This window comes from Mycobacterium sp. VKM Ac-1816D (assembly GCF_000416385.1).
Classification (GTDB): domain Bacteria; phylum Actinomycetota; class Actinomycetes; order Mycobacteriales; family Mycobacteriaceae; genus Mycobacterium; species Mycobacterium neoaurum_A.
The window spans coordinates 227,807-341,423 of the sequence record NZ_AOHQ01000138.1 but is presented as its reverse complement, the minus strand read 5'-3'; the positions used below and the strand labels follow the sequence as shown (position 1 = coordinate 341,423).

Genomic DNA, 113,617 nt, shown 5'->3' with positions numbered 1-113,617 from the left:
TGATCGGCGTACGGAATGCCCATCTCGGTGAACGCCGCGACGAACGGGGAGGCGGCGACGCTCTCGTCGTTCCAGGGCACTATCAGCACGAGAACCAGCACCGCGCCCACGTAGAACACCAGGATGCGCAGGATCACCGAGTTGGCGGCCTTGGCCACCGCGCGCTCGGGATCGGCGGACTCCGCGGCCGCGATGGTGGCGATCTCGGCGCCGACCATCGAGAAGATGACGGTCACGATGCCCACGGTGATCACGCCGAAGCCCAGCGGCATGAACCCGCCGTGACTTGTCAGATTGGAGAAGTCCGCGGACTTACCGGGCCACAGTCCGAAGATGAATGCCGTTCCCAGCCCGATGAAGCCGATGATCGCGGCGACCTTGATGCCGGCGAACCAGAACTCGAACTCGCCGTAGGATGCCACCGAGAACAGGTTGGTCGCGGTCATCAGCACCATGAAGATCAGCGCGGACAACCACAACGGCACGTCCATCCAGTACTGGATGATCTTGGCGCCCGCTATCGCCTCGAACCCCACGACGATGACCCAGAAGTACCAGTACAGCCAGCCGACGGAGAATCCGGCCCAATTCCCGAGGGCCTTGCGCGAGTAGTCGGCGAAGGATCCGGTGGACGGGTTGGCCACGGCCATCTCGGCGAGCATCCGCATCACCATGATGATCAGCACGCCGGCCATCCCGTAGGTCAGGAATGCGCCCGGGCCGGTGTCACCGATGACGACGCCGGAACCGACGAACAAGCCGGCCCCGATGACGCCGCCGATCGCGATCATCGTCAGCTGCCGCTGGCTCAACGCCCTCTTGAGACCTGGTGCCTCGCTCATGGGTACCTCCGACGCTGTCGGGCCGAAATTGGACCGAGGGGGAGTACCCACCTGTGAGCGCTCTCACTCCAGGCGGTGTGGGCGGGGGTCGCTCAGGACTCGCAGCCGGTCCCGTTGCCGTCGCGGTCGAGGTCGTAGATATCGTTTCCGATCACCGTCACGGGGCCCTGGACGTACGCCGGTCCGTTGCCACTGCCGCCGGCGCAGTCGACATCGCTGGCGATCGGCACGCAGGCGCCCGAGTAGTTCGGATCGCACGGCGCGGCCTGGGCGCCCGGTGCCACCACCAGACCTGCCGCGAATATCGCGACCATCAGAAACAGCTTCGTCATGACGCCAATGTTATTTGTGCACAGCGAATTTCGGTCCGGCTTTCACCAAGTGGACCGACGCAGTGCGCTATTCGGCTTCCACGCGGCGGCGCCGGATGAAGACGAATCCGACCAATGCCAGCATCGACGACGCGTCCATCGGGGCCAGGGTGTAGCCGAGATCCTGCATGATCGCGCGTTCCACCGCGCTCAGCGTGCGTATCCCGTGGCCGGTGGGAACCTGGGGATTCATCAACTGCCGGTCGGGGCCGCTGAACACCGTGCTGTCCAGATGGGAGATCGAGCTTCCGCCGGCCCAGGTGAAGGGTGCATACAGCGGAACCATGCCGCCGTAGGCCGCTTGCGCGGCACTACCGCCGAAGAACACGCTGCCCGAACCCCCGGTCAGGCTGGCCGCCATCGACGGCGTCAACCGGAAGTCCGAGCCGATCAGCTTGGACCCGCCCGCGGTGCGCAGGAAGCCGTCATAGAGCGTCCACCCGCGCTGCGCTCCCGTGCTGGACGGTTGCGCATAGGACATGAAGCCCAGCGAGTGCAGGAACTCGTGCATGGCGACCATGTCGAAGTCGTACTGCTGAGCCGAGACGTAGTCACCAAATGCCCACGGGTAGGCGAAGTTCCAGTTGATATGCCCGTCGGCGGCGGCGCCGTTGGCGTCGATTCCGGTGAGCAGCTTGTGCTGCACCACGGTGGGGAAGAATCCTGCGCCGGAGGAGATGAGCGCACTCTCGGCCGAGGCAAGGCTTGTGCCGACGGTGTTCTCACCGGTGATCTCGTAGGTGATGATCACGGGCCTGGTGACGATGAACTCACGCATCACGTTGTTGGCGGCCCGATAGAGCGCGGTGCGGGCGTCACTGGTCCAGTACTGCGAACCGGTGGTGTAGTTGAAGATGAACGACACCGCGCGCTCGTTGACCAACAGCGAAGCATGCGTGCTGGCGGCGCGGAACAGGTCGAACAGGTTGATGTGCTCGCCGAGGTCGGTGGCGGACACCACGAAGTTGTCCACCCCGGTGAACCCGGCATTGGGGGTATAGATGAACGACCCGTCCGGCGCGATGACCACGGTGCCCGAGGCGGGACCGGTCACGATCGCGTACCGGATCTCGTCACCCTCCAGATCGACCGCGCCCAGGGTGCCGGAGATCGGTACCCCGCCCTCGGCGCTGATCTGAGTGGGGTTGAGCCACGGCGCCTGGTTGAACAGCGCACGGCGGGTGCCGTTCAACGACGCATAGAGCCACTCCTTGAATTCGTACGGCAGCGGCAGCAGGGAGATTATCGTCCGCCCGGTACCGATGAGCGCTTCGATCTGGCCCGCGACGAACTCGCGCCCGAAATTGGGTGGGTCGAGTGAGATGACCGACGAGGCCGACGGCGTCAATGTTTCGGTCTCGGGCAGCGGCGCCTCGGCCACGGTGTTCTGGCCGCCGGTCGTGGTGGCGGCCGCCGAGTAGGTGTGCGCGGCCGGCTGCGTGCTGTCCCCGGAGGTTTGCTCCTGGATGCGCTCCGCGCTATCGGTCGACGTCGTCGAGGGAGCCGCCTCGGTGACCGGCGGGGTGAGCGCGGCAGCGGGCGGTTCTTCCGCCGGGGGCGTTTCGGTCAGGGACGTCTCGGGCGGGGACGTCCCTGGCGAGGATGCTGTGTCCGCACCGGTCGCCTCATGCAGGCTCTCGGACTCGGCATCCTCGGACGGGGCGGTGTCGGGTTTCTTGAGCTCGGTCTCCCGGTCGTGTTCACGGTCGGTCTCGCGGTTGTCCTCGACCGTCGTGGACTTGGTCGGCCGGTCGGTCTGGCCGTCGTTGTCCGTTCCGCCGAGACCGGAGGTGCGCTTCTGGTCGTCGGTGCCGCCAGAATCGGCTCTGTCGGATCGCTCGGCGTTGCCAGAACTCGACGAGACGCCATCTTCGGCCAAGGCCGTTGCGATCTCGGGGCCGACGGCTGTCAGGCCCAACAGCGTCGCGGTCAAGCTCAGCGAGGCTGCACCCGCGGCGAGCCGACGCTGCGCCGCCGCGCGCTTGGTCCGCCGGCGGTGCTTGGCGGCGCGGGTCGGGTGCTTTGCCGTCACGATTTTCCCCCTCGTCAATTTTGGCAGACTTTATCCTGTGACGGGCGTTCGGTCACTCGATTCGCGCACCGGGTCGTAGCGGATCACCGCCGGTCGCGCGGGAAAACCGGACCTCCGGGTGGGGGATAGCGCCACCCGCACCGGTCACGGCAGCGGGATTGTCGGTTGCTGCAGGTGCGGACAGGGTTGATGTGTCCCCGAATCCCGGCACCAAGGAGCGCGTCATGACCGCCACCGTCCGATCAGATCTGGTCCTGTCCCACGCCGTCGTCACCGCCGATGTCGATGCGCCCTTTGATGACATCGATATCGAGCAGTGGCTCAAGACCCTGCCCACCCACGAGTACCAGCGGTGCGCCCCCGGCGATCACAAGGCGGCGGGCTACACCGTCGATGACGACGGCACCCCCATGTCGATCAACGTCGAGATGATCGGTAGCGGTCTGGTGGTGCAGCAGTACCGGTACGAAATCGCCCAAGCGCATTACTGCAAGATGGTCTCGCTTTCCGACATCCTCACCCCGGCCGGCTGGACCACCACCCAGGTCATCTGGGAGCTGCGGATGGAGCGGCTCGACAACGGCCGGTGCCGCTACACCAACACCGTGACGTCCCATCCGACCGAGGACTTCCTGTCGTTCATCGCCGCGCAAGGCCAGAGCTTCACCGACGCCGCGGCCGCGCGCCAAGAGGCGTCGGGTGCGCACTGCCGGGTGGAGACGCCGCGCTATGCCGACAGCATCGCCCGGTGGGCGACGAGCCGGCGCTGTGGGTCCGTCGGCCTTCGGTAATCCGTCGTGAGAGGGCGCTGCAGGTCGCGCTTTGTTGCGCAGATCGGAGCGACTGGTCCGCTAATGGGGTGCGGGACAGGATGTTTGAGCGTCGATGGGTAGACCTGTGCTGCTTCGGATTTCGTCGGCGCACGGGGTCGATGTGAGCGTGGTTCGGTGTTCCCGCGGATCCGCCGGACGCCTGCTCGTCGGACTTGTACGATCGAGGTGAATGCTCTTTTCTGCTGACCCGGAGGGCCGATGCCGCGCCGCAGTGTGCAACACCCGTGGCGCCCACAGGCGCTGCGTTGCGGGGCGAGGCGCGCACCCATCTGATCCGGCCAAACATGCTGTGATCGAACAACATCGAAGAAAGGTCTGACACATGAGTCTGTACGCAGTGGTTGATCCGGCGACCGGTGAGGTGGTGCGGGAGTATCCGACCGCGACAGATGCGCAGATCGAGGAGGCGCTGGCCGCCGCGGCCAAGACGTTCGGCGAGTGGTCGAAGAACACCACGGTGGCCCAGCGTGCCGATCTGATCCGTAAGGTGGCCGAACTGCACAACGAACGCAAGGACGAACTGGCCAAGATCATCCAGCGTGAGATGGGCAAGCCGCTGGACCAGTCGGTCGGTGAGGTCGAGTTCAGTGCGTCGATCTATGAGTTCTACGCCGACAATGCCGAGCGCTTCCTCGCCGACGAACCCATCGATCTGCTCGAGGGGGAGGGCAGCGCGTTGATCCGGCGCAGCCCGGTGGGCGTGCTGCTGGGCATCATGCCGTGGAACTACCCCTACTATCAGGTCGCGCGCTTCGCGGGCCCGAACCTGGTGCTGGGCAACACGATTGTGCTCAAGCACGCCCCGCAGTGTCCCGAGTCGGCCGCCGCGCTGCAGCAGATCTTCCTCGACGCAGGCTATCCCGAGGGTGCCTACGTCAACGTCTATGCCACCAACGAACAGATCGCCGACGCCATCGCCGACCCGCGGGTGCAGGGGGTGTCGCTGACAGGATCCGAACGGGCCGGCGCCGCCGTCGCCGAGATCGCCGGGCGCAACCTCAAGAAGGTCGTCCTCGAACTCGGTGGTTCGGACCCGTTCATCCTGCTGTCCTCCGATGACCTGGATTCGGCCGTCGAGGCCGCCGTCGACGGCCGCTTCGAGAACACCGGGCAGGCATGTAATGCCGCCAAGCGCATCATCGTCGCCGAGGACATCTACGACGAATTCGTCGACAAGTTCACCCAGAAGGTGCTCGCCAAGGCCGACGGACTGGCGCCGCTGTCGTCGGTGGCGGCCGCCGAGCGGCTCGAAGAGCAGGTGCAGCGAGTGGTGGCCGACGGCGCCACCCTGACCTCGGAAGGGCAACGCAACGGCGCGTACTTCCCGCCGGGCGTGCTCACCGGCGTATCGCCGGACAAGCCGTCGGCCCGCGAGGAGCTGTTCGGCCCGGTGGCCACGGTCTACAAGGTGGCCGACGAAGACGCCGCCGTCGAACTGGCCAACGACACCCCGTTCGGGCTCGGGTCCTACGTCTTCACCACCGATGCCGAACAGGCCAAGCGCGTGGCGGACAAGATCGACGCGGGCATGGTGTTCGTCAACGCCGTCGGGGCCGAGGGGGCGGAGCTTCCGTTCGGTGGCGTCAAGCGCTCGGGATTCGGCCGCGAGCTCGGCCGCTTCGGTATCGATGAGTTCGTGAACAAGAAGCTCATTCGCATCGCAGGCTGAGTGTCGCCCGGGTCGGCCGCGTCGTTCCCACCGCGCGGCCGGCCGGGGTGCCGATCAGCGGCCTCGGCGGACCGCGGATGATGATCGGCGTGGGTGTCCCGGCGTCGAAAACAGAGCTGCTGTCCGCGATGGCGAAGACCTTCGACGCGCTGTCGACGACCCTGGACAGCGTCCCACCGGACGCGGTCCGCAGTCAGGTGATCGAGGGCCACGTCAAGGACACCATGATCAGCCCGGCGGACCAGGTGGCTTATCTGATCGGCTGGAATCGGCAGGTGCTCACCTGGCTGCGGCGGCGATCGGACGGGCTGCCCGACCAGTTCCCCGCGGCCGGGGTGAAGTGGAACGAGCTCGGGATACTGGCCCAACGGTTCTACGCCGAGCACCGAGACGAGTCGTGGACCTCGTTGCGCGCCCAGCTGGTGGACGCCAAGAACGACATCGTGGCCGCGGTCGAGGCCAACACCGATGATGATCTATACGGTGCACCGTGGTACGGGAAGTGGCCGCTGGGCCGGATGATCTCCTTGAACACGTCGTCGCCATATACCAACGCCCGCAAGCGGTTACGGTCCTGGCTGAAGACCCGCTCCGGCTAACCCAATACCCGCAGCGGCAGGCTGACGAAACCGCCACGCCCCGATACCGTCATCAGATAGCGCCCGTTGGTCGGGACCGGCAGGGTCAGCGGGTAGAACACGAAACCGATTTCGCCGCCAAGGCTGGACTCCGGGACGTCGAGGTGCATCTCCAGCGTCGCCGCGGTCGGATCGCTGAATCGCACTTCGATCGTCGGTGCCTGATCCGTTGGCTCGGGCTGGATCAGTACGACCAGTACCGGCGTCACCGTGCGCTCGGGTGTGGCGTGGCAGCTGTCGACGACGCCACCGACGATATCGAGCTTGTTGTCGACCACCGTGGCCGACTCGGCCAGGAACGCTCCCGTGACGATCATGGCTCACCGTATACCCAGCGCGCGATGCCGATGGAACCGGAGAACTTCCGATAGTACAGAAATGAATGTACTGTCAGGCTCGTGCAGACGCTGACCCATATCGATGCGCTGGCCCGCTTCGGGCATGCTCTCGCCGACGGCACCCGCAGCCAAATTCTGCTCAGTCTGCTCCGCGGACCGGGGTATCCGTCCGAGCTCGCCGACCGACTCGGCGTCTCGCGACAGATACTGTCCAACCATCTGAGCTGCTTGCGGGGTTGTGGTTTGGTGGTGGCGGTATCCGAGGGGCGACGTACCCGATACGAACTCGCCGATGTTCGCATCGGCCGGGCGCTCGAGGACCTGATGGACCTGGTTCTCGCGGTGGACCCGGGATGTTGCAGCGACTGCGCGTGCTGCTGATGGCCGTCCCGGTAAGCGCCACACGACGCGCGATACTGAGCCGTCGAATCCGGCTGTTCGTCCTGATCACCATCACCTACAACGTGATCGAGGCGATCGTCGCGCTCACCGAGGGCGCGCGGGTGTCGTCGGCAGCACTGTTCGGTTTCGGTCTGGACTCCACCATCGAGGTTGCCTCCGCGGCCGCGGTGGCCTGGCAATTCGCCGGCTCCGACCCGCAGTCACGGGAAAAGGTGGCGCTGCGGGTGATTTCAGTGGCCTTCTACGGGCTGGCCGCCACCGTCGCCGTGGACGCCGCGCGCAGCCTTGCCGGCGGTACCGAGCCCAGACACTCTCCCATCGGCATCGGGCTCGCCGCACTGAGCCTGGCGGTCATGCCGGTGCTGTCGTTGGCGCAGCGGCGAGCCGGTCGAGAACTCGGATCACGTTCTGCGGTAGCCGATTCCAAGCAGACGATGCTGTGCACCTATCTTTCGGCGGTGCTACTGGCAGGCCTGGTCCTCAACGGCGTGTTCGGACTGAACTGGGCTGATCCGATCGCGGCGCTGGTGATCGCCGCCGTCGCGGTCAAAGAGGGTAGGCAGGCATGGCGAGGGCAGACCTGCTGCGCGGCGGCGCAACACTGCGGCTGACCCGTAATACGGTGACGCCATGAGCTTCTACGAGATCATCGAAATCGTCGGCAAGACGATCGACGGTATCGGGGTGGCGGTCATCGCGATCGGCGCGCTGATCGCCACCGCTGCCACCATTCGGCGGATGGCGGGCAAGACCGGAGACGCGTACCGTTTTTTCCGCCAGCGCCTCGGCCGCTCGATCCTGTTGGGCTTGGAGCTCCTGGTCGCCGCCGACATCATCAGGACCGTGGCGGTCACCCCGACCTGGGAGAGCGTCGCGGTGCTCGCCGGGATCGTCCTGATCCGAACCTTCCTGAGCTGGTCGCTGGAATTGGAGATCAGTGGCCGCTGGCCGTGGCAACAGCGCGGTGAAACGCCGACTCAGACGGGCTGAACCGACGGTGCGGGTGCCGGACCGGGGGCGGTATCTGGCCGCACACGAGTCCAGCGGTGCAGCAGCCACGCAACCGGTATCGACAACGCCAGTGTGGTGAGGAACAGGCCCACCATCGAGCCGGTGAACACCGGCCACCGCAGCACCGAAGACATCGCGATCTCCATCAGGATGACGTGGACGAGGAAGATCTCGTAGGAGATCTCACCGAGCCACACCACCGGGCGGCTGCCGAGCAGCCTGGCGAACATGCCGTCCGGGTCGAGCACCAGCGGCGCCAGCAGGCCCACCGCGACGACGGCATACAGCGTCGACCGCACGATCGCCTCACCCGGCTGGACCGGGGCAAGGGTCACCGACCCGGCGATCGGGAGCGCCACGACCAGTAGCGCCGCCGGTGCCAGGGGCAGTAGGAACACACCGCGACAGCGCACGCCGGCGACGTGCAGTACCGCCAGCGCCATACCGCCGACGAAGTGGATCAGGTGTGCGGGCAACCAGATATTGGCCGATGGCGGCAACAGGTCCGTAGCGTGCTGCACCCACAGCCATACCGGCGTCACCGCAGCCAACAGGGTCAGCCCCATCAGCAGCAGGCCCGGTCGCCAGGCCCGCCGGCACAGCACGGTCAGCAGCAGACCGGCCAACAGCGGCAGAACCGCATAGAACGCCACCTCCACCGCCAGGCTCCACATCTGGGTGAGGCCCTGGTGTAGCACCGCCACGGGCGGATAGATCTGGGTCAGCGTCAGATGGTGCAGCAGGCCGGCCCAGGTGTGCCCCGGGTTGGGGCCCGCGTCCCGAAATGCGTAGAGCGCGTATGCGATCAGCACCGTCACCAGATATGCCGGTGCGATGCGGCGAACCCGGTGGCGGGCGTAGCGGGTCACCGACGGTGCCGGGCCGCCGGTGCGAGTCGCCACCAGCCATGGCCGGAACAACAGGTATCCCGACAGTGCGAAGAAGACCGGCACCCCGACCTCGAGCCGGGCATACAGCGCGCCCAGGTACCCGTGCGGCAGTTGGCCGGTTCCGAACGCGGCATGTGTGGCGACGATGAGCAGGGCGGCCGGCGCTCGCAGACCGGTCAGGGCGGCCACCCGTTGCGGCGCCCGCGGCCCCGCATCGGCTGTCACACGCATGATGCCCTCAGGGTACGGACGGCCGTGGCGGCGGTGCCGCCGGGATCTCGACACGCCGAATTGGGTGCGGTCGATATGGCCCGCCTTCCGTTACAAAGAACACAAATTCGGGAAAGGTCGAAATGAGTGGCTTTACGGTGCGCCGTAAAAGGATATTTCCGCGCCGTAAAATGTGGCGGACGGCGGCGGGTGCCATTGTTTCGGCGCTCTGTGTCACCGCACTCGTATCGGTCCCGACCTCGCAGCGGCCCCGGCAGGTCATCGCCGAGGACGTGCACCCACTGAGCTTTTCGGCAACCACCGTGGGATTCGCTGACTCCCAGATCTACTTCTACGACGAGCCGCTGGTGACCCAGACCGTCCAGCGGTGGGTGGCCGACGGTATCCGCCTGGTCCGTATCGGCATCCCGTGGGCCGGGGTGGAGGCGATCAAGGGGCGGATGGACTGGTCGCGCGCCGATCGCGTGGTGCAGGCGGCCTCGGCAGCAGGGATCGCGATCATCGCCTGCATCACGTCGACACCGTGGTGGGCGATGTCCGTCGGATCGCTGCCGCCGCACGGGCGGCCATCCTCACCGGAGGCCTACGGTTCGTTCACCGGTCGTGTCGCTGAACGCTATCGCGGCAAAATTGCTGCCTATGAGGTGTGGAACGAGCCCAACGGTTTCACCGGATACACACCATTTCCCGATCCGGCTGGGTATACCGCGCTGCTGAAAGCCGCATACCCCAGAATCAAGGCCGCCGATCCGGCGGCCGTAATTGTCGGCGGTGTGCTCGGTTCCGGAAAGTCCTGGGGTCCGTTGACCATTGACCCCGTCACCTTTTTGGACAGGATGTACGCCAACGGGGCGAAACCATTTTTCGATGCGTTGTCATATCACCCGTACAGCTACACCATGAAGTTCTCCGAGGGCATGCTGCAACCCGATTCGCCGGTGGAACAACTGGTTCGGATGCGGCGGGTGATGCTGGCCAACGGCGACGGTGCCCGCAAGATCTGGGTGACCGAGTACGGACTACCGAGCAACCGGGTCAGCGATTCCCACCAGGCGGACTTCATCGCCGACGCGATGAGCGCGTGGCAGGAGCTGCCCTACGCCGGTCCGCTGTTGCTCTACACCACCCGGGATCTCAACAGCGGCAGTGGCAACGACGACGAACGGTTCGGTATCTACCGCTCCGATTGGACTCCCAAGCCCGCGCAGCGTGTGCTGCGGTCGCGGCCCGGTCCGCGTGCGGTGTACGGCAGGTTCGCCGCACATGCCGATCCGACCCTTGGCGAGGTGCTCAGTCCGGTCTACTCGGACGCGCAACGGATATGGATCCAGCAGTGGACACTCGGGACGTTGTGGGAGACGGCGCCGGGGAAGTTCATCTCGTCTCCGACGGCGGTCAGCGATCTCGCGCGCTCCCGAAACGCGGGGATGCCGCTGACCACGTTCAAGGACGGCTACCAGGATTTCGGGGGCTGGCAGCCCATGCGTGTCTGGTATTCGCCTGCTACCGGGGCGCAATGGGCCAGCGGCGAGTTCGCGCGCAACTGGGTTCCTGCCCTGGGCCTGGCCACGGTCTCGGAGCGATGGACCTATGGAGGCACCCGGGTGGACTTCCAGAACGGCTACATGATGTGGGTGCCCTGGGTCGGCGTGAAGATCACCATGACGCGAGGCCGCTAGCAACGACCGCGTGGGCGTCTACCCCACCGGGGGCCTCGGTCATTCATGGATGCCTCCGGGTTTCGGTGCTGCCGTCGTCGACGGACGTGTCCGGATGCCGCCTGACTACACCACGGTCGGAGGATTCTTTGCTGATCGCGGGTCCTCGATCTTGAAAATGTGCTGTTAGCAAATTGTGATCCACCTGGGTGTCGAGCCGGTTCTCGGTAGCCCTGGCAACGCGATGATCGTCCGGCGGATGGCCCGCGCAGCGTCGTTGACATGCAGTTTTAGCATCGTCGATGATGTTCCGCTGCGGCCGTCGCGTTCGGGTGTAGCAAAGTAATTTGCGGGCGCGAAAGCTGTGTTTCCGGAAAAATCGATCGTAGTTCTGGCCTAGTGCGCAACGTTCGTGTTAACTTTTCGTTGTTGGTTGGGGAATTTGCTGAAAGGGAGATCAACATGTACCGACGTCAGGGGAAGTCCATCCGCATGATTGCTGCGACCATCGCGGCCGGGGGTGGGATCGCACTTGCGATGGGTGCGGCCACGGTGACCGCCGCGACGGCCGCGGCCGACACCGGGCAAACCTCGTCGCAGCAGGGCGCGAGCACCTCGCCGTCGCAGCGACTGGGTCAGTTCGGCACGAACCTCACCCAGAACATCGGCAAGTTCGGCAGCAACCTGCAGATCAACGGCGGCACCGTCGGCACCAACGGGCTGATCAACGGTGGCACCGTCGGGAGCAATGTGCAGCAGCAGTTCGGCCAGGTCGGCACCAACGGGCTGATCAACGGCGGCACCGTGGGCACCAATGCCCAGCAGCAGCTCGGCCAGGTCGGCACCGACCTGCTGACCGGCCTCGGGTCATTCGGTCGCTGATCCAGCTACGCGACGGCGGGCAGTGGGGACATCCCCACTGCCCGCTTTGCTGTCTGTGGCCCGCAGGGGAATGAAATTTGCTGAATCAGGGTGGCAGGGTGGTGGCTCCAGATCGCCGGCGGCCCTCGTTCCGTGTCGCTCGTGGTACTGGCGCCGGCGGCGGGAAGGGAACGCCCTGATAACGCCGTAGTTTTCGCTAGCGAAAATTCTTGCTGATGTTCATGATCACCGTATGTACTGGTCGAGGCGAGAAGTACCGGCTTTCTGGCTGGGTTTTAGCTAGCGCCCTCTCTCGACGTAGCAAAGAAATTGGTGGTTTGGATCCCCGCAAGCTCGGGCACTTCTCTCAGCGTCAATATGATCTACGCCACACTCATCGGGTCGGTCTCGGGCGGTGCGTGGGGGGTTTGCTGGAGGGAGGCATGTCATGGATCGCAACATCAGGGGGATCGACAAGATGCTCAAAACGTTGATGCTGACCGGCGCGGCCGGTGCAATAAGCGTCGGGATGGCCGTTGCCGGTGCGGGGACGGCCGCGGCGGACGACGGTTCGTCGTCGGAGAACGCCCGCGTATCCACCCGCTCGGCGGCGGCAGCGGCGCTGACCCCCGAGGAAGCAGGGCAGTTCGGCGACAACCTGGTCCGCAATATCGGCAGGTTCGGCAGCGACCTCCAGCAGAACGCCGGCCGCGCCGGTAGCGACCTGCAACGCAATCTCGGTCAGGTCGGCACGGATCTGTTGGTCAACGGTGGGCGATTCACCAATGATCTGACCCAGAACGTCAACAGGTCGGGCGCCGATCTGATTCGCAATGCCGGCGAGGCCGGCGGCAATCTGGTGCGCAACATCGGTGGGCTGTTCGGCGGCTGAGTTCGGCGGCTCGGTGCGATGCCGGCCGGGGTGGCAAGCCAGACTGCCGCCCCGGCCGGTTCATGTTCGGGTGCGGGCAACGTGCCGCCACCCTGGCCGACGTGCGACTTGTCCCGGGATCGCGCGCAGATGCGGGCAACGGACGATAGCGTGAACCCGTCACAGCACACCGGACGGGAGATCAACACATGCGAGCCGATAGTTCGTCGGGTTGTAGGCCCCACCCACCCACCAGACGGAGGAATCGGCTCAGCGCGTTGATCGCGGGTCTGCTCGTCGCCCTGTTCGGGGCCACCCTGCTGACGCCGGCCACCGCAGCAGCCGAAGGCGAGACCTACACCATCGCCACCGATACGACGTTCGCGCCGTTCGAGTTCCAGAATGCCAGCGGTGAGTTCGTCGGCATCGACATGGATCTGATCCGGGCCATCGGCGAGGACCAGGGCTTCAACGTCGACATCAAACCGCTGGGTTTCGATGCCGCACTCCAAGCGGTGCAGGCCAACCAGGTCGACGGTGTCATCGCCGGTATGTCGATCACCGATGAACGCAAGAAGGTCTTCGACTTCTCCGATCCCTATTTCGAATCCGGCGTCCAGATGGCCGTTCTCAAGGACAACGAGGACATCAAGTCCTACGACGACCTGCGCGGCAAGCGGGTATCGGTGAAGAACGGCACCCAGGGCTCGGATTTCGCCAACTCCATCAAGGACCAGTACGGCTTCCAGGTCGTCTCCTTCGCCGATTCGTCGACGATGTTCGACGAGGTCAAGACCGGGAACTCGGTGGCGGTCTTCGAGGACTACCCGGTGCTGCTGTACGGCATCGCCCAAGGCAACGGATTCAAGACCGTGACGCCCAAGGAGGACCCCACCGGTTACGGATTCGCGGTCAACAAGGGCCAGAACGCCGAACTGCTGCAGAAGTTCAACGCCGGACTGGCGAACCTGAAGGCGCAGGGCCGGTACGACGAGATCCTGCAGACCTACCTCGGCGAGCAGGCATCCACCGCCGACGACTCGATCTTCGGTCTGATCAAGAGCACCGCACCGATGTTGTTGGCGGGCTTGAAGATGACGGTCTTCCTGACCGTCGTATCGATCTTCTTCGCCCTCATCCTCGGCGTGGTCTTCGGGTTGGCCAGGGTGTCGCGGTCGATCTGGTTGCGTGCGATCGGCACCACCTTCGTCGACATCTTCCGCGGGACACCGTTGTTGGTGCAGGCCTTCTTCATCTACTTCGGTATCCCCGCGACGATGGGCTTCCAGATGTCGGCGGTGACGGCGGGCATCATCACGCTCTCGCTCAATGCAGGTGCCTATATGACCGAGATCGTCCGTGGTGGCATCCTCTCGGTGGACAAGGGCCAGATGGAGGCCGCCCGCAGCCTGGGCATCGGCTACCTGCCGACGATGCGCAAAGTTATCCTGCCCCAAGCGATCAGGACCATGATCCCGTCGTACATCAACCAGTTCGTGATCACCCTCAAGGACACCTCGATCCTGTCGGTGCTGGGCATCGCCGAGCTGACCCAGAGCGGGCGCATCATCATCGCGGGCAATTACAAGGCGTTCGAAATGTGGCTGATCGTCGGCATCATCTACTTCATCGTCATCATGGCGCTGACCAAACTGTCCGACCGGCTGGAGAGGCGGCTCGTCAAATGAGTGAACTGGTAACCGAAGCCGCGGCCGCCGAACCGGCAGGCACGGTGAAGATCCGGATCGAGGGACTCAAGAAGTCGTTCGGTGACCTTGTGGTGCTCGACGGCATCGACACCACCGTCAGCCACGGCGAGGTCGTCTGCGTCATCGGTCCGTCCGGATCGGGTAAGTCCACATTCCTTCGGTGTCTGAACAAACTGGAGGACATCACCGGCGGCAAGGTCGTCGTCGACGGCTTCGACCTGACCGATCCGAAGATCGATCTGGACAAGGTGCGCCAGCACATCGGCATGGTCTTCCAGCACTTCAATCTGTTCCCGCACATGACGGTGCTGCAGAACGTCACGCTGGCACCGCTGATGACCAAGAAGTCGGACAAGGCCGCCGCCGAGAAGAAGGCGCTCGAACTTCTCGCGCAGGTGGGCCTTGCTGAGAAGGCGGGCGTGAAGCCGGCCACGCTGTCGGGTGGCCAGAAACAACGCGTGGCCATTGCCCGAGCGCTGGCGATGAATCCGTCCATCATGTTGTTCGACGAGGCCACCAGCGCGCTCGACCCGGAGATGGTCGGCGATGTCCTGGAGGTGCTGCGGACCCTCGCCCGCGGCGGCATGACGATGGTCGTGGTCACCCACGAGATGGGCTTCGCGCGTGAGGTGGCTTCCCGGGTGATCTTCATGGCCGACGGACACATCGTCGAGGAAGGCCCGCCCGCGGAGATCTTCGACAACCCGAAACACCCACGTCTGCAGGAGTTTCTGTCGAAGGTGCTGTGAGCTTCGGTGCCCGCGCGCACACCATGGACCGGTGACCCGGTCTGGCTCGTCGACGTGCTTCAAGACGAGGGCCTCAGCCCGGTCGAGTTCCCTGGCTGGCGCACCCGCGGACACGGTGAGTTCAAGGACATCCGTGGGGTGATGGTGCACCACACCGGATCCGACCGTGCCGATGCCGCATCCATCGCCTACGGCCGACCGGATCTGCCCGGCCCGCTGTCGCAGGTGCACATCGCCAGGGACGGCACGGTCACCGTGGTGGCGGTCGGGGTGGCCTGGCATGCCGGCACCGGTATGTATCCCTGGGTTCCGGCGAACATGGGCAACTGGCACCTGATCGGTATCGAGTGCGCCAACAGCGGCACCAGCCCGTCGGCGCCGCATCGCCGGAATTGGCCGGACGCACAGTATCTGGCACTGGTGGATTGCTGCGCGGCGATCAATCGGCGCCTGGGGCAGACATCGAAGCGCACCATCGGGCACCGTGAGTACGCGGGGCGCGCGCAAGGCAAGTGGGACCCCGGGGCCATCGACATGACGGTGCTGCGCAGCGATATCGCCGCGCGCATCGGTGCCGTCGCGGCGCGTCCGGCGCCGCGACCGCCGGTGCCGGTGGGGGAGTACGCCGATGTGCTGCTGTTCCGGGGAAGCACCGGGGCGCAGGTCGCCGAACTGCAGCGCCGGCTCAAATATGCCTATGCCAGGTACGGCGGTGAGCTCGAGATCGACGGTGTGTACGGCGCCGCGACCGAGGCGGTGGTGCGTGAATTCCAGCGGCGTACGCCAGGACTCACCGTCGACGGCATCGTCGGACCCGCCACCGCGGCGGCCCTGCGGCTCACGCTGGTCTGACCGGCGCCGCCCGCTGGTCAGCCTTGTTCGATGGTGTTCCCACTGCCGGACTGGTTGACCGTCGGTGAGCCGTCGCGATAGGTGACCCGATTCTCGAAGCCCGACACCGTGATCTCGTCGGTGGACTGTGCGGTGACGACATTCTCGAAGCCCGACACGGTGACCGCCGTGCAGTGGCCGGTCACGTCGATGGTGTTGTTGGCGCCGCTGATGATCACGATGTGGTCGTCACAGGCTACCGTCCGGTTGGTGCCGATACCGGTGATCGTGATGGTGCCGCCGGATTCGACAGGAGTGTTGGGGCCGCCCGGATCGACGACGATCGGTGGCAGCTCGGGTATCTCGGGCAACCGTGGCACGACCGGCTGGGCTGGCTCGTCGGTCAGCACACCACCGCCGCCGGCCACCTCCGGTGTCGAGTCGTCGGCACTGAACAGCCAGAACGCGGCGGCCGCCCCGCCGAAGAACAACAGCACCAGGGCCAGCGGCACGATCACCATCCAGGCTCGCAGGCCGGAACGCTGCGGCGCCGACGGATACGGCTGGGCGTAGGCACCGCCATAGGGGTCGGCACCGTAGGGGCTCTGGCCATAAGGACTCTGGCCATGGGAGTTCAGACCGTACGGGTCCGGCCCAGGGGGCGACTGGCCGTAGGGCGGCTGCGGCCACTGCTGGGTGGGCGGCGGCAGCGGCGGCGCGGCGGGGGCGTCGTAGGTCGACGGGCTCGGCTGCTCGGCACCGAGCTCGGTCGGCTCCAGTGCGCGGATCCGAGCTTCCGGGTCGTCCTGCGGATTCATACCGGGATGGTCGCATATCGGCCGATATGACGTGCGGCGGTACGGAAAAGGCTGTGGCGCCGGACCTCCGTGGAGGTCCGGCGCCACAGTTCTCGCGCACCCTATGCCGGAACAGCAGCTCCGGTCTTTTCCCGTGCAGGGGGATCGGTTTCGGCGCGCGCGGCGTGATCGTCGAGCATGGTCAGCTCGTCGAAGGGGTCTTTTCCGCTCAGGACGGCGTCGACCTTGGCGCGGTCGATCGTCTTGGTCCAGGTGCCCACCAGCAGCGTCGCCACGGCGTTGCCGGAGAAGTTGGTCACCGCGCGTGCCTCGGACATGAACCGGTCGATACCGACGATCAGGCCGACACCGTCGAGCAGGTCCGGGCGGTGGGCCTGCAGGCCGCCGGCCAGGGTGGCCAGGCCGGCGCCGGTGACCCCCGCGGCACCCTTGGAAGCCACGATCATGAAGACCAGCAGACCGATCTGCTCGGTCACCGACAGCGGGTCACCCAGCGCGCTGGCGATGAACAGCGAGGCCATGGTCAGGTAGATCGCGGTGCCGTCCAGGTTGAACGAGTAGCCGGTGGGTACCACCACGCCGACCGTCGAGCGGTCCACGCCGATGTGCTCCATCTTGGCGATCAACCGGGGCAGCGCGGACTCCGACGACGAGGTCGACACGATGAGCAGGTACTCCCGGGCCAGGTAGCGCAGCAGCTTGAAGATCGAGATCCGCGACACCAGTTGCAGCAGGGTGCCCAGGACGCCGAAGACGAAGATGGCGCAGGTGATGTAGAAGCCGAGCATCAGCGCGGCCAGCTGGCCGACCGCCGCCCAGCCGGTCTGGCCGACGACATTGGCGATCGCGCCGAACGCACCGATCGGAGCCAGCCACAGGATCATCACCAGCACCTTGAACACCAGCTTCTGCAGGTGCTCGATACCGCGCAGGATCGGATCACCGGCCGTACCGAGGCCCTGGATGGCGAACCCGACCAGCAGCGCGATGAACAGCGCCTGCAGCACGCTGCCCGCGGTCAGCGCGGAGAACAGCGAGGTCGGGATGATGCCCTGGACGAAATCGAGCAGGCCGCCGGATTCGTGCGCCTTCTCGGCGAGTTCGGCACCCTTGCCCGCGGCGCTCTCGGTGAGCTTGAGGCCGCTGCCCGGATGCAGGATGTTGCCCACGAGCAGGCCGATGGCCAGCGCGAAGGTCGACATCGCCAGGAAGTAGACGAAGGCCAGCCCGCCGACCTTGCCGATGGTGGCGGCCTTGCGGACCGAACCGATGCCCAGCACGATCGTGCAGAAGATGACCGGGGCGATCATCATCTTGATCAGCGCCACGAACATCGTGCCCAGCACGCCGACGCTCTTGCCGACCTCCGGGGCGTAGATGCCCACGCCGATGCCCGCGATCACCGAGATGATGACGGCGATGAACAGCCAGTGGGTGCGGTCGTGCTTCTTCTTCGGCGCGTCCGGTGCCGGCTCGGGTGCCGGCCGGTCCATCGTGGTTGTCATCGGGTTCTCCTTCGAACACTGCACGGAAATGGGTCTGAAAGGATGGTCGGACACGCACGTGAGGTAGGTCACGTTTTAGTTCATTACGTTCAGCCGGGAGAGGGTTGCGCAATGCGGGTGGGCGGCACGCGGGGGCCGGCTCGGGGCTGGTCCTCGGGATGGCCCAAGTCGTTGGCCGGTCAATCGATCGCGCTGCAGATCCTGGTGATCACGCTGATCGTGGTGGCGGGCAGCGCGCTGGCGCTCTTCGACGCCCGGCGCGACGGCGACGCGGCTGCCCGGGCTCAGGTGCTCGGCATCGCCACTGCGCTGGCCGATTCACCGTCCACCGCCGACGCGATCGTGGCAGGCCGCGCCACCGAGATCCTGCAACCGGTGACCGAGCTGGTGCGCAGGCACACCGACATCGCCTTCATCACCATCATGGCTCCGGACCGCACCCGCTACACCCACACCGATCCGACCCAGATCGGCGGTCAGTACCTGGGCAATATCAGCCCCGCGTTGCGCGGTGAGTCGTTCACCGAGCTCTACACCGGCACGCTCGGACCGTCGATCCGCGCCGTGGTGCCGGTGCCCGACGCGGACGGCCGTGTCATCGGCCTGGTGGCCGCGGGCATCCTGCAGCAGAGTCTGGCCGATCGTTGGCGCGACCAATGGGCGAAGATCGCCACCGTCGGTGTTGGCGCGCTTGCCGTTTCGCTGATCGGGGTGTGGGGGATCCGGCGCCGTTTGCTGCGCCAGACGCGGGGACTACGCCCCGACGAGCTGCGTGTCATGTACGACCACCACGACGCCATCCTGCATTCGGTGTCGGAGGGCCTGATCGTGCTGGACCGCACCGGGGTGGCGTTGGTCAACGACGAGGCCCGTCGGTTGTTGGGGCTGCCCGACGGTGCGGTGGCGCGGGCCGATCTGCCCGAATTCCTCCGGTCCTACAACCCCGGGGCCCGCGACGAGATCCACGTGACCGATGACCGTGTGCTGGTGGTGAACCGGTCATCGGTGCAGTCGGACGCGAACGCCGCGGAGGTGGTGACGATCCGCGACCGGACCGAACTGCAAGGTGCGCTCGGGGAATTGAGCTCGCTGAAGGTCCTCACCGACTCGTTGCGCGCGCAGGCCCACGAGGCCGCCAACAAACTGCACACCATCGTCACCATGGTCGAGATGGGTCACGCCGAGCGGGCGGTCACCTTCGCCACCGCCGAACTGGAACTGTCCCAACAGCTTGTCGACCGTCTGTCCGCGGCCGTCGGTGAGCCCGCCCTGGTGGCACTGTTGCTCGGCAAGACGGCGCAGGCGGATGAGCGCGGTGTCGAGCTGACCATCACCGAGGAGACCGGCCTGCCCGCCGACACCGACGATCTGCTGCTGAGCGGACAGGAGATGGTCACCGTGCTGGGCAACCTGATCGACAACGCCATGGAGGCCTGCGATCCCGAGGACCCGTGGGTGGAGGTGACGGTGCACCAGGACGAGGAGCAGTTGTTGATCCGGGTTGCCGACAGCGGGCCGGGAATGGATGCCGGCACCTTCGAAAAGGCCATGCAGCGTGGCTATTCGACGAAGTCCGACCATGATGCCGGCGCCCATGGGCTGGGTCTGGCACTGGTGGCGCAGGTGGTCAAGAAGCACCAGGGGACTCTCACCGCCGATGTGACGTACGGTTCGGTCGTGACGGTGACGGTGACGCGCCGATGATCAACGTGTTGATCGTCGAGGACGAGAGCCTGATCGCCGAGGCGCACAAGACCTACCTCGGGCGCATCGCCGGCTTCACCGTGGCGGCGGTGGTGCATACCGCTCGTGATGCGATGCGGGTGGCCAGCGAGGCGGCGGCCTCCGATGTGCCGATCGATCTGGTGCTGCTCGATATCGGGCTGCCCGATGCCAGCGGCATCACCCTGGCGTCGGCGCTGTCGGGCATCCAACCGCCCCCGGACATCATCACCATCACCTCCGAACGCGACCTGGAGATGGTGCGTGCGGCCGTCGGCCACGGGGCCCTGGCCTACTTGCTCAAACCGTTCACCTTCGCGGCGTTCCGTGACCGGCTCGAGCGCTATCAGCGCTACCGGGAGGCGCTGCCCGCGGGAACCGACGCTGCCAGTCAGGACGAGGTCGACCGGGCGCTGGCCGAGTTGCGGGTGGGATCCGGCCGGACGGCGGCGCCCAAGGGGGTGGCGCCGGGCACCAACGACGAGATCGCGCGCGCGGTGCGCGATTCCGCCGAGGGGATCACCGCCGATGCGGTCGCCAAGCAGGTCGGGGTGTCGCGGGTGACGGCCTGGCGGTATCTGGAGCGCCTGGCCGAGGAGGGCACCGTGACCCGGCACACCGATTACGGCAAGGCGGGGCGGCCCAAGACCCGCTATCAGTGGCGGTGAGCGCGCCGGGTCGGTAAAACACGCCCGGCAAATGCGGGTTGGCCTCCCAGCAAATGACCACTCGGGAACTTATGCTGTGCGCACCGGTGTCCGAAAGGCTTGCTGTGCACACGACAGTGCTGAGGAACAGGCGGCGTGGTCCGCTGGTCGTGCTCTCGGTTTCGGCGGTCGTCCTGGCCGCGGCACCGGTCGTCGGCGCCGCTCCCGAATCGGTGGCCGAATCGGGGTCGGCAACCGTCACCGTGAACACCGGCAGCCGGGATCTCAACATCCGATCGGCGCCATCGGTCGACAGCCAGAAGATCGGGACGCTGCCCGACGGTGCGCGAATCGTCATCACCTGTTACGCCCGTGGCGCAGTGTTCTCCGGCGGCCCCTATCGGATGTCCACCGATCTGTGGAATCGATTGCCCGACGGCGGTTTTGTCACCGACGCCATGTTGGACACCGGATCGGATGACCCCGTCGTGCCACCGTGTGCCACCGAGTCGATGACAGTGTCGCAAGCACGGGCCACCGGCCGCTCGGTCGCCACCAACCCCGCCGAAAAGGGCAGTGCCGCCTGGGGTGCCATGGAGAAATGGTTCTTCGCCTCGGGGGAGCGGTCCTATCCGGCGCTGCGCGGGGCACCGCGGGACATGGCGGCGGCCGCCCGTGCGGCCGGTTGGACCGTCGTCGGCGAACCCATGCAGCGGTCGCTGGTGGTGATTCCGCCGGGGCTGCTGGCGGCGCCGGAGACCGGGCATGTCGCGTGGGTCGACACCGTCTCGACGCGACCCGATGGGGCCTATCTGGCGCTGACCGAGATGAATGCCGCCGGCAAGGGGCCAAATATCTGGTCGGGGCGGACCGTCAAGGCGGTGACGGGGTTGCTCTACATCCCGTTGCCGTGACGGTGGGCGGGGCGGCCAGCAAAACTTCCGTGCGCGTGCTCGCGAATCCACCATGGGAATGGCGGTGACGACCGTCACAAAGTTTGCTGACGCGCCGCCTGTGATCTGGCGCTCACTTTTGCGCCGACCCCTGAGGAAATCGTGTGGGGCGGGTGGGGTTCGGTGCCCAAGGGCGATTCGCTGACATCTCAAAAGCCCTGATAGGGGTCATCTCTCAGTTCGCTGTGCGGAGGTCACAACTGTATAACGATCTTTTCCTGAGGGATGTCTGAGATGTTGCGCGCCGGTGAACGGCCGGGGCGACAAGATCACGATTTCGGTGTCACCGTCCGTCGCTAGACTCGCTCACAGGAACGCGTCCGACCTACGGACGCGTGGCGTGATCAAGTGCCGGCGTAGCCACCCGGCGGAGGTGTCGAAGAGATGGCAAGTGTTTCCGTGCGTGCCAACGCCGCAGCGCTGAACGACTCGCGAACCGCTTTCGCAGGTTCGGTCACGGTCAACCGCGGCCCCATCGCGGCGGTGGCGGCAAATACCGGTGCCATCGTGGCCGCCAACTTCGGTGATGACAGCGTCGCGATCGTTCGCGCCGATGCCGCCGCCCTGCCGGCCCTCGTCGAGCTCGACGGTGCCCCGGTGGCGATCAGCCTGACCGAAGACCGTGCCTTCGTGGTCACCAGTGCCACCGAGGCCGACAGCCTGACCATCGTCGACATCCGCACCAACGCGGTGGTCGCCGAGTACCCGCTGGCGTTCGCGGTCACCGCGGTCGCGGTCAGCCCCGACGGCAAGCGCGCCTACACGGCCCGCACCGGTGACGATCATGTCGACATCGCGGTCGTGGACACCACGGCCGACCGGGTCGGCACCATCGATATCGCGACCGGTGCCGCCACCTCGATCGACGGCCTGGCCGTCGACCCGTCCGGCCGCCGGCTGTACGTCGGTGTGAGCACCGCGACCGGCAGCCGCCTCGTGGTCGTCGACACCGAGACCGCCCGGGTTCAGCGCACCGTCGCCATCGGCGCGCCGATCCGCGATCTCGCGGTCGCGGCCGACGGCACCGTCCACGTGCTGACCTCTGACCTGCGAAACCGCGGCGTCATCAAGATCGTCGACCCGGCCCGGCTCGTCGTGACCACCGCGTTCCCGGCCGGCACGCTGCCCATCGGCATGGTGCTGTCCGCCGACGGTGCCCGCGCCTACGTCGTCGACTACGACGAGGTGTCGGTCCTGTGCACGCTGACCCACGAGGTGGTGGAGACCATCTCCCTCGGCGCGCGCGCGACCGCGATCGGCCTGAACACCCCCGGCGACCGGCTGTACATCGCCGACGTCGACGGCCAGATCACCGCGCTGCGGGTGCCCGCACCGGCGCCGACTATCGCGCCGTTCGACGCGGCGGCCTTCGCCGATATGCGCGAACTGGCGCAGGTCTGACGTTCGTTCAGCGCGCCGGGAGCTAACGCTCGGCGCGCTGATACGCGGTGACAACGGCCGCGCCGCCCAGCCCGATATTGTGCTGCAGCGCCGCGGTGACGTTGTCGACCTGCCGTTTATCGGCGGAGCCGCGCAGTTGCCAGGTCAGTTCGGCGCACTGGGCCAACCCGGTGGCGCCCAGCGGATGGCCCTTGGAGATCAGCCCGCCCGACGGGTTCACCACCCAACGCCCGCCGTAGGTGGTGTCGTCGTTGTCGATCAGCGCGGCTGCCTCGCCGGGGGCGCACAGGCCCAGCGCCTCATACAGCAGCAGTTCGTTCGCGCTGAAGCAGTCATGCAGTTCGATGACCTGGAAATCCTCCGGGCCCAGTCCCGACTGGTCGTAAACCTGTTGTGCGGACCGCACATTCATGTCGTAGCCGATGATGTTGGCCGCACTTCCGTCGAAGGTCGACGCGAAGTCGGTGGTCATCGCCTGGCCCACGATCTCGACGGCCTGACCGGCCAGGCCGTGCTGATCGACGAATGCCTCGCCGGCCAGGATGGCCGCGCCGGACCCGTCGGAGGTGGGTGAGCACTGCAGCTTGGTGAGCGGATCGGAGATCATCTTGGCGGCCAGGATGTCATCGAGGGTGTACTCGTCCTGGAACTGCGCATACGGATTGTTCACCGAGTGCTTGTGGTTCTTGAACCCGATCTTGGCGAAATGCTCGGCGGTGGTGCCGTACTTCTTCATGTGCTCGCGCCCCGCCGCCCCGAACATCCACGGCGCCACCGGGAAACCGAACTCGTCGATCTCGGCCAGTGCCTTCACATGCCTGCCGAGCGGGGATTCGCGGTCCTGTGCGCCGCCCCCGAGCGAACCGGGCTGCATCTTCTCGAAACCCAGCGCGATGGCGCAGTCGGCCAGCCCGCCCCGGATCGACTGGGCGGCAAGGTAGAGCGCCGTCGATCCGGTCGAGCAGTTGTTGTTGACGTTGACGATGGGGATACCGGTCATGCCGAGCTCGTAGAGCGCGCGCTGTCCGGATGTCGAGTCCCCGGAGCAATAGCCGACATAGCCCTGCTGCACCTGGTCGTAGGAGATGCCGGCGTCCTGGAGGGCCTTGGTGCCGGACTCGCGCGCCATATCGGGATAGTCCCAGCCCTCGCGTGCGCCCGGCTTCTCGAATTTGGTCATCCCGACCCCGACGACGAACACCCGGTTCATAGCTGTCCCTTTCGCGCTGCTTTGCGGTCAGGTCAACATAACCCGCTGTCCCGTCAGCCGAAGGCTTCTGCGTGCTGCGGGCAGTAGTAGTCGATCGAGTTGACCAGGAACGCCGCGGCCTGTCGGGCGTTGATTCCGGTGTAGTCCATGATCTCCAGCCCGATCGCCGTGGCGCTGATTCCCGAGTCGAGCTCGCTGCAGACCTGGTAGGCATTGGCGATCACCTCACCGGCCGATTCGTAGCCGATGCCCTCGGCGCGCAGATCGGACAAAAAGGCGGAGTCCGCCGCCGAGGTGACCGCATTCGCCGGCGCGGCGACCAGCACCGCGATCGCACCCGTGACCAGGGCGGTACCCGTTAGCTGGAGCAGGCGTGTGGTGCTGTACATCGTGGATCTCCGTCAGGGCCGACCCGGCGTGTCCGGGTGTGTGTCCACAGGATCCAACGACGCACTTGGCGGATTCTTGGCGTGCCGATCAGCCGTACGTCAGCCACCACTGGTGCAGGTCTTCGATGGTCGGGCCCTGGGCGTTGCCCAGGATCAGGCCGTCGTTCTTGGTCCAGGTCAGGTCGGGACCGCCCTCGTACATACCGCAGGCGATGGACCCCTCCACCGTGCCGGGGGTCTCGGTGTAATGCCAGGTGGTGGGGGAGTCGAGGTCGCTGGCCGGGCACGGGAACAGATCGGAGGCCTCGGCGATGGCGTCCTCGAAGTGCGCGCGCAACGCGCCCTGATCACCGAACAGCGAGTACCTCGACGTCGCGGGACCGCCGGGCAGATCGGACTGCCCGCAGTCGGCGGTGGCCAGCGCTCCGGTCACCGGCGGTCGCACCGGCCGGCAGACCCCCGGTGCATAACCCTGCGGCAGCATCGCCAACAGCTTGTCCGCCATCGCGGCCGGGTCCGGGGCGCGCGATGTGCGGGTGGCCCGGGTCGAGGACGTGTCGGGGGCAGCCGAGGCGCTCGTTTTCGGGCCGGTGGCCCTGCTGTCCTCGGGCTGCACCAGCAGGAAGATGCCGACGGCACCCAGCACCAGGATCAGGACGCCGGCCACCGCGGCCGCCGGCACCCAGGACCTCTTCTTCCGCGGCGCAGGTGGCGGCACCGGTGCGTTCCACTGCGGCCCGGACGGGTACGGCGGCGCGGTGCGCAACGGTCCCGGCGTCGCCCCGAACCCCGGTGTCGCGCCCGGCGGCGGGGTGGCACCGGGCACCTGCGGCGGCACCCCGAACAGCGGGCCGGGCATGGTGGCTGCCTCGCCGCGTTGCACGATATGGGCGGCTTGATCCTGATCGCGCACGCTGAGTGCATCGGTGGCCGCCGCGGCCAGGTCCCCGGCGCTGGCGAACCGGTCGGCAGGCTTCTTGGCCATGCCGCGGGAGATCACCCGGTCGAACGCGGCGGGGATGCCGGGGCGCACCGTGCTGGGCGCAGGCACCGGCTGCATCAGATGGGCGGTGATGACCATGCTGACGCTGTCGCCCGGAAACGGCTGTGAACCGGTCAGGCACTCGTGCAGCACACAGGTCAGCGCGTAGACATCGGCCCGGTAGGTCACCTCGTCGCTGGTGAAGCGCTCGGGCGCCATATAGGCGTAAGTCCCTACCGCCGTGCCCATTTCGGTGAGCTTCTCATCGCTGGCGGCATTGGCGATACCGAAGTCGACCAGGTACGCGAAATCGTCGCGGGTGATCAGGATGTTTTCCGGCTTGACGTCACGGTGCATGATGCCGCTCTCGTGTGCGGCGTCCAGCGCGGAGGCGATCTGGCGCACGATGGCGACCGCGCGGGCCGGGGTCATCGGGCCGTAGCTCTTGAGGATCTTGCGTAGGTCGGCACCGTTGATCATGCGCATGTCGACGTAGAGCACCCCGTCGATCTCGCCGTAATCATGGATCGGCACCACATGGGGTTCCTGCAGCCGGCCTGCCGAGTGCGCCTCGCGCTGCAGCCGCTTGCGGAAGACCGGATCGTGGGATACGCCCTGCGGCAACAGCTTCAGCGCGACGATGCGGTCCTTCTCGGTGTCCTCGGCCTCGTAGACCTCACCCATGCCGCCGCGCCCGATCAGTCGGCGCAGCCGGTACCTGCCGAACTCCGTTCCGACCCGCGATGTCGGCTCGCTCATCTACCTGCCCCCGTCCGCAATTCGGTTCATCAGACTAATGCGTCGGCGGGTTACGCACCCCCGGTGGCGCGGTCGTGGCGCACGATCTCGAACACATACTCGTGATCGCACACCCTGATCCGGTCACCGTGGGTGAGGGTGGCGGTGCCCCGGATGCGCCTGCCGCCGATCTCCACACCGTTCGCCGAGCGCAGATCGGTGATCACGAAACTGGTGCCGGTATCGATCAGCACGGCGTGATGGCGGCTGACCCGCACGTCGTCGAGGACGATGTCGTTGTCGGGCAGCCGCCCGATGCGCGTCGCGGCCGCCGCCAGTGGATGCACCCGGCCGGATTCGGCGCGCAACTGGGCGGGCGCGGACTGTGTGCTCACCGCGGTGCGCAGGTCGATCCGAGAGATCTGGTGCACCGCGGTGGTGCGCGCACTGCGGCGGGCGTCGAGCGGCTCCTGGCGCAGGATGCGCTCGGCCAGCAGACGTACCGTCGGGCCTGGGTCGATACCGAGATCGTCGGCCAACGTCGTGCGTAGCCGCTGGTAGGCGTCGAGGGCGTCGGATTGCCGGTCGCTGAGGTAGTAGGCGGTGATCAGCTGGGCCCACAGTGGCTCCCGGTATGGGTGCTCGGACACCAGCTGTTCCAGCGTGCCGATCACGGCATAGCCTCGGTTGCAAGCGATTTCGGCCTCGGCGTGGGCGGTGTGGGCGACCACCTTGTCCTCGGTCAACGCCGTCGCGAACGGGCCGACGAACTCGAAATCGCGCAGATCGTCGAGAACCGGTCCGCGCCACTGCGCCAGCGCGTCGGCGAGGTGGGCGCTGGCCTGCTCGAAACGGCTCTCGGCGGCGGCCTGCACACCGGCGTTCTTGGCGGCCACGAAGCGTCCGATATCGCAGTGCGGATCCGCGACGCTCAGACGGTATCCGGGCGGGGCGGCGGCCAGCACGGACCGGCCGTCGGCGCCGGAACTGCCGATGAGCTTGCGCAGGTTGGAGACGTAAGAATGCAGACTGGCCTTGGGCTCGGGTGGGGGGAATTGCTCCCAGGCCGCGGTCACCAATGCGTCGCTGCCGACCGGACGGTTGCGGCTCATCACCAGCATGGCCAGCACCGCGCGCTGCTTGGGTGTGCCCAGCGCGACGGGCTGCCCGGAGATGCGCAGTTGCAGCGGACCGAGCACTCCGAAGTCCAGTCCTGGGCTGTCCATGGTCAACGATTGTGCCCGGATGCCCCCTCGCGCCGCCCCGCGAGATGGTAGAACGTGTTCTAGTTTTGCGTGTGGTGGGCGATCGGAAGGGATAGCGATGGCGTTGCGAGTCGTGCAGTGGGCCACCGGCGGAGTGGGCACGGCCGCCATCAAGGGCGTCCTGGAGCATCCCGACCTCGAGCTCGTGGGCTGCTGGGTGCACTCGGCGGACAAGAACGGCCGCGACGTCGGCGAGCTGATCGGCGGCGATCCCATCGGCGTGCCTGCCACCACCAGCGTCGAGGACATCCTGGCGCTGGACGCCGATGCCGTCGTCTATGCGCCGCTGCTGCCCAATCCCGACGAGGTGGCCGCCCTGCTGCGCTCGGGTAAGAACGTCGTCACCCCCGTGGGCTGGGTATACCCCAGCGAGAAACAGGCCGCGCCGCTACGTGCGGCGGGACTGGCCGGGAACGCGACCCTGCACGGCACCGGGATCGCCCCCGGCGGAATCAGCGAGAAGTTCCCGATCCTGTTCTCGGCAATGTCCACCGGCGTGACTTTCGTTCGGGCCGAGGAGTTCTCCGATCTACGTACCTATGATGCGCCGGACGTGGTGCGGCACGTGATGGGCTTCGGTGAGACCCCGGACAAGGCGCTCTCTGGCCCGATGCAGAAGCTGCTCGACGGCGGGTTCATCCAGGCCGTGAAGATGTGCGTCGACGCCTTCGGCTTCGCGGCGGACTCCAAGATCGTTGCCCGACAGGAGATTGCGGTGGCGACCGCGCCGATCGACTCGCCGATAGGCACCATCGAACCGGGGCAGGTGGCCGCCCGGAAGTTCCACTGGGAGGCCCTCGTCGGCGACGAGGTGGTGGTCAGGGTGACGGTGAACTGGCTCATGGGTGAAGAAAACCTCGATCCGCCATGGGATTTCGGTCCGCAGGGGCAGCGCTACGAGATGCAGGTGCTGGGCAACCCGGACTTTTCGGTCGCCATCACCGGTTTCCAGGGTGAGGTCGGTGACCAGGGACCCGAGCCGGGTGTGGTGGCCACCGCCGCGCACTGCGTCAACTCGATTCCCGCGGTGTGTGCGGCCCCGCCCGGGGTGGCGACCTATCTGGACCTGCCGCTGTTCGGTGCAAAGGCCGCGCCCGGCCTGCATCGAGGATGACCGGGCTCGCGCTGGTGCTCGCCGGCGGTGGGCTGGCGGGCATCGCGTGGGAGACCGGTGTGCTGGCCGGTATCGCCGATATGTCGCCGGGGACGGCGGCCGCCGTGCTGGACGCCGACGTGCTGGTGGGCACCTCGGCGGGGTCGGCGGTGGCGGCGCAGATCGGCAGCGATACCGCCATCGGCCGGCTGTACGACCGTCAGGTCGCCGCTGACACCCACGAGCTGGATCCGGGCGTCGGCATCGAGGAGATCACCGCGGTCTTCCTGCAGGCGCTGACCGGCACCCAGGACACCGGCGAGCGGCTGCGCCGCATCGGACAGATTGCGCTGGCCGCCGATACCGTGCCCGAGGCGACGCGTCGGGCGATCATCGAGCACCGGCTGCCCTCGCACGACTGGCCGGGCCGGGCGCTGCGGATCACCGCGATCGATACCGCCACCGGTGAGCCGGCGGTGTTCACCGCCGACTCCGGGGTGCCGTTGGTCGACGCCGTCGCCGCCAGCTGCGCGGTACCGGGGGTGTGGCCGCCGGTGACCATCGGGTCGGCACGCTATATGGACGGAGGTGTGCTCAGCACCGTGCACATGCCCGTGGCGGCGGACTGCGCCCGAGCTGTGGTGCTGGTGCCTGCCGGCGAACACGCCCCCGCGCCGTTCGGTGCCGGGGCGGCCGCCGAGATCGCCGGATTCGGCGGTGCGACGTTCGCGGTGTTCGCCGATGACGATGCACTGGCCGCGTTCGGTCCCAACCCATTGGACCCGGCCTGCCGCGTGCCGTCGGCGGCCGCCGGATTCGCACAGGGACGGCGGGTGGCCGCGGCGCTGAGCGAGTTCCTCGGCAGCTAGACCATGGCGTCGAGGGCGGCCGACGCGAGCTCCTGGCCGATCTCGATGACCTCCTCGGCACGGTGATACTCCAGGCTGCGGCACGACGTGCGCGGCACCTCGATCAGCAGATCCGGCGGGTAGGTCGCCAGCGTGTGCCGGGCCAGTGCGGCTTGGGCGATATCGATGGTGCGGTTCATGATCTCGAAGCTGCCCAGCCGCGGTAGCGCGGGCCCACCCTCGGCGGGTTCCTCCGGTGTCTCGTCCAGCGCGCTGCTGAATCGGCCGAGCACGGATTTGGCGGCCGGGCTGTCCATCATCCGCTGTGCGGTGGCGGTGTCGAGCAGTGCCGTTGTGCTGCGCCACATCCTGCCGAGGAACTCGGTGGTGACCCGTGGCTGCGGGGTGTTGATCCCCGGTGCCGGATCATCTCCTGACAGGCTCACCGCGATGGTCAGGTCGGCGTTGACGGCCGCTATCGGCGCCATCGGCAGTGGGTCGAGGATGCCGCCGTCGGCGAGCAGCCGCCCGTCGAGCAGATGCGGGGTGAAGATCCCCGGTATCGCGATCGACGCGCGGATCGCGTCGACGAGCGCGCCGCGCTGCAGCCAGACCGCCTTTCCGCTGATCAGGTCTGTGGCCACCGAGGTGTACGGGATGGGCAGCGCCTCGATGGTGACATCGCCGAGAATATCGCGCACGGCATCCAGGATCTTCTCCGCGCGCAGCACACCGGGGGAGTTCAAGGACGGGTCGAGCAGGCGCAGCACCGCGCGCTGGGTCAGCGAGCTCGCCCAGTGCGAGAATTCGTCGAGCTTGCCCGCGGCGTGCAGACCGCCGACCAGTGCCCCCATCGACGATCCGGCGACACCGACGATCTCGTAGCCCCGCTCCTGCAGCTCATTGATGACCCCGATGTGCGCGTACCCGCGCGCACCTCCGCTGCCCAGCGCCAGCGCAATCCGCATACAGCCATTCTGGTGCACCGGAGTCGTCGATCGCGCGGACTGTGACGATCACGATGCCGCGCCGGCGGGCAGTTCTGCTCGCCGTGATCACAACCTCAGCCGCACTCACCGCGCGACGCGGCGTTGGCGGCCATGATCACCCCGGCCTGGCGGGCCGGGGTCAGCTCCGTCCACGCCGCGTTGAAGCTGCCGGGGCCCGCCGCGCCGTCGCTCTGCAGTGTCTTCAGATACGCCTCCACCGGATCCTTGTGCTCGTCGAACCACCGCTTGGCGGCCAGGCAGGCCTGGCCGTACTCGGATTCGGTGGCGTCGGACGGAACATCGACGACGGTCGTCACCCCATCGGGTGACACCCGCACCGCGCCGCTGACCGCGGCCTCCGCCGGCAGTCGGGGCGACTCGCTCGTCGGGGTCTGAGAGGTCGTCGCGCCGGTCGTCGGCTCGGGTTCCGACGAGCTGCACCCGGCGAGCAGGGCGACGGCGGCGGTGGCGAACAGAGCGGTCGGGTAACGGCGCATGAGGCCAATCTATGCAACACTCGCGTCCATGACCGAGAGGGCTCAGATCGTGGGTGTGCGGGGCTGTTGTCGCGCTCGTTGAGCGTGCCGACCCGTCCCTTTCCCTTTTCTGGAGTCCCTTCCCATGGTTGCCCCACTGCTCGCCCCGCCCGCTGTCTCTGCGCCCACCCGGTTGCGCCTTCCCGACCTGCTCGCCGCCACCGACCGGTGCGCCGACGACGTGCTCTCCGGCCGGTATGACCGGCTGGTCGACAGGGACCGGCTGCCCATCGACGAGCGTTGGTATCGGCGGCTCTACGGGGACGACGAACTCGACATCTGGCTGATCAGCTGGGTGCCCGACAAGTCCACAGAACTACACGACCACGGTGGATCACTCGGCGCGCTGACGGTGGTCTCCGGTGCGCTACGTGAAACCCGTTGGGATGGCACTGAATTGCGCAACCGGCAGTTGGAAGCCGGTGATCAGGCCGCATTCCCGCTCGGCTGGGTGCACGATGTGGTGTGGGCGCGCGAATCGGTGTCGGCGGGCGGGGCCGCGGTGCCGGCGGCGCCGACGCTGAGTGTGCACGCCTACTCGCCGCCGCTGACCGCGATGTCGTACTACTCGGTGACCGAACGCAACACCCTGCGCCGCAGCCGCACCGAACTGACCGACGCCCCGGAGGGATAGGACCCATGCCCAGTCGTATCGACGCGGTGCTCGCCGCCGCCAGGTCCCGGTTGCGCCGGCTCCCCGCCGCCGATGTTCCTGCCGCCCTGCGCCGCGGCGCGCTGTTGGTCGACATCCGGCCGGGTTGGCAGCGGGCGCAGGAGGGCGAGGTCGCCGCGTCGCCGCAGGTCCTGGTCATCGAGCGCAACCACTTGGAATGGCGATGCGACCCGACCAGCGAGGCCCGCATCCCCGAGGCCGTCGACGACGACGTGGAATGGATCGTGCTGTGCTCGGAGGGCTACACCTCCAGCCTGGCCGCCGCGGCGTTGCAGGATCTCGGTCTGCACCGGGCCACCGACGTCATCGGTGGCTATCGCGCCCTGCCCACCGAACTGCGGTCAGCTGTTCTCGTCTGAGCGCAGGATCGGTCGCAGTTTGTCGGTCTTGGCAGGCGTCCAGCCCGGCGGCTGCAGGATCGCCGCCCACGCATTGGCGACATCGCGCACGTAGACGTGGCCGTGGCCGTCGGGCACATCCACCGCGACCGCCATATCGGCGGACACCTGCAGGAAGGTCACCACCGGGATCCACTCCATCCGGGGTGAGACGTCGTAACCGCGCGGCTCCCTGAGCCAATCGGGTTTGGCGAACAGCAGATCCGGGTTCCACCACGAGATCGGATCCGACGCATGCTGCAGATAGACCACACGGGGTTGCCCCCACGGGGCATCCGGCCTGCGCAGATCCTGTTCGGCGCGGGCCGAGAACCGGACGTTCTCCCCGCGGTCGTAGATCGGCAACCACTCGGGGGATCCCTCGTCGCGATCGCGGGTGAGGGTTGTCCAGATGGTGTTCTTGAATGTGGGACCACTGAACAGCGCCCCGTCGGTGCGGGCGATGAGATTGTTCAGCGCCAGGAACGGGGCCTCGCCGCCGAATGAACCCAGGCTTTCGCCGAACACCACCAGCTTGGGGCGTTCGGCCTGCGGAAGCTCGCGCACCAACGCGTCGACCGCCTCGAACAGGGCCTGCCCGGCCTGCAGCGCGTTCTCCTGGTCGACGAGGAAGGAGATCCAGCTGGGCAGGAACGAGTACTGCATCGACACGATCGCGGTGTCGCCGTTGTACATGTATTCCAGTGAGGATGCCTCGGCTTCGTTGACCCAGCCGGTTCCGGTGGTGGTGGCGATCGCGATGACCGAGCGCTCCAGGCCGCCGGTGCGACGCAGTTCCTCGGCGGCCAGCGCGGCGTCGGCCCTGATGTTGTCACCGGAGTTCAGCCCGGCGTAGGCGCGGATGGGTTCGGTGGCGGGCGCACCGTTGAAGGCGGTGAGCTCTTCCACCGTCGGGCCGCCTGCGACGAAATTGCGGCCCTGATGTCCCAGTGATTCCCAACTGACCAGTGACTGCGGGCCACCGGACCGCAAAGTGGATGTGGGAGCGGGATTGTCGGGATCATCCTCGTTGTTGACGTTTTCGAATGTGCTGTTGATGGTCGTCATGGCGAAGCGGACCACGATGCCGTTGAGCAACGCGATGGTCAGCGCGAGCACCAGTGCCACCGCCACCACACCGGACACCCGGGGCGGTGCGATGCGTTCCAGTTGGCGCACCAGGTAACGGATCAGCTTGCCGATCAGCTGACCGAGTTCGACGAAGACGAACAGGAAGACGATCGCCAGTACGGCGGTCAGCGGGTGATCCCAGAAGTCGAGTCGCGGTACCCCCATCAGATCGCGGATGTCGTCCTGCCACACATGGAAGTAGACGATCGCCGCGCTCTGACCGATGACGCCGACCACGACCAGGACCAGCCAGGCCCGTTTCGGTGGCGGCGGCGTGCTGTCCCGCGACAGCATGTACCGGAACAGCCAGACGCCGAAAACGCCGAGCCCGTAGCCGATACCGCCGGCCGCGCCGCTGACGAGGCCCTGGAACAACGGCCCGCGCGGTAACAGCGACGGTGTCAGGGACAGCCAGATGAAGACCAGGCCGACCGCCGTACCGGTGAAGGTGTAGTGCCGAATCCACCACGCGCGCTTGGCTGGCGCGTCGGGTGCTGGCGGTGCGGCGGTGGCGGTCACCGCTCGACCTTAGCGATGGGTGAAGTTCGGCGCGCGCTTCTCGGTGAACGCGGCCATGCCTTCCTTCTGGTCTTCGGTGGCGAAGGCCGAATGGAAGATCCGGCGCTCGTAGAGCAGTCCCTCGGTCAGCGTCGACTCGAAGGCGCGGTTGACCGCCTCCTTGGCCATCCGCGCCGCCGACAGCGACATCCCGGCGATGGTGGCGGCGGTGGCGTTGGCCTCGTCGAGCAGGGTGTCGGCGGGGACCACACGGGACACCAGACCGCTGCGCTCGGCTTCGGCGGCGTCGATGGTGCGCCCGGTCAGGATGAGGTCCATCGCCTTGGCCTTGCCGATCGCACGCGTCAATCGCTGGCTGCCGCCCATGCCGGGCAGCACGCCGAGCTTGATCTCGGGTTGGCCGAACTTGGCGGTGTCCGCGGCGATCAGCAGATCACACATCATGGCCAGTTCGCAGCCGCCGCCGAGCGCGTAGCCGGCGACCGCGGCGATGGTCGGGGTGCGGGTGGCCGCGAATGTGCCCCACAGGGCGAAGAAGTCCTGGCCGAACACGTCGGCGAAGGACAGGTCGGCCATTTCCTTGATATCGGCTCCGGCGGCGAAGGCCTTCTCGCTGCCGGTCAGGATGATCGCGCCGATATCCGGGTCGTTGTCGAATTCCGCTGCCGCGGTGGTGACCTCGTGCATCACCTGGGTGTTGAGCGCGTTGAGCGCCTTGGGGCGGTTCAGGGTGATGGTGCCGACCCGACCGTCGCGGGTCACCAGGATGGTCTCGAAACTCATGATTGCTCCTCGTGGAATGTCAGATCGGGTTCGGCGGAGGCGAAATAGGCGTCGACGGCGGCGTCGTCGACGGCATCCAAGGTGGCCGGCGACCACTGCGGGTTGCGATCCTTGTCGACGAGTTGGGCGCGGATACCCTCGACGAAATCGTGCGACTTCATCGACGCCACCGACACTCGGAATTCCTGGTGCAGAACCTCTTCCAGGGTGGGCAGGTGGGCCGCGCGGCGCACCGCGGTCAGCGTGACGGCCAGTGCGATGGGGGATCGGGTGGCGATCAGCTCGGCGGCCGCGTGGGCGGCCGGGTCGTCATGGCCGCGCAGATCACCGAGGATCTCGGCGACGGTGCCACCCGCGTAGCAGGTGTCGATCCAATCCCGTTGGGCCAGTAGATCGCTGGCCGGTGGCTCCTCGGCGTAGCTGTTCAACGCATCCTGGTGCCCGTCGGTGACGACTGCCTCGGCGAAGTCGGCCAGCCTGGCCTGCGGGACGAAGTGGTCGGCGAACCCGAGAGCGATGGCGTCGGCGCCGGAGAACGGGGCGCCGGTCAGCGCGGCGTGCATGCCCAACGCACCCGGTGCCCGGGAGAGCAGATAGGTGCCGCCCACGTCGGGGATGAAACCGATGCCGACCTCGGGCATGCCCATCTTGGTATTCTCGGTGACCACGCGGACGTTGCCGTGCGCGGCGACGCCGACCCCGCCGCCCATCACGATGCCGTCCATCAGTGCGACATACGGCTTGGCGAAGCGGCCGATGTGGGCGTTGAGCAGGTACTCGTCCCACCAGAACTTGCGGGCATACGAGCCGTCGCCGCGCGCCGAGTGGTAGAGCGCGACGACGTCGCCACCGGCGCACAGGCCGCGCTCGCCGGCGCCGGTCAGCAGCACGGCGGTGATCGCATCGTCGTCTTCCCAGGCGTTCAGCGCCTGCTGCAGCCCGTCGACCATGACGGCGTTGAGCGAGTTGATCGCCTTGGGGCGGTTCAACGTCACGATGCCGACACCGTTACGGACAGTTACTAGGATGTCCTCGTTTTCTGCCACGAATGCAATCTAGTTCGTGGTCCGCGCGTGATGTGCGACGGGTAGGGTTTGCACAGCGTTATCCCAGAAATGGGCTCACCGCCGGTATCTGAGAACGCTCTCAGTGCAGGGGTATCGCGGGAACCCGTTCCCGACAATGATCGTTGACAGTGTGTTCGTCAATCGAACCACCAGTACTGAAGGAGAGGACCTACGGTGCGCGAAAGCAGCAACCCGGTATTCCGATCCCTGCCCAAGGGGCAGCAGGGCGGATACGCGCAATTCGGTACCGGAGCCGCAAGCTTCGGTGCCCAGCAGGTACATGCGGACCCTTATGCCGCAACCCAATACCCCGATCAGCAGCAGGCCGGTGTCTCCCGGCCCATGACCATCGACGACGTCGTCACCAAGACTGGCATCAGCCTGGCGATCCTGACAGCGGTGGCGGTCGTCTCGTACTACCTGGTCAGCACCAACCTCAGCCTGGCCACGCCGTTCACCTTGGTGGGCGCGCTCGGCGGCCTTGCGCTGGTGCTCATCGCGACGTTCGGGCGTAAGCAGGACAACCCGGCCATCGTGCTGAGCTACGCGGCGCTGGAAGGTCTGTTCCTCGGCGCGGTGTCGTTCATCATCGCCAACCTGGCCTCGGTCGGCGGCGTCGGCATGATCGCCCAAGCGATCGTCGGCACGCTCGGCGTGTTCTTCGGCATGCTCGTGGTCTACAAGACCGGCGCCATCCGCGTCACCCCGAAGTTCACCCGCATGATCGTCGCCGGCCTGTTCGGTGTGGTCGCGCTGATGCTGGTGAACCTGGTGCTCGGCCTGTTCGGTGTCGGCGGCGGTGCGGGCATGGGCCTGCGCGACGGTGGCGCCATCGCGATCGGATTCTCGCTGCTGTGCATCGCGCTGGCGGCGTTCAGCTTCCTGATCGACTTCGACGCGGCCGACCAGATGATCCGCGCCGGTGCTCCGGAGAAGGCCGCATGGGGCGTCGCCCTGGGCCTGATGGTCACCCTGGTGTGGCTGTACCTGGAGATCCTGCGTCTGCTCAGTTACTTCAACAACGACTAGCAGTTCGGCCAGAGAAAGGGCGTCCCGCGCGGGGCGCCCTTTTTCGTTGCCCTTTTCTCCGTTGACTCTGGGGTGAGGGTGCGGGCCACTCGCACTCTCGCGCCATCCGCGCAGAGTCAACGTATCCACAGTGCCGGATTGATTCACAGGTTGCGTCGGACGATGGGCGCCTGCCGTATGTCTGTCGGCCCGTGTCGGCACGGTCCGGTCATGGACATCTCGGAGGTCTTCATCGGTAGTGAAGCTTTGGCGGCAGGCACACTCAGCCGCCACGAGCTGCGTGTACTACCGCGCCGTTTTGCCTGACGTGTATGCGGGCAGGCGCGCCGCGCTCACCCTGCGACAGCGCACCATGGCGGCGTGGTTGTGGTCCGGGCGTCAAGCGGTGATCGCGGGTGCGCCAGCATCAGCACTCCATGGCGCCGAATGGGTTGCCGATGATGCGCCGATCGAGCTGATCTGGCCGAACGCCCGTGCACCGCGGCATGTCATCACCCGCCACGATCTGCTGCTCGACGGCGAGGTGCTGGTGCTCGACGGCATGACGGTCACCACGGCCCACCGCACCGCATTCGATCTCGGTCGACGCGGCCGAATCGGCGAGGCTGTCGCACGCCTGGATGCGTTAATTCGGGCTACCGATCTGGCGCCCGCTGATGTACGAGCATTAGCCGATCGGCATCGTCACACCAGGGGACTGCGGCAACTCGAGCGGGTGCTTGAGCTGGCCGACGGCGGTGCTCAGTCTCCCAAGGAGACGCGGCTGCGCCTGATGCTGATCGAGGACGGTTTTCCGCAGCCGCGCACGCAGATTCCGGTCCTCGATCCAGCCGGATATCCCAAGTACTACCTGGACATGGGGTGGGAGGACCACAAGCTGGCCGTCGAGTACGACGGTGTGCAGCACGCGGAGGCACTCGCCTACGACATCGAGCGAGACGACTACATCGCCGGCCTCGGGTGGATTGTCGTCAGGGTGGCGGCGGTCCAACGGCGTCCCAGCATCATCACTCGTGTGGAGCGGGAGTGGAGACGACTATCCGCGTTGACTTTGCGTTGAGGGCGTCGGCTACTCGCACTTTCGCGCCGTCGGCGCAGAGTCAACGGTTAGGGGACGCGCGGGGTGACCCGACTCGCCGCCTCGGCGGCATTGGCCCGCGCCGTGTCGACATCGGCGTCGTAGGCCAGCGCCACGCCCATGCGGCGCTTGACGAAGCTCTCCGGCTTGCCGAACAGCCGAATATCGGTGCGCGGCACCCGCAACGCCTCGTCCACCCCGTCGAACACCACCCCGGAGGCGTCCACGCCGCCGTAGATGACCGCGCTGGCGCCGGGCGTCTTGAGCGTGGTGTCCACCGGCAGGCCGAGGATGGCCCTGGCGTGCAGCTCGAACTCGTTCTGCCACTGCGTGATCATCGTGACCATGCCGGTGTCGTGCGGGCGGGGACTGACCTCGCTGAACCACACCTGGTCGCCCTTGACGAACAGCTCGACCCCGAAAATGCCCTGCCCGCCGAGGTTTTCGGTCACCGCGGCGGCGATCTGCTGGGCCGACTCCAGCGCGGCGGCCGACATCGGATGCGGCTGCCAGCTCTCCACATAATCGCCGCTGACCTGTCGGTGCCCGATGGGCTCGCAGAACTGTGTTTGTATCGCAGCGGACGTGCCGGCACCGCGCACCGTCAGCAGCGTGATCTCGTAGTCAAAATCGATGAAGCCCTCGACGATGATGCGGGTGTTGCTGACCCGGCTGCCCGACATGGCGTATTCCCATGCGGGTTCGACACCGTCGGGTCCGTCGATCTTGCTCTGCCCCTTGCCCGAACTGCTCATCACGGGCTTGACCACGCACGGGTAGCCGATCTCGTCGACCGCGGCCCGAAGCTCCGCCAGCGAATCGCAGAATCGGTACGGACTGGTCGGCACGCCGAGGGTCTCGGCCGCCAGGCGCCGGATCCCCTCGCGGTCCATGGTCAGCCGGGCCGCCCGCGCCGTCGGGATGACCCGCACCGCGCCGGCGTTCTCGAGCTCCTCGAGCACCGGGGTCGCGATGGCCTCGATCTCGGGCACCACCAGATCCGGCTTCTCGGTTTCGATGAGCTCGCGCAGAGCGTCGGCATCGGTCATCGCCAGCACCCGCGCATGGTGGGCGATCTGGTGCCCCGGCGCGTTCGGGTAGCGGTCGACGGCGATGGTCTCGACGCCCAGGCGCTGCAGCGCGATCAGGACTTCGCGACCGAGCTCACCGGAGCCGAGCAGCATCACCCGGGTGGCGTGCGGGGACAGGGGTGTTCCGAGTGTGGTCATCGGCAGGGAGTTTATGCACAACGACGCCGCGGCGGAGGCGCAGTATGCACCCCCGCCGCGGCGTCGTGAGAAATCAGGAGAGGCGCTCGACGACCATCGCCATGCCCTGCCCGCCGCCGACGCACATCGACTCGATGCCGAAGGTCTTGTCGTGGGTGGCCAGGTTGTTGAGCAGTGTCGCGGTGATGCGGGCGCCGGTCATGCCGAACGGGTGGCCCAACGCGATGGCGCCACCGGAGACGTTCAGCTTGTCCTCGTCGATACCCAGTTCGCGCGCCGAACCGAGCACCTGCACCGCGAAGGCCTCGTTGATCTCGACCAGGTCGATATCGGAGATCGTCTTGCCGGCCTTGGCCAGCGCCTTGCGGATGGCCTCGATCGGGCCGAGGCCCATGATCTCCGGCGACAGCCCGGACACGCCGGTGGACACGATGCGCGCCAGCGGGGTCAGGCCGAGCTCCTTGGCCTTGGTATCGCTCATGATGATGACGGCCGCCGCGCCGTCGTTCAGCGGGCAGGCGTTACCCGCGGTGATCGTGCCGTTCGGGCGGAACACCGGCTTGAGCTGGCTGATCTTCTCGTAGGTGGTGCCGGCGCGCGGACCGTCATCGGTGGAGACGACGGTGCCGTCGGGCAGGGTCACCGGGGAGATCTCGCGGGCGAAGAAGCCGCTCTTGATGGCCTCTTCGGCGCGGTTCTGCGACCGCACGCCCCAGTGGTCCTGATCCTCGCGGCTGATGCCGGTGAAGGTGGCGACGTTCTCGGCGGTCTGGCCCATGGCGATGTAGACGTCCGGGATCAGGCCGTCCTCGCGGGGATCGTGCCAGGTGGATTCGTCCTCGGCCTGCTTGATGGTGCGTGCCTGGGCCTCGTCGAACAGGGGGTTCTTGGAGTTCGGCGCACCATCGGCGGCGCCGACGGCGAACCGCGACACCGTCTCGACACCGGCGGAGATGAAGACGTCACCCTCGCCGGCCTTGATCGCGTGGAACGCCATCCGGGTGGTCTGCAAGGAGGAGGAACAGTACCGGTTGACGGTGGTACCGGGCAGGAAGTCGTAACCGAGCTCGACGGCGACGGCACGGCCGATGTTGTAGCCGGCCTCGCCGGCGGGCTGTGCGCTGCCCATCATCAGGTCGTCGATATCGCGGGGGTCCAACGAGGGCACCTTGTCCAGGGCGGCGCGCACCATCTGCGCGGCCAGATCATCGGGACGCATGGTGACCAGCGATCCCTTACCCGCCCGACCGATCGGTGAGCGTGCGGTGGCGACGATGACGGCTTCGGGCATGTTGACCTCCGTGAACAAGTGCTTGGTTGGCTCTACGCTAGCTCGCCGGGACGACGATGGGTGCGGGGACCCCGGTGGAACGACGCCACAGCCGACTGACATTGCCGATCCGGGCCAGCAGCGAACCACTGCCGTCCATCCGCGATTCCAGGGCGGCCTCGGTCTGCGTCTGCGAGTTGAACTCGCCGAGGGCCTGACACAGCGCCGGCAGCAGCTGCTTGGCCGCCAACTCGTACCCGGCCGCCGACGGGTGGAACATATCGGCGGAGAACAACACCTCGGGTGCCTCGTAGAAGTGCGGGGCCAGCAGGTCCGAGAACGGCACCGGCACCCCGCCTGCTGCCCGCACCGCGGCGGCCTGGGCGCGGGCCAGCCGCAGCCCCCGGTTGCGTGTCACCCACCGCAAAGGCTGCGGGATGGCCTTGATGACGCCGAAGTCGGGGCAGGTACCGACCACGACGACTGCGCCCGCGCTGCGCAACCGCTCCACCGCCTGGCCGACGCGGCGCGCCGACGGGCCCAGCCCGTTGGGTTTGGTGATGTCGTTGGCGCCGATCATGATGACGGCCGCATCCGGCGGCGGTCCGGCGACGAACATGGCATCGATCTGCCCGGACAGCCCCTTGGAGGTGGCGCCGACGATGGCCTTGGTGCTCAGCCGGATGCGCTTACCGGACTCCTCGGCGAGGCCACGGGCCAGCAGCACACCGGGCACCTCGTCGCCGCAGGTGCTGCCGTACCCGGTGGCGGTGGAGTCGCCGAAGATCATCAGGTGCAGGTCGACAGGGGTGTCGCGGGTCCACCGTTGCACCGGTCCGCCGCCGGGGGAGTAGACACCGTCGGCGCGCGGGGGCGCGTCCCAGGATTTCGGGATGGTTTGGCGGGCCTGGTCGGCCTGGCCGCTCAGCAGGTTGCGGGCGCCGACGTAGGCCGAACCGGTGGAGACGAGCGCCGCGGCGGCCACGGCGACAGACGTGATGCGACCCACGATCACGATTTTAGGTCTCGATTTCACAAAGTCAGTAGGCGCGCGAGTAACCGCGGTCACATTGGGGTATCGAACGCGGTATCAAATTTGAATCAGGGATTGTTTAACGAATTGACGGCGAGCAAGCTAAATTCAACCCCCTGGCTAACAACTTATCGGCCAACGGGCACTACAACGGCGTAGGAAGTGGTGGCGATGACGGCACCAAGCAGGGTCTCCGCGGCCCCACATGCAGCGATAATCCCTGCTAGGGCGCGTCAATCGCGGCGTTTCCCGGTCGGCGACTGGCGTCCTGTCGAGATCGTCGAAGACGGTGCCGGACTGGCGGGCAGGCTTGCCGGACTGGTAGCCATGATGACGATCAAGCCGACGTTGGCAATCGGATCGCACGTGCCGAAGCTGCCGTGGCCGTTCGGTCTCGTCGACTTCGCCGCCCGCGTCCTGCGGCCCGCGCCGGGCACGGTGCGCGCCACGATCGCCCTTCCGCACTGCACGGCCCAACTGATCCGCGCCGCCGGGGTGTTGCCCGCCGACGGCAAGCGTTCGGTGATCCTCTACCTGCACGGCGGGGCGTTTTTGACCTGCGGGGCCAACACCCACGGCCGGATGGTCACCGAACTGTCCAAGTTCGCCGACAGCCCGGTGTTCGTCGTCAACTACCGGATGATCCCCAAGCACTCGATCGCCAGCGCCATCGACGACTGCTACGACGCCTACAAATGGCTGCGGCTCACCGGCTATGACCCCGCCAACATCGTCCTGGCCGGCGATTCGGCAGGCGGCTACCTCGCCCTCGCCCTCGCCCAGCGCCTGCAGGCCGAGGGCACCGAGGTGCCCGCCGCGGTGGTCACCATGTCCCCGCTGTTCGAGATCAACAGTGACAGCCGCGCGCAGCACCCCAACTCGCGCACCGACGCAATGTTCCCGCCGCGCGCCATCGAGGCTTTGGGCGCCATCGTCGAGGAGTCCGCCAAGCGGCACGGCCAGGAGGTCTACGAGCCGCTGGAACACATCGAACCGGGCCTGCCCCGCACCCTGATCCACGTATCGGGTTCGGAGGTTCTGCTCAACGATGCGCGAAAGGCGGCCCGGATGCTGGCCGAGTCCGGCGTTCCCGTCGAGGTGCGCATCTGGCCCGGTCAGATCCACGTTTTCCAGTTGTGTTCGCCGTTCGTGGGGGAAGCGACGCGCTCGCTGCGCCAGATCGGTGAGTACATCCGAGAGGCGACGTGGTGAGTCTGCGCGCAGCCTGACACGATAGGTGTCATGCGCATCGCCAGCCATATCAGTGAGCTCATCGGCAACACCCCGCTGGTCCAGCTGAACTCGGTGGTCCCACCGGGTGCCGGTGTGGTGGCGGCCAAGGTCGAATACCTCAACCCGGGCGGCAGTTCCAAGGACCGCATCGCCGTCAAGATGATCGACGCCGCCGAGGCGTCCGGCGAGCTCAAGCCGGGTGGCACCATCGTCGAGCCCACTTCGGGCAACACCGGCGTCGGGCTGGCCCTGGTGGCCCAGCAGCGCGGTTATCACTGCGTGTTCGTCTGCCCGGACAAGGTCAGCGAGGACAAGCGCAACGTGCTGCGCGCCTACGGTGCCGAGGTGGTGGTCTGCCCGACCGCGGTGGCCCCGGACGATCCGGCGAGCTACTACAGCGTGTCCAATCGTCTTGTCGAGGAGATCGACGGGGCGTGGAAGCCCGACCAGTACTCGAACCCGATGGGTCCGGCCAGCCATTACGAGACCACCGGTCCGGAGATCTGGGCCGATACCGACGGCAAGATCACCCACTTCGTCGCCGGCGTGGGTACCGGCGGGACCATCACCGGCACCGGTCGCTACCTCAAAGAGGTGTCCGGTGGACGGGTGAAGATCATCGGTGCCGACCCGGAGGGCTCGGTGTACTCCGGCGGCACCGGCAGGCCCTATCTCGTGGAGGGTGTCGGCGAGGATTTCTGGCCCAGCGCCTACGACCCGGCCATTCCTGACGAGATCATCGCCGTCTCCGACGCCGATTCCTTCGATATGACCCGACGGCTCGCCCGTGAGGAAGCGCTGCTCGTCGGCGGATCATGCGGTATGGCCGTCGTCGCCGCGCTGCGGGTCGCCGAGAAGGCCGGACCCGACGCGGTCGTGGTGGTGTTGCTGCCCGACGGCGGGCGCGGCTACCTGTCGAAGGTGTTCAACGACTCGTGGATGTCCTCTTACGGCTTCCTGCGCAGCAGGCTCGACGGCTCCATCGATGAGCCGACCGTCGGGGAGGTGCTGCGGCACAAGTCCGGAGCCCTGCCGGATCTGGTGCACACCCATCCGTCGGAGACGGTGCGCGACGCCATCACCATCCTGCGTGAGTACGGGGTCTCCCAGATGCCGGTCGTTGGCGCCGAACCGCCCGTGATGGCGGGCGAGGTCGCCGGCAGTGTCTCCGAAAGGGAGCTGCTCTCAGCGGTTTTCGAGGGCCGGGCCAAGCTGGCCGATGCGGTGTCATTGCACATGAGCGCGCCGTTGCCGCTCATCGGTTCCGGCGAACTGCTGGGCACCGCGGCAAAGACGTTGCGGGACTGCGATGCGGTGATGGTCGTCGAGGACGGCAAACCGATCGGTGTGCTGACCCGCCACGATCTGCTCGGCTCGCTGTCCAAGGGCCCGGTGGGGCACTGACCGCTGGAAGCGGTCGATACCGGCACTGACCGCTGGAAGCGGTCGGTGCCGGGACCGACCTGGACAGCGACTTCTCCGGTAGGGTTCTGGCCGCAGAGCCGGCTAATTCCTCACCAGGAAGGCGTCCCATGACCGAGCAACCGCCACCACCTGCTGGGGACTATCCGCCGCCGCCACCCGGTGGCTACCCGCCGCCCCCGCCGCCCGCGGGCGGTTTCGCGCCCCCGCCGCCCGGTCAGCCGGGCGTCGAGGCCGCCGCGTCGTTGCCCAAATCGGCCTACACATCGTGGATCACCCGGGTGCTCGCATTCCTGATCGACGCCGTCCCGGCGCTGATCTTGCAGGGAATCGGCTACGGTTTGCTGCTCGGTACCCGGGAGACCGTGTGCCTCACCGAGACTTCGCAATACGACCTCGGCGCGTTCTGTGCCACAGGGGCTTCCACGCTGGGGCAGGTTGCCGTTGCGGTGTGCGGGGTTCTCGCACTGGCCTATTACGTGTGGAACTACGGCTACCGGCAGGGGACCACGGGTTCCAGCATCGGCAAGGCCATCATGGGATTCCGGATCGTGGGAGAGGCCACCGGCCGTCCGATCGGCTTCGGCATGTCGGTACTCCGTCAGCTAATCTACTTCGTCGCCAACGTGATCTGTTTCCTGCCATGGCTTGTCGCCGTGTTGTTCCCGCTGTGGGATCCCAAGGCGCAGACGCTGGTCGACAAGATCGTGAAGACGGTCGCGCTCCCGGGCCGATGACCGGCACCATGAGCGGCGACGATTCCTCGTCCTCGGCGAATGCCTACACCCCGTGGTTGAGCAGGGTGCTGGCATTCGTCATCGACCTCATTCCCTTCGCCGTGCTGCAGGGCATCGGGTATGCGTTGCTGCTGGGCACGCGGGAGACGGTGTGTGGCAGCAGTGATTCGGGATATGCCCGCGCCGAATCGTGTGCGGCGGGGGCGTCGACGTTCGGGCAGGTGGCATTTGCCGTGACCTGGATCCTCGCGGTCGCGTACGCGCTGTGGAACTTCGGATTCCAGCAGGGCAGGACGGGCTCGAGTCTGGGTAAGGGGGTGCTCAGGTTCAAGGTCGTCGGTCAGAACACCGGGCAGCCAGTCGGATTCGTGACATCGGTGGTGCGCCAGGTGGCGCACGCCGTCGACGCTGTCATCTGTTATGTCGGCTTCCTGTTTCCGCTCTGGGATGGGAAACGACAGACGTTGGCCGACAAGCTTGTCAAGACGGTCTGCGTGCCGCTGTGACGAGGTTGTGACGGAGAGGTGCCGCGCGTCGGTGCCTTCCAAGAATTTTCCAAGTGCGGCACCGCAGACTTCATCTGAAACTCATGTCGATCTTGAGCGCCGCGACACCGCCGGCGTGACATAGGCTCACCTCACGCGCCGACGGCGCGGCGTTTGTCGGTACTCAATTCTCACGAGAAGGTGAAATGACACAACCGCCTCCTCCGCCGGGCAGCACCCCGCCCGGTGGATTCCCGCCACCCGAGAACGTCCCGCCGGGCGGCTATCAGCCGCCCTCGCAGGGTGGTTACCAGCCGCCCCCGCCGCAGGGTGACTATCCGCCCCCGCCCGGGAACTTCCCGCCGCCGCAGGGCGGCTACCCGCCTCCGCCACAGGGCGGTTACCCGCCGCCCCCGCAGGGCGGTTACCCGCCTCCGCCGCAGGGTGGTTACCCGCCGCCCCCGCCCCCGCAGGGTGGCTTCGCACCGCCGCCTCCGGGATACCCACAGCCGGGCTATCCGGGTGGTGCCGCGCCCTACAGCGTCGGCGATGCGTTCTCCTGGGCGTGGAACAAGTTCAGCAAGAATGCCGGCGCGCTGATCATCCCCACCCTGGTCTACGCGCTGGTGGTGGGCATCTTCGGCGGCATCGTCTTCGGCATCGCCGCGGCGGTGGCGCCGAGCGGGGTCACTACCTACGACTCCTATGACAGCGGCTTCAGCTACGAGTACAGCGCAGGCCTCGGTGGGGCCAGCATCTTCGTGCTGGTGATCGGCCTCATCGTGCTGCTGGTGCTGTTGGCGGCGATCTCGTCGGCCTATTTCGGTGGTGTTCTGGACATCGCCAACGGGGTACCGGTGACGGCGGGTTCGTTCTTCAAGCCCCGCCTGATCGGCCCGGTGATCATCGCGACCCTGCTGGTCGGTATCGCGGTCAGCATCGGCAGCGTGCTCTGCTACATCCCCGGCTTGATCGTGTCGATCTTCGCCTTCTTCGTGACTCCGGCGCTGATCGATCGCAACCTGTCGGCCATCGATGCGATCAAGCTGAGCATCGACGTCACCAAGAACAATTTCGTTCCGGTGCTGCTGAGTTGGCTGCTGTACTCGGTGATCCTGGCCGTCGGATCGTTCCTGTGCTACGTCGGTCTGCTCGTTGCCGCGCCGCTGGCGATCCTGTTCCAGGTGTACGCCTACCGTCGCCTCACCGGTGGACAGGTAGCACCGCTGACACCTTAATCGGGCATAGCGCAACCGAACGGGGTGGACCGAACCGGTCCACCCCGTTTCTGTTGTCCGGGCACCACTACCCTGGACGGCATGGGTGAACAGCGCAGTGCTCACGACGCACACCGGTGGCAGGGTCTGGCGACCAGGGCGATCCACGCGGGCTTCCGGCCCGATCCGGCCACCGGCGCCGTCAACGCCCCGATCTACGCCAGTTCGACCTTCGCCCAGGACGGTGTCGGGGGACTGCGCGGCGGCTTCGAGTACGCGCGCACCGGTAACCCGACGCGCGCCGCGCTGGAGGCCTCGCTGGCCGCGGTCGAGGAGGCCGATTTCGGCCGTGCTTTCGCCTCGGGAATGGCGGCCACCGACTGCGCGTTGCGCGCGGTGCTGCGTCCCGGTGATCACGTGGTCATCCCCGACGACGCCTACGGCGGCACCTTCCGCTTGATCGACAAGGTGTTCACGCAGTGGGGGATTCGCTACACCCCGGTCGCCTTGGCCGACCTCGATGCCGTTGCCGCCGCGGTGACGCCCGAGACCAAGTTGATCTGGGTCGAGACACCGACCAACCCGCTGCTCTCGATAGCCGATATTGCGGGTATCGCCGAGATTTCCCGCACGGCCGGCGCGAAGCTGTTGGTGGACAACACCTTCGCTTCTCCGGCGCTGCAGCAGCCGTTGACCCTTGGCGCGGATATCGTGCTGCACTCCACCACGAAGTACATCGGCGGACATTCCGATGTGGTCGGCGGCGCGCTGCTGACCAACGACGAGGAGCTCGACACGGCGTTCGCGTTCCTGCAGAACGGGGCGGGCGCGGTGCCCGGCCCCTTCGACGCGTACCTGACCATGCGTGGCCTGAAGACCCTGGTGCTGCGCATGCAGCGGCACAGCGAGAATGCGGCCAAGGTGGCCGAGTTCCTTGCCGAGCATCCGGCCATCGACTCGGTGCTCTACCCGGGCCTGCCGAGCCACCCCAACCACGAGGTCGCGGCCAAGCAGATGTCCGGTTTCGGCGGAATGATCTCGGTCCGGCTGCGCGGCGGGGTGGCCGCGGCACGCGATTTCTGCGCCCGTACCGAGATTTTCATTCTCGCTGAATCGTTGGGCGGGGTGGAATCGCTGATCGAGCATCCCGGCGCGATGACGCACGCCTCGACTGCAGGCTCCCAGCTGGAGGTGCCCGCGGATCTGGTGCGCCTGTCGGTCGGTATCGAGGAGGTCGCCGACCTGCTCGGCGATATCGAACAGGCGCTGCGGTAGTCCGGTTCCCCGGCGAGCAGACGCAAATACCCCTGGATCGTCGGGAATCTGGGGGTAGAAGCGTCTGCTCGCGGTCAGGACTGCAGCACGGGCCGCAGCGCTGCCGCGGTCACCGCGACATTGATCTCCGGCAGCGCCGAGGGTGATTCGTCGAGCCAGCTGCCCAGGGCGATCTCCCCGGCGCGGGCGTGCACCCAGCGCCACCCGCGATCGTTGAGGCTCAGCACCGCGCCGAGTCCGTCTGCGGCATGCAGCAGCGTGATCGCCGCGGCCGTCGGCGTCGACGGCGGTCTGCGGTCGAACAAGGCCGCCAGCAATGCCTCGCGAGCAGGCCCGACCCGTGCGCGTGTCCGCAGCGGATAACTGAATTCCTTGGGCCCCACCGGGACCCGCTGAATCTGCCCGGCCCGCTCCAGCTGGTCGAGCAGCTGTTGTTCGGCATCGCGGCTCAGCTTGGCCACCGCCGCGCCCACCTTCAGCGGTCGCCGCGTCAGCAGCGTCCACGCCGGGCCGGTCGACAGGTCCAATGCGGCATCGCCGGCCAATGCGACCAAGCGACCGGCGGGGACGGAATCCCCGTCGGCCGACGGTCGGACCCGGCAGGCGCGGGCCAGGTCCAACAACACCGCAGCCGCGAGTACGCGTTGCCTACGGCGTTGTTCGATGCCCGGGCGCGCTGCCGCATTGTCGAGCAGAAGCAGCAGCAGATCCTCGGCGATCTGGGCCATCTGGAGCCGATCGTCCCGACGGGTCAGGCGTGGTAGGGCTCCGCGCTGATCAGGGTGACCTTGACGGTCTTGCCGCTGGGCACGGTGTAGGTACGGCTCTCGCCGACCTTGGCATCGATCAGCGCGTTGCCCAGCGGGGAGTTCGGGGAGTAGACCTCGAGCTTGCCGTCGCTGACGCCCTCTTGGCGGGTGGCGATCAGGAAGGTCTCGGTGTCCTTCTCGTCATCGTCGTAGTAGACCTTGACCACGGAACCGGGCAGCGCGACGCCGGACTGCTTGGGGGCCTCGCCGACCTTGGCGTTGTTGAGCAGTTCCTGCAGCTGACGGATGCGTGCTTCCTGCTGGCCCTGCTCTTCACGGGCGGCGTGGTAGCCACCGTTCTCGCGCAGGTCGCCCTCTTCGCGGCGGTCGTTGATCTCGGCGGCGATGACCGGCCGGTTGGCGATCAGCTGATCCAGCTCGGCCTTCAACCGGTCGTAGGCCTCTTCGGTCAGCCAGGTGACCTGGGTATCGGTCATGTCCTCGCGCTCCTGTCGTTGGTCATTCCCCCGCGACGTATCGCGTGAAAAGGTCGTGTATCGCCGCTGTTGCAGGCGCTGATCGCGCGCAAATGCAGCAATACACGGCTCCAGTGCGGAACCGTGTATGAGTCCAGCCTACCACCGCCGCGTTGCCGGGTTTTCATGTTTGTGCAGCCCGGCGTCGGTTGTGCCCCGCGGATCAGGGAGCTACGAGATACCCCGGAACGTCGATCCCACACCCGTAGATATCGCCCACCACCGGCGGCTTCGTCGACTTGACCTCGGCGTCGATCACCACCGAATCGGCGGTCGAGGGCGGCACCAGGATCTCGCGGCGCCCGGTTTCGGCGCCGTCGATGGAGCGTGCGCGCACGATGCAGACCGCGGGCACCGAAGGATCCGCCCGCGTCACGGTGATGGTCACGGCGACGGTCTGGTCGTCGATCAGCCGATACCCGCTGAGTTCACCCTTGGCGTCGGCGGTGCCGAAGCGCTGGAAGGCGATGATCGCGATGCCCACCCCGACCGCCACTATCAGCAGAAACAGGCCGATCACCAGCCCACGCCTGCCGTTGCGGGACAGCTTCTGGCGCCCGTAGCGGGCGGTGGGACGCTCGATGGTCAAGGTTTTGGGTGCCCGTCGGTCGGTGGCTTCTCTTAGACCTGGAACTATAGGGGGCGTGGGCATAAGCGAGAGGGACGCCTTCGTTGAAGAGACACGATGACTGAATTGCGTTTGATGGCGGTGCACGCCCACCCCGACGATGAGTCCAGCAAGGGTGCGGCGACGACCGCGCGCTACGCCGATGAGGGCGCCAGAGTGATGGTGGTGACCCTGACCGGTGGTGAACGGGGTGACATCCTCAACCCGGCGATGGACATCCCCGAGGTACACGGCCGTATCCACGAGGTGCGCCGCGACGAGATGGCGCGTGCCGCGCAGATCCTCGGCGTCGAGCACCACTGGCTGGGCTTCGTCGACTCTGGGCTGCCGGAGGGCGACCCGCTGCCGCCGCTGCCGGAGGGCTGCTTCGCCCTGGTGCCGCTCGAGGAGCCCGTCGAGCGGCTTGTTCGGGTGATCCGCGAGTTCAGGCCCCACGTGCTGACCACCTATGACGAGAACGGTGGTTACCCGCACCCGGACCACATTCGTTGCCACGAGGTGTCCGTCGCGGCCTACGAGGCGGCCGCCGACCACGTCCGGTACCCCGACGCCGGGGAACCCTGGGCGGTGTCCAAGCTGTACTACAACCACGGCTTCCTGCGGCAACGCATGCAGGTGCTGCAGGACGAGTTCGCCCACCACGGCCAGGAAGGCCCCTTCGCCAAGTGGCTGGAGAGCTGGGACGCCGAGGAGGACAGCATCGAGAAGCGGGTGACCACCCGCATCGAGTGCGCCAAGTACTTCGCCCAGCGTGACGACGCCCTGCTGGCCCACGCCACGCAGATCGACCCCAAGAGTTTCTTCTTCACCACGCCCATGGAGTGGCAGCAACGGCTCTGGCCCACCGAGGAGTTCGAGCTCGCGCGGTCCAGGGTTCCGGTGCAGCTGCCCGAAACCGATCTGTTCGCCGGAATCGAGCCATGACCGACCTGATTTTGATCGCCGCCACCCTGCTCGCCGAAGACGGCGGGCCCCGCCAGACCGGACCCGATTTCGGCAAGGCCAGCCCCGTCGGCCTGTTGGTGCTGATCGTGCTGCTGGTCGGCACCTTCGCGCTGGTGTTCTCGATGAACCGGCACCTCAAGCGGTTGCCGGAGTCGTTCGACCCCGATCACCCCGAGCCGGACCAGGCCGTCGACGAGGGCACGACGAACGAGTTCAAGGGTGACGCCAAGGATTAACGTCCTGGGCGAGGCGATCAGCCCGTATCTGCGTCAGCATGCCGACAACCCGGTGCACTGGCAGCAGTGGACGCCGGCCGCGCTGGCCGAGGCGGTCGAGCGCGATGTGCCGATCCTGCTGTCGATCGGCTACGCGGCATGTCACTGGTGCCACGTGATGGCGCACGAATCCTTCGCCGACCCCGAGGTGGCGGCGGCGCTCAACGACGACTTCGTCTGCATCAAGGTCGATCGCGAAGAGCGTCCTGACCTCGACGCCGTCTACATGAGCGCGACCGTCGCAATGACCGGTCAGGGTGGCTGGCCGATGACATGCTTCCTCACCCCGGATGGCCGGCCGTTCTTCTGTGGTACCTATTACCCGAAAGACGGTTTCCTGCAGCTGATCTCGGCGGTCCGGGAAACCTGGCGGCAGCGCCGCGACGAGGTGGAGCGGGCATCCGACGAGATCGCCGGTGAGCTCCGCGCGATCAACCTGGGGCTACCGGGCTCCGATTCGGCGCCCGACGCCCGGTTGTGCGATGACGCGGTCGCCGCGGTGCTGCGCGATGAGGACGTCGAGCGCGGGGGCTTCGGGCAGGCACCGAAGTTCCCACCATCGATGACGCTGGAGGCATTGCTGCGACACCACGAACGGACCGGGTCGGCCGATGCGCTGGCCACGGTGCAGCGCATCGGCGAGGCGATGGCGCGCGGCGGCATCTACGATCAGCTGGCCGGTGGGTTCGCGCGGTACAGCGTCGACGCGGCCTGGGTGGTTCCGCATTTCGAGAAGATGTTGTACGACAACGCATTGCTGTTGCGCTTCTACGCGCATTGGGCCCGTCGCAACGCGGATGCGTTGGCGCGCAGGGTCACCGACGAGACCGCCAGGTTCATCATCGACGGTCTCGGCGCGGACGGTTTGTTCGCCTCGTCCCTGGATGCCGACGCCGGCGGCGTCGAAGGCCTGACCTACGCCTGGACGCCTGCCGAGTTCGGCGAGGTGCTCGGAGCCGATGCCGACTGGGCCGCAGCACTTTTCGGTGTCACCGAGGCGGGCACGTTCGAGCGGGGGAGTTCGGTGCTGCAGCTGCGGGCCGATCCCGACGACTGGGCCCGTCATGAGCGGGTGCGCGCGGCGCTGCTGGCGGCGCGGTCGCAGCGGCCCCAACCCGCGCGTGATGACAAGGCGGTGACGGCATGGAACGGGCTGGCGATCACCGCGCTCATCGAGGCCTCGGTGGCGCTCGGTCGCCGCGAATACCTCGAAGCGGCCATCACGTGTGCGCGCGAATTGTTGCGGTTGCACCTGGTCGACGGTCGGCTGCGGCGGGCCAGCCTCGGCGGTGTGGTCGGTGACAGCGCGGCCATCCTGGAGGACTACGCGGCGCTGGCGTCCGCGTTGTGCGCCGTGTACCAGCAGACCGGTGAACAGTCCTGGCTCACCGCGGCCACCGGACTGATCGACACCGCGCTGGACCATTTCGCCGATCCGCAACGACCGGGCCATTGGTTCGACACCGCCGACGACGCGGAGGCGTTGGTGCTGCGCCCGGCCGACCTGATCGACGGTGCGACCCCGGCAGGTGCCTCCGCGGCCGCCGAAGCGCTGCAGCTCGTCGCACACCTGAATGCCGATCCGCGCTATCGCACGGCCGCCGACGCCACGCTGGCCGCCGGGGTCACGGTGTTGGCGAAGGCACCGCGCTCGGGCGGGCATTGGTTGGCGCTGGCCGAGGCCGCCGTGCGCGGCCCGATCCAGATCGCGGTGGCCTGCGACCCCGCCGACTCGGATCTGCTGGCCGCCGCGCGGATGCTCGCGCCGGGTGGGGCGGTGGTCGTCGGCGGCGAGCCGGACTCCGGTGAACTGTTGCGCGGCCGGGACCGGGTGGGTGGTCGCGATGCGGCCTATGTCTGTCGCGGCCGGGTGTGCGACCTGCCGGTCCGCACAGTGGAAGATCTCGATACCGCGCTGCGGCGTGCCGTGTAGCGTGGCCGGTCATGAGCTTCGAGCCTGATGCCTTGCAGGGTTTCGTCCAGCGCTATCTGGACACGGTCTCCGGCGGTAGCGCCGACGATGTCGCCGCCCTCTACGCCGAGGACGCCACGCTGGAGGATCCGGTGGGCGGCGGTGAGGTGCACATCGGACGGCAGGCCATCGCCGGCTTCTACAAGAACGTGCAGGGCGCCGAGATCTCGACCGAGCTGTTGTCGTTCCGCGCCGGTGGGACCGAGGCCGCGTTCGTCTTCGCCATCACCGTCGGCGGGGCGATGCGCATCGAACCCATCGAGGTCATGACCTTCAACGGCGAGGGCCTGATCACCTCGATGAAGGCCTACTGGGGTCCGGCGAACATCACCCAGCTCTGACCCTTCTCCCACCGGGAACGTGACGAGCAGGAATCAGAAGACCGCGAACCACATCGCGATGTAGTGGCATACCGCCGCGACCGCGGTGCAGGCGTGGAAGAACTCGTGATGGCCGAATGTCGCCGGCCACGGGTTGGGCCATTTGAGTGCGTAGAGCACGCCACCGACCGAATAGAACGCCCCGCCGACGATCAGCAGTACCACCGCGGCCACGCCGGCCCCGTCCATGATCGGCCCGATGAACCACGCGGCCACCCAGCCCAGCAGGATGTAGAGCGGCACCCCGAGCCACCGCGGCGCCGACGGCCAGAACATCTTCAGCAGCACACCGGCGATGGCCCCGCCCCAGACGATCCAGAACAGCACCATGCCCTTCTGCGAGGGCAGTGCCAGCAGGGCGAACGGCGTGTAGCTGCCGGCGATGAAGATGAAGATCATCGAATGGTCGAGGCGTTTCATCCAGGTGCGCGCCTTGACCGACTGCCAGGTCACCCGGTGATAGGTACCGCTGACGGCGAACATCGCCACGATGGTGAACGTGTAGATCAGTGTGGCCACTCCGGCGCGGGTGGACTCCGCCGACCATGACACCGCCACCAGCGCGGCGCCTGCGATGAATGCCACGACCGCGGAGTAGACGTGAATCCAGCCGCGGGCGCGCGGGCGGCCGAGGAACTGCGCGACACCGTCGGCGAGTGCCTCGGGTAGATCCTCCGCGGAATGCGCCGCCGCCGACCGGTAGGGCCGGCCGGAATCGATGGGCGTGGACATCTCACCTCCGCTGAGTGGCTTAGACCTGGGCCAGGATCACAGTAGTCTGGATCGCTGTGGAGATCATTCCGCCGCGACTCAAGGAGCCGGCCTACCGGCTGTATGAAATGCGGTTGCGCCGCGAATTGGCGCAGTCCCGGTCCGAACTCCCACGTCACATCGCGGTGTTGTGTGACGGAAATCGCCGTTGGGCACGCGATGCGGGCTTCGACGATGTCAGCTACGGATACCGCAGGGGCGCGGCCAAGATCGCCGAGATGCTGCGCTGGTGCCAGGCCGCCGGCATCGAGCTGACGACGGTCTATCTGCTGTCCACGGAGAACCTGCAACGCGACCCCGACGAGTTGGCGGCGCTCATCGAGATCATCACCGATATCGTCGAACAGATCTGCGCGCCCGAAAACCGTTGGAGCGTACGCACGGTCGGTGACCTGGAGTTGCTCGGCGAGGAACCGGCCCGGCGGCTGCGTGAGGCGACGGAACGGACGGTGGGCAGCACCGGCGCCGCCGGCCCCGGAGTGCTGCAGGTCAACGTCGCCGTCGGCTACGGCGGTCGGCAGGAGATCGTCGACGCGGTGCGCGGACTGCTCAGCAAGGAACTGGCCAACGGCGCCACCGCCGAGCAGCTGATCGAATCGGTCACCGTCGACGCGATCTCGGAGAACCTCTACACCTCGGGCCAGCCCGATCCGGACCTGGTCATCAGAACCTCTGGTGAGCAACGACTCTCCGGATTCCTGTTGTGGCAGAGCGCCTACTCGGAGATGTGGTTCACCGAGGCGCACTGGCCAGCCTTCCGACGGGTCGACTTTTTGCGCGCGTTGCGCGACTACACCAATCGGCACCGCAGGCACGGGTTGTAGCAGCGATGTCGGGGCTGTCGGCGGTCGTCTTCGCACTCAGCTGGTGGCTCGGGTTGTACCTGTTGGCGCGCGACCCCCGCAAGCCGGTGCTGGTGCTGGCCGCGGCCGGGTTGGCCAGCTTCGCCGCCGTCGTCGCCCTCGACGCGGTGCGCACCGTGACGGGTTCGGAGCTGCTCGGCCGCATCGAGGTGTTCCTGGTGGTGGCGCCCGGCATCTTCTGGTTCGCGGTGCTCGTCGAGCTGTCCAGACCGATCGACACCTGGCGCAGCCGGGTCGGTGAGATCGCCTGCGTGTGCGGTGTTGCCGTCATCGCGCTCGGTGGCGCGGCACTGGCCGGCAGTGTCGACGGACCGTTGCGCGCCGGCCACTGGCTCATGTTCGGGGCGGTCTCGTTGCCATCGCTGGCCGCGATGGTCACCACCATGCTGCGGCCCGCCCAGCCCGTCTCGGTGGTGCGGTTCGTCCTGGTGGCGACGTTGTTCTTCGCCCTCGGCAACGCCATTCTGGTCATCCCGCTGGGACTGCTGCCCAGCGGACTGGCGCTGGCCTCCACAGGATTCGACGTGGCCCTGCTCGGCGTTGCCGTCGCGCTGTGGGACGCCTTCGACGAGGGGCAGGCGCTCAAGGCCGATATGGCGCGCTCCTTCGTCGGGACGGCCGCGGTGGCGACGGTCTTCGGCGGACAGGCCGTGATCGGCCTCGCGGTCGCGGGGGAGTCGGCCCAGCCTGCGCTGACCGTGCTGCTGTTCACCAGCCTGGCGCTGGCCATCGCGATCAACGTGCTCGCCGATCCGCTGGCCGGGGTGCTGGACCGGCTGACCTTCTCTCCCGCGCTGCGGGCCGACCGGGCGACCCTGCGCGGCACCGAGGCGGCGCTACCGCTGCGGTCGGACAACCCGCTCGACGAACTCGACGATGACACCTTCGCCCGGCTGACCCGCCGCGCCCTTGGCCACTACGGTGACCTGTCCAAGCTGGTGGCCAGCCCGCTGTGCGCACTCCCGGCGATCGACGCCCGGCTGGCCGCCCGCGGCGCACCGGATCAACCACTGGAGCGGGCGAACGAATTGCGGGCACTGCTGGCCGACCGGATCGCCGCGCTCAAACCGCGCGATGGCGGAGCTTTCGGCACCGGGGAGCAATGGCGGCATTACAACTCGCTGTATTTCCCCTATGTCGTCGGTGTGCGGGCGTATGCGCAGAACGCCACCGCCGCCGGTCTCGACCCCGTCGCCCGACAGGCCTGGCAGTGGTTCGTGACCGAGGTTCCCCAGCGCTCACTGCACAACTGGCAGAACGCCGCGGCCCGGATGATCGCGGCGGATCTGCGCGGCGCCCAGCCGGTTTCGGCCGCCTGACTTCGGCCGACAGGTCGCTTCTCCTCGGACTCCGCCCTCGGCCGCATCGGCGCTGACCTGCGGTTGGCAGTAGTTGGCAGTGTTCGGCGTCGAGCTGGCAGCGGTCGCTGAGCAGTCTCAGAGGTGGCAGAAGCAATTTCGGCCAACCGGTGCGGGGACGTCACGCACACGGCGGGAGCAGGTGCCGGCGTGTCGAGGCTTGCGGGGCGCTCCCGCACCGGTCTCCTCCTGTTCACCGTCGAAAGGAAGACCATGTCCGCCATCACCGCTGGAGTCACATCCACCCGATCCGACGCGTTCCTGAGGTTGGCCATGCGCGCCGACGCCCTCATCAGCGGTATCGCCGGCGTCGGCCTCCTGCTCTTCGCGCCGCGTGTTGCCGAACTGTCGGGCACCACGGCCGCGACCGAGTATGCGACAGGCGCATTCTTCGTCGGCTTCAGCGTTGTCGTCCTGGCGTTGGCGGCTCGTGACGCAGTGCGCACCTCCGGGCTGATCCTGGCGATCGGCAATTTCCTGTTCACCGTGCTGACGGTGGGTGTGGTGCTGGCCGGCGTCTGGCCGTTGACGACCACCGGCGTGGTCCTGGTGCTCGGAACCGGCGTCTACACGTTGGTGATGGCCGAACTGCAGTACGTCGGCGTGCGCCGCATCTGATACCGCGCAACTTCGGCGCGCTGACGTTCGCTCACCGAACGTTTGCGCGCCGAAATCGGCGGCTCTACAGCTTGCGCAGGCGCAACCGGTTGATCGAGTGGTCGGAATCCTTGCGCAGCACCAGGGTGGCGCGGGGCCGGGTCGGCAGGATGTTGTCGATCAGGTTCGGGCGGTTGATCGAATGCCAGATGTCACGGGCGGCGAACACCGCCTGCTCATCGGTCAGCGTGGCGTAATGGTGAAAGTGCGACGCCGGGTTGGCGAACGCGCCCGCCCGCATCGACAGGAATCGGGAGATGTACCACTTCTCGATGTCTTCGATGCGGGCGTCGACGTACAGCGAGAAGTCGAACAGGTCCGACACCATCAACGCGGGCCCGGTCTGCAGGACGTTGAGTCCCTCCAGGATGAGGATGTCGGGCTGGCGGATGCGCTGCTTGTCGCCGGGGACGATGTCGTAGATCAGGTGCGAGTACACCGGCGCGCAGGCCAGATCGGCACCCGACTTGACCGCCGTGACGAACCGCATCAACGCCCGGCGATCATAGCTCTCCGGAAACCCCTTGCGGTGCATGAGATTCCGCCGAGTCAGCTCGGCGTTGGAGTAGAGGAATCCGTCGGTCGTCACCAGGTCGACGCGCGGGTGGTGCTCCCAGCGGGCCAGCAGCGCCTGCAGCACGCGCGCGGTGGTCGACTTACCGACCGCCACGCTGCCTGCCACCCCGATGACGAAGGGCACCGGCCGGTGCGGGTTCTGCTCGCCGAGGAACTCGGCGGTGGCGGCGAACAACCGTTGGTGGGCGGCCACCTGCAGATGGATCAGCCGCGCGAGCGGCAGATAGACGTCTTCGACCTCGGCCAGATCGATCTGCTCACCGAGACCGCGCAGGCCGATCAGTTCGGCCTCGGTCAACGCCAGTGGGGTCGACATGCGCAACGAACGCCACTGGGTTCGATTGAACTCCACATACGGGCTCGGCTCGCTGGGCCGCGACATCCGTCAAGTCTTGCATCTACCGTTGAGGCCATGAACGCCAGCACCCTCATCGATGAATATCTGTTGCTCGGGCTGCGCTTCGACCGGGTCGAGGAGGGTTACGTCGACTCGTTCACCGGCGACCCCGCGTTGCGCCGGAAGGTCGCCGACGAGCCGGCGCCCGATCCCGCGGATCTGGCCAGGACCGCCCAGCGGCTGCTAGCCGAGGTGCCCGCCGCCGAAGGGCTCGACGCCCAGCGCCGCGCCTACCTGTCGGCCCACCTCAAGGCGCTGGCCTGCGCGGGCCGCAAATTCGCCGGTGAGGATGTCGGGTTCGTCGAGGAGGTGCGCGAGTACTTCGATGTCGACATCGTCAAGGGTGACCAGGACCGCTACCGCGACGCGCACCGCAGGCTCGATGAAGCGCTCGGCGGCAGCGGGCCACTGGCGCAGCGGCTGCAGTCCCACCGCCAGGCCGAGGAGATCCCGCCGAACCGGCTTGAGGAATGCATTCACGCGTTCTCCTCGGCGCTGCGCGACACGGTGCGCACCACCTTCCCGCTGCCCGACACCGAGACCGTCACCTATGAGGTCGTCACCGACAAGCCGTGGTCGGGCTTCAACTACTACCTCGGCGACTACGCCTCGACGGTGGCGGTCAACGCCGACCTCAAGCAGCAGATGTCCAACCTGCCGCGACTGGTGGCCCACGAGTCCTACCCCGGGCATCACACCGAGCATTGCCGCAAGGAAGCCGGCCTGGTGGCCGGGCTGAACCAGCAGGAACAGACCATCTTCCTGGTCAACACCCCGCAGTGCCTGATGGCCGAGGGGCTGGCCGACCTGGCTCTGTACGCGGCCATCGGACCGGACTGGGGCGCCTGGGCGACCGAGATCTACGCCGATCTGGGGTTGCGGTTCGACGGTGAGCGTTCGGCGGCGGTCTCCGAGGCCGCCGCGGCGCTGGCCGATGTCCGTCAGGACGCGGCGCTGATGCTGCACGACGAGCACCGCGATGTCGACGACGTGGTCGCCTACCTGAGCCAATGGTTGTTGGTGTCCGACGAGCGGGCCCGGCAGATGCTGCGCTTCCTGTCCTCGCCGCTGTGGCGGGCCTACACCTCCACCTACGTGGAGGGCTATCGGCTGCTGCGCGCGTGGCTGGACGATCGGCCTGCCGAGGTGTCGCTGACCGAGCGCTTCACCAGGCTGCTCGACGAGCCACTGATCCCGTCCAGCCTGCGGTAACTGTCGCCGCCGGTGGGGCGATAGGCTTGCCCCATGACTGCTGATTCGTCGATCGCCGCACCCGGCACTGATTACGCCGCCACCGCCAGCGAGGCCTACCGCGCCGCGCTGAAGGTCATCGAGTCGGTCGAACCGCGGATCGCCGAGGCCACCCGCCAGGAGCTCGCCGACCAGCGTGATTCGCTCAAGCTGATCGCCAGCGAGAACTACGCCTCACCCGCGGTGCTGCTCACCATGGGAACCTGGTTCTCCGACAAGTACGCCGAGGGCACCATCGGTCACCGCTTCTACGCGGCGTGCCAGAACGTCGACACCGTCGAGGCGCTGGCCGCCGAGCATGCCCGCGAGCTGTTCGGCGCGCCGTACGCCTACGCCCAGCCGCACTCCGGTATCGACGCCAACCTGGTCGCGTTCTGGGCCATCCTGGCCACCCGCGTCGAGGCGCCGGGCCTCGCCGAACTGGGCGCCAAGCATGTCAACGACCTGTCCGAGGCGGACTGGGAGACGCTGCGCGCCAAGCTGGGCAACCAGCGGCTGTTGGGCATGTCGCTGGACACCGGCGGCCACCTCACGCACGGGTTCCGGCCCAACATCTCGGGCAAGATGTTCCACCAGCGCAGCTACGGCACCGACGCGCAGACCGGCCTGATCGACTACGACGCCGTCCGCGCCGCGGCCAAGGAGTTCAAGCCGCTGATCCTGGTGGCCGGCTACTCCGCGTACCCGCGCCGGGTGAACTTCGCCAAGATGCGCGAGATCGCCGACGAGGTCGGTGCCACCCTGATGGTCGACATGGCCCATTTCGCCGGTCTGGTCGCGGGCAAGGTGTTCACCGGTGACGAGGATCCGGTGCCGCACGCCCACGTCACCACCACCACCACGCACAAGTCGCTGCGCGGCCCGCGTGGCGGTCTGGTGCTGGCCACCGAGGAGTACGCACCGGCCGTCGACAAGGGCTGCCCGATGGTGCTCGGCGGACCGCTCTCGCATGTGATGGCCGCCAAGGCCGTGGCGCTGGCCGAGGCCCGCCAGCCCGCGTTCCGCGATTACGCGCAGGCCGTCGCCGACAACGCGCAGTCGCTGGCCGAGGGGTTCACCTCCCGTGGCGCCCGGCTGGTCACCGGGGGTACCGACAATCACCTTGTCCTGCTCGATGTCACCTCCTTCGGGCTGACCGGCAGGCAGGCCGAGTCGGCACTGCTGGACGCCGGAGTGGTGACCAACCGCAACGCCATCCCGGCCGACCCGAACGGGGCCTGGTACACCAGCGGTATCCGGTTCGGCACCCCGGCGCTGACCACCCGTGGTTTCGGTGCTGCCGAGTTCGACAAGGTCGCCGAGTTGGTCGTCGAGGTGCTGTCCAATACCCAGGCCGAGGGGACCTCGAAGGCGAAGTACGCCACCGCCGACGGTGTCGCCGCCCGTGTGCACGCCGCTTCGTCGGAGATGCTGGCGGCGAACCCGCTGTACCCGGGTCTGACGCTGTCGTAGTCGCGACCGCGAGGTCCGCGGCGTGACACGCGGCACGGAATTTCGGGGAACGTGTGTCGACGGGTTACAGTTACTTTCATGGCTGAGAAACCCGTTGCGAATGCGCTGACCCTCGAACTCGAGCCGGTCGTGGCGGAGAACCTGTCGCGACACCTCGCGACCGAGGAGCCCTGGTACGGGCACGATTACGTGCCGTTCGACCAGGGCGAGAACTTTGCCTTCCTCGGCGGCAAGGATTGGGACCCGTCGGATGTGACGCTGCCCAAGCCGGTCACCGACGCCTGCGAGATCCTGCTGATCACCAAGGACAACCTGGCCGGCTACCATCGCGAGCTCGTCGAGCACTTCATCCTCGAGGACAAGTGGGGACGCTGGCTGGGCCGCTGGACCGCCGAGGAGCACCTGCACGCCGTCGCGCTGCGCAACTATCTGGTGGTCACCCGTGAGGTGGACCCCACCGCCAACGAGGATGTCCGCGTCGAGCACGTCATGAAGGGCTACCGCGCCGACCGTCTCACCCAGATCGAGACGCTGGTGTTCATGGCGTTCTTCGAGCGTTCGCATGCGGTGTTCACCCGCAATGCCGAGGCACAGACTCCCGAACCGGTGCTGCGCGGGCTGCTCGGGCGGATCGCCGCCGACGAGGAGCGCCACACCGTGTTCTTCGCCAACCTGGTCGGGTACCTGCTGGACGGGGACAAGCGGGAAGAGACCATCGCCGCCATCGCCTCGCAAGCCGCCGCCCTCGACGTCGTCGGCGGGGATATCGACGCCTACGGTGACAAGCGGGCCACGGTCGCCGAGGCAGGCATCTTCGATGAGGCCACCAAGCGTGCGGTGGTGGCCGAGCTGATCACCTCGTGGGGACTGGCCGAGGTGCCGGAGTTACGAGAGTTCACCGGCGCGTAACCTGTTGTGCCGGTTGAGTCGGCGCGCCTGGCGGGCGGACGCCGCGCCGCGGGAGTAGCGTCGAGGTCGATGGCTAGCGAATTGCTTTGCTGTCCGGGCGGTACCGAATCTCTTCACGAGAACAGGACCGGCCCCGGTCCTGGTACCGCGCGCGCCCGCCGAAACGCCTTCGCGGGGCTCGCGGAGGTTCTAGGAGCGCCTCGTGACCGATTCGCCGATCCGGACCTACGTGCTCGACACCTCCGTGCTGTTGTCCGATCCCTGGGCAATTACACGGTTCGCCGAACATGAGGTGGTCGTCCCTCTCGTGGTTATCAGCGAGTTGGAGGCCAAACGGCACCATCACGAACTCGGCTGGTTCGCCCGCCAGTCACTACGATTGCTCGACGATCTCCGGCTGGATCACGGCCGCCTGGATCAGCCCATTCCCATTGGTACAGAGGGCGGGACGCTCCAGGTCGAGCTGAACCACAGTGACCCGAACGTGCTGCCCTCGGGCTTCCGCAACGACAGCAATGACGCCCGCATCCTGACGGTCGCCGCCAACCTGGCCGCCGAGGGCAAGTTGGTGACGCTGGTCAGCAAGGACATTCCGCTGCGGGTGAAGGCCGGCGCTGTCGGTCTGACCGCCGACGAATACCACGCCCAGGACGTCGTGACGTCGGGGTGGACCGGGATGGGTGAACTCGACGTCTCGGCCGAGGAGATCGACACGCTGTTCGCCGAGGGTGACCTGGATCTGGCCGCGGCGCGGGATCTGCCGTGTCACACCGGTATTCGCCTGCTCGCCGGGAGCTCGTCGGCGCTGGGCCGGGTCAACGCCGACAAGCGTGTGCAGCTGGTGCGAGGTGATCGCGAAGTGTTCGGCCTCCGGGGAAGGTCCGCCGAACAGCGCGTCGCGCTCGATCTGCTGCTCGACGAGTCCGTCGGCATCGTGTCCCTCGGCGGCAAGGCCGGCACCGGAAAGTCCGCCCTGGCGTTGTGCGCCGGCCTGGAGGCCGTGCTGGAACGCCGCACCCAGCGCAAGGTCGTCGTCTTCCGGCCCCTCTACGCGGTCGGCGGGCAGGACCTGGGGTATCTGCCGGGCAGCGAGAGCGAGAAGATGGGGCCGTGGGCGCAGGCCGTCTTCGACACCCTGGAGGGGTTGGCCAGCCCGGCGGTGCTGGAGGAGGTGCTCTCCCGCGGGATGCTGGAGGTGTTGCCGCTCACTCACATTCGCGGCCGGTCGTTGCACGACTCGTTCGTCATCGTCGACGAGGCGCAATCGTTGGAACGCAATGTGCTGCTGACCGTGCTGTCGCGGCTGGGTTCGGGATCGCGGGTGGTGCTCACCCACGACGTCGCCCAGCGCGACAACCTGCGCGTCGGCCGTCACGACGGGGTCGCCGCCGTCATCGAGAAGCTCAAGGGTCACCCGTTGTTCGCGCACATCACGCTGACCCGCAGCGAGCGGTCGCCGATCGCGGCGCTGGTCACCGAGATGCTCGAGGAGATCAGCCCCAACGCGCTGCCATGAGAGTGATTTGTGGAGTCGCAGCCGTGCTGCTGGCGGCTGCGACTCCGCAAATCGCAGAGGCACAGACCGTCGACTGTGCGGTGGTCAAATGCGTCGCGCTGACCTTCGACGACGGGCCGGCAGCCCCGACCGACAGACTTCTCGACGTGCTGACCGCCAACGGTGCCGGCGCGACCTTCTTCCTGATCGGGGACAAGGTCGCCGCCGACCCGGCCGCCGCCGCGCGGATCGCCGCGGCGGGAATGGAGATCGGCAACCACACCTGGAGCCATCCCGATCTGACGACCGTGCCGGCCGACCAGATCGCCGGCCAGCTCATCCGGGCCACCGACGCGATCGTGGCGGCCACCGGACAACGGCCCACGCTGATGCGACCGGGATTCGGCAAGGTCGACGACCGGGTGCTGGCTGCGGCAGGAGAGCAGAGCCTGGCCGTCGTCAACTGGGATGTCGTGCCGTACGACTGGATTCACGACCGGGACATCGCGGCCAGCCGCGCCCTGCTGATGAGTCGGGTGCAGCCCGGGTCGGTGGTGCTACTGCACGACATCTTCGACTCGACGGTGGATCTGGTCGAGCAGTTCCTGCCGGTGCTGCGGGCGAACGGCTACCACGTGGTCAGCGTCGGACAGCTGCTCGGGCCGCAGGCACCGGGCACCCTGTACGGCGGTGTCGAGAACGGACCCGCGGTCAACGCGCTGCGCTGACGTTTACCGATTTCGCCGATCGGATATCCGAAGGCATGGCGACTTTGGTGGAGCAGTACGTCGGAGCGACCGTGTACGACGTGGCGGGGGAGAAGATCGGCAAGATCGACAAGCTGTTCGTCGACGACAAGACCAGGGAACCGAAGTGGGCCCTGGTGCGCTCCGGGTTCATGGGCATGTCACACGCGGTGGTGCCGCTCAAGGCCTCCCGCCGAGGTGAGGGCGCGGTAAGCGTCACGGTGACCAAGGACGCGGTCAAGGACGCGCCCACCGTCCAGACCGACGAGGGCATCACCCTCGACGAGGCCGACCAGCTCAGCAGGCACTACCGGCTCGATGAGGAACACCCGGAGGCCCCGGAGCCGCCGCCGCCGAGCAGCCACTCCTCGGTGCTCGACATCGCTTCCGCCGCAGCAGGTATCGGCGGCACGGCGGTCAACACCGCGGCCTATACCGATACCACCGCCGACGATGCGGTCGACACCCCGCCGCGCTGATCGTGCCCACCAGACGCATGTGCCCCCGAAAGCCGCAGCTTTCGGGGGCACCGGCGTGTGCTCGCGGGGTGGGTTACTCGCCCGGCGCGACCTTGGCCATGGCCAGCACATCGAGACGCTTGTCCAGCTCGGCTTCGGAGAGCTTGTCGCCGATCAGGCCGCGGTCGATCACGGTCTGGCGGATGGTCTTCTTCTCCTTCAGCGCTTCCTTGGCGACCTTGGCGGCCTCCTCGTAGCCGATGGCGGAGTTCAGCGGCGTCACGATCGACGGTGAGGACTCGGCCAGCTGCAGCAGATGCGCGTCGTTGGCCACCAGGCCCTCGATGCACTTCTCGGCGAACAACTTCGACACGTTGGCCAGCAGGGTGAACGACTCCAGCACGTTGCGGGCCATCATCGGGATATAGACGTTGAGCTCGAACGCACCCGACAGACCACCCACGGTGACCGCGGCGTCGTTGCCGATCACCTGCGCGGCGACCTGCGTGACGGCCTCGGGCAGAACGGGATTGACCTTGCCCGGCATGATCGAGCTACCCGGCTGCAGGTCGGGCAGCTGCAGCTCGCCGAGCCCGGTGAGCGGCCCCGATCCCATCCAGCGGATGTCGTTGGCGATCTTGGTCAGTGAGGCGGCGATCGTCTTGAGCGCACCGGACGCCTCGACAAGACCGTCACGGGCGGCCTGGGCCTCGAAATGGTCGACGCACGGCCGCAATTCGGCGATACCGGTCTCGCTGACCAGGACCTCGACCACCTTGTCGCCGAACCCGTCCGGCGCGTTGAGGCCGGTGCCGACGGCGGTGCCGCCGATGGCGAGCTCACCGAGGCGGGGCAGCGTCGCCTTGACCCGTTCGATGCCAGCCTCGACCTGCCGGGCGTAACCGCCGAACTCCTGGCCCAGGGTCACCGGGACCGCGTCCATCAGGTGGGTGCGACCGGACTTGACGGTGGTCCGCCACTGCTTGGCCTTCGACGCGAGTGCGGCGTGCAGCAGCTCGAGCGCGGGGATGAGATGGCGCACAGCGGCTTCCGTCGCGGCGATATGGGTCGCCGTGGGAAAGGTGTCATTCGAGCTCTGCGACATGTTGACGTCATCGTTGGGATGCACGGTCACGCCGTTGGCGGCCGCGATCGAGGCGATGACCTCGTTGGCGTTCATGTTGGAGCTGGTGCCCGAACCGGTCTGGAAGACGTCGATCGGGAACTGGTCGTCGTGGCGGCCGTCGGCGATCTCGGCGGCCGCGGCGATGATGGCGTCGGCCTTGTCGGCGGCCAGCAGGCCCAGGTCCTTGTTCACCTGCGCGCAGGCGCCCTTGAGCAGACCGAGGGCGCGGATCTGGGTGCGCTCCAGCGGCCGGAAGGAGATCGGGAAGTTCTCCACCGCCCGCTGGGTCTGGGCACGCCACAGGGCGTTCTTGGGCACCCTGACCTCGCCCATGGTGTCGTGCTCGATGCGGTATTCGGTGTCGTCGACAGCGCTGTCGGGCATTGTGCTCCCTGTTTCGTTGAGGTGTGATCGATTACGGAAGTGGATGGGCGGCCGAGCTGTCGCCGGTGAAGTTGACCGCGGAGTATTCGTTGAGCTTGGACAGCCGGTGATAGGCGTCGATCATCCGGACGGTCCCGGACTTGGACCGCATCACGATCGACTGAGTGGTGCACCCGCCGCCGAAGTAGCGCACGCCCTTGAGCAGGTCGCCGTCGGTCACACCGGTGGCGCAGAAGAAGACGTTCTCGCCGGCCACCAGGTCCTTGGTGGTCAACACGCGGTCCAGGTCGTGGCCGCGGTCGAGCGCCCGCTGGCGCTCCTCGTCATCGGTGGGGGCCAACGTTGCCTGGATCTCCCCGCCCATACAGCGGATGGCGGCGGCGGCGATGATGCCCTCCGGGGTGCCGCCGATGCCGACCAGCAGGTCGGTGCCGGAATCGGGCCGGCAGGCCGCGATGGCGCCGGCGACGTCACCGTCGGAGATCAGCCGGATGCGGGCCCCGGCCGAGCGCACCTCCTCGATCAGCTTGGCGTGCCGGGGGCGGTCCAGGATGCAGACCGCGACATCGGAAACCGAGGCCTTGCGGACCTTGGCGATGCGCTGGATGTTGGCCGCGATCGGGGAGGTGATGTCGATGAAGTCGGCGACATCGGGTCCACCGGCGATCTTGTTCATGTAGAACACGGCCGACGGGTCGAACATGGCGCCCCGCTCGGCGACCGCGAGCACCGAGATGGCATTGGGCATGCCCTTGCTCATCAGCGTGGTGCCGTCGACGGGATCGACGGCGAAATCGCAGTCCGGCCCGTCCCCGTTGCCGACCTCTTCACCGTTGTAGAGCATCGGGGCGTTGTCCTTCTCGCCCTCGCCGATGACCACGACGCCCTTCATCGAGACCGAGTTGACCAGCTCGCGCATGGCGTCGACGGCGGCACCGTCCCCGCCTTCCTTGTCACCGCGGCCGACCCAGCGGCCGGCGGCCATGGCACCGGCCTCGGTGACACGGACGAGTTCGAGGGCGAGGTTGCGGTCCGGCGCTTCCCGGCGCGTAGGCGTCATAGCTGCAGATTGTCCCATTAGCGGGGTCGACTGAGGGAACTGGGATACTGGCTGTCATGAGCACCCCGGAACCTGGCCAGGACGGCGGCCGCGACGAGACCGTGGTCGTGCCCGTCGCACGACCGGCCAAGGACCGGCTGTTACACGACGGCCGCGATATGTTCTGGTCGATGGCGCCCCTCGTGGTGGCCTGTGTGGTGCTCGCCGGACTGCTCGGCATGTGCTCGTTCCAGCCCAGCGGTCCAGGTCAGGGAGCCGTGCCCAGCTTCGACGTGCCGGCCGCCCTGAAGTCCGATGCCCAGACGCTGAAGTTGGCGGTGCGGCTGCCCGCCCTGCCCGAGGGCTGGCAGGCCAACTCCGGTGGCCGCGGCGGCATCGACGGCGGGCGCACCGATCCAGCGACCGGACAGTCGGTGCGTGCGGTGACATCGCGGGTGGGCTACCTGGCGCCCGACGGGATGTACGTCAGCCTGACGCAGAGCAACGCCGACGAGGCCCGGCTGGTCGGCTCGATCGACGTCGAGGCGGTGCCGACCGGGGCCCAGGATGTCGACGGAGTGACCTGGGTGGTCTACGAGCCCGGCGAGGGGGAGCCGATCTGGACCACCCGGTTGTCGGGTCCGGCCCAGATCGCCATCACCGGCGCGGGTACCCCCGACGACTTCCGCACGCTGGCCAAGGCCGTGCAGACCCAGCAGCCGCTGCCCACGAGCTGACCTCGCGCGCCGACGGTGCGTACAGATCGAGTTCTCAGCCGCTTTCGCGGTCTGATGCCACCGTCGGGATATCGGCACTGGCCGGTTCCGGAGTTGCCGGCGCCTGCCGGCGGGCCGTCCTCGCCCGCGCGATGAGCCTGCGCAACACACCGGGCTCATCGGGCTCGTCGTCGGCCTCCGTCCCCATGTCCATCGGCACGCCCTTGTAGACCCACAGATAGACGCTGATGGTGGTGACGATGACGATCATCACGACCGGCCCGATCACGATGCCGAGGAACCCGAACATCGTGATACCGGCGAAGACCGACAGCAGCATCAGCGCCGAATCGAGCTTGGCCTCCTTGGGTACCAGGATCGGGCGCAGCACATTGTCGATATTGGTCACCACGATGATGTGGAAGGCGATGACGAAGATGCCGCCGATCACGTTGCCGAACAACACGAGCCCGATACCGAACGGGATCGTCACGATGCCGCTGCCCAGCGGGATCACCGACAGCGCCGACAGCAGGATCGCGAAGATGAAGAAGCCGTCGTGGAAGCCCGCGATGTAGATCGAGATGGCGCCTGCGACGCCCTGGACCACCGCGATGACGAACTGTCCGCGCACGGTGCCGCGAACCATGGCGGCCATCTTGGCCAGGTAGAGATCGGTGGCCTCCTCGCCGAGAGGGTTGAGGCGGCGGATCAGCAAGCGCAGCTCGTCGCCGTTGACCAACAGCGAGATGAACACGTAGAGGAAGATGATCGCCGCGGTCAGCCCGCCGAACAGGCCGCCGAGGGCGCCCTGCAGGAAATCCAGACCCCATTCACCGGCGCGCTGGGCGAAGGTCACCACCCAGTGCTGCACCTGATCGGTGGTGATCTCGGTGCTCTTCATGAACGGCACCTTGTCGAGCAGGGTGTTGACCGCTTTGAGGGTCTTGTCGCCGAGTCCACTGAGGTCGGTGCGGCCCACCCAGTCGGACACGCTGCGGATCATGTTGCTTATCTGCATCACGCCGAAGGCCACCGCACCGCAGATCGGGATGATCACGACGGCCAGCGCGGTCAGCAGCGTCAGCGTCGCCGACATGCTGGAACTGAATCGGGCGGTCAGGCGGTCATACAGCGGGTTGAACAGATAGGCCACCACCGCGGCGACCACGATGAGGATGAAGAAGCCGCGCAGGAAATAGGCACCGAACACCAGGGCGATGACGGTCGCGACAGCCAGGGCCCGCTTCTGGCTGAGAGTGAACTCAGTTTTCACGGCTCTATTTGACCGGTTGATTCACTGTTGCGCGAGCTTCGCGATGTGACCGAGCAGATCCGGGTAGCGCAACATGTGCGAGCCACCGTTGAGGTCGAGCACCTCACCGGTCAGCCAGGCGGACTTGGTGAGGAAGACGACGGCCTCGGCGATGTCCTCGGGGGTGCCCGCCCGGCCCAGCGGCGTGTTCTCCACGTACTCCTCGACGACACCGGGAATCAGTGCCGCACCCTCGGTCAGCGGGGTGTGCACGAATCCGGGTGCGATGGCGTTGACCCGGATACCGCGCGGTGCGAACTCCAGCGCGGCGACCTGGGTGAGCATCGACAGCCCGGCTTTGGCCGCGCAGTAGGCGCTCATCCCGGCGGCGGGCTGGCGGCCGTTGAGCGAGGACATCGAGATCAGCGAGCCGCCCTCGGTGAGGTGTCTGCCCGCGTACTTGGCGACGATGAACGCGCCGTTGAGACAGACGTCGATGACGTCACGGAAGTCCTGCACCGCGAGGTCGACGATGAGGCCGATGGTGGAGAACCCGGCGCAGCTGACGACGGCCTGCACGGGACCGACACTGTCGAAAAGCGTTGCCACCGAGTCCTCGTCGACGACGTCGACTTCTGCGGCCCGGTGTGGGTCGCCGAGTTCGGCGGCGCGGGCATGTGCGCCGTCGCCGTTGCGGTCGGCGATGACGACGCGGTAGCCCTCGGCGGCCAGCGCCTGCGCGGACGCCCAGCCGATACCGGAGGCGCCGCCGACGACGATCGCCGTTCTGTCTTTGCTCATGCCTCGTCTTCCGTTCGCTCCGGTCCTCGCTCGTTCCTCGCTGCGATCCTCACTCGCGGTCGACTTCGGGGGCTCATGCCTGCGCTCCGTCCGGTCGGGGGTCGCCCCACTTCTCCGTGATGGCCGCCCACGGGTCGGCGTATCTACGTCCGCTGCCGTGATTGGGGCTCACCCTGGTCAAGATCTGTTTGGCCAGCGGTGCCACCAGCCGCAGCAGCGGCCGTTTGATGCCGGCGTTCTCGGCCGTCTCTATCAGCATGTCCGGCCACGAATGTTGTTGGAATCGGAGCACTTCTTGGGCCCGGGTGGTGTCCATCCAGTCGGTGTTGAACCAGGCGGCGTCGTTGCCGGGGTCGCCCTTGAGCCCGGTCGGCAGCCCGCCGACCAGACCCAGCGCGGCGGCCATCGCCGGTGCGATGTCACCCTGCACGAGCCGATGGGTGGCGTCATCGCCACCGACCAGCAGGGTCTCACCGACGGCGTCGGCGGTGGTGGCGGCCGCGAAGGCACGGGCCACGTCGCGCACGTCGACGGTCTGGATCCGGCCGTCGATGGGCAGCATCGCCTCGAAGGTGAAGTTGTCGAGCTTCATGTAGGACCCCGGGTCGGCCGTCAGCACGCCGCCCAGGCGCAGGATCACCCAGTCCAGATTCGAGGTGCGCACGATCTTCTCGGCCTTGACCTTGTGATCGCCGTAGATATCGGCCGGATTGACGGGCGTGTCCGCGGTGAGCACGCCATCGACGGTGTGCGGGTTGCGTGAGCCGTACACCGCGATGCTGGAGGCGAGAACGAATCGGGCTGGCTGCGAGAGCTTTTCAGCCGACCGCACCAGGCTGGCGGTGGCCTCGACATTCACCTTCTCGGCAAGACCGCGACGCTGGTAGATGAAGGGCGGGATGACCGCCGCCAGGTGGATGATCGCCGCGGGTGCGGTCTGGGTCACCAGCGCCCCGACGGCCGCGGGGTCGGTCAGGTCGGTCCAGCGCACCGTCACCCCGGCGGGAAGGGATTCGGCGGCTTTGCGATTGGGTGCATTGTCCAGATCGGTGGCCACGACGCGGCGCCCGTCGGCGGCCAACCGGCGAACGGTCGCGGAGCCGACCAACCCAAAGGCCCCGGTCACCAGCACGGTATCGGTCATCACAACCCCATCAGCCGCTGGACAGAACGCCTGTCACAGTAGCGAACAAGATCGCCGTTGGTTAGGTAGTCTTCGGAACTTTTCCCTGGCCTGGCGATATCAGATCATTGCGGGTCGCGTGGGATCGCACGGCAACCGGTTGATCGGGCTACCCTGGTCGTAGTCGTGGGTTTCTCGCGTGCCCGATTCATCGGTTGCCGTCTGCGATTGCTCTGATAGTGATGGGAGCATCGCCGGTGGTCGATGTCGAATGTCAGCCCGATACCCGACTCGCGATCTGCGGACGCACCGATCTGCAGGGCAGCGTCGACGGCGCGTGGTGGCCGCCGAACTATGACTTACGGACCGAACTTCCGGACCTGGTATCGGTGATGGGCCGTTGGTTGGGCCCCGTGCGCCGAGTTCTGTACGACGCCAGTGTGTTTCCTGCGGCCCCCGCACGGGTGATCCGTGGCGGCGCGGCGATCTCGGTTGATCGATACTCCATGGTTGCGCCGGACACGCTGTATTTGGTCGGCAGCCACTCGCGCACGGCGTTGCTGTGGGTGATGCCACCGCAGACGCCGGCGACCGATGCGCGCACACTGCTCGCCACCGTTGCTGAGGCGGCGACGCCCATGACTGTCCGGCGATTGCGCGCGATCGTCGGCGGAGATCCCCTGAACTGTGAACGGATGGGGTGAGTTTGGCTTCCCGGTGCGGCGTCACGTACCCTGGTGGGCAAGCTTCCCCGGTTCTGTAGACTCCGTGCGGGAAGCCAGAGGCCGGGGCGCTACAGCGCCACCGGCCTTGTCCATATTTCGGGCATGTTCGGTGTGAACCGATCGACGACGGTCAGCTCTTCGGTGCTGCGGTCACGGCGGGCTGGGCGCCCTGGGACACCATCGTGTCGAACAGCTCGGTGTAGTAGGGCATGCATTCGGCCATTGCCTGTTCGGTGGTGAACAACGGCTCGTACCCGAGATCGCGCCGCGCTTTGGCGATCGAGAAGTAGTTGTTCAGGTAAAGCCGTTCCACGGCAAGGGGTTCCACCAGAGGCTCGCGAATGCCGTACTTGAAGTGCAACCACTGCCAGCCCATCATCGCCTTGTGTACCAGCCGACCAGAGACGCGGAAGTTGGGAAGCTTGCGACCGCACGCCACCACCACCGGGCGGGCGAACTCGAACATGTTCAGCGGCTCACCGTCGTTGATGAAGTAGGCCTGTCCGGGTGCGGTGCCGCCTGGCACCAGATGTTCGCCAGCCAGGATGAAACCATGAATGAGGTTGTGCACGTAGGAGTTGTCGAGCTTGATGTTCTTGCTGCCGACGAGCACCTTGACGTGGCCGGCCAGCACGTTCTCGAAGACCTTGCGGAACATGGTCTGATCACCGCGGCCCCAGATGCCGCTGGGCCGGATCGAACACGTCAGCATGCCGTGCTCGCCGTTCTGGCTGAGCACGAACTTCTCGGCAACCACCTTGGTCTCGGTGTAGAGATCGTTGAATCGTGCTGTGTAGGGCAATTTTTCGTCACCGTTGACGATGTCCTGGCCGCCCATCACGACACTGTTGGAAGCTGTGTAGACGAATCGCTTGACCCCGGCCTGCTGGCCGGCGTGCACCAGATTCTTGGTGCCCTCTACGTTGACCGAGAAGCTGCGCTGCCGGTATTGCTCGGTGACGGTGGCCCCGCCCATCAGGTCGATGATGGCCGCGGTGTGGAAGATCGTGTCGATATCCGCCACGGCGGTGCCGACGTCCCCGGCGTTGGTGATGTCACCGACGACGGTTGTCAGCCTGGGGTGGGCGGGCAGCGGCGAACGCACCCGGTCGAAGGAGCGGACCTCGTGTCCGCGTTCGAGCAGTGTGGTCACCAGGTTGGCGCCGACGAAACCGGAACCGCCCGTCACCAGCACTCGGCCCAGGTCAGTACGCAAAGTTGGGTCACCCATGTGGCGAGGATAACTGAAACGTGTTCCAGTTTTGAAGTCCTGGCCGATAAATCCGACTAATGCGGCTGCGTCGTCACTCGTCGTCGGTGGTGCCGGCGGCCAGCGTGTCGGCGACCTTTTGGCGGGCCCCGGCCAGGTGTTCTTCACAGCGTTTGGCCAGTTCCTCACCTCTTTCCCAGAGCTTGAGGGAGGCGTCGAGGTCCAGTCCGCCGTGTTCGAGCTGGCGCACCACCTCGATCAGCTCGTCACGCGCCTCTTCGTACCCCAACTTACTAATGGGCTTCATCTGCTCCCTCGCTGACTGCGGTGAGGGCGCCGTCGGCAACGCGCACCCGAAGTTGTCTACCGGCCGGCGCATCCGCGGTCGATCGCAGCACCTGGCCGCTGGAACTCCCGTCGAGCAACTGCACCACCGCGTATCCGCGGGCCAGCGTCGCCGCCGGTCCGAGCGTGCTCAGCCGCGCGGACAGATGCTCGAGCCGATCGGCCTGCACCGCGATCATCCGATTGATGTCTCGGCGTGCGGTGGCCCGCGCCCGCTCGATCTCCTCGGCGCGGGTATCGAGTGCCCGCAAGGGGTGCGCCAGCACCGGGCGTGAGCGCAGCCCCTCGATGATGTGTGCCTCGCGCCGCACCCAGTTGCGCAACGCTTGGGCACTGCGCCGTCGCATCTCGGTCACCCCGGCCTGCTCGGCGGCGGCGTCGGGCACGACGCGCTTGGCGGCATCGGTGGGGGTGGCTGCGCGCAGATCGGCCACCAGGTCGCAGACCGGATTGTCCGGCTCGTGGCCGACGGCGCTGATCACCGGTGTGGTGGCCGCGGCGATGGCGCGGCACAGCGTCTCGTCGGAGAACGGCAGCAGATCCTCGACGCTGCCCCCGCCGCGCGCCAGGATGATCACGTCGACATGCGGATCGGCGTCCAGCTCGGCCAGCGCCTCGACGATTTGAGCCACCGCGTTGAGCCCCTGCACGGCGGTGTTGCGGACCTCGAAGTGCACGGCGGGCCACCGTGCCGACGCGATGGCCATCACGTCGTGTTCGGCGGCCGACGCCCGGCCGGTGATCAGCCCGATGGTGTTGGGCAGGAACGGGATGGGGCGTTTGAGCCGCGGGTCGAACAAACCCTCGGCGTCCAGCAGTCGGCGCAGCCGCTCGATACGGGCCAGCAGTTCACCGATGCCGACGGCGCGGATATCGGTCACCCGCAGCGAGAACGTCCCACGGCCGGTGTAGAACTGCGGCTTGCCATAGACGATGACCTGCACACCCTCGGCCAGTTTGACCGGCGCGTTGGCCACCAGGTCCCGCGGGCAGGTGAGGGACAGTGACATGTCCGCGGCCGGGTCGCGCAGGACCAGCCACGCGGTGTTCGAGCCCGGACGCATGGTCAGCTGCGCGATCTGCCCCTCCACCCACACGGTGCCCAACCGGTCGATCCATTTGGCGACCCGTGTCGCAACCGCGCGGACCGGCCACGGGTTCTCCGGGGACTGGCCGGGCTCGCTCACTTGGCCGACGCGCGGGTGATCCTGTTGGCGATCAGCGTCTGGAACGGAGCGCGTGCCTTGTTGGCCTCCTCGAAGGCCAGTAGCGCCTCCAGATCGGTCAGCTTCAGTGAGGTCAACCGGGCGCGCAGCTGCGCCAATGTCAGCGTCTCGTAGCCGATCTTGTCCACGATCGCCGGAACCTCGCCGTTGCTCGTCGGCGCGGTGGCCGCCCCCGGCGCCTCCGGACGAACCTCGCCCTCGCTGAACAGCGCGAACCGGCCTTCGGAGCGATTGGCGACCTTGTCTCCGGTGAGACGTGTCACCGACGCGAGGTCGTCAGAGTCGTCGGCATCGGCGGCGTCGGAGAAGCGATCGCGCGGTTCGTCCTCGTCGAACGTCGCCCACTCCGGCTGTTCGTCCTTGGGCGGGAACAGTTCCTCGAGTGCCTCGTCACCGCGATTGACCAGGTCGGCGACGTCCTGCTGCACCTTCATCACCAGATGCGCCAGCTGGCTGGCCACCGTCATCGGATAGGTGAGGATGGTCTGGGGGAGTTTGCGGGTCTCGTCCAGGGCGGTCACTGCCGCACCCACCAGCAATCGAACTCCGTATGGTGCTGTTGCCATGGGGTCAGCCTACGGCTGGCCCGTGACGGGTGCGGGTAAGTACCCTGGATGCATGCCACCAACCGTCAACATGGGAATTCCCGGTGCCACCAGCTCGGTGGCCGCGCGGGTTGACGGCAAGCGCGTGCTGCTGGCCGAGCCACGCGGCTACTGCGCGGGCGTCGACAGGGCCGTCGAGACCGTCGAGCGTGCGCTGGAGAAGCACGGCGCCCCCATCTACGTGCGGCACGAGATCGTGCACAACCGCTACGTGGTGGACACGCTGGCCAAGGCCGGTGCCGTCTTCGTCGAGCGCACCGACGAGGTGCCCGAGGGCGCCATCGTGGTGTTCTCCGCCCACGGTGTCGCCCCGACCGTGCACGTCGAGGCAGCCGAACGCAACCTGCAGACCATCGACGCGACATGCCCGCTGGTGACCAAGGTGCACAACGAGGCCAAACGCTTCGCCCGCGACGATTACGACATCCTGCTCGTCGGCCACGAGGGTCACGAGGAGGTCGTCGGCACCGCCGGTGAGGCCCCCGACCATGTCCAGGTCGTCGACAATCCCGATGCCGTGGACAAGGTGACGGTGCGCGATCCCAACAAGGTGATCTGGCTGTCGCAGACCACGTTGAGCGTCGACGAGACCATGGAGACCGTGCGCCGGTTGCGCGAGAAGTTCCCGACGCTGCAGGACCCGCCGAGCGACGACATCTGCTACGCCACTCAGAACCGTCAGGTCGCGGTCAAGGCGATGGCGCCCGAATGCGATCTCGTCATCGTCGTCGGCTCGAAGAACTCGTCGAACTCGGTGCGGCTGGTCGAGGTGGCGCTGCTGGCCGGTGCCAAGGCCTCGCATCTGGTCGACTACGCCGACGATGTCGATCCCGCCTGGTTCTCCGGGGTGACGACGGTCGGTGTCACCTCCGGTGCGTCGGTGCCCGAGATCCTGGTGCGCGGCGTGCTGGACCGACTCGCCGAATACGGTTACGCCACTGTGCAGCCCGTGACCACGGCCAATGAGACGTTGGTGTTCGCCCTGCCGCGGGAGATCCGTCCGCCGCGCGGCTGACCCGGGTACGTTCGGGCGTTGTGGGCTCTCTGCGACGCATCATTCCCGCGGTCCTGGTGGCCGTACTCCTGCTGGCCGGCTGTAGCGACAGCGACGACCGGCTGGCCGATGCCACCGACGGGTTCGCCGATGCACTCAGCCGCGGTGACGCCACCGCGGCAGCAGCGCTGACCACCGATGCCGCAGCTGCCTCGGGCACCCTGGACGCGCTCTACGCCAGCCTGGGCACCGATGTCCGTTTCGCGGTCTCCGAGGTGCGACGCGAGGAGGACAAAGCGACCTTCACGCTGGCGGCCACCTGGAAGTTCGGGCCGCAGAAGACGACCGAGTGGACCTACACCACGACCGGGTCGGCCGCCGCCGAGGGCGATGACTGGAAGGTCCGCTGGGATGCGGCGACCGTCGCGCCCGGTCTGGACAAGGGCCCGCTGTCCTTCGGCACGCTGGCCCCACAGCCGGCGGCCAGGGTGCTCGATCGCACCGGTGCCGACCTGCTCACCCAGCACATCGTCACCCTCGTCGACGTCGCCCCCGGCGCCGATGTCAACGCCGTTGCGGCACTGGTCAATCCGATCGCGCCGACCGTCACTCCGGAGTGGCTCGGCGGGGAACTGGCCAAGGGGGCGCCCGTCACCGCCGTCACACTGCGCGATGAGGACCTCGCCCCTATCCGGGACCAACTGGCCGCGCTGCCGGAGGTGACCCTGCGCCCGCAGACCCGGCTGCTGGCCACCGACCGCGCACTGACCTCGCCGACCCTGTCCGGATTGTCCGAGCTGTGGCAGCAGCGCACCGACGAGGCCGCCGGCTGGGCGGTGTCCGCGCAGACCCCCACCGGACCCACCCGTGTCGGTGGGCAGGACCCCGGCTCCGTCGGCGATATCGCCAGCACACTCGATATCGGCATGCAGCTGGCCGGGGAGACGGCCCTTGCATCGCTGACCACGCCCGCGGCCATTGTGGCAATCCAGCCGTCGACCGGCAATCTGCTCGCCGTCGCGCAGAACGCGCCCGCCGACGCGCAGGGCCCGATCGCGCTGACCGGGCTGTACCCGCCGGGATCGACCTTCAAGACCGTCACGGTCTCGGCCGCCCTGCAGGCCGGGCAGGTCACCCCGGACAGCGTCGTGGGCTGCCCGGGCACCGAGAACATCGAGGGCCGCCAGATCCCCAATGACGACAATTTCGATCTCGGCGAGGTGCCGCTGCACACCGCGTTCGCGCGGTCCTGCAACACCACGATGGGCAGGCTCGCGGTCAACCTGCCGCCCGACGGGCTGACCAAGGCCGCCGCCCAACTGGGTCTCGGCATCGATTTCGTCGCACCCGGCATGACTACGGTGACCGGTTCGGTGCCGGCGGCGGACACCTCGGCGCTGCGCGTCGAGGAGGGCATCGGCCAGGGCAAGGTCACCGCCTCGCCGTTCGGGATGGCGCTGGTGGCCGCGACGCTGGCGAAGGGATCGGTGCCCGCCCCGACCATCGTGCAGGGGTCCCCGGGTGTGCCCGACCGCACGCCCGAACCGTTACCGCCGTCGGTCGACGAGCAGGTGCGGGCGATGATGCGCGAAACCATCACCGGTGGCACCGCGACGGCGCTGCAGGACATCCCTGATCTGCTCGGCAAGACCGGGACCGCCGAATATATCGACGACACCCATGCGCACGGCTGGTTCGTCGGCATCCGCGGTGACCTGGCGCTGGCGGTGTTCGTCAGCGATGCGGGGAGTTCGGCGCCCGCGGTCGAAGCGGCGGGCACGTTCCTGCGCGCCGTGCCCTAGCTAGTCCCAGTCGTCGCGACGGTGGCCGGCCCGCGGGCGGGTGCGGTGCTCGGTGCGTCGCTCGTCGTCGGTGCTGCGATAGCGGACCCGTGACACCGGGTGATGTGCCCCCTCGGTGGCGGCGCGACGCGGCGGCTCCGGATAGTCCGGGTACTCCGGATAGCGGTCCTCGGGGCGAGGCGGCCGGTAGCCGGGCTGGTAATCGGCGTACGGGCTGTCGTACTCGCGGCGGCGGCGCGGGCGCTCGTAGGGATCTGGGGTGTCTTCGGCGCGGGTGCGGCTCGGTGGCGGCGTGCGGCGGGGCTGACGGGGTTCGCGTGGATCGCGTGCGGCCGCATCACGGGTCCGGCGTGCGCGCCGCGGCGGGTCCGCACGCAGTTCCTCGTCGGGACGGGGACGGCCATAACGCTCCCGGGTGGCGGCACGTTCGCGGCGGTCGGCCGCGGCGGCCGAGGCCGCGATATCCGACTCCGGCGGCCGGTTGTGCCGGGCGCGCGACGGCTGGCCGGTGCGGGTGCGGCGGGGCTCTTGGGCGGCACGGGCGGCGGTCTCGCGGGGTCGCCGCGATCGGCGAGCGGGGCGCGGTTGCGCCTCGGCATCGGGATCCGGCGAGCGGCGCAGCCGTCGGGCGACACGCTCGGCCAGATCGGGGCCGTCGGAACCAGTGGACTCGGAGACCTCGGCGGAATCTGCGCTCTGCTTGTCCAGGTACCAGCGCGCCCCGCCGATCGCCAGCACCGCCACCGAGGTGAAGAACATCAGTGGGAAGCGCTCGATCAGGGGGTAACCGCAGTTGATCAGGACGTCCTTGAGGCCGCTGATCTGGCCGCTGTGCATCAGGAAGTACGCAGACGGTACCGAGATGAACAGGATCAGCGGGGGCTGGATGACCGTGGCGAAGATGCCGGAGCGACGCACCAGCAGAACCGCCGCCAGGCAGCCCAACACATAGAACGTGGCGAACACCGCACCGAGCTCGCCGGCGCCGGCGCCGGCGTGGTAGGCGAAGCCGACCAGGGTTGCCGTGACGGCCACCAGAACAGCGCCCCACCAGGGCAGCAGTCCCGATGGCCAGCCCGGGATGCGGGGGAGGACGGCGCGGTGGGACACCGACTCCGTCGGCTCGGGCTGACCTGACACATGTTGACCGTACCGGCTGACGCTGGGTGGGCGCTGCCAGCACGCGCTGGCGAGCCTGTCACACCCTCTAGACTCTGGAGTCCGTGAGCTTGAACCTCGGAATCGTCGGACTCCCCAATGTCGGCAAGTCGACCCTTTTCAACGCGCTGACGCGGAACGACGTGTTGGCCGCGAACTACCCGTTCGCGACCATCGAACCCAACGAGGGTGTGGTGGCGCTGCCCGACCCGCGGTTGGACAAGCTCGCCGAGATCTTCGGCTCGGAGAAGACCGTGCCGGCACCGGTGACGTTCGTCGACATCGCCGGCATCGTCAAGGGCGCTTCCGAGGGGGCCGGGCTGGGCAACAAGTTCCTGGCCAACATCCGCGAGTGCGATGCCATCTGCCAGGTGGTGCGAGCCTTCGCCGATGACGATGTGGTGCACGTCGACGGTCGGGTGGATCCGCGCTCGGATATCGAGGTCATCGAGACCGAACTGATCCTGGCCGATATGCAGACATTGGAGAAGGCCGTCCCGCGGCTGGAGAAGGAAGCCCGCAACAACAAGGACCGCAAACCGCTGCTCGACGCCGCGGTGGCCGCCCAGGCGGTGCTCGATTCGGGCAAGACCCTGTTCTCGGCGGGGGCGGATGCCACGGTCCTTCGCGAACTGAACCTGATGACCACAAAACCGTTCCTCTACGTGTTCAACGCCGACGAGTCGGTGCTCACCGACGAGGCCAAGAAGGCCGAGCTGCGTGAGTTGGTGGCCCCGGCCGATGCGGTGTTCCTGGATGCCAAGATCGAGTCCGAGCTGATCGAGCTAGACGACGAGTCGGCGGCCGAGTTGCTGGAGTCCATCGGCCAGACCGAGCCCGGGCTGGATGCGTTGGCGCGGGCCGGTTTCCACACCCTGAACCTGCAGACCTACCTGACGGCGGGGCCGAAAGAGGCCCGCGCGTGGACGATTCACCGCGGCGACACCGCGCCGAAGGCGGCCGGGGTGATCCACACCGATTTCGAGAAGGGCTTCATCAAGGCCGAGGTGGTGTCCTTCGATGATCTGGTCGAGGCCGGATCGATGGCCGCGGCCAAGGCCGCGGGCAAGGTGCGTATGGAGGGCAAGGACTACGTGATGGCCGACGGGGACGTCGTGGAGTTCCGTTTCAACGTGTGAGCCCGGCCAGCGAGGCGATCTGCCATTCGCAATGTTCCGCTGACAGCGTCACAACGCCTATCTATCCATGGTGGAGCTGTCAGCGGAACATTGCGGGCGGGTCGGCCTCTGGTAGACGGTCGAGTTCCGGTTCAACGTCTAGGGCTCGGTAGTACATTGGCGGCCGTGAGTGCGGATTGGCGTATCGATCGTGTCGAGCTGCTCCGGTCTCTGATCAACCAGGCCGAACCCGATGTCGTCGAAGAGGTCAAGTGGCGCAAGCCGTCCAACCCCGACGGTGTGCCCACGTTCTCCCTCGACGGCGTGATCTGCACCGTGGAGACCTATAAGGACAAGGTCAAGTTGACCTTCGCCACGGGCGCGTCGGTGAACGATCCGGACCACCTGTTCAACGCCAGTCTCGACGCGTCGGTCCGTCGCGCCATTGATCTGCGCGAAGACGATCGACTGGACACCGAGGCCTTCAAGGCCCTGATTCGCGAGGCTGTGCGAGCCAACCGCGGTTAGCCCAGGGGAGGGGATGTGATGTCCCAGTTCGGACCAAGGTGTACGTATAGCGCGGGCTGGGACTGGCGATGATCGTCTGGCTCAACGGTACTCACGGTGTCGGTAAGACGACGACCAGCCCGCTCGTCCAACAACTGATTGCCGGGTCGCGGGTCTTCGACGCGGAGATGATCGGCGAGGTGCTCATGAACATCCAGCCCGGTTTACCCGAGACGGACAACTTCCAGCATTGGCCGCCGTGGCGTCCGCTGGTGGTCGAGACCGCCCGCCGACTCGTCGAATACACCGGCTGCCCGTTGGTGGTGCCGATGACGGTGTTGGTGGAGCAGTATTGGCGCGAGATCAGTCAGGGCCTGGCGCACTATGGCGTGCCGGTGCGGCATTTCGTACTGCATGCGGACCAGGACACGCTGCGTGCGAGGATCAATGAGGATCTCGTCATGGGGCCTTCGGAGTTCCGTCTGGACTATCTGGACGCCTATGCGGAGGCAGCCAGAACGTGGCTGCACGACGAGGCGGAGGTCATCGACACCGCACACGCGGCGCCGGCCGAGGTCGCCCGACAGATAGTGGACGCGCTGAACGGTTGAGATACGCGCGTGGCCCAGCTCATTCAGCGGCGACCCTGCACGGCAGCGCTTTCGGGGCGGTGATGCAGCGGGTCCAGATACCGGTGGGGTCCCGTCTCGGCCGCTAGCCGATCGCAATGTTCCGCTGACAGCTCCGTGACGCCTATATATCCACGGCTAAGCTGTCAGCCGAACATTGCGTGCACGCAGACGACACGATGGAGGTGTGTGCGGTGAGTCACCGCATCAAACGCGCAGCAGCGACGGATCTGGAAGCGGCGGCCGCCACCCTGGCCGCGGCCTTCGATTCTTATCCGTGGACCAGGTGGTCGATTCCGCAGGACGGCTACGCCGAACGCCTCGAGCGACTGCAGCGGCTGTACCTGGAGTTCGCACTCCAGCACGGCATCGTGCTGGTCGCCGACGAGGTGCGCGGCGTGCTGGCGCTGCTGCCGCCCGATGCGCCCGAACCGCCGCCGGACTTCCAGCAGCAGGTCGCCGATCTGCACGGTGATCGACTGGAAGTGCTTGGCCAGGTGGACATCCCGGCCCAACCCGAGAACGCATGGAACCTGGCCACCCTCGGTGTACACCCGGACAGCCAGGGCCGGGGCCTGGGTGGCGCGCTGGTCGAGGCCGGGCTGGCGGCGGTGAGCGCGGTCGACGCCGCCGCAGGCACGGCGTTGGAGACGTCGGATGAACGCAACGTCCGCCTCTACGAGCGGTCGGGGTTCGCCGTCACCGCCACGACATCGATACCCGATGGGCCGGTGGTGTATTCGATGTTCCGGCCCGCTGCGCACTGAGTCTTACCGATCTCTCGGCGCGTAGCGCAGGAGGATCGTGCCGCCGGGAAACACCCGATGCTCCAGCAGTTGCAACGGCATCCACGATGGCAGCATCGGGAAGAACGAAGTGCCGCCGCCGACCGCGGTGGGGGCGATGACCATTCGGTACTCGTCCACCAGCCCCGCCCGCACGAGCGGTGCCGCCAACGTCGCGCCGGCCACTTCGAGTTGACCGTCGGTGTCGGCCTTGAGTCGCCGCACCACCTCGACCGGGTCGCCACGTTCCAGCCGGGAGTTCCACGCGACGGATTCCAAGGTGGAGGAGAACACGACCTTCGGCATGGTGCACCACACCCCGGCGAAGTCGGCGGCGATCGGGTCGGCATCGGCCGACTCGCGGACGGCCGGCCAGTAGTCGGCCATCAGTTCATAGATTCGTCGGCCGTAGAACGACATGGCGGTGTTGCGTTCGAAGTCGTTCCAGTACTGGTGCAGTTCGTCGCTCGGATCACTCCAGTCGATGTTCCCGTGCGCGTCGGCGATATAGCCGTCCACCGATGTGGTGAACCCGTAGATGAGTGTGCCCATACAGATCAGACTCGACCACGACGCAAATCTGAGCGCGTACGACGCGTGTTCACGGCGAGTCGTCGACGACGGCCCCGAAGCCCGGGCCGAGGAACCGGCGCACCATCTCCTTCTCGGCGTCCGGGTCGGGCACCGGCCAGTGCCACAGGGCCAGGAACGAACGGATCAACCACTGTGTGGCCAGCGGGTCGGGTGTGCTCAGCCCGACCATTTCGGCTGCGAATCGCGACACAACCGGCGATCCGGTGATCCACTCGTCGCCGGACACCGTGACCATCGAGCGCATGATGCCGGCCAAGGGGTCGGCGCGCATCCGGCGCAGCGCGACGAGCGTGGCGGTGACGACTCTTTCCTGGCCGGTCAGATCGGCGATGGCAGAGCGGACCGCGTCGAGGATGCGCTCGGCTTGCCTGGTGAGCACGGCATCGCGGAGCGCCGCCTTGCCGCCGGTGTGGCGGTAGACCGTCGCCGGTGAGCAGTGCACCGCCGCCGCCACGGCGTCGACGCTGAAATGCTCGTACCCGTGCCGGGACAACAGTTCGGCAGCCGCGGTGTAGATGCGTTCGGCGGCCTCGTCGCGGCGGTCGCGGCCGAGCAACCAGTCGCCGGATGCGGTCGTCCGGGTCACCCCAGTGCGCGAAGCCATCCAGAACACTTATCACCATGAGAGGAAACCGCGGGGAATTCTCACCGAACACGCAGGTCCCTCGGCTCGCGTGAGAATCGGTGCGCCGACCCTGCTCCGCGCGGGTTATCGCCTTTGTCGCGCACCGTTGACCAGCTACTTCTCCGACGTTCACGCTGGGCGGATGACCTTCTCAGCGGATGCCGCCGAGATCTTCGGCACCGACGCCCTGCACGATCCCTATCCGCACTACGCCCGAATGCGCGGGCGCGCCCCCGTGCAGCGCATCGGAGATTCGACCTTCTACGCGGTCTGTGGGTGGGATGCCGTGGTCGAGGCCGTCGCTCGCGTCGAGGACTTCTCCTCCAACCTGACGGCCACCATGGTCTATCACGACGACGGCCGCGTCACCCCGTTCGACATGGGTCCCTTGGGTGGCCCGATGCATGCCCTGGCGACCGCGGATGACCCCGCTCACGATGTGCACCGCACGCTGCTCCTGCCGCACCTGTCGGCGCGGCGAATCCGCGTCATCGAACAGTTCGCCGAAGCGACCGCCGGTCGACTCTATGAAGACGGCCAGTGCGGTGGCCGGATCGAATGGATGAGCATGGTCGCCAACCGGCTGCCGATGATGGTTGTCGCCCGCTTGCTCGGGTTGGCCGACGGCGATGTCGACACCCTCATCAGGTTGGGTTATGTCACCACGACATTGCTCGACGGCATCGTCGACGCGGAGCAACTGGAGGCCGCGGGCGTGGCGGCCGTGCAGCTCTCCGGGTATGTCTTGGACCATTTCACCAGGGCCGCAGACGGTCGCGCGCCCGGGCTCGTCGCGGACCTCGCCGCCCGCTGTGCGGCCGGGGAATTGGAACAGTTTCCGGCGCTGACGATCATGATCACGTTGTTCAGCGCGGCCGGTGAATCCACGGCCTCGATACTGGGCAGCGCAGCGTGGATTCTGGCGACGCACAGCGCCGTTCAACGACAGGTCCGCGACAACCCGGAGCTGCTCGGTGCGTTCATCGAAGAGGTGCTGCGCTACGAATCACCGTTCCGCGGCCACTACCGACATGTGCGCAGGGACACCGAGCTGGCCGGGGTGCACCTGCCCGCGGACTCGCGTCTGCTGCTGATGTGGGGAGCGGCGAATCGCGACCCGCAGCACTTCGACGATCCCGACGTGTTCCGACTTGATCGTCGAGAGATGAAGGGACACATCGCGTTCGGTAAGGGCGCCCACTTCTGCGTTGGCGCCGCGCTGGCCCGTCTGGAGGCCAGGATCGTGCTGCGGATGCTGCTGGAGCGCACGGCCTGGATCGACGCCGCCGAGGTGGGCGCGTGGCTGCCGAGCATCCTGGTGCGCAGGCTCGATCACCTGACCCTGGCGGTGCGCTGAGCGACCGTTCGATCAGCGCGGGGTGAGCCGGAAGATCGGGATCGTCCGCCCCTCCGGGGCGGTCTTTTCCCGGTAATCGTCATAGCCGGCGTACACCCGGCCGGCCAGACCGAAGAGTCGGTCGTACTCGTCGGGGTCGGTCACCTGGGAGGCGGTGAAGGGTTCCATACCGAACTCGCAGTCCGGGTTGGCCTTCAGGTTGTAGTACCACTGGGGATGCTTGGCGCCGCCGTAATTGGACGCCAACAGGATGACGTCCGGGCCGTCGTTGAAGTAGGTCAACTGCACCTGACGGCGTTTGCCGGACTTGGCGCCGGTGGTCACCAGCGGGGCGTTGATGATGGGGCCCATGTTGATGCGACCGCGGGTCAACCGGAAGAGATACGGGTCGGTGCGCCGGGCGATGTGCCTGGCGATGAACTGCCCAATCGGCGAGCGCCCGAAGCGCACACTGGCGTGGTACTTGGAACCTCGGGGCCTCTCGGGATCCACATGGCGCAACGGCATGTACTGCACCGTACGCGTAGGTTCTCGGTGGCATCAGCAGGCTGCGCAACTCCTGCGCATTGCGTACCGCGCGACCGCTGAGATCATTGTCGAAGTACGCCAGTACATCTCGCCCCGCCGTGCCATGGGCACCGGTTATCCGCCAAACCGGCCGCCAGTCGCCGCGCGAGGTGGACAATCGACGCATGCCGATCCACGTCGACGCCGACAATTTCGTCCGGGCCGAAACCCACCGGATGTTCCGCGACAATCAGGCCGTTGCCGGCGGTGTCGGGCGGTTCCGGCACAACCGGACACCGGCACGCATCGAGGAGCAGACCGTCATCCGGCTCAATCGCGACACGCTGTACAGCTTCGCGGTGGTCGACCTTGCCGAGGCCGTGCGGCTGACGCTGCCGGATGCCGGCGAGCGGTATCTGTCGGCGATGATCGTCAACGAGGACCACTACGTCAATCGCGTCCTGCACCAGCCCGGTGAGCATGTGCTGACCGCCCAAGAGTTCGGCTCCCGCTACGCATTCGTCGCAGTCCGGATCTTGGTCGACCCCACCAGCACCGACGACGTCGCGGCGGTCGCGCAGCTGCAGGACGCGCTGCGGCTGGTCGGTGACGCACAGCAGCCGTTCGTCATGCCCGATTACGACACCGCCGGGCTGGACGCCACCCGTGACGCGCTGCTGGCGCTGGCCGCCGGGTTGCGCAACTTCGATCGAACCTTCGGCACCCGGGACGAGGTGGACCCGGTGCGCCACCTGATCGGCTGCGCCGCCGGCTGGGGCGGTCTGCCGACCAGCGAGGCGGCCTATATCGGGGTCGACCCGAAACTGCCTGCGGGGCAGTATCAACTCGTGTTCGCCGACGTGCCGGTCGACGCGTTCTGGTCGGTGTCGGTGTACAACGCCAAGGGCTTTTTCGAACCCAACGCTGCGGGCCTGTATTCGGTCAACAGCGTGACCGGTGTGCGGGGGACGGACGGTTCGGTGACGGTGCGGTTCGTGCCCTCGGCCGACGGCGAGCTGCCGCCGAACGCGATCATCGTCCCGGACGGCTGGAATTACCTCATCCGGTTGTACCGGCCGCGTCCGCAGATCCTCGACGGGAGCTGGGCCGCACCGGAACTCACGATGATCTAGTCGACCCGCACCGCAATCTCGTCGCCGAGCGCATAGCCCGGCGCCAGCCGCAGGGTGTCCCCGCTCCAGAATTTGCCGGGGTCGAAGTAGTTCTCCCGTTTTTCGGTGGTCAGCAGACCCATCTCTTCATAGGTGATGGCCACCGTCTCCGCGCAGTAGGCCGTCTCCAACCCGGCCGACCTGCGCTGGACCTTGTCGCGCTCGGCCGATTGGCGGACCTTGCGGTGGATGACCGGCAGACCGCGGGTGAAATCGCTGACGATCGGCAGCCGGCCCCGCAGCCACCGGCCGGTCAACCGCGCCGTCGAGGGAAAGGCGGTGCCGTCCATCCGGGCGATCACCTTGAGCATCCGGTCCTCCTGTGTCCGGTCGGCCGGCGGTGTCAGCTGGCGCAACCAGGCCTTCTGCCCGTATTCGTGGACCCAGCGTTCGACGACTTCACGGGCGTCGTTGAGTTGCACACCGCGGTGGTGGGTGCCGGTCCACAGGTCGAGCAGCTTCTGACCGAGTTCGGCGTGCCAGATCAGCGGCGGCAGATCGTCGATGGCCACCGTCATCCCGACATGGTTGACCGGCGCGTTGGTCAACGCCTGGATGGCCCGGTCAGGGCCCGAACCACCCCGGAACAGCCAGATGTCTCCGGTGCGGGTCTCCTGCAGCGCGCGGGTCAGATCCACCGTGTGTGCGTCCACCCGGGCAGCTTAGGCACAATCGCAGCATGCGAAGCATCTGGAAGTGGGTCGGACTCGCCGGTGTCGCCGGTGTGGTGGCCGGTGGCGTGCTGGTGGCCAGGGATCAGCGGATCCGCCGCTCGTACACACCCGCGGACATCCGGGCCCGCCTGCACCAGCGCCTGGAAGAGGCCGAGAAGCCCTGATCGGCGGGCTCGCCAGGATTCAGGTTTCAGGAGAGCTCGGTGAGCGCGCGGTCGAGCATGTCGACGTAGAAGTCCGCGCCCGCGGTGTCGATGCACAGCGGCGGCTTGGTCTTCAGGATGTTCTGATGGTCGCCGGTCGGCTGGATCACCACCCCGAGTTCCAGCATCCGTTCGCAGATCGCCATCGTCTCCTCGGTGGCGGGTTCCAGGGTCACCGGGTCGCGGACCATCTCCACACCGAGGTACAGACCCATCCCGTGCACGGTGCCGATGATCGGATGCTTGGCGGCCAACGCCTCCAGCCGCGACTTCAGATACCCGCCGGTGCGCAACGCGTTCTCCTGCAGACCCTCATCACGCAGCGTGTCGAGCACCGCGAGCCCGATCGCACATGACAGCGGACTGCCGCCGGTGGAGGAGAAGAAGTACCCCTGTGAGCGGAAACCCTCGGCGATGGCGCGGGTGGTGATGACCGCGCCCAGCGGATAGCCGTTGCCGGTCGCCTTGGCCACCGACACGATATCGGGCACGACCTGTTGTTGCGGGAAGCCCCAGAACCACTGTCCGAGACGGCCGTAACCGACCTGGACCTCGTCGGCGATGGCGACGCCGCCTGCCGCGCGCACCGCGCCGTACACCTGCTCGAGATAGCCGTCGGGAAGCGCCATCCCGCCGGCATTGCCGTACACCGGTTCGCAGATGAACCCCGCGGGCGGTCGCCCGGCGGCCGTCATCTGTTCGATCTGGGCCACGGCCTCCTCGGCGTACCGATATGCCTGCGCGCCGCGGTACTTGCCGCGGAAGCTGTTCGGGGATTCGACGGTGTGCACCCAGTCCGGCCGGGTGGACAGCGCGTTGGGGTTGTCCGCGGTGGAGGTCGACACCGCGTCGGTGGCATAGGTCCACCCGTGATACGCCTCGCGGACCGCCACCACATCGCGGCGTCCGGTCACGGCCATCGCCAGTCGGATCGCGAGATCGCTTGCCTCCGAACCGGAATTGACGAGGAACACGGTGTCCAGCTGCTCGGGCAGGGTCGCCGCGATCCGTTCACTGAATTCGACGACGGCCTCGTAGTTGAATCGGGAGTTGGTGTTCAGTCTGCGCAGCTGCCGCGATGCGGCGTCGGCGACCCGGGGGTGCGCGTGTCCGAGCACCGCGACGTTGTTGACCATGTCCAGGTAGATCCGGCCCGCGGTGGACATCAGGTAGTGCCGGTGGCCGCGTTCGATCCGCGGCGGGTTGCGGTAGTAACGCTCCTGCACCGAGGCGAAACTGTCGTCACGGCGATCCAGCAGATCACGCTGGGGCGGCTCGTGCAGGGGCTCGAGACCCAAAACGGTTCGGGGGTCGCATGACAACGCCAACCAGCCCGGTGCGAGCTCGGCGGTGCAGAATGCCGGCGCGACGGGCGCGCCTGCCGGACGGACCGCCAGCTGCGTCCAGCGGTCGGCCCCGAGCACCCCGAGGTGCTCGCCGGCGCGCATATGCCCCGGTGCCGCGCTCGACCCCATACCCGTGAGGGTCAATTCGAAGTCGATGCCGCGCAACGTGATCCGGTCGTCGGTTCGGTCGATGACCTCACCGTCCCACGGCGCGAGCACCCGGATCGTCGTCGCCGACCACAGCGAGATACCGGTCTCGACAACCTGCGGACTGTCGGGCGACAGCAGCGGGGCCAGGCCCAGCCGGGGTTTGCCGAACCGGGTGAGCACCAACGCGCCGCCCGCGCGCACCGCCTCGGCGGCCAGTTCGTCGGCGTCATCGAGAGTGTCCGACAGATCCAGCGTCACCACGGTGTCCGGGTCCAGATCCGCGATCAGCCGGTTGTCGATCTCCGGCCGGACGGGCGGCTCGGCCAGCCCGAGCTCACTGAGGATCAATGCCGTCATGACATCGGTAGGCACCGATGTCGCGGTATCGAACATCCGCCATTCGTCCTCGGACTGTTCGGTGATGTAGCTGTTGTCCGGATCCAGTACGCCCTGCTGGGCGCCGCTGACGATGAGCACGGCGGTCCGCAACACCAGCAGCGGCCACAGCGCCCGCGCCTCGGCGGGCCGCAGCGGTCGGATCGCGTGAAAGGCCTTGACACCGGGCAGAATCGACGTCGCATCGGCGCCGGGATGTCCGAGCACCGAGGACAAGGTGATGGCAATCTCCGACACCGCCCAGCTGCGGGAGAGATCCCCGAAATCGATGACACCGTCGGGAATGCCCGACGGGCCCGCTATTACGTTGGCGTCGGTGAGGTCCAGATGCACCGCCTGCTGCGGCAACTCGTCGGCAACGGCGGAGATGCGTTCCCAGGCCTCGTGTGCGGCCGAGGCGACCTCGTCCCGTCGGTCGGCGACGTGGGTGATCAGCTCGTCGACCACGCAGCCGCCGTACCGCAGATCCCACTGCAGGATCCGGTCCAGCCCGGGGTGGGTGAAGTCGGCGAGTGCCACGCTGACGCGTCCGGCGATATCGCCGAGTGCGGCCACCACCGCGGGCGACAGATAACCGCGGGCATTGAGGGTCCCACCCGACAGGTAGGGCAGCAGCCTGATCTGGCCCGCGCCCGAATCGGGGTCTGCGACCGCGAACTTCTGTCCGTCGGTGGTGTCCAGAGGCACCGCCACCCGCAGGTCGGGCTCGGCGTGGGCGATCAGCGCGGCCGCGACGTCCTGGGCGACGAGTTCGGCTTCGGTGAACGCCGGATTGGCGATCTTGAGCACCGCCACCGGGACGTCTTCCTCGATGACGGTGAAGTTGCAGTCCTGCTGACTGCCCAGCGATCGCACCGTCTTGCGCAGCGCGTAATGCGTTGCCAGCAGCTCGGTGGCCTGGTCCTCGGTGAGCTGGGGTGCGGGCAGGGCGGGCTGCTCCAGGAAGTTAAAGCCCGAACAGCCCGCGCCGGCGGAGGTCATGGCGCTCACTTGTCGACGAAGGCGACGACGGCGTCGGTGAAGGCGTCATTGTCATCCCCGGCGGCGGTGTGCCCCGCATCGGACAATTCGACGAACTCGGCGGCAGGCACCTGTTTCAGGAAGCTCTGCACGCCCTCGACGGACACCACATCGGACAACTTTCCCCGGATCAGCAGGATCGGCACACGCAGATTCTGGGCCGCTTGCTCCAGCATGTCCACCCTGGTGAACGGGTCGTCACCGGGTTTGGTGAGAAATGCCGGATCCCAGTGCCAGTACCAGCGGCCGTCGCGCAACCGCAGGTTCTTCTTCAAGCCCTCGACGCTGCGCGGCCGTGGCCGGTGCGGAAGGTAGGCGGCCACCGCGTCGGCCGCCTGCTCCAGCGAATCGAACCCGTGTACGTGGTTGAACATGAAATCGCGGATGCGCGCGCTGCCATCCTTTTCGAATCGTGGTACCACATCGACGAGCACCAGCTTGGTCACGACGTCGGGGCCGGCCTCGTGAGCGGCCAGGATGCCGGTCAGCCCGCCCATGCTGGCGCCGATCAGCACGACGGGCCTACCGATCTGCAGCAGCACCTGCTGGACGTCGGCGCTCAGCGTCTCGACGGCGTAGTTGGCGGTGGGGGAGTACTCGCTGTCGCCGTGGCCCCGGCTGTCCATCGCGATCACATGCTTGCCGCGGGAGGCCAGGATCTGGCCGGTGTTCTTCCACGAATGCCGGTTCTGACCGCCCCCGTGCAGCAACAGGATGGTGGGTCCGTCCTGCTCGGACACCTCGGCACGGTTCCACTCGTCGGCCACCAGTGCCAGGCCGTCGACTCCGCGGAAGGTCACGGTGTGCGGTGTGCTGCCGACAGTGCTCACGGGATTCCTCTCGCCGATCCGCGAATCTGTGAGCCACGTTACTGACCGGTCGGTTGACCGCGGCGGCCGGTCTCTAGAATCCCCACCGTGCTGTCCAACGACCCCGGAGGCGCCGAGCGCGGCTCCATCGTCGAGGCGACCTTCGCGTGCCTGGCAGAACCGCACGACGGTCCCATTCCCGTGGCGGCCATCCTGTCCCGCGCCGGGGTGTCCAGCCGCGCCTTCTATCGGCATTTCCAGTCCAAGGACGAGTTGTTCCTGGCGATGCTCGACGATGTCACCGAGCGGCTGGCGGTCCTGCTGGACGCCATCGCCGCTGGAGCGGGCATCGCGCCGCTGGACCGGCTGCGGGCCTGGCTCGACCAGATGTTCACCCTGGCGATGGATTCGGACCTGCACCGCTACCTGGCCGTACTCGACTGCGACGAGATGCGCTCGGCGAAGGGGTACCGCGAGGCGCGCGAACGATCCCGTTCGCGAAGGGAATCGTCGTTGAGCGACATCCTGGCCGCCGGACTGGCCGACGGATCGTTCCCGCTGGCCGAGCCGGAATCCGATGCCATCGCGATCGCGGCGCTGGTCAGCCGGGAGCTCACCTCGACCAGGATCTTCGATGCCGAGCAGGTCCCGGTGGCGCGGGCGCGTGTCGAGGGTTTCGCGCTACGCGCGCTCGGTGTGTCGGGATACGTTTCCGGTGGTGATGGGCCGTGACGGGGGTGCGGGGCGGCGAGCACGCCAGTTGTGACTGTGAAAATCCTTATGTACGTTCTTCCGCATCCATAGCGACGACTGTGGTCATATCGTGTTCGGACCGGCCGGTACCTGCCGGCCCCGCGGACAGCGGGCACCGTCGAAGGGATTTCATGGCCATGCGGAGGTTGTGCGGCGTGGAGGCAACCCGCTGATGGCTGCGCAAGACGCCATCCCGAACGTCGTCGCCAAACCCGTTCGTTCCTTCGGCGGATTCTTCTCGATGACGCTGGACGTGTTCACCCTGATGTTCCGTCCGCCGTTCGCCTGGCGCGAGTACATTCTCCAGTCCTGGTTCGTCGCGCGAGTTTCGTTGCTGCCGACGCTGATGCTGACCGTTCCCTACACGGTCTTGCTCACCTTCACCTTCAACATCCTGCTGACCGAATTCGGCGCCGCCGACTTCTCCGGGACCGGCGCGGCCCTGGGCACCGTCACCCAGATCGGGCCCATCGTCACCGTTTTGGTCATCGCCGGGGCCGGTGCGACCGCCATGTGCGCCGATCTCGGAGCGCGCACCATCCGCGAGGAACTCGACGCCCTACGCGTGATGGGTGTGAATCCGATTCAGGCGTTGGTCATCCCGCGTGTGCTGGCCGCCACGACGGTATCGCTGGCACTGTCGGCGACAGTGGTGCTGGTCGGTCTGACCGGCGCATACCTGTTCTGTGTGTATGTCCAGCACGTGTCACCGGGCGCCTTCGTGGCGGGCCTGACCCTGATCACCGGTCCGTCGGATGTGTTGGTCGCGTTGGTGAAGGCCGCGCTGTTCGGTCTCACGGCCGGTCTGATCGCCTGCTACAAGGGTATTTCGGTCGGCGGTGGCCCGGCGGGCGTCGGTAACGCCGTGAACGAGACGGTGGTGTTCACGTTCATGGCGCTGTTCGCCATCAACGTGGTCGCGACCGCGGTCGGTGTGAAGGCGACGATGTGACGACCACGGTGGGCCTGCGGGTCAAGCGAAGCGTCAACAGCGTCGTCGATTCCTGGAATCAGGTCGGCGAGCAAACCCAGTTCTTCGGTCGCACGCTGGTCTCCATCGGTGACGTCTTCATCCGGTACCCGAAGGAACTCGTCCGCCTCATCGCGCAGATGGGCCTGGGGACCGGTGCATTGGCCATCATCGGCGGCACCGTGGCGATCGTCGGCTTCCTGACCGTGAGTACCGGTGCGCTGGTCGCCGTCCAGGGCTACAACCAGTTCTCCGAGATCGGCGTCGAGGCGCTGACCGGGTTCGCGTCGGCCTTCTTCAACGTCCGCCTCATCGCGCCGGCCACCACGGCGATCGCCTTGTCGGCCACCATCGGTGCCGGTGCCACCGCACAACTGGGCGCCATGCGCATCAACGAAGAGATCGATGCGTTGGAGGTCATCGGCATCCGCAGCATCGCCTACCTGGCGTCCAGTCGCGTCATCGCCGGTGTGATCGTGGTGATTCCGCTGTACTGCGTCGGCGTGTTGATGTCGTTCTACGCGGCCAAGCTCGGCACCACGGTGATCTACGGTCAGTCCAGCGGCGTCTACGACCACTACTTCGACACCTTCCTCAACCCGATCGACCTCATCTGGTCCTTCGTCCAGTCGATCGCCATGGCCATCGTGATCATGCTGGTGCACACCTACTACGGTTTCACCGCCAGCGGCGGGCCCGCCGGCGTGGGTGAGGCGGTCGGTCGGGCGGTGCGCACCTCGCTGGTGATCTCCGCGTTCGTCGTCGTGATGATCTCCCTTGCGGTGTACGGGCAATCCGGCAACTTCAACCTGGCGGGTTAGCCATGGCAGCCACGAAACGTAACTCAGGGATCGCGCCGGGCTGGTGGACGCTGCTGCTGGTGGTGTTCGTCATCGCCGCCATCTGGTTGTCCTTCTCGCTGTTCACCGGAAGCCTGCGCAGCACCGTTCCGGTGACGCTGACCTCGGATCGCTCGGGTCTGGTCATGGAGACCAATGCCAAGGTCAAGCTGCGCGGTGTCCAGGTGGGCAAGGTCGCCGCCATCAGCGGCGGCGACACCGAGAGCGCGTCGCCGGTGAAGCTGCGCCTCGATATCGATCCCGACCAGATCCGGTTCATCCCGTCGAATGTCGAGGCCAGGATCCGGTCCACCACGATCTTCGGCGCCAAATTCGTCGACCTGGTGTACCCGGCCAATCCGAAATCCGAACGGTTGAGCGCCGGCCAGGTACTGGTGTCGCAGAACGTCACCACCGAGGTCAACACCGTTTTCGAGAACCTCGTCGGCGTGCTCGACCAGGTGGACACCGCCAAACTGAACAGTGCGCTGGCGGCGCTGGCCGAGGGTGTGCGGGGCCGTGGCGAGGTCATCGGCCGGGCCACCACCGACGCCAACCAGGTGCTCATCGCGCTCAACGACCGCAGTGACACCATCCGGGCCGACTGGCAGGCGCTGCAGGGCTTCAGCGCCGCCTACGGTGATGCCGCACAAGACATTCTGGCCACCCTGGATGCCGCGAGTACCACCGCGGTCACCATCAGCGAGAACTCCCGGCAGCTCGATGCCCTGCTGTTGGCCACCACCGGGTTGTCCAACACCGGAATCGAACTGCTGGCACCGAATCAGCAGAATCTGATCAAGGCGATCAACACCCTGCAGCCGACAACGGACCTGCTGTTCAAGTACAGCCCGTCCTACACCTGCCTGCTGACCGGCGCGAAGTACCTGCTCGACCACGGCGGCTACGACGCCACCGGTGGTAACGGAAAGTCGTTCATCCTGGATACCGCGCTGATGCTCGGCGATGATCCCTACTCCTATCCGCGCCATCTCCCGATCGTCGGCGCCAAGGGCGGACCCGGCGGCAAGCCGGGATGCGGCTCGCTGCCCAACGTCGACCAGAACTGGCCGGTGCGACAGCTGGTCACCAACACCGGCTTCGGCAGCGGTCTGGACTGGCGGCCCAACCCGGGCATCTCCTTCCCGTTCTACGGAAACTGGTTGCCCGTCACCCGCGCGGTTCCCGAACCGCCCAGCATCCGGAACACCTTCGGCGGCCCGGCAATCGGACCGATCCCGTACCCGGGCGCGCCGGCCTACGGCGCACAGCTCTACGCCCCCGACGGCACGCCTTTGTGGCCGGGGCTGCCGCCCGCCCCGCCGCCGGGCGCTCCGCGCGACCCCGGTCCCCGGCCGGGCTCGGAACCGTTCATCGTGACCAACCCCGGCGTTCAGCCGACGCCGTTGCCCCCGCAACCGTTACCGGTACCGGCCGCACCCGGCCCGCCGTCCTGAAAGCCCTACCCGCACCAGAGGAGACGTAGTCAGTCATGAAAGACAACTTGGGAGGCGCCATCTGGCGGCTCACCATCTTCCTGGCAGTGTGTCTGCTGGGTGTCTTCGGGCTGTTCGCGATCTTCTCGCAGCTGCGCTTCGGGGAGACCGAACAGGGTTACAAGGCCGAGTTCACCAATGTCAGCGGCATGGAGCCCGGTGACTTCGTCCGCATCGCCGGTGTCGAGGTCGGCAAGGTCGGCGATATGCAGATCCGCGACGACGGCACCGTGCTGGTCAACTTCAGCGCCGACTCGTCGGTGGTGATGACCAAGGGCACCCGCGCCGTCATCCGCTACGACGACCTGATCGGCGGGCGTTACCTCGGTCTGCAGGAGGGCGCGGGCGATACCGAGCGACTGCAACCCGGTTCGACCATTCCGCTGGCCCGCACCGCACCCGCGCTGGATCTCGACGCGCTCATCGGCGGTTTCCGGCCGCTGTTCAAAGCCCTTCAGCCCGATCAGATCAACGCGTTGTCGGGCACGCTGATCAGCGCGTTGCAGGGGCAGGGCGCCACCATCGGTTCGTTTCTCAATCAGACCGCCGCGTTGACCAACACGCTGGCCGACCGCGATCAACTGATCGGAGAGGTCATCGTCAACCTCAACACCGTGATGGGTTCGCTGGGCGACCAGAACGAGCAGTTCGCCAAGGGGGTCGACGGACTGAGCCAGCTGGTCGACGGGCTCGCGGAGCGCCGCACCGATATCGCCAACGGTGTCGCCTATGTCAGCGCCGCGGCGGGCAGCATCGCCGACCTGCTCGAGCAGGCCCGGCCGCCATTGGCCAAGACCATCACCGAAACCGACCGGGCGGCGGGAATCGTCGTGGCCGACGCGGACTACTTCGACAACCTGATCAACACCCTGCCCGACGCCTATCAGGCCCTGGCACGCCAGGGCATCTACGGCGACTTCTTCAGCTTCTACCTCTGCGATATCGTGCTCAAGCTCAACGGTAAGGGTGGTCAGCCGGTCTATGTGAAGGCGGCGGGGCAGAGCACCGGGAGGTGCACGCCGCGATGAAATCGTTCGCAGAGCGCAACCAATTGGTGGTCGGCGCAATCGGTTTGACGGTGCTGGCCGCCATCATCCTGGGTGCCCTGAACTACGACAAGCTGCCCTTCCTCAATGGTGGCCGCAGCTATTCGGCATATTTCGCCGAGGCCGGCGGAATCCGCGAGGGCGCCACCGTGCAGGTCTCCGGTATGCGGGTGGGGCAGGTCTCGGGTGTCGAACTGCAGGGCCAGCAGGTGCTGGTCACGTTCAAGATCGACAACGATGTGCGCATCGGTGATCGCAGCGAGGCCGCGGTCAAGACCAAGAGCCTGCTCGGCACGAAATACCTTGAGGTGACACCGCGCGGGGACGGACGGCAGGACGGCACCATCCCGATGGACCGCACCACCCCGGCCTATCAATTGCCCGACGCCCTTGGCGATCTGGCCTCGACCATCAGCGGTCTGAACACCGACCAGCTCTCCGACTCGCTGCGCGTGCTCTCGGAGACCTTCGCCGACACCCCACCGGAGTTGCGCGTCGCCATCGCCGGTGTGTCCCGGTTCTCCGAGACGCTCAACGAGCGTGATGCCGAACTGCGCAGCCTGTTGGGCAATGCCAACAAGGCCACGACCGTGCTCGCCGAGCGCAGTGCGCAGATCGTCACGTTGGTCCGCAGCAGCAACGCGTTGCTCGCCGAACTGCGCACCCAGACGGCCGCCCTGGATGCCATCTCGGGCAACATCTCGGCGCTGAGCCGCCAACTGCAGGGCTTCATCGCCGAGAACGACGAAACCATGAAGCCGGCGCTGGAAAAGCTCAACGGGGTGCTGACCATCCTGGACAACCGCAAGCAACGGCTGCAGCGCTCGCTGAAGCTGATCGGGGACTACGCGATGTCCCTCGGTGAATCCGTCTCGGGCGGACCGTTCTTCAAGTCCTACGTGGCCAACCTGCTGCCCGGCCAGTTCGTGCAGCCGTTCATCGACGCCGCATTCTCCGACCTGGGCCTTGACCCCAATGTCCTGCTGCCCTCGGAGCGCACCGACCCGCAGGTCGGCCAGCCCGGCACCCCGGCCATGCCGAATCCGTACCCCCGCACCGGACAGGGTGGTGAACCGCGCCTGACCCTGCCCGATGCCATCACCGGCAACCCGGGCGATCGGGGTTGTGGCCCACCGGGAATCCCGCTGCCCGGACCCACCGGTTGCTATCCGTACCGCGAGCCGCTGCCGGCACCGCCGCCCGGCGGCCCGCCACCGGGTCCGCCCGCGATCGCCCCGCCGGGCATCGCCTCCACCCCGACCCCGCCGGGGCCGGTGCTCGTACCCGCACCCGGCGAGCCCGTCACGCACGGGTCCGGCGCACTACCGGGAGCAGGCCAGTGACGTCATCTTCGGCTCCGTCCCGGCACAACGCCGTGCGCATCACACTGGCGCTTGCCCTGGTCGCGATCCTCGGCGCCGGTGTGTACCTCGTGGTGCGCACCGCCGAGACGCTCCACCGCGTCAACGTGGTCGCCTACTTCGACAGCAGCAACGGCATCTTCGTCGGTGACGACGTGGTCATCCTCGGCGTCCCGGTCGGCCGGATCGAGAAGATCGAGCCGGAACCGGAGCGGGTCAAGATCTCGTTCTGGTACGACGGCAGCCACAAGGTGCCCGAGAACGTCAACGCGGCCATCCTCTCGCCGATGCTGGTGACCTCACGTGCCATCCAGCTGACCCCGACCTACTCCGAGGGGCCGGTCCTGCAGGACAACGCCGTCATCGGCCAGGACCGCACCGTGGTCCCCGTCGAATACGACGATGTCCGTGAGCAATTGCACCGCATCACCGAGACACTGCAGCCCACCGAACCCGGCGGCGTCAGCGAGCTGGGGGCGTTCATCAACACCGCGGCGGACAACCTGCGCGGTCAGGGCGCCGATATCCGCGCCACCCTGGTCAAGCTGTCCCAGGCGATCTCGGCGGTCGGCGATCACAGCACCGACGTGTTCGCCACGGTGAAGAACCTGTCGATCCTGGTCTCGGCGCTGCAGGACAGCACTGATGTGATGCGCTCGCTCAACCAGAACCTGGCTTCGGTGACCGGCACGCTGGCCGACAATCCCACCGAGGTGGGCAATGCGGTCCAGGACCTGTCCGAGACCGTCGGCCTGGTGCAGAATTTCGTGGCCGACAACCGCGAAACGCTGGGCACCACATCGGACAAGCTCGCCGGGGTCACCACGGCGCTGAACGAGAGCCTCGGCGATCTCAAACAGTTCCTGCACGTCGCACCGACCAGCTTCCAGAACTACATCAACATCTACCAACCGGCTCAGGGCGCGGTGTCCAGCGTCCCGGTGATCAACAACTTCGCCAATCCGATCAGCTTCCTGTGCGGCGCGGTGCAGGCCGCGTCGCGGCTCAACGCCGAGCAGTCCTCCAAGCTCTGCGTGCAGTACCTGGCGCCGATCGTGAAGAACCGGCAGTACAACTTCCTGCCGATCGGCCAGAACCTCGGTGTCACCGCCTCGGCACGGCCCAATGAGCTGACCTGGAGCGAGGATTGGCTGCGACCGGATTACATCCCGCCCGCCGGTCCGCCGCCACCGCCCGCGCCGGTGGATCCGAACAGTCCGGCGGCGCCGGTGCCCGGCCCGCCGCTGGCTGCCGAACTGGCGCAGCCGACCAACCCGGCCGCCGGGCTGCCCGGACTGATGGTGCCGACAGGACCCGGCTCATGAGGACACGGATACTCGGTTCGCTGCTGATCGTCGCGGCGGCCGCCACCGGATGCCAGTGGAAGGGCCTGAATTCGGTGGCCCTACCCGGTGTGGAGGGACGCGGGCCCGGCTCGTACACCATCCAGGCCCAGATGCCCGATATCGACCACCTCTCCCCGAACTCACGGGTGCGGGTCGGGGATGTGACCGTCGGCAATGTGACCGGTATCGAACGACAGGGTTGGCACGCGCTGGTCACCATGAGCCTCAACGGTGACGTGGTGCTGCCCGCCAACGCGACCGCCACGCTCGGCCAGACCAGCCTGCTCGGATCGCAGCACATCGAGCTCGCGGCCCCATCCGACGCGCAGGGCCGGCTGCAGGCCGGCGCGGTGATCCCGCTGGCGTCCAGTGGTGCCTACCCGACCACCGAGCAGACGCTGGCGGCAATCTCGTTGCTGCTCAACGGCGGTGGGCTCGGCAACGTCCAGGACATCACCGCGGCGTTCAGTCAGGCGTTCACCGGCCGCGAGGCCGACCTGCGCAGCCTGATCGAGCAGCTGGACAGATTCATCGCCTACAACAACGACCAGAAGGGCGATATCATCGCCGCCGCCGAGAGCCTGAACTCGCTGGTCGGTCAGGTCGCCGAGCAGAAGCCGGTGGTGGACAAGGCGTTGCAGACCCTGCCCCAGGCCGTCGAGGTGCTCAAGGATCAACGCGAGATCCTCGCCGAGGCGCTGGTGCAGCTCGGCCGGTTCAGCGCGCTGGCCGCCGACTCGACCAACCAGACCCGCGATGCGCTCGTCGCCGAGCTGAAAGCCCTTGGGCCCACGCTGGAATCGCTGGCCAATGCCGGTCCCGCGTTGACCAGGGGACTGAGCTTCCTCACCACCTACCCGTTCCCGAAGGAAACGATCACCAACTGGATGCGCGGCGACTACGCCAACCTCACCCTGGTGGTCGACCTGACCCTGAGCCGGATGGACCAGGGCCTGTTCACGGGGACCCGGTGGGAGGGCGATCTCACCGAGTTGGAGATGCAATGGGGTCGCACGATCGGGCAGCTGCCCAGCCCGTACACCGCGGTGAATCCCCTTGTGGCGCCGTACCGATGGGATCAGGGGCGATGACATGGTGCTGACCAGGAGGATCCTGATTCAGGTGGCGGTCTTCATCGCCATCTCCATCGTCGCCATCGGCATCATGGCGTTCAGCTACATGCGGCTGCCCAACCTGCTGTTCGGCGCCGGGCACTACCGCGTCACCCTTGAGCTGCCCGAGACCGGCGGCCTCTACGAGCGCAGCAATGTCACCTACCGCGGTTCGCAGGTGGGCCGTGTCGAGAAGGTGGGACTGACCGAGCGCGGCACCGTCGAGGCGGTGCTGTCCCTGGAGTCCGGCGTGGCCATCCCGGCGGACCTGGACGCGGCGGTGCACAGTCAGACCGCCGTCGGCGAACTGTTCGTCGAACTGCTGCCGCGCACCTCCGATGGGCCGGACCTGCGCGACGGGGATGTCATCCCGCTGGACCGCACCACGGTGCCGATGGACGTCAACACGCTGCTCGATGCCACCAACCGTGGGTTGCAGGCGATCCCTGGCGACAACCTGCGCACCGCCGTCGACGAGGCGTACCTGGCCGTCGGCGGGTTGGGACCGGACCTCAACCGTCTGGTGAAGGGTTCCACCGCGCTGGCCATCGACGCCCGCGCCAACCTGGACCCGCTGACCGCACTGATCGATCAGTCCAAGCCCGTGCTGGACAGCCAGACCGACACCGCGGGCTCGATCAGGGCGTGGGCGTCCAACCTGGCGACCGTCACCGCCGAGCTGCGCGATCACGACGGCGCGGTGCGGTCGATCCTGCAGGAAGGTCCGGGCGCGGCCGAGGAGGTGCGTGCCCTGCTCGACCGGTTGCAGCCGACGCTGCCGATCGTGCTGGCCAACCTGGTCAACATCAACGAGGTGGCCATCGCCTACCAGCCCGCGCTGGAGCAGCTGCTGGTGCTGTTGCCGCAGGGCACCGCGACCACCCAGGCCACCGGTACCGCCAACCGCAACACCAAGCAGGACTACAAGGGTGCGTACCTGAACTTCAACCTGAACCTGAACCTGCCTCCGGCGTGCACCACCGGCTTCCTGCCTGCTCAGCAGCAGCGGGTCGCGGCACTGGAGGACTATCCCGACCGACCGGCCGGCGATCTCTACTGCCGCATCCCGCAGGATTCGCCGAACAACGTTCGTGGTGCCCGCAACCTGCCGTGTATCACCGTCCCGGGCAAGCGGGCGCCCACGGTGGCCATGTGCGAGAGTGACGAGACCTACGTCCCGCTCAACGACGGCAACAACTGGAAGGGTGACCCGAACGCCACCCTGTCCGGTCAGGCCGTTCCCCAACTGCGTCCGGGCCAGCAACCGGCGGAAACGGTGCCGGCCCCGGCACCGGAACCGCCCGCCGTCGCGGCCGCCGAATATGATCCGGCGAGCGGCACGTACGTTGGACCGGACGGCAAGGTGTACACCCAGTCCAATCTGGGCAGCACCGCGAATGAGGAGCAAACATGGCAGACGATGCTGCTACCCCCACCGGGGCGGTGAGCGAGTCCGCAGCAGAGACCGCAGCGAAAGCCGAGGACACCGAGTCGGCCGAGGGTGTCCAGGAGGCTGCGGTATCGGAGGAGCCCGAGAGCTCGCAGGATCCCGAGGGGGTTGAAGACTTCGACGCGGCGGAGAAGGCCGCGACGGCCGACAGCGGATCACATCTGCGGTTGGCCACCATCCTCGGACTCGTCGTGGTGCTCGCCCTTGCCGGGCTGGTCGGCTGGCTGGGATTCCGGACCTACGAGTCCCAGAAGCTCGAAGCCAAGCGTGAGCTGTTCCTCCAGGTCGGCAGGCAGGGTGCGATCAACCTGACCACCATCGACTGGGAACATGCCGAGGGCGATGTCCAGCGCATTCTCGATTCGGCGACCGGGTCTTTCTACGATGATTTCGAACAGCGTGCCGCGCCGTTCGTCGACGTCGTCAAGCAGGCACAGTCGAAATCGGTGGGTTCGGTCACCGAGGCCGGACTGGAGTCCGACACCGACACGGAGGCCCGTGTGCTGGTCGCGGTGACCGTGCAGACCTCCAACGCCGGTGCCGCCGAACAACAACCCCGACTGTGGCGGATGCGTGTCACCGTGCAGGACGTCGGCGATGATCAGGTGAAGGTGTCCAACGTGGAGTTCGTGCCGTGACCGAGAACAAGCCCGAATCCGACACTCCGGACGTGGAGTCCACCGCGGTCGAGCTCGACGACGCCGTCGCGTCGACAGCGAGCCCGGAGGGCACCGAAAGCGTCGAGAGCACCGAAGCCGCTGATGAATCCACCGGCGCATCCGCCGCGCAGGGGACCCGGTGGGGCCGCGTGCTCGCCTACGGCATCCTGCCCGGTCTGGCGCTGATCCTCGGCCTGGTCGCCGGATTCCTGAAGTGGCAGGACAACTCGGTGCGCGACGGTGATCTCGCCCGCATCGAATCGGTCCAGGTGGCCAAGGACAGCACCGTGGCGCTGCTGTCGTATCAGCCCGACACCGTCGAGCAGCAACTGACCGATGCCCGCTCCCTGTTGACCGGAGATTTCGCCAACGCCTACACCGACCTGACCACCGACGTGGTCATTCCCGGTGCCAAGGAGAAGCAGATCTCGGCGGTGGCGACGGTTCCCGCGGCCGCCTCGGTGTCGGCGGATCCGAACAAGGCGGTGGTGATCGTCTTCGTCAACCAGACCGTCGTGGTCGGCGGTGACGCCCCGACCGATACCGCCTCCAGCGTGCGGGTGACCATGGAGAAGCACGGCGACCGCTGGCTCATCTCCGGTTTCGATCCGGTCTAGCGCGTGACGGCGGGGCCCCTGGAGATCGTCACCGACGATGTCACGCTGCGCGCGCTGACCTGGGGTGACTGGACCGACGCGGCGGCACCGGTGGCGGTATGTCTGCACGGTTTCCCCGATACCGCCCACGGCTGGCGCGAGGTGGCGCCGCGGCTGGCCGAAGCGGGCTGGCGGGTGGCGGCGCCGTTCATGCGCGGATACGCACCGTCGTCGCTCTCGGCGCTGGACAGTTATCACGTCGGCGCGTTGATGGATGACGCGCTGCGGGTACTCGACGCCGCCGGACCGACCGGTCGCGATGTCATCATCGGGCACGACTGGGGTGCGATGGCGGCCACTGGGTTGGCGGCCATGCCGGACAGTCCGTTCGTGAAGGCCGCCATCATGTCGGTACCGCCCTCGGCGGCATTCCGGTCGCGCGCTGGTCTCGCCGATGCCGGCCGGCTGATGGCACGCCTGCCCCGCCAGCTGCGCCGCAGCTGGTACATCCTGTTCTTCCAATTACCGTGGCTGCCCGAGCGAGTCGCCGAGCGGGTGGTCCCGCGACTGTGGCGCGACTGGTCTCCGGGATATGACGGTGCCGAGGATGTCGACCGGGTCCTGCGCGCCATCGGTGCGCCGGCCAACTGGCGGGCGGCGCTGGGCTACTACCGGGCGATGGTGCGCAACTCGCGGCCGCCGGCCCGCTACGCCGAATTGCAGCGGTACTGGTTGCAGGCGCCGGTGTTGCCGACGTTGTATCTGCATGGCAGCGATGACGGTTGTGCCTCAGCCGATTACACCGAGTGGGTGCGTCGGGTGCTGCCACCGGGAAGCTCCGCGCAGGTCGTCGGCGGCGGCGGGCATTTCCTGCAGCTCGATCAGTCCGAGGCCACCGCGCACCACATCTTGGAGTTCATCGGAAGTGGCCACCGATAGGTTGACCGCGGTCGACGCCCAGATGTTCTGGATGTCGGCCACGATTCCCAACGACACCTTCCTGCTCTATGCCTTCGACGGTGTGCCCGACGATCTCGACGCGGCCATCGCCGAGCTGATCGTCGCTGCGCGTACCTCGGTCGATCTCACGCGCCGTGTGCACGACGAGTCCCGGCTGCATTACCCGGAGTGGGTGCCCGCCACGGTGGGTCGAGAGTGCATCGTCACCCATCTGGCCGACGGCTGGGCGGACTGCCTGTCGGTCGTGGTGGCGCTGGTCGACGATCAGCTCGATGCGCGGGTGATGCCTTGGCGGATACACCTTTTCGTCGGCATCGCCGGCGTTCCCGGTATCGCCGGGCCGGCAACCGTTGCGGTACTGCAGATCACCCATGCCCTCGGCGGGGGCGGGCGGACCTGTGCTCCGGCCGCGGTGATGTTCGGCAGGCGCGCCGTCGTGGAGCCGATCCGACCCAGGTACGGTCACCCGGCGCTGTTGGTGTGGCGCAGCATCGAGGCGGCAGGGGCGCACCGGGAGTTGGTGCGCGACAGCGAGATGGGCCGCGTGCCTGGTCCAGCTCCGACGCGACCGCCGTTGCGCACCAACGCCAGTCCGGCAGGCCTGCGCAGCATGCGCACGCTGGTGTTCGACCGGGCCGAGCTCGCAGGGGCGACAGTGACGGTCGCCGCGTTGTCGGCCATCTCGGCGGCGCTGGCCGCCCATTTGTCCACACTGGGAGAGGACACGTCGACGCTGGGAGCGGAGGTCACGATGGCCAAACCGGGCCCGCGCCGTGCCTACAACCATTTCGGCACCGTCGGCGTCGGCCTGCATCCGGATCTGACTGTGCTCCAACGCCGTGCGGCGATTGCCGGCGAACTTGCCGACCGCCGCGCCCGCGCCGCGCACCCGGCGATGCGCGCCTCCGATCGCGCCTTCGCGGCCACCCCGGCGCCCCTGCTGCGGTGGGGGGTGAGCAAGTTCGATCCGTCGGTGCGGGCGCCGGCGGTGACCGGCAACACCGTGGTCTCCAGTGTCAAATGTGGCCCGGCGGACTTCGCCTTCGGTGGGAGGCCGGTGCGGATGGCGGCGGCGTTCCCCGGGTTGTCGCCGATGGTCGGATTGACCCACTGTGTGACCGGCGTCGGTGACACCATCGCGATCAGTGTGTTCGCCGCCGAGTCGGCGGTCGGCGACGTCGACGAATACCTGGAGCGGTTGGGCTCCGCTTTCTCCTAGATTTGTGGAGTCGCACCCGCCCTGATGACGGCTGCGGCTCCTCAGATCACCGCGGTGGCGGTGAGCTCGATCAGCTGTGCGGGGTGGATGAACCCGGCCGCACCGATCCAGGTGCTGGCGGGCCGGTGTTCCCCGACCCAATCACGCAGCATGGGAAGACATCCCGACAGTGCGGTCAGGTCACGGGCATAGATGGTCCAGGCCACCAGCCGGGTCCGGTCGGTGCCCGCGGCGACGAGCGAGCGATCGAGCACGTCGAGCACGAAACGTAGTTGCTCGGCGAGATCCGGACCGACCACGTCGAATTCGGGTGTCAGCGGTGCGATACCGGACACGTAGACCGTCCCACCGGCGGTGACGGTCTGCGAGATACCGAGTTCGGCAAACGACTGGGGGCTCAGATAACCGATCTCCGGTGCCGACCGGACGATATCGGTCATCGCGCGCCCGGCGATATGCTGCGCCCGGTCGCGCACATCAGTGTTCTCAGCGGACAACTCGGGCGGGTCGGATACTGGAATTGCAGGTCCATTCTCATCGGCCCGCTCGTGGACTCATGCGTCCGAACACTACGCGTTTCACCGCTCGTAGAGCATCGATCACCGGCTTCGATGCCGCCGCGGTCCGCAATGTGTACGGGGGATGGGCAGCGACCTGACAGATGGCCTAGATTCCGTCAGGTGGCTGATGCTCCTCACGATGTTGCGCTGTTGGTCCTGCGGCTCGTCCTCGGCCTGACCATGGCCGCCCACGGGTACAACAAGTTCTTCGGCGGCGGCCGGATCCCTGGTACCGCCGGCTGGTTCGACAGCATCGGCATGAAGCCGGGCCTGTTCCATGCCCGGGTTGCCGCCAGCACCGAGATCGCCGCAGGCCTCGGCGTGGCGCTGGGCCTGCTGACCCCCATCCCGGCGGCCGGGTTCGTCGCGCTGATGCTCGTCGCCGCGTGGACCGTGCACCGCCACAACGGCTTCTTCATCGTCAAGGAGGGTTGGGAGTACAACCTGGTGCTCGCGGTCGCCGCGGTGGCCATCGCCGGTACCGGACCCGGCCGCTACAGCCTCGATCACCTGCTGTTCCCAGATATCGGTTGGCTGTCGGGCTGGGCTGGCCTGGCCATCGCGGCCGGGCTCGGGTTGGCAGGTGGCATCGGCCAATTGGTCCTCTTCTTCCGACCCCCGAGCACCACCTCTCGGTGATTTCGGTGAGGATGCGGGCGCTCACCGCACGTATCCTCACCGAATTCACGAGGGGGTCAGCGCAGCAGCCGCAACCGCTGCTGCGCCAGCCCGACGGTGATCCGCTGACCCCAGGACAGGGTCAGCGCGTCGGATTCCACCCCGTCACCGAAGGCGACCAACCGATCGGATTCGACACGCAGGGTCATTGCCGCACCCGCCAACTCACCCTCGACCAGTGTCGTCCCCGTCGCGCGTGACGGCCATGCCTCGCGGACGAACCACGCCAGCCGCGCGTCTTCCGGATCGGGCAGCCGGACACTGCGCGCCTGTTGCTGCCAGATCGAACGGCACCACCCGGTGGAGCCCGTCCCGGTCGAGACGATCACCCCCGAGGACGCCTGCTGCTCGACCCGGCCGTCGGGCAACCCCAGGGTGTAGCGGGCCGTCTGGTGGCCGGCGTGCCCGACGAAGATTTCGTTGAGCGCGGTCAACTGCTGACCGTCATCGGTGCGGGCGGCAACCATGGCCCGGAACTCGGCGTCGGCGTCGGGGTGCACAGCCGCCCGCAGCAGGCCGGCCACCGCCGCGGGCTGGTGGCCCACCAACACCCCCGCGTTGCGGCCGGGATCGGGGTTGATGCCGATAACAGGTTGTCCGAGCAGATATTTCGCGACGTTGGCGACCAGCCCGTCCTGCCCGACGATGATCACGACGTCCTCGGGCTCGAACAGGAACCTGGACAGGTCCGCGCGCTCGACCCGGCCGCGGCGCCACTCCACGGGCAGCGCGGCGCTGACCGTGGTCAAGGCCTCCTGTACCAGGCGGTGCCGCTGCTCCAGCTCGGCAATGTCCTGCCCGCGGCTACTCAGGAAGTAGGCCGCCTGACCGTGCGTGCCATGCCGGGCCAGCGCGTCATCGAGTTCGGTGCGGCGGTGCACGATGACCGCCCGCGGTGGCAATGTCATGGCTCGACTCCTGCTCGTTCCGGTCCTCGCTCGTGCCTCGCTGCGATCCTCGCTCGCTTGCGTCTCGCGGTGCTCATGACGTCGCCCCCAGCCGTGCCAGCACCGGCGCCAGCAGATCTGGTGTCAACACCAGGTGCTCCACCTTCGGCAGGTTCGCCGCCAACTCCTTGACCGCCAATCCGATCAGCGTTGCCTCGTCCAGATCGCGATAGGCAGCCAACCGGGCGGCCTCGGCATCGGCTTCGGCCGCGCCGACCAACCGCGCGGCCTGCGCCTGCGCCTCGGCCAACGCGACCTCGCGTCGCGCCTTGGCCTCGGTGGCGATGGCATCGGCTGCCCAGGACTCCTGGGTCTTGAGCCGGTCGTTGGCGCCGTTCTGAGCCACCAATTCCTCTTCGCGACGGGCCAGTTCGATCTTGGTCTGCAACTCGTTCTCACCGATGGCGCGCTCGCGTTCCACGGCCAGCGCGCGGCGCTCGAAGGTTGCCTTGTCGGCGTCCTGCTGCACCTTCTCGCGGGTCGGCGTCTGCAGTGCACGCTCGACCTCCGGTTCGGGCCGGATGGCCACCACCCGCACGCCGATCACGGCGATACCGGTTTCGGCCAGGCGCGGATCGGCGGTGAGCCCGCCGCTCATCCGCTCCCGGACCGCGGTGATCCCGTCTACCAGTGCATCGGTCAGCGCCGTGCGCGCCAACAGATCCAGCGCGTGCTGCTGCGCCGATTCGGTCAACAGGCCGGCCACCTGCTCCAGCGGCGCCGCCCGCCACGCTCCGGTGTCGACGTCGATCGCGAAATCGATACGGGCGGCCGCCAATGCGGGATCGACGATGCGGTAGGTGACCGTCGCCTGCACGGTGACGTCCTGGAAATCGACGGTACGGGCGTGGAAGAACAACGGCAGTTCGCGGTCGTCGAGCGGAATCTCCGACAGCGCCGCGGTGAGCGGACGGAACCAGAACGCCAGCCCGGCCCCGTCGTGGCTGACCTTCCCGGACCGCAGAGCGCGGATGTGTGTGGTCGGTGCCACCCGCAGGTGACGGATCAGTGGGTATCGGGTGATTACGGCCATCGGGCCACCTCCTGGTTGATTATCGTCATTTCGACGATAAGCCTGTCCGTGGCTTTACGTCAAGATGACGATTAAGCTGCTGGGGTGTCCTACGACTCGGGTGACCATCCGGCGGTCGCCGTCGCCGTCGATCTGGTGACGCTGACCATCCGATCCGACGAGTTGTGCGCGCTGATGGTGCGCCGCGGCGTGGAGCCGTTCCGTGACCGCTGGGCGTTGCCCGGCGGCTTCGTGCGCCCCGACGAGGATCTCGATGCCGCCGCCGGACGCGAGCTGGCCGAGGAAACCGGCCTGACGACCGACCGCCTGCACCTCGAGCAGCTCGGTAGTTACGGTGCGCCGCAACGTGACCCGCGGATGCGGGTGGTTTCCGTCGCCTACCTCGGGTTGGCGCCCGATCTTCCGCTGCCCATCCCCGGCGGCGATGCCGACGGCGCGCAATGGCTACCGGTGGCCGCTCTCGCCGGTCTGGCGTTCGACCATGATCGGATCCTGGCCGACGGGGTCGAACGCGCAAGGGCCAAGCTGGAATACACCCCGCTGGCCACGACGTTCTGTCCGGCCGAATTCACCGTGGCCGAACTGCGTCGCGTGTATGAGATCGTCTGGGGGACAACCTTGGACAGTCGCAACTTCCATCGCAAGGTGACCGGGGCCGACGGATTCCTGGTGCCCACGGGTCGCACCACCGGACGCGATGGCGGCAGGCCTGCCCAGCTGTACCGGCGGGGAGACCTGCAGCTGTTGCACCCGCCGATGATGCGCGCCGGGTGAGATCGCGGAAGTGCTGGCGGTCGCACTAGAACACGTTCTAATCTGACCGGCATGGGATTCCTGAAGCAGAACACTCCGGTGATCGACTTCGAGGAGTGGAGCAAGGGCACCCGCGCCGAACGGATCGTCCCGATGGCGCGGCACTGGGCCGAGGTCGGCTTCGGCACGCCGGTGGCCCTGCATCTCTTCTACGTCGTGAAGATCCTCGCCTACATCCTGGTGGCCTGGGTGCTGGTGTTGTCCACCACCGATGGCCTCGGCGGGTTCACCGACGTCACGGCCTGGTACGCCGAGCCGATCCTGTACCAGAAGGTCGTCTTCTACACGATGCTCTTCGAGGTCATCGGCCTCGGCTGCGGATTCGGGCCGCTGAACAACCGATTCTTCCCGCCGATGGGATCGATCCTGTACTGGTTGCGACCCGGCACCATTCGCCTGCCACCGTGGCCCAACCGGATCCCGCTGACCCGAGGGGACGGCCGCACCGTGCTGGACGTGGTGCTCTACGCGGCGCTGCTGGTGATGCTCGTCGTCGCCCTCTTCTCACAAGGGACCGGACCCATCCCGGAACTGGGCACCGACGTCGGGGTGCTGCCGGTCTGGCAGACCGCGACGATCCTCGGCCTGCTGGCGCTGGCCGGGCTGCGCGACAAGGTGATCTTCCTGGCCGCCCGCGGTGAGGTGTACGGATCGCTGGCGTTCTGCTTCCTGTTCAGCGGCGCCGACATCATCATCGCCGCGAAGCTGGTGTGCCTGGTCATCTGGTTGGGCGCGGCCACATCGAAGCTCAACAAACACTTCCCGTTTGTCATCTCCACCATGATGAGCAACAACCCGATCTTCCGGTCGCCGGCGATCAAACGAAAGTTCTTCGAGCACTTCCCCGACGACCTGCGGCCCGGCTGGCGATCCCGATTCATCGGACACTTCTCGACCGCCGTCGAGGGGCTGGTGCCGTTGGTGCTGTTCTTCAGCCACGGGGGTGTGGCCGGCGCGGTTGCCGCGGCGGTCATGCTCATCTTCCATTTCGGCATCCTGAGCTCCATCCCGATGGGTGTGCCGCTGGAGTGGAACGTCTTCATGATGTTCAGCGTGCTGACGCTGTTCGTCGGCCAGGCGCCGATCGGGCTCGGCGACCTTAACGGCCCGTGGCCGCTGGTGCTGTTCGCGGTCGTCGCCGGCACCGTCGTGCTGGGAAATCTGTTCCCGCGCAAGGTGTCCTTCCTGCCCGGCATGCGGTACTACGCCGGGAACTGGGACACCTCGCTGTGGTGCATCAAACCCTCGGCCGACGCGAAGATCGCAGCGGGCATCGTCGCGATCGCCAGCATGCCTGCCGCCCAGCTGGAGAAGTTCTACGGCAGCAAGGAGGCCGCGCAGATCCCGATGTACATGGGGTATGCGTTCCGCTCGTTCAACACCCATGGTCGCGCCCTGTTCACCCTGGCCCACCGGGCGATGGCCGGGCACAACGAGGACGACTACACGCTGACCGACGGCGAGCGGATCGTGTCCACCGCCATCGGTTGGAACTTCGGTGACGGCCACATGAGCAACGAACAGTTGGTGGCGGCCCTGCAGTCGCGCTGCCACTTCGAGCCCGGCGAGGTGCGGATCGTGATGCTCGACGCGCAACCCATCCACCGCCAAACCCAGCAGTACCGGCTGGTCGACGCCGCGACCGGAGAGTTCGAGCGCGGCCACGTCAAGGTCGCCGACATGGTGACCCGCCAGCCGTGGGACGACACGGTGCCGGTGCACGACGTGGTCAGCTCATCGACCCTGCGTCAGGGGCGGGAAAGTGCGGATGGCTGAGGCCCTGACCGCAGAGACAACGGGAAGAACTCAACCCATGACATCGCGGACCTTGACGGTCTCCATGCCCTTCAGCAGTAGTTCGCGGGCGGTGTCGAGATGTTTGCGCCAGTGCGCCTCGGCGGCCCCGCCGTCACCCGAGCGCATCAACGTCATCAACCGCTTGTAGGACCGCATCAGGATCTCGAAGTCCGACTTGGAAAGCGGTCGGTTCTCCTTCATGGCGAAGGCGGTGTGCCGCACCGTGATCTCGTGCAGCATCCCGGCCATGATCGTCAGCGTCGCGTTGCCCGACAACTCCACCATGCGCTGGTGGAAGTCGCCCGTCGTCTCCGCCATGCGGCCCGTCTCGCGCCCGGACGGGACATACTCGGTGATCATCGTGTCGAGTTCGTCGAAGGCCGCCGTGTTCCCCGACTCAGTGAGCAGGCGCACCGCCATCGGCTCGATACCGGCGCGAGCGGTCATCACATCGGCGATGGTGGCCCCGGACAGCTCCAGGAGAAGACCCACCGGGCGGGCGACGATCTCGGGGCCGGGCACGCGGACCCGGGCGCCGGTGCGTGAACCGCGGCGCACCTCGACGAGCCGCTCGGACTCCAGCACCCGCACCGCCTCGCGCAACGTGGGGCGGCTGACCCCGAAATGCGCCATCAGTTCGGCCTCGTTGGGCAGGAAGTCGCCCTCCTTGAGCTGGCCGTCGACCACCATGCGCCGCAGGGTGCCCGCGACCAGCTCGGCGGTCTTCGGGCTCCGGATGGGCGCACCGGCTACCGAGGGGACGGCATCGCGGCCGATCATCGGTGAAAGCGGGGTGCTGCCTGCCACGGTGGGCTCCTCTGGGCTAACGTGCGTCTAGGTGTTCAACTCAGTAAACCATGTCGGGGCACGCGCGGACGGTATCCGAGTTCACCGGTCGTCTACCAACCAGTAGGTTGACCTAGTAAACCTTCTGCTCTACCTTCACCTATATATAGCGCCTACAACCTTCGAAGGAGAAGTTCATGGCTGAAGCGGTCATTGTCGAAGCGGTGCGGTCACCAGTCGGGAAGCGCAACGGCGCCCTGTCCGGTGTGCACGCCGCCGATCTGTCGGCACAGGTGCTCAACGGCCTGGTCGAGCGCGCCGGTGTCGACCCTGCCCTGGTCGACGATGTCATCTGGGGCTGCGTCATGCAGGCCGGCGAGCAGGCCCTCGACATCGCGCGCACCGCGGTGCTTTCCGCAGGCTGGCCCGAGACCGTTCCCGGGGTGACCGTGGACCGCCAGTGCGGTTCCAGCCAGCAGTCGCTGCACTTCGCCGTCGCCGGTGTGATCGCCGGACATTACGACGTCGTGGTCGCCGGTGGCGTCGAGTCGATGTCGCGCACGCCGATGGGTTCCTCGCTGGCCAACGGCGGGCACCCCTACCCCGATGCGTTCCGGGCGCGCTACGAGCAGACCCCCAACCAGGGTGTCGGCGCCGAGATGATCGCCGACCAGTGGGGCTTCTCGCGCACCCAGCTCGACGAGTTCTCGCTGCGCTCGCATGAAAAGGCTGCTGCCGCACAGGATTCCGGTGCATTCAAGGACCAGATCGTCGGCATCAAGACCAAGGACGCCGACGGTAACGACACCGTCGTGCTCGAAGACGGCGGCATCCGCCGCGGCGGCACCGTCGAGTCGATGGCCAAGATCAAGCCGGCCTTCCGCGAGGACGGCGTGATCCACGCCGGTAACTCCAGCCAGATCTCCGACGGCTCGGCCGCACTGCTGGTGATGTCGGCAGAGAAGGCCAAGGATCTCGGTCTCAAGCCGCTGGCCAAGGTGCACACCGCGGTGCTGGCCGGCGCGGACCCGGTCATCATGCTGACCGCGCCCATCCCGGCCACCCAGAAGGCGCTGGCCAAGTCGGGTCTGAGTGTCGATCAGATCGGTGCGTTCGAGGTCAACGAGGCGTTCGCTCCGGTTCCCATGGCGTGGCTGAAGGATATCGGCGCCGACGAGAACAAACTCAACCCCAATGGCGGCGCCATCGCGCTGGGCCACCCGCTCGGCGGTTCCGGCGCCCGCATCCTGACCACCCTGCTCTATCACATGCGGGACAACAACATTCAGTACGGCCTGCAGACCATGTGTGAGGGTGGCGGCCAGGCCAACGCGACCATCCTGGAGCTGTTGTGAGCGACGAGCAGCCGGGCAGTGCCCCCGGGGCGCTTACAGAACGTCGGGGCAATGTCCTGATCATCACGATCAACCGGCCCGACGCCCGCAATGCGGTCAACGCGTCGGTGTCGACCGCCGTCGGCGATGCCCTGCAGGCAGCCCAGGACGACCCGGACGTACGGGTCATCGTGCTGACCGGCTCGGGGGACAAGTCCTTCTGTGCCGGAGCTGATCTCAAGGCGATCTCGCGCGGGGAGAACCTGTTCCACCCGGAGCATCCGGAGTGGGGCTTCGCCGGCTACGTGCGGCACTTCGTCGACAAGCCGACGATCGCCGCGGTCAACGGCACCGCCCTCGGTGGCGGCACCGAGCTGGCCTTGGCCAGTGATTTGGTGGTTGCCGAGGAGCGCGCGAAATTCGGTCTGCCCGAAGTGAAGCGCGGTCTGATCGCCGGGGCGGGCGGGGTGTTCCGCATCGTGGCGCAACTACCGCAGAAGCTGGCACTTGAGCTTGTGTTCACCGGTGAGCCGCTGTCGTCGGCCGACGCGCTCAAATGGGGTCTGATCAACAAGGTCGTCCCCGACGGCACCGTCGTCGACGCGGCACTGGAACTTGCCGAACGCATCGCGGTCAACGCGCCGTTGGCGGTTCGGGCCAGCAAGCGGGTGTCCTACGGAGCCATCGACGGCGTCGTCGCCGCCGACGAGCCGTTCTGGAAGCAGACGTTCGGCGAGTTCGCGACGCTGCTCAAGACCGAGGACGCCATGGAGGGACCGTTGGCATTCGCGCAGAAGCGCGAGCCCGTCTGGAAGGCGAAGTAAGCAGTGAAGAGACTGGTTTTCGAAACCGAACACGAGCAGCTCCGGGAGACCGCAAAGCAGTTCCTGGAGAAGGAGTGTCTGCCCAACGTGGAGAAGTGGGAGGCCAATCGTCTGGTCGACCGCGAAGCCTATGTGGCGGCAGGCAATTACGGCCTCATCGGGTTCAACATGCCCGAGGAGTACGGCGGCGGGGGTGTCGACGATTTCCGCTTCAACGCGGTGATCGTCGAGGAATTCGCCAAGTTCGGACTGGCATGCCCGGGCATCAGCCTGCAGAACGACATCGTCGGCCCGTACTTCAAGAACCTGGCCACCAAGGAACAGCTGGACCGCTGGATGCCCGGCTTCGCCAGCGGTGAGCTGATCGGCGCCATCGCCATGAGCGAGCCCGGCGCCGGAAGCGATCTCGCCGGTATCCGCACCACCGCGGTGCGCGACGGTGACGACTGGATCGTCAACGGCTCCAAGACCTTCATCTCCGCGGGTATCAACTCCGACCTGGTGGTCGTGGTGGCCCGCACCGATCCCGAAGCCGGCCACAAGGGCTTCTCGCTGCTGGTCGTCGAGCGTGACATGGAGGGCTTCACCCGCGGTCGCAAGCTGGACAAGATGGGCCAGCATGCCGCCGA

At 67.2% G+C, this 113,617-nt stretch carries 113 protein-coding genes and 2 pseudogenes (2 of these 115 cut by a window edge); 71 read left to right on the top strand and 44 right to left on the bottom strand.

What is annotated here, in order from left to right:
* From G154_RS18460 to G154_RS25620, 3 genes and pseudogenes are all read right to left on the bottom strand, one after another.
* Nucleotides 1-842: pseudogene (locus G154_RS18460) on the bottom strand (amino acid permease) (its annotated part extends 502 nt beyond the left edge of the window); the annotation flags it as partial.
* 92 nt (nt 843-934) lie between these two features.
* A complete protein-coding gene (locus G154_RS18455; RefSeq protein ID WP_062417225.1) occupies nt 935-1,156 on the bottom strand; it encodes a hypothetical protein in 222 nt (73 codons plus the stop codon).
* 85 nt (nt 1,157-1,241) lie between these two features.
* Nucleotides 1,242-3,245: an Ig-like domain-containing protein gene (locus tag G154_RS25620; protein WP_019511421.1), complete on the bottom strand. Its 2,004-nt coding sequence runs from the start codon at nt 3,243-3,245 to the stop codon at nt 1,242-1,244.
* A 224-nt stretch (nt 3,246-3,469) separates the two neighbouring features.
* Here G154_RS25620 and G154_RS18445 point away from each other — a divergent pair, with 224 nt between their 5' ends.
* The 3 genes from G154_RS18445 (at nt 3,470) to G154_RS18435 (ending at nt 6,346) form a co-directional block, all read left to right on the top strand.
* Nucleotides 3,470-4,036, top strand: coding sequence for a hypothetical protein (locus G154_RS18445; protein ID WP_023986177.1), 567 nt, complete (start codon nt 3,470-3,472; stop codon nt 4,034-4,036).
* A 364-nt stretch (nt 4,037-4,400) separates the two neighbouring features.
* A complete protein-coding gene (locus G154_RS18440; protein ID WP_019511419.1) occupies nt 4,401-5,747 on the top strand; it encodes an NAD-dependent succinate-semialdehyde dehydrogenase in 1,347 nt (448 codons plus the stop codon).
* A 47-nt stretch (nt 5,748-5,794) separates the two neighbouring features.
* Nucleotides 5,795-6,346, top strand: a complete 552-nt coding sequence (locus G154_RS18435; protein WP_019511418.1) for a ClbS/DfsB family four-helix bundle protein — start codon at nt 5,795-5,797, stop codon at nt 6,344-6,346.
* Here G154_RS18435 and G154_RS18430 read toward each other — a convergent pair.
* On the bottom strand, nt 6,343-6,702 hold the full coding sequence (locus tag G154_RS18430) for a hypothetical protein (RefSeq protein ID WP_019511417.1): 360 nt from the start codon (nt 6,700-6,702) through the stop codon (nt 6,343-6,345). The two genes, G154_RS18435 and G154_RS18430, sit on opposite strands and share 4 nt — an antisense overlap.
* A gap of 81 nt (nt 6,703-6,783) precedes the next feature.
* Here G154_RS18430 and G154_RS18425 point away from each other — a divergent pair, with 81 nt between their 5' ends.
* The 3 genes from G154_RS18425 to G154_RS18415 are packed head-to-tail and all read left to right on the top strand — an operon-like array spanning nt 6,784 to nt 8,115.
* Nucleotides 6,784-7,104 (top strand): helix-turn-helix transcriptional regulator, encoded by a 321-nt coding sequence (locus G154_RS18425; protein ID WP_019511416.1) that lies wholly within the window; start codon nt 6,784-6,786, stop codon nt 7,102-7,104.
* Entirely contained in the window at nt 7,077-7,736 is a 660-nt protein-coding gene (locus G154_RS18420) for a cation transporter (protein WP_019511415.1), read from the top strand. The genes G154_RS18425 and G154_RS18420 overlap by 28 nt, the downstream gene beginning before the upstream one ends.
* 19 nt (nt 7,737-7,755) lie before the next feature.
* A complete protein-coding gene (locus tag G154_RS18415; RefSeq protein ID WP_019511414.1) occupies nt 7,756-8,115 on the top strand; it encodes a DUF1622 domain-containing protein in 360 nt (119 codons plus the stop codon).
* On the opposite strand, the gene G154_RS18410 is transcribed toward G154_RS18415, so the two are convergent.
* Entirely contained in the window at nt 8,103-9,257 is a 1,155-nt protein-coding gene (locus G154_RS18410; RefSeq protein WP_045546534.1) for an acyltransferase, read from the bottom strand. The genes G154_RS18415 and G154_RS18410 overlap by 13 nt on opposite strands.
* A gap of 170 nt (nt 9,258-9,427) precedes the next feature.
* On the opposite strand from G154_RS18410, the gene G154_RS18405 reads away from it, so the two are divergent.
* From G154_RS18405 to G154_RS18380, 6 genes are all read left to right on the top strand, one after another.
* On the top strand, nt 9,428-10,936 hold the full coding sequence (locus G154_RS18405) for a cellulase family glycosylhydrolase (RefSeq protein ID WP_019511412.1): 1,509 nt from the start codon (nt 9,428-9,430) through the stop codon (nt 10,934-10,936).
* Between the two features lie 441 nt (nt 10,937-11,377).
* Nucleotides 11,378-11,797, top strand: a complete 420-nt coding sequence (locus tag G154_RS26935; protein ID WP_200879134.1) for a hypothetical protein — start codon at nt 11,378-11,380, stop codon at nt 11,795-11,797.
* Between the two features lie 427 nt (nt 11,798-12,224).
* Nucleotides 12,225-12,668: a hypothetical protein gene (locus G154_RS18395; protein WP_019511410.1), complete on the top strand. Its 444-nt coding sequence runs from the start codon at nt 12,225-12,227 to the stop codon at nt 12,666-12,668.
* A gap of 188 nt (nt 12,669-12,856) precedes the next feature.
* Entirely contained in the window at nt 12,857-14,335 is a 1,479-nt protein-coding gene (locus G154_RS18390; RefSeq protein WP_023986174.1) for an amino acid ABC transporter substrate-binding protein/permease, read from the top strand.
* Nucleotides 14,332-15,105: an amino acid ABC transporter ATP-binding protein gene (locus G154_RS18385; RefSeq protein ID WP_019511408.1), complete on the top strand. Its 774-nt coding sequence runs from the start codon at nt 14,332-14,334 to the stop codon at nt 15,103-15,105. The genes G154_RS18390 and G154_RS18385 overlap by 4 nt, the downstream gene beginning before the upstream one ends.
* A gap of 6 nt (nt 15,106-15,111) precedes the next feature.
* Nucleotides 15,112-15,957: an N-acetylmuramoyl-L-alanine amidase gene (locus tag G154_RS18380; protein WP_019511407.1), complete on the top strand. Its 846-nt coding sequence runs from the start codon at nt 15,112-15,114 to the stop codon at nt 15,955-15,957.
* Nucleotides 15,958-15,974: 17 nt separating this feature from the next.
* On the opposite strand, the gene G154_RS18375 is transcribed toward G154_RS18380, so the two are convergent.
* Together G154_RS18375 and G154_RS18370 are read right to left on the bottom strand one after the other, a co-directional pair.
* Nucleotides 15,975-16,754, bottom strand: coding sequence for a DUF3060 domain-containing protein (locus G154_RS18375; protein ID WP_019511406.1), 780 nt, complete (start codon nt 16,752-16,754; stop codon nt 15,975-15,977).
* A 101-nt stretch (nt 16,755-16,855) separates the two neighbouring features.
* On the bottom strand, nt 16,856-18,259 hold the full coding sequence (locus tag G154_RS18370) for a cation:dicarboxylate symporter family transporter (protein ID WP_023986172.1): 1,404 nt from the start codon (nt 18,257-18,259) through the stop codon (nt 16,856-16,858).
* Between the two features lie 117 nt (nt 18,260-18,376).
* Between G154_RS18370 and G154_RS18365 the strand changes: the two genes are divergently transcribed.
* The 4 genes from G154_RS18365 (at nt 18,377) to G154_RS18350 (ending at nt 22,982) form a co-directional block, all read left to right on the top strand.
* Entirely contained in the window at nt 18,377-19,963 is a 1,587-nt protein-coding gene (locus G154_RS18365; protein WP_234713097.1) for a sensor histidine kinase, read from the top strand.
* Nucleotides 19,960-20,649 (top strand): response regulator, encoded by a 690-nt coding sequence (locus tag G154_RS18360; protein ID WP_019511403.1) that lies wholly within the window; start codon nt 19,960-19,962, stop codon nt 20,647-20,649. The genes G154_RS18365 and G154_RS18360 overlap by 4 nt, the downstream gene beginning before the upstream one ends.
* Before the next feature lie 149 nt (nt 20,650-20,798).
* Nucleotides 20,799-21,542 (top strand): amidase, encoded by a 744-nt coding sequence (locus G154_RS18355; RefSeq protein WP_235215537.1) that lies wholly within the window; start codon nt 20,799-20,801, stop codon nt 21,540-21,542.
* A 423-nt stretch (nt 21,543-21,965) separates the two neighbouring features.
* The gene (locus G154_RS18350; RefSeq protein ID WP_131701317.1) at nt 21,966-22,982 is read left to right on the top strand and encodes a YncE family protein; all 1,017 of its coding nucleotides are present in this window, start codon (nt 21,966-21,968) and stop codon (nt 22,980-22,982) included.
* 22 nt (nt 22,983-23,004) lie between these two features.
* Here G154_RS18350 and G154_RS18345 read toward each other — a convergent pair whose 3' ends face one another.
* The 4 genes from G154_RS18345 to G154_RS18330 form a co-directional block, all read right to left on the bottom strand.
* A complete protein-coding gene (locus tag G154_RS18345; protein ID WP_019511400.1) occupies nt 23,005-24,192 on the bottom strand; it encodes a lipid-transfer protein in 1,188 nt (395 codons plus the stop codon).
* Between the two features lie 53 nt (nt 24,193-24,245).
* Complete coding sequence (locus G154_RS18340) at nt 24,246-24,581, bottom strand: DUF732 domain-containing protein (RefSeq protein ID WP_019511399.1); 336 nt, start codon at nt 24,579-24,581, stop codon at nt 24,246-24,248.
* Nucleotides 24,582-24,669: 88 nt separating this feature from the next.
* Nucleotides 24,670-26,322 (bottom strand): serine/threonine-protein kinase, encoded by a 1,653-nt coding sequence (locus tag G154_RS18335; RefSeq protein WP_019511398.1) that lies wholly within the window; start codon nt 26,320-26,322, stop codon nt 24,670-24,672.
* Nucleotides 26,323-26,372: 50 nt separating this feature from the next.
* Entirely contained in the window at nt 26,373-27,527 is a 1,155-nt protein-coding gene (locus G154_RS18330) for a BTAD domain-containing putative transcriptional regulator (protein WP_019511397.1), read from the bottom strand.
* Nucleotides 27,528-27,624: 97 nt separating this feature from the next.
* Between G154_RS18330 and G154_RS18325 the strand changes: the two genes are divergently transcribed.
* On the top strand, nt 27,625-28,680 hold the full coding sequence (locus G154_RS18325) for a dihydrodipicolinate reductase (protein ID WP_019511396.1): 1,056 nt from the start codon (nt 27,625-27,627) through the stop codon (nt 28,678-28,680).
* Nucleotides 28,677-29,528, top strand: coding sequence for a patatin-like phospholipase family protein (locus G154_RS18320; RefSeq protein WP_019511395.1), 852 nt, complete (start codon nt 28,677-28,679; stop codon nt 29,526-29,528). The genes G154_RS18325 and G154_RS18320 overlap by 4 nt, the downstream gene beginning before the upstream one ends.
* On the opposite strand, the gene G154_RS18315 is transcribed toward G154_RS18320, so the two are convergent.
* Nucleotides 29,525-30,475, bottom strand: a complete 951-nt coding sequence (locus G154_RS18315; protein WP_019511394.1) for a patatin-like phospholipase family protein — start codon at nt 30,473-30,475, stop codon at nt 29,525-29,527. The genes G154_RS18320 and G154_RS18315 overlap by 4 nt on opposite strands.
* Before the next feature lie 95 nt (nt 30,476-30,570).
* Nucleotides 30,571-30,993, bottom strand: a complete 423-nt coding sequence (locus tag G154_RS18310) for a lipoprotein LpqV (protein WP_019511393.1) — start codon at nt 30,991-30,993, stop codon at nt 30,571-30,573.
* A gap of 124 nt (nt 30,994-31,117) precedes the next feature.
* Between G154_RS18310 and G154_RS18305 the strand changes: the two genes are divergently transcribed.
* Nucleotides 31,118-31,666, top strand: coding sequence for a cysteine dioxygenase family protein (locus G154_RS18305; RefSeq protein WP_019511392.1), 549 nt, complete (start codon nt 31,118-31,120; stop codon nt 31,664-31,666).
* A 5-nt stretch (nt 31,667-31,671) separates the two neighbouring features.
* Nucleotides 31,672-32,064, top strand: a complete 393-nt coding sequence (locus tag G154_RS18300; protein ID WP_019511391.1) for a rhodanese-like domain-containing protein — start codon at nt 31,672-31,674, stop codon at nt 32,062-32,064.
* Here G154_RS18300 and G154_RS18295 read toward each other — a convergent pair.
* From G154_RS18295 to G154_RS18285, 3 genes are read right to left on the bottom strand one after another with little or no spacing between them, the layout of a single operon-like run.
* Entirely contained in the window at nt 32,047-33,732 is a 1,686-nt protein-coding gene (locus G154_RS18295) for an alpha/beta-hydrolase family protein (protein WP_019511390.1), read from the bottom strand. The two genes, G154_RS18300 and G154_RS18295, sit on opposite strands and share 18 nt — an antisense overlap.
* Before the next feature lie 9 nt (nt 33,733-33,741).
* Nucleotides 33,742-34,515, bottom strand: a complete 774-nt coding sequence (locus tag G154_RS18290) for an enoyl-CoA hydratase (protein ID WP_019511389.1) — start codon at nt 34,513-34,515, stop codon at nt 33,742-33,744.
* Entirely contained in the window at nt 34,512-35,561 is a 1,050-nt protein-coding gene (locus tag G154_RS18285) for an enoyl-CoA hydratase/isomerase family protein (protein WP_023986169.1), read from the bottom strand. Before G154_RS18285 ends, G154_RS18290 begins: the two co-directional genes overlap by 4 nt.
* A gap of 195 nt (nt 35,562-35,756) precedes the next feature.
* On the opposite strand from G154_RS18285, the gene G154_RS18280 reads away from it, so the two are divergent.
* Nucleotides 35,757-36,611 (top strand): Bax inhibitor-1/YccA family protein, encoded by an 855-nt coding sequence (locus G154_RS18280; RefSeq protein ID WP_019511387.1) that lies wholly within the window; start codon nt 35,757-35,759, stop codon nt 36,609-36,611.
* A gap of 210 nt (nt 36,612-36,821) precedes the next feature.
* A pseudogene (locus tag G154_RS18275) lies at nt 36,822-37,671 on the top strand (endonuclease domain-containing protein).
* A 47-nt stretch (nt 37,672-37,718) separates the two neighbouring features.
* Here G154_RS18275 and purT read toward each other — a convergent pair.
* The 3 genes from purT to G154_RS18260 form a co-directional block, all read right to left on the bottom strand.
* Nucleotides 37,719-38,918, bottom strand: coding sequence for a formate-dependent phosphoribosylglycinamide formyltransferase (purT, locus tag G154_RS18270; protein ID WP_019511385.1), 1,200 nt, complete (start codon nt 38,916-38,918; stop codon nt 37,719-37,721).
* Nucleotides 38,919-38,991: 73 nt separating this feature from the next.
* On the bottom strand, nt 38,992-40,209 hold the full coding sequence (locus tag G154_RS18265; RefSeq protein ID WP_023986168.1) for an acetyl-CoA C-acetyltransferase: 1,218 nt from the start codon (nt 40,207-40,209) through the stop codon (nt 38,992-38,994).
* A gap of 37 nt (nt 40,210-40,246) precedes the next feature.
* Nucleotides 40,247-41,203 carry an SGNH/GDSL hydrolase family protein gene (locus G154_RS18260; protein ID WP_019511383.1) on the bottom strand — a complete coding sequence of 319 codons (957 nt, stop codon included), beginning with the start codon at nt 41,201-41,203 and terminating at the stop codon, nt 40,247-40,249.
* A 189-nt stretch (nt 41,204-41,392) separates the two neighbouring features.
* Between G154_RS18260 and G154_RS18255 the strand changes: the two genes are divergently transcribed.
* From G154_RS18255 to G154_RS18230, 6 genes are all read left to right on the top strand, one after another.
* Nucleotides 41,393-42,433, top strand: a complete 1,041-nt coding sequence (locus G154_RS18255) for an alpha/beta hydrolase (protein ID WP_023986166.1) — start codon at nt 41,393-41,395, stop codon at nt 42,431-42,433.
* 30 nt (nt 42,434-42,463) lie between these two features.
* The gene (locus G154_RS18250; RefSeq protein WP_019511381.1) at nt 42,464-43,858 is read left to right on the top strand and encodes a cystathionine beta-synthase; all 1,395 of its coding nucleotides are present in this window, start codon (nt 42,464-42,466) and stop codon (nt 43,856-43,858) included.
* Nucleotides 43,859-43,986: 128 nt separating this feature from the next.
* The gene (locus G154_RS18245; protein WP_019511380.1) at nt 43,987-44,613 is read left to right on the top strand and encodes an RDD family protein; all 627 of its coding nucleotides are present in this window, start codon (nt 43,987-43,989) and stop codon (nt 44,611-44,613) included.
* A gap of 8 nt (nt 44,614-44,621) precedes the next feature.
* Nucleotides 44,622-45,119 (top strand): RDD family protein, encoded by a 498-nt coding sequence (locus G154_RS18240; RefSeq protein WP_162181530.1) that lies wholly within the window; start codon nt 44,622-44,624, stop codon nt 45,117-45,119.
* Nucleotides 45,120-45,304: 185 nt separating this feature from the next.
* On the top strand, nt 45,305-46,336 hold the full coding sequence (locus G154_RS18235; RefSeq protein ID WP_019511378.1) for a hypothetical protein: 1,032 nt from the start codon (nt 45,305-45,307) through the stop codon (nt 46,334-46,336).
* Nucleotides 46,337-46,417: 81 nt separating this feature from the next.
* Nucleotides 46,418-47,590 (top strand): cystathionine gamma-synthase, encoded by a 1,173-nt coding sequence (locus G154_RS18230; protein ID WP_019511377.1) that lies wholly within the window; start codon nt 46,418-46,420, stop codon nt 47,588-47,590.
* A gap of 74 nt (nt 47,591-47,664) precedes the next feature.
* Here G154_RS18230 and G154_RS18225 read toward each other — a convergent pair whose 3' ends face one another.
* From G154_RS18225 to G154_RS18215, 3 genes are all read right to left on the bottom strand, one after another.
* On the bottom strand, nt 47,665-48,318 hold the full coding sequence (locus tag G154_RS18225) for a GPP34 family phosphoprotein (RefSeq protein ID WP_019511376.1): 654 nt from the start codon (nt 48,316-48,318) through the stop codon (nt 47,665-47,667).
* 23 nt (nt 48,319-48,341) lie between these two features.
* A complete protein-coding gene (greA, locus tag G154_RS18220; protein WP_019511375.1) occupies nt 48,342-48,836 on the bottom strand; it encodes a transcription elongation factor GreA in 495 nt (164 codons plus the stop codon).
* Between the two features lie 202 nt (nt 48,837-49,038).
* Nucleotides 49,039-49,464 (bottom strand): DUF4307 domain-containing protein, encoded by a 426-nt coding sequence (locus tag G154_RS18215; protein WP_019511374.1) that lies wholly within the window; start codon nt 49,462-49,464, stop codon nt 49,039-49,041.
* Nucleotides 49,465-49,560: 96 nt separating this feature from the next.
* On the opposite strand from G154_RS18215, the gene mca reads away from it, so the two are divergent.
* The 4 genes from mca to G154_RS18195 are packed head-to-tail and all read left to right on the top strand — an operon-like array spanning nt 49,561 to nt 53,036.
* Entirely contained in the window at nt 49,561-50,427 is an 867-nt protein-coding gene (gene mca, locus G154_RS18210; protein WP_023986164.1) for a mycothiol conjugate amidase Mca, read from the top strand.
* Nucleotides 50,424-50,684, top strand: coding sequence for a hypothetical protein (locus G154_RS18205; RefSeq protein WP_019511372.1), 261 nt, complete (start codon nt 50,424-50,426; stop codon nt 50,682-50,684). The genes mca and G154_RS18205 overlap by 4 nt, the downstream gene beginning before the upstream one ends.
* Complete coding sequence (locus G154_RS18200) at nt 50,668-52,656, top strand: thioredoxin domain-containing protein (RefSeq protein WP_019511371.1); 1,989 nt, start codon at nt 50,668-50,670, stop codon at nt 52,654-52,656. The genes G154_RS18205 and G154_RS18200 overlap by 17 nt, the downstream gene beginning before the upstream one ends.
* An 11-nt stretch (nt 52,657-52,667) precedes the next feature.
* Nucleotides 52,668-53,036 (top strand): nuclear transport factor 2 family protein, encoded by a 369-nt coding sequence (locus G154_RS18195; protein ID WP_019511370.1) that lies wholly within the window; start codon nt 52,668-52,670, stop codon nt 53,034-53,036.
* Nucleotides 53,037-53,069: 33 nt separating this feature from the next.
* Here G154_RS18195 and G154_RS18190 read toward each other — a convergent pair whose 3' ends face one another.
* A complete protein-coding gene (locus G154_RS18190; RefSeq protein ID WP_019511369.1) occupies nt 53,070-53,807 on the bottom strand; it encodes a hemolysin III family protein in 738 nt (245 codons plus the stop codon).
* Between the two features lie 56 nt (nt 53,808-53,863).
* Between G154_RS18190 and G154_RS18185 the strand changes: the two genes are divergently transcribed.
* The 3 genes from G154_RS18185 (at nt 53,864) to G154_RS18175 (ending at nt 56,685) form a co-directional block, all read left to right on the top strand.
* Entirely contained in the window at nt 53,864-54,670 is an 807-nt protein-coding gene (locus tag G154_RS18185; RefSeq protein ID WP_019511368.1) for a (2Z,6E)-farnesyl diphosphate synthase, read from the top strand.
* Between the two features lie 5 nt (nt 54,671-54,675).
* Nucleotides 54,676-56,028 (top strand): hypothetical protein, encoded by a 1,353-nt coding sequence (locus tag G154_RS18180; RefSeq protein WP_019511367.1) that lies wholly within the window; start codon nt 54,676-54,678, stop codon nt 56,026-56,028.
* A 252-nt stretch (nt 56,029-56,280) separates the two neighbouring features.
* A complete protein-coding gene (locus G154_RS18175; RefSeq protein WP_019511366.1) occupies nt 56,281-56,685 on the top strand; it encodes a hypothetical protein in 405 nt (134 codons plus the stop codon).
* Between the two features lie 64 nt (nt 56,686-56,749).
* Here G154_RS18175 and coaA read toward each other — a convergent pair whose 3' ends face one another.
* Nucleotides 56,750-57,682, bottom strand: coding sequence for a type I pantothenate kinase (coaA, locus tag G154_RS18170; protein WP_023986163.1), 933 nt, complete (start codon nt 57,680-57,682; stop codon nt 56,750-56,752).
* A 30-nt stretch (nt 57,683-57,712) separates the two neighbouring features.
* On the opposite strand from coaA, the gene G154_RS18165 reads away from it, so the two are divergent.
* From G154_RS18165 to G154_RS25615, 6 genes are all read left to right on the top strand, one after another.
* Nucleotides 57,713-58,909 carry a hypothetical protein gene (locus G154_RS18165; protein WP_019511364.1) on the top strand — a complete coding sequence of 399 codons (1,197 nt, stop codon included), beginning with the start codon at nt 57,713-57,715 and terminating at the stop codon, nt 58,907-58,909.
* A gap of 33 nt (nt 58,910-58,942) precedes the next feature.
* Entirely contained in the window at nt 58,943-60,400 is a 1,458-nt protein-coding gene (locus G154_RS18160) for a glycine hydroxymethyltransferase (protein ID WP_019511363.1), read from the top strand.
* Between the two features lie 78 nt (nt 60,401-60,478).
* Nucleotides 60,479-61,309 carry an acyl-ACP desaturase gene (locus G154_RS18155; protein ID WP_019511362.1) on the top strand — a complete coding sequence of 277 codons (831 nt, stop codon included), beginning with the start codon at nt 60,479-60,481 and terminating at the stop codon, nt 61,307-61,309.
* Between the two features lie 202 nt (nt 61,310-61,511).
* Entirely contained in the window at nt 61,512-62,825 is a 1,314-nt protein-coding gene (locus G154_RS18150; RefSeq protein ID WP_019511361.1) for a PhoH family protein, read from the top strand.
* On the top strand, nt 62,822-63,532 hold the full coding sequence (locus G154_RS18145; RefSeq protein ID WP_031601654.1) for a polysaccharide deacetylase family protein: 711 nt from the start codon (nt 62,822-62,824) through the stop codon (nt 63,530-63,532). Before G154_RS18150 ends, G154_RS18145 begins: the two co-directional genes overlap by 4 nt.
* 35 nt (nt 63,533-63,567) lie before the next feature.
* Nucleotides 63,568-64,029 carry a PRC-barrel domain-containing protein gene (locus G154_RS25615; protein WP_019511359.1) on the top strand — a complete coding sequence of 154 codons (462 nt, stop codon included), beginning with the start codon at nt 63,568-63,570 and terminating at the stop codon, nt 64,027-64,029.
* Between the two features lie 73 nt (nt 64,030-64,102).
* Here G154_RS25615 and G154_RS18135 read toward each other — a convergent pair whose 3' ends face one another.
* Both G154_RS18135 and glpX read right to left on the bottom strand, forming a co-directional pair.
* A complete protein-coding gene (locus G154_RS18135) occupies nt 64,103-65,518 on the bottom strand; it encodes a class II fumarate hydratase (protein ID WP_019511358.1) in 1,416 nt (471 codons plus the stop codon).
* A gap of 31 nt (nt 65,519-65,549) precedes the next feature.
* Nucleotides 65,550-66,578: a class II fructose-bisphosphatase gene (gene glpX, locus G154_RS18130; protein ID WP_019511357.1), complete on the bottom strand. Its 1,029-nt coding sequence runs from the start codon at nt 66,576-66,578 to the stop codon at nt 65,550-65,552.
* A gap of 56 nt (nt 66,579-66,634) precedes the next feature.
* Here glpX and G154_RS18125 point away from each other — a divergent pair, with 56 nt between their 5' ends.
* A complete protein-coding gene (locus tag G154_RS18125) occupies nt 66,635-67,294 on the top strand; it encodes a DUF4245 domain-containing protein (protein ID WP_019511356.1) in 660 nt (219 codons plus the stop codon).
* Between the two features lie 34 nt (nt 67,295-67,328).
* On the opposite strand, the gene G154_RS18120 is transcribed toward G154_RS18125, so the two are convergent.
* The 3 genes from G154_RS18120 to G154_RS18110 form a co-directional block, all read right to left on the bottom strand.
* Nucleotides 67,329-68,549, bottom strand: coding sequence for an AI-2E family transporter (locus tag G154_RS18120; RefSeq protein ID WP_019511355.1), 1,221 nt, complete (start codon nt 68,547-68,549; stop codon nt 67,329-67,331).
* Between the two features lie 21 nt (nt 68,550-68,570).
* Nucleotides 68,571-69,329, bottom strand: coding sequence for an SDR family NAD(P)-dependent oxidoreductase (locus G154_RS18115; RefSeq protein ID WP_019511354.1), 759 nt, complete (start codon nt 69,327-69,329; stop codon nt 68,571-68,573).
* 73 nt (nt 69,330-69,402) lie between these two features.
* Complete coding sequence (locus G154_RS18110) at nt 69,403-70,473, bottom strand: NAD(P)-dependent oxidoreductase (RefSeq protein WP_019511353.1); 1,071 nt, start codon at nt 70,471-70,473, stop codon at nt 69,403-69,405.
* A 221-nt stretch (nt 70,474-70,694) separates the two neighbouring features.
* Between G154_RS18110 and G154_RS18105 the strand changes: the two genes are divergently transcribed.
* On the top strand, nt 70,695-71,156 hold the full coding sequence (locus G154_RS18105) for a DUF5994 family protein (protein ID WP_019511352.1): 462 nt from the start codon (nt 70,695-70,697) through the stop codon (nt 71,154-71,156).
* Between the two features lie 151 nt (nt 71,157-71,307).
* On the opposite strand, the gene G154_RS18100 is transcribed toward G154_RS18105, so the two are convergent.
* From G154_RS18100 to G154_RS18085, 4 genes are all read right to left on the bottom strand, one after another.
* Nucleotides 71,308-72,408 (bottom strand): NAD-dependent epimerase/dehydratase family protein, encoded by a 1,101-nt coding sequence (locus G154_RS18100; RefSeq protein WP_023986162.1) that lies wholly within the window; start codon nt 72,406-72,408, stop codon nt 71,308-71,310.
* A gap of 73 nt (nt 72,409-72,481) precedes the next feature.
* Nucleotides 72,482-72,694, bottom strand: coding sequence for an exodeoxyribonuclease VII small subunit (locus G154_RS18095; RefSeq protein ID WP_023986161.1), 213 nt, complete (start codon nt 72,692-72,694; stop codon nt 72,482-72,484).
* Nucleotides 72,681-73,919 (bottom strand): exodeoxyribonuclease VII large subunit, encoded by a 1,239-nt coding sequence (xseA, locus tag G154_RS18090; protein WP_019511349.1) that lies wholly within the window; start codon nt 73,917-73,919, stop codon nt 72,681-72,683. The genes G154_RS18095 and xseA overlap by 14 nt, the downstream gene beginning before the upstream one ends.
* Nucleotides 73,916-74,524 (bottom strand): lipid droplet-associated protein, encoded by a 609-nt coding sequence (locus tag G154_RS18085; protein ID WP_023986160.1) that lies wholly within the window; start codon nt 74,522-74,524, stop codon nt 73,916-73,918. Before G154_RS18085 ends, xseA begins: the two co-directional genes overlap by 4 nt.
* Nucleotides 74,525-74,576: 52 nt before the next feature.
* On the opposite strand from G154_RS18085, the gene G154_RS18080 reads away from it, so the two are divergent.
* Both G154_RS18080 and G154_RS18075 read left to right on the top strand, forming a co-directional pair.
* Nucleotides 74,577-75,578 carry a 4-hydroxy-3-methylbut-2-enyl diphosphate reductase gene (locus G154_RS18080; protein ID WP_023986159.1) on the top strand — a complete coding sequence of 334 codons (1,002 nt, stop codon included), beginning with the start codon at nt 74,577-74,579 and terminating at the stop codon, nt 75,576-75,578.
* Between the two features lie 68 nt (nt 75,579-75,646).
* On the top strand, nt 75,647-77,359 hold the full coding sequence (locus G154_RS18075) for a penicillin-binding transpeptidase domain-containing protein (RefSeq protein WP_234713101.1): 1,713 nt from the start codon (nt 75,647-75,649) through the stop codon (nt 77,357-77,359).
* Here G154_RS18075 and G154_RS18070 read toward each other — a convergent pair whose 3' ends face one another.
* Nucleotides 77,360-78,499, bottom strand: a complete 1,140-nt coding sequence (locus G154_RS18070) for a DUF6542 domain-containing protein (RefSeq protein ID WP_023986158.1) — start codon at nt 78,497-78,499, stop codon at nt 77,360-77,362.
* A gap of 83 nt (nt 78,500-78,582) precedes the next feature.
* Between G154_RS18070 and ychF the strand changes: the two genes are divergently transcribed.
* From ychF to G154_RS18050, 4 genes are all read left to right on the top strand, one after another.
* A complete protein-coding gene (gene ychF / locus G154_RS18065; RefSeq protein ID WP_019511848.1) occupies nt 78,583-79,656 on the top strand; it encodes a redox-regulated ATPase YchF in 1,074 nt (357 codons plus the stop codon).
* A 165-nt stretch (nt 79,657-79,821) separates the two neighbouring features.
* Nucleotides 79,822-80,163, top strand: coding sequence for a DUF1801 domain-containing protein (locus G154_RS18060; RefSeq protein ID WP_019511849.1), 342 nt, complete (start codon nt 79,822-79,824; stop codon nt 80,161-80,163).
* A gap of 68 nt (nt 80,164-80,231) precedes the next feature.
* Nucleotides 80,232-80,753: an AAA family ATPase gene (locus G154_RS18055; protein ID WP_019511850.1), complete on the top strand. Its 522-nt coding sequence runs from the start codon at nt 80,232-80,234 to the stop codon at nt 80,751-80,753.
* Nucleotides 80,754-80,965: 212 nt separating this feature from the next.
* On the top strand, nt 80,966-81,538 hold the full coding sequence (locus G154_RS18050; RefSeq protein WP_023986157.1) for a GNAT family N-acetyltransferase: 573 nt from the start codon (nt 80,966-80,968) through the stop codon (nt 81,536-81,538).
* A gap of 3 nt (nt 81,539-81,541) precedes the next feature.
* Here the strand turns inward: G154_RS18050 and G154_RS18045 are convergent, their stop codons facing one another.
* Together G154_RS18045 and G154_RS18040 are read right to left on the bottom strand one after the other, a co-directional pair.
* On the bottom strand, nt 81,542-82,108 hold the full coding sequence (locus tag G154_RS18045) for a dihydrofolate reductase family protein (protein ID WP_019511852.1): 567 nt from the start codon (nt 82,106-82,108) through the stop codon (nt 81,542-81,544).
* Between the two features lie 49 nt (nt 82,109-82,157).
* Complete coding sequence (locus G154_RS18040) at nt 82,158-82,754, bottom strand: TetR/AcrR family transcriptional regulator (protein ID WP_031601652.1); 597 nt, start codon at nt 82,752-82,754, stop codon at nt 82,158-82,160.
* A 163-nt stretch (nt 82,755-82,917) separates the two neighbouring features.
* Between G154_RS18040 and G154_RS18035 the strand changes: the two genes are divergently transcribed.
* Entirely contained in the window at nt 82,918-84,132 is a 1,215-nt protein-coding gene (locus tag G154_RS18035; protein WP_019511854.1) for a cytochrome P450, read from the top strand.
* 12 nt (nt 84,133-84,144) lie between these two features.
* Here the strand turns inward: G154_RS18035 and G154_RS18030 are convergent, their stop codons facing one another.
* Nucleotides 84,145-84,639, bottom strand: a complete 495-nt coding sequence (locus G154_RS18030; protein WP_019511855.1) for a nitroreductase family deazaflavin-dependent oxidoreductase — start codon at nt 84,637-84,639, stop codon at nt 84,145-84,147.
* Between the two features lie 185 nt (nt 84,640-84,824).
* Here G154_RS18030 and G154_RS18025 point away from each other — a divergent pair, with 185 nt between their 5' ends.
* Nucleotides 84,825-85,772, top strand: coding sequence for a DUF1214 domain-containing protein (locus tag G154_RS18025; protein WP_019511856.1), 948 nt, complete (start codon nt 84,825-84,827; stop codon nt 85,770-85,772).
* Here G154_RS18025 and G154_RS18020 read toward each other — a convergent pair.
* A complete protein-coding gene (locus G154_RS18020) occupies nt 85,769-86,464 on the bottom strand; it encodes a hypothetical protein (protein WP_019511857.1) in 696 nt (231 codons plus the stop codon). The genes G154_RS18025 and G154_RS18020 overlap by 4 nt on opposite strands.
* Before the next feature lie 26 nt (nt 86,465-86,490).
* Between G154_RS18020 and G154_RS26545 the strand changes: the two genes are divergently transcribed.
* Complete coding sequence (locus G154_RS26545; protein WP_019511858.1) at nt 86,491-86,649, top strand: hypothetical protein; 159 nt, start codon at nt 86,491-86,493, stop codon at nt 86,647-86,649.
* Between the two features lie 26 nt (nt 86,650-86,675).
* Here the strand turns inward: G154_RS26545 and G154_RS18015 are convergent, their stop codons facing one another.
* A complete protein-coding gene (locus G154_RS18015; protein WP_019511859.1) occupies nt 86,676-89,561 on the bottom strand; it encodes an aminotransferase in 2,886 nt (961 codons plus the stop codon).
* Between the two features lie 5 nt (nt 89,562-89,566).
* A complete protein-coding gene (locus G154_RS18010; protein ID WP_019511860.1) occupies nt 89,567-90,430 on the bottom strand; it encodes an alpha/beta fold hydrolase in 864 nt (287 codons plus the stop codon).
* A gap of 87 nt (nt 90,431-90,517) precedes the next feature.
* On the opposite strand from G154_RS18010, the gene G154_RS18005 reads away from it, so the two are divergent.
* The 13 genes from G154_RS18005 to G154_RS17945 all read left to right on the top strand — a co-directional run bounded on the left by G154_RS18005 (nt 90,518) and on the right by G154_RS17945 (nt 104,216).
* Nucleotides 90,518-91,141: a TetR/AcrR family transcriptional regulator gene (locus G154_RS18005; protein ID WP_019511861.1), complete on the top strand. Its 624-nt coding sequence runs from the start codon at nt 90,518-90,520 to the stop codon at nt 91,139-91,141.
* A 193-nt stretch (nt 91,142-91,334) separates the two neighbouring features.
* Complete coding sequence (locus tag G154_RS18000; RefSeq protein WP_023986154.1) at nt 91,335-92,114, top strand: ABC transporter permease; 780 nt, start codon at nt 91,335-91,337, stop codon at nt 92,112-92,114.
* Nucleotides 92,111-92,953 carry an ABC transporter permease gene (locus G154_RS17995; protein WP_019511863.1) on the top strand — a complete coding sequence of 281 codons (843 nt, stop codon included), beginning with the start codon at nt 92,111-92,113 and terminating at the stop codon, nt 92,951-92,953. Before G154_RS18000 ends, G154_RS17995 begins: the two co-directional genes overlap by 4 nt.
* A gap of 2 nt (nt 92,954-92,955) precedes the next feature.
* Complete coding sequence (locus G154_RS17990; RefSeq protein WP_019511864.1) at nt 92,956-94,428, top strand: MCE family protein; 1,473 nt, start codon at nt 92,956-92,958, stop codon at nt 94,426-94,428.
* 35 nt (nt 94,429-94,463) lie between these two features.
* On the top strand, nt 94,464-95,495 hold the full coding sequence (locus G154_RS17985; protein ID WP_019511865.1) for a virulence factor Mce family protein: 1,032 nt from the start codon (nt 94,464-94,466) through the stop codon (nt 95,493-95,495).
* A complete protein-coding gene (locus tag G154_RS17980; protein WP_023986153.1) occupies nt 95,492-96,856 on the top strand; it encodes an MCE family protein in 1,365 nt (454 codons plus the stop codon). Before G154_RS17985 ends, G154_RS17980 begins: the two co-directional genes overlap by 4 nt.
* Complete coding sequence (locus G154_RS17975; protein WP_234713099.1) at nt 96,853-98,199, top strand: MCE family protein; 1,347 nt, start codon at nt 96,853-96,855, stop codon at nt 98,197-98,199. Before G154_RS17980 ends, G154_RS17975 begins: the two co-directional genes overlap by 4 nt.
* On the top strand, nt 98,196-99,311 hold the full coding sequence (locus tag G154_RS17970) for an MCE family protein (protein ID WP_019511868.1): 1,116 nt from the start codon (nt 98,196-98,198) through the stop codon (nt 99,309-99,311). Before G154_RS17975 ends, G154_RS17970 begins: the two co-directional genes overlap by 4 nt.
* Before the next feature lies 1 nt (nt 99,312).
* Entirely contained in the window at nt 99,313-100,779 is a 1,467-nt protein-coding gene (locus tag G154_RS17965) for an MCE family protein (RefSeq protein ID WP_019511869.1), read from the top strand.
* Nucleotides 100,743-101,420, top strand: coding sequence for a hypothetical protein (locus G154_RS17960; protein WP_023986152.1), 678 nt, complete (start codon nt 100,743-100,745; stop codon nt 101,418-101,420). The genes G154_RS17965 and G154_RS17960 overlap by 37 nt, the downstream gene beginning before the upstream one ends.
* The gene (locus G154_RS17955) at nt 101,417-102,058 is read left to right on the top strand and encodes a hypothetical protein (protein WP_019511872.1); all 642 of its coding nucleotides are present in this window, start codon (nt 101,417-101,419) and stop codon (nt 102,056-102,058) included. The genes G154_RS17960 and G154_RS17955 overlap by 4 nt, the downstream gene beginning before the upstream one ends.
* Nucleotides 102,059-102,061: 3 nt before the next feature.
* On the top strand, nt 102,062-102,976 hold the full coding sequence (locus G154_RS17950; RefSeq protein WP_019511873.1) for an alpha/beta fold hydrolase: 915 nt from the start codon (nt 102,062-102,064) through the stop codon (nt 102,974-102,976).
* Complete coding sequence (locus G154_RS17945) at nt 102,963-104,216, top strand: WS/DGAT domain-containing protein (protein ID WP_019511874.1); 1,254 nt, start codon at nt 102,963-102,965, stop codon at nt 104,214-104,216. The genes G154_RS17950 and G154_RS17945 overlap by 14 nt, the downstream gene beginning before the upstream one ends.
* Before the next feature lie 41 nt (nt 104,217-104,257).
* On the opposite strand, the gene G154_RS17940 is transcribed toward G154_RS17945, so the two are convergent.
* Entirely contained in the window at nt 104,258-104,656 is a 399-nt protein-coding gene (locus G154_RS17940) for a RidA family protein (protein ID WP_131808017.1), read from the bottom strand.
* A 240-nt stretch (nt 104,657-104,896) separates the two neighbouring features.
* Here G154_RS17940 and G154_RS17935 point away from each other — a divergent pair, with 240 nt between their 5' ends.
* Nucleotides 104,897-105,415 carry a DoxX family protein gene (locus G154_RS17935; protein WP_023986151.1) on the top strand — a complete coding sequence of 173 codons (519 nt, stop codon included), beginning with the start codon at nt 104,897-104,899 and terminating at the stop codon, nt 105,413-105,415.
* A 56-nt stretch (nt 105,416-105,471) separates the two neighbouring features.
* On the opposite strand, the gene G154_RS17930 is transcribed toward G154_RS17935, so the two are convergent.
* Both G154_RS17930 and G154_RS17925 read right to left on the bottom strand, forming a co-directional pair.
* Nucleotides 105,472-106,362: an NAD(+)/NADH kinase gene (locus G154_RS17930; RefSeq protein ID WP_019511877.1), complete on the bottom strand. Its 891-nt coding sequence runs from the start codon at nt 106,360-106,362 to the stop codon at nt 105,472-105,474.
* A 73-nt stretch (nt 106,363-106,435) separates the two neighbouring features.
* Nucleotides 106,436-107,434: an SPFH domain-containing protein gene (locus G154_RS17925; RefSeq protein ID WP_019511878.1), complete on the bottom strand. Its 999-nt coding sequence runs from the start codon at nt 107,432-107,434 to the stop codon at nt 106,436-106,438.
* An 84-nt stretch (nt 107,435-107,518) separates the two neighbouring features.
* Between G154_RS17925 and G154_RS17920 the strand changes: the two genes are divergently transcribed.
* Both G154_RS17920 and G154_RS17915 read left to right on the top strand, forming a co-directional pair.
* Nucleotides 107,519-108,208, top strand: coding sequence for an NUDIX domain-containing protein (locus tag G154_RS17920; protein ID WP_023986150.1), 690 nt, complete (start codon nt 107,519-107,521; stop codon nt 108,206-108,208).
* A 51-nt stretch (nt 108,209-108,259) separates the two neighbouring features.
* Entirely contained in the window at nt 108,260-110,023 is a 1,764-nt protein-coding gene (locus tag G154_RS17915; protein WP_019510878.1) for a DUF3556 domain-containing protein, read from the top strand.
* A gap of 30 nt (nt 110,024-110,053) precedes the next feature.
* Here G154_RS17915 and G154_RS17910 read toward each other — a convergent pair whose 3' ends face one another.
* A complete protein-coding gene (locus G154_RS17910; protein ID WP_019510877.1) occupies nt 110,054-110,851 on the bottom strand; it encodes a FadR/GntR family transcriptional regulator in 798 nt (265 codons plus the stop codon).
* Between the two features lie 176 nt (nt 110,852-111,027).
* Here G154_RS17910 and G154_RS17905 point away from each other — a divergent pair, with 176 nt between their 5' ends.
* The 3 genes in view from G154_RS17905 to G154_RS17895 are tightly spaced (at most 3 nt apart) and all read left to right on the top strand, a layout consistent with a single transcriptional unit that may run on beyond the window.
* On the top strand, nt 111,028-112,185 hold the full coding sequence (locus G154_RS17905) for a thiolase family protein (protein WP_019510876.1): 1,158 nt from the start codon (nt 111,028-111,030) through the stop codon (nt 112,183-112,185).
* On the top strand, nt 112,182-112,988 hold the full coding sequence (locus G154_RS17900) for a crotonase/enoyl-CoA hydratase family protein (RefSeq protein ID WP_019510875.1): 807 nt from the start codon (nt 112,182-112,184) through the stop codon (nt 112,986-112,988). The genes G154_RS17905 and G154_RS17900 overlap by 4 nt, the downstream gene beginning before the upstream one ends.
* A gap of 3 nt (nt 112,989-112,991) precedes the next feature.
* Nucleotides 112,992-113,617, top strand: the 5' portion of a protein-coding gene (locus tag G154_RS17895; protein ID WP_019510874.1) for an acyl-CoA dehydrogenase family protein. Its footprint extends 517 nt past the window's final position; the window shows 626 of its 1,143 coding nt (coding positions 1-626); it begins with the start codon at nt 112,992-112,994; the stop codon falls past the right edge of the window.

Excerpts from the sequence above, each read along its gene's own strand:
- G154_RS18455 (WP_062417225.1), bottom strand. The coding sequence starts at position 1,156 with ATGGTCGCGATATTCGCGGCAGGTCTGGTGGTGGCACCGGGCGCCCAG.
- G154_RS18445 (WP_023986177.1), top strand. The coding sequence starts at position 3,470 with ATGACCGCCACCGTCCGATCAGATCTGGTCCTGTCCCACGCCGTCGTC.
- G154_RS18440 (WP_019511419.1), top strand. The coding sequence starts at position 4,401 with ATGAGTCTGTACGCAGTGGTTGATCCGGCGACCGGTGAGGTGGTGCGG.
- G154_RS18430 (WP_019511417.1), bottom strand. The coding sequence starts at position 6,702 with ATGATCGTCACGGGAGCGTTCCTGGCCGAGTCGGCCACGGTGGTCGAC.
- G154_RS18420 (WP_019511415.1), top strand. The coding sequence starts at position 7,077 with ATGTTGCAGCGACTGCGCGTGCTGCTGATGGCCGTCCCGGTAAGCGCC.
- G154_RS18415 (WP_019511414.1), top strand. The coding sequence starts at position 7,756 with ATGAGCTTCTACGAGATCATCGAAATCGTCGGCAAGACGATCGACGGT.
- G154_RS18410 (WP_045546534.1), bottom strand. The coding sequence starts at position 9,257 with ATGCGTGTGACAGCCGATGCGGGGCCGCGGGCGCCGCAACGGGTGGCC.
- G154_RS18405 (WP_019511412.1), top strand. The coding sequence starts at position 9,428 with ATGTGGCGGACGGCGGCGGGTGCCATTGTTTCGGCGCTCTGTGTCACC.
- G154_RS26935 (WP_200879134.1), top strand. The coding sequence starts at position 11,378 with ATGTACCGACGTCAGGGGAAGTCCATCCGCATGATTGCTGCGACCATC.
- G154_RS18395 (WP_019511410.1), top strand. The coding sequence starts at position 12,225 with ATGGATCGCAACATCAGGGGGATCGACAAGATGCTCAAAACGTTGATG.
- G154_RS18390 (WP_023986174.1), top strand. The coding sequence starts at position 12,857 with ATGCGAGCCGATAGTTCGTCGGGTTGTAGGCCCCACCCACCCACCAGA.
- G154_RS18385 (WP_019511408.1), top strand. The coding sequence starts at position 14,332 with ATGAGTGAACTGGTAACCGAAGCCGCGGCCGCCGAACCGGCAGGCACG.
- G154_RS18375 (WP_019511406.1), bottom strand. The coding sequence starts at position 16,754 with ATGAATCCGCAGGACGACCCGGAAGCTCGGATCCGCGCACTGGAGCCG.
- G154_RS18370 (WP_023986172.1), bottom strand. The coding sequence starts at position 18,259 with ATGACAACCACGATGGACCGGCCGGCACCCGAGCCGGCACCGGACGCG.
- G154_RS18360 (WP_019511403.1), top strand. The coding sequence starts at position 19,960 with ATGATCAACGTGTTGATCGTCGAGGACGAGAGCCTGATCGCCGAGGCG.
- G154_RS18350 (WP_131701317.1), top strand. The coding sequence starts at position 21,966 with ATGGCAAGTGTTTCCGTGCGTGCCAACGCCGCAGCGCTGAACGACTCG.
- G154_RS18345 (WP_019511400.1), bottom strand. The coding sequence starts at position 24,192 with ATGAACCGGGTGTTCGTCGTCGGGGTCGGGATGACCAAATTCGAGAAG.
- G154_RS18340 (WP_019511399.1), bottom strand. The coding sequence starts at position 24,581 with ATGTACAGCACCACACGCCTGCTCCAGCTAACGGGTACCGCCCTGGTC.
- G154_RS18335 (WP_019511398.1), bottom strand. The coding sequence starts at position 26,322 with ATGAGCGAGCCGACATCGCGGGTCGGAACGGAGTTCGGCAGGTACCGG.
- G154_RS18330 (WP_019511397.1), bottom strand. The coding sequence starts at position 27,527 with ATGGACAGCCCAGGACTGGACTTCGGAGTGCTCGGTCCGCTGCAACTG.
- G154_RS18325 (WP_019511396.1), top strand. The coding sequence starts at position 27,625 with ATGGCGTTGCGAGTCGTGCAGTGGGCCACCGGCGGAGTGGGCACGGCC.
- G154_RS18320 (WP_019511395.1), top strand. The coding sequence starts at position 28,677 with ATGACCGGGCTCGCGCTGGTGCTCGCCGGCGGTGGGCTGGCGGGCATC.
- G154_RS18315 (WP_019511394.1), bottom strand. The coding sequence starts at position 30,475 with ATGCGGATTGCGCTGGCGCTGGGCAGCGGAGGTGCGCGCGGGTACGCG.
- G154_RS18310 (WP_019511393.1), bottom strand. The coding sequence starts at position 30,993 with ATGCGCCGTTACCCGACCGCTCTGTTCGCCACCGCCGCCGTCGCCCTG.
- G154_RS18305 (WP_019511392.1), top strand. The coding sequence starts at position 31,118 with ATGGTTGCCCCACTGCTCGCCCCGCCCGCTGTCTCTGCGCCCACCCGG.
- G154_RS18300 (WP_019511391.1), top strand. The coding sequence starts at position 31,672 with ATGCCCAGTCGTATCGACGCGGTGCTCGCCGCCGCCAGGTCCCGGTTG.
- G154_RS18290 (WP_019511389.1), bottom strand. The coding sequence starts at position 34,515 with ATGAGTTTCGAGACCATCCTGGTGACCCGCGACGGTCGGGTCGGCACC.
- purT (WP_019511385.1), bottom strand. The coding sequence starts at position 38,918 with ATGACCACACTCGGAACACCCCTGTCCCCGCACGCCACCCGGGTGATG.
- G154_RS18265 (WP_023986168.1), bottom strand. The coding sequence starts at position 40,209 with ATGCCCGAAGCCGTCATCGTCGCCACCGCACGCTCACCGATCGGTCGG.
- G154_RS18255 (WP_023986166.1), top strand. The coding sequence starts at position 41,393 with ATGACGGCACCAAGCAGGGTCTCCGCGGCCCCACATGCAGCGATAATC.
- G154_RS18250 (WP_019511381.1), top strand. The coding sequence starts at position 42,464 with ATGCGCATCGCCAGCCATATCAGTGAGCTCATCGGCAACACCCCGCTG.
- G154_RS18245 (WP_019511380.1), top strand. The coding sequence starts at position 43,987 with ATGACCGAGCAACCGCCACCACCTGCTGGGGACTATCCGCCGCCGCCA.
- G154_RS18240 (WP_162181530.1), top strand. The coding sequence starts at position 44,622 with ATGAGCGGCGACGATTCCTCGTCCTCGGCGAATGCCTACACCCCGTGG.
- G154_RS18235 (WP_019511378.1), top strand. The coding sequence starts at position 45,305 with ATGACACAACCGCCTCCTCCGCCGGGCAGCACCCCGCCCGGTGGATTC.
- G154_RS18230 (WP_019511377.1), top strand. The coding sequence starts at position 46,418 with ATGGGTGAACAGCGCAGTGCTCACGACGCACACCGGTGGCAGGGTCTG.
- G154_RS18225 (WP_019511376.1), bottom strand. The coding sequence starts at position 48,318 with ATGGCCCAGATCGCCGAGGATCTGCTGCTGCTTCTGCTCGACAATGCG.
- greA (WP_019511375.1), bottom strand. The coding sequence starts at position 48,836 with ATGACCGATACCCAGGTCACCTGGCTGACCGAAGAGGCCTACGACCGG.
- mca (WP_023986164.1), top strand. The coding sequence starts at position 49,561 with ATGACTGAATTGCGTTTGATGGCGGTGCACGCCCACCCCGACGATGAG.
- G154_RS18205 (WP_019511372.1), top strand. The coding sequence starts at position 50,424 with ATGACCGACCTGATTTTGATCGCCGCCACCCTGCTCGCCGAAGACGGC.
- G154_RS18195 (WP_019511370.1), top strand. The coding sequence starts at position 52,668 with ATGAGCTTCGAGCCTGATGCCTTGCAGGGTTTCGTCCAGCGCTATCTG.
- G154_RS18190 (WP_019511369.1), bottom strand. The coding sequence starts at position 53,807 with ATGTCCACGCCCATCGATTCCGGCCGGCCCTACCGGTCGGCGGCGGCG.
- G154_RS18180 (WP_019511367.1), top strand. The coding sequence starts at position 54,676 with ATGTCGGGGCTGTCGGCGGTCGTCTTCGCACTCAGCTGGTGGCTCGGG.
- G154_RS18175 (WP_019511366.1), top strand. The coding sequence starts at position 56,281 with ATGTCCGCCATCACCGCTGGAGTCACATCCACCCGATCCGACGCGTTC.
- coaA (WP_023986163.1), bottom strand. The coding sequence starts at position 57,682 with ATGTCGCGGCCCAGCGAGCCGAGCCCGTATGTGGAGTTCAATCGAACC.
- G154_RS18165 (WP_019511364.1), top strand. The coding sequence starts at position 57,713 with ATGAACGCCAGCACCCTCATCGATGAATATCTGTTGCTCGGGCTGCGC.
- G154_RS18160 (WP_019511363.1), top strand. The coding sequence starts at position 58,943 with ATGACTGCTGATTCGTCGATCGCCGCACCCGGCACTGATTACGCCGCC.
- G154_RS18155 (WP_019511362.1), top strand. The coding sequence starts at position 60,479 with ATGGCTGAGAAACCCGTTGCGAATGCGCTGACCCTCGAACTCGAGCCG.
- G154_RS18145 (WP_031601654.1), top strand. The coding sequence starts at position 62,822 with ATGAGAGTGATTTGTGGAGTCGCAGCCGTGCTGCTGGCGGCTGCGACT.
- G154_RS25615 (WP_019511359.1), top strand. The coding sequence starts at position 63,568 with ATGGCGACTTTGGTGGAGCAGTACGTCGGAGCGACCGTGTACGACGTG.
- G154_RS18135 (WP_019511358.1), bottom strand. The coding sequence starts at position 65,518 with ATGCCCGACAGCGCTGTCGACGACACCGAATACCGCATCGAGCACGAC.
- glpX (WP_019511357.1), bottom strand. The coding sequence starts at position 66,578 with ATGACGCCTACGCGCCGGGAAGCGCCGGACCGCAACCTCGCCCTCGAA.
- G154_RS18125 (WP_019511356.1), top strand. The coding sequence starts at position 66,635 with ATGAGCACCCCGGAACCTGGCCAGGACGGCGGCCGCGACGAGACCGTG.
- G154_RS18115 (WP_019511354.1), bottom strand. The coding sequence starts at position 69,329 with ATGAGCAAAGACAGAACGGCGATCGTCGTCGGCGGCGCCTCCGGTATC.
- G154_RS18110 (WP_019511353.1), bottom strand. The coding sequence starts at position 70,473 with ATGACCGATACCGTGCTGGTGACCGGGGCCTTTGGGTTGGTCGGCTCC.
- G154_RS18105 (WP_019511352.1), top strand. The coding sequence starts at position 70,695 with ATGGGAGCATCGCCGGTGGTCGATGTCGAATGTCAGCCCGATACCCGA.
- G154_RS18100 (WP_023986162.1), bottom strand. The coding sequence starts at position 72,408 with ATGGGTGACCCAACTTTGCGTACTGACCTGGGCCGAGTGCTGGTGACG.
- G154_RS18095 (WP_023986161.1), bottom strand. The coding sequence starts at position 72,694 with ATGAAGCCCATTAGTAAGTTGGGGTACGAAGAGGCGCGTGACGAGCTG.
- G154_RS18085 (WP_023986160.1), bottom strand. The coding sequence starts at position 74,524 with ATGGCAACAGCACCATACGGAGTTCGATTGCTGGTGGGTGCGGCAGTG.
- G154_RS18080 (WP_023986159.1), top strand. The coding sequence starts at position 74,577 with ATGCCACCAACCGTCAACATGGGAATTCCCGGTGCCACCAGCTCGGTG.
- G154_RS18055 (WP_019511850.1), top strand. The coding sequence starts at position 80,232 with ATGATCGTCTGGCTCAACGGTACTCACGGTGTCGGTAAGACGACGACC.
- G154_RS18045 (WP_019511852.1), bottom strand. The coding sequence starts at position 82,108 with ATGGGCACACTCATCTACGGGTTCACCACATCGGTGGACGGCTATATC.
- G154_RS18040 (WP_031601652.1), bottom strand. The coding sequence starts at position 82,754 with ATGGCTTCGCGCACTGGGGTGACCCGGACGACCGCATCCGGCGACTGG.
- G154_RS18035 (WP_019511854.1), top strand. The coding sequence starts at position 82,918 with ATGACCTTCTCAGCGGATGCCGCCGAGATCTTCGGCACCGACGCCCTG.
- G154_RS18030 (WP_019511855.1), bottom strand. The coding sequence starts at position 84,639 with ATGCCGTTGCGCCATGTGGATCCCGAGAGGCCCCGAGGTTCCAAGTAC.
- G154_RS18025 (WP_019511856.1), top strand. The coding sequence starts at position 84,825 with ATGCCGATCCACGTCGACGCCGACAATTTCGTCCGGGCCGAAACCCAC.
- G154_RS26545 (WP_019511858.1), top strand. The coding sequence starts at position 86,491 with ATGCGAAGCATCTGGAAGTGGGTCGGACTCGCCGGTGTCGCCGGTGTG.
- G154_RS18015 (WP_019511859.1), bottom strand. The coding sequence starts at position 89,561 with ATGACCTCCGCCGGCGCGGGCTGTTCGGGCTTTAACTTCCTGGAGCAG.
- G154_RS18000 (WP_023986154.1), top strand. The coding sequence starts at position 91,335 with ATGGCTGCGCAAGACGCCATCCCGAACGTCGTCGCCAAACCCGTTCGT.
- G154_RS17990 (WP_019511864.1), top strand. The coding sequence starts at position 92,956 with ATGGCAGCCACGAAACGTAACTCAGGGATCGCGCCGGGCTGGTGGACG.
- G154_RS17985 (WP_019511865.1), top strand. The coding sequence starts at position 94,464 with ATGAAAGACAACTTGGGAGGCGCCATCTGGCGGCTCACCATCTTCCTG.
- G154_RS17980 (WP_023986153.1), top strand. The coding sequence starts at position 95,492 with ATGAAATCGTTCGCAGAGCGCAACCAATTGGTGGTCGGCGCAATCGGT.
- G154_RS17970 (WP_019511868.1), top strand. The coding sequence starts at position 98,196 with ATGAGGACACGGATACTCGGTTCGCTGCTGATCGTCGCGGCGGCCGCC.
- G154_RS17965 (WP_019511869.1), top strand. The coding sequence starts at position 99,313 with ATGGTGCTGACCAGGAGGATCCTGATTCAGGTGGCGGTCTTCATCGCC.
- G154_RS17960 (WP_023986152.1), top strand. The coding sequence starts at position 100,743 with ATGGCAGACGATGCTGCTACCCCCACCGGGGCGGTGAGCGAGTCCGCA.
- G154_RS17940 (WP_131808017.1), bottom strand. The coding sequence starts at position 104,656 with ATGACCGATATCGTCCGGTCGGCACCGGAGATCGGTTATCTGAGCCCC.
- G154_RS17930 (WP_019511877.1), bottom strand. The coding sequence starts at position 106,362 with ATGACATTGCCACCGCGGGCGGTCATCGTGCACCGCCGCACCGAACTC.
- G154_RS17925 (WP_019511878.1), bottom strand. The coding sequence starts at position 107,434 with ATGGCCGTAATCACCCGATACCCACTGATCCGTCACCTGCGGGTGGCA.
- G154_RS17915 (WP_019510878.1), top strand. The coding sequence starts at position 108,260 with ATGGGATTCCTGAAGCAGAACACTCCGGTGATCGACTTCGAGGAGTGG.
- G154_RS17905 (WP_019510876.1), top strand. The coding sequence starts at position 111,028 with ATGGCTGAAGCGGTCATTGTCGAAGCGGTGCGGTCACCAGTCGGGAAG.